We start from the raw sequence: 114449 nt of genomic DNA, 5'->3' as shown, positions 1-114449 counted from the left end.
AAATATCGACATTGCCGAGTTCGAACAGCATCGGTTCGACGCTGTTGAGCGCGGCGAACAGCCACGCGATCACCGTCGCGCGCACCTGCGGATCGCGCGGCAGCAGCCGCTCGTCCTGCTCGGCGAGGTGGAACAGGATCGCACCGCTTTCGAACAATTGCACATCGCCGTCGCGCAGCACGGGCACCTGCCCCCACGGCTGGTCGAGATAATGGTCGGCGGGGCGGTTCATCGCGCTGATCAGCTTCTCGCAATAATCGCGCCCGATTTCCTCGCACGCCCAGCGCGGGCGCAGGTCGCGGACATAGCCGCGCGCAAAGTCGGGAACCCAGTCGAATGCGGTGATTTCGATATTGGCGTCGGGGGTAACGGACATCTTGTCTCTCCTCGGGGGGCAGGGTTCAGAAAAAGCCTTCGGGCATCGGCGGGGTCTGTTCGTCGAGAAAAGGGAGCGCCTGCGCGGCTATCGTCGCGGCTTCGGCCATGATGCCGATGTGCGAGGTGCCGGGCAGGACCGACAGGCGCGCCTTGGGCGGCGCGGTCATGAAACCTTGCGTCGCGGCGGCAAGGTCGCTGCCGCCGCGCAGCCGGAACAGCTTGACCGCATGGTCGAGCGTCAGCCCGTCGGCGTCGCCCAGCACGATCATCGTCTTGCCGGGAATCGCGCGCAGTTGCGCGTCGCTATAGGCAAAGGGGACGGCGTCGATATGCTTGATCGCTTCGACCAGGCTCGCAAAGCGGTCGGGGGTTGGCGACAGGCGCTTATATTCGGTCTCCATCGGCGTCCCGGCGAAAAATTCGGGGGTCAGCTTGGCGATCCCTTCAAGGACTTCGGGAACCCAGCCGTCGAGGCTCGCGCCGCCCGAAACGACGACCTGCTTGTCGATCAATCGGGGGTGGCGAACCGCGAGCGCGATGGCCGTGCTGCCGCCCATCGAATAGCCGAGGACATCGGCGCGCTTCACCCCCAGCGCCGCGAGCACCCCCGCCGCATCGTCGGCAAGCTGGTCATAGCTCATCGTCCCGCCAATATCGCCGGTGCGGCCGTGCCCGCGCGCGTCGATGGTGATCACCGGGCGCGATGCGACAAAAGGGGTGACAAAGGGGCGCATCGCTTCGCCCGACATGAAGGCGCCGTGCAGGACGAGCAGCGGGGTCTTGTCCGACGCCGGATCGCCATGCACCTCGTAATAGAAGCGCGCGCCCGCGACCTCGGCATGGCCCGACCGGGTCGGCGCGGCCTCTGCCGTCGCCGCGGTGCGCGCGGCGGGGGTCTGGGCGAGCAGCGCCGGCGACGCGGCGCCGAGCGCGACGACCGTGGACAGCAGCGCGGCGGTGGCAAGGATCGTGCGGCGGCGCGGGAGGGAGAGCAAGATCATGCAATATTCCTTTGCAAAGGGGGTTCAGCTTCGTTTGCCTTTGATCCACGCGACGATCGCCATCGCGTGACCGTGGCCGAGCCCGAAATCGGTCTTCAGCCAGTCGATAACCGCACCTGCCTTGACCCCCGGCGCCAGCCCGGCGTCGTCGGCCAGGCCCTTGTCGATGGCCTGCGCCTGCAGGTCATCGGGGGATTGGCCCGTTTTGGACTGGATATTGTCGAGATAGGCCTGGAAGGACATGGCGCTTCTTCCGGCAAACAGCTCAGGCGGCAGCTTCGGCGGGGGCTTCGCCGCTGGCGGCCGCCGGGTCCATCCACATGATCTCCCAGATATGGCCGTCGGGGTCCTCGAAGCTGCGGCCGTACATGAAGCCGAAGTCCTGCGTCGGCGTCGGGTCGGGCTTGCCGCCCGCGGCGCTTGCCTTGGCAACCTGTGCATCGACCTCGTCGCGGCTGTCCATCGACAGGCACAGCAGTACCTGCGCGCTGTCGTGCGCGTCGGGGATCGTCTTGCTCGTGAATTGCGCCCATTTTTCATGCGTCAGCAGCATGACGTGGATCGCCCCCTCCTCGACGACCATGCACGCCGCGGTTTCGTCGGTGAAGGCGGGATTGTTCACCGCGCCGACCGCCTCGTAAAAGGCTTTCGACCTCTCGAGGTCGGTGACCGGCAGGTTCACGAAAATCATCCTGGGCATATCGTTTCTCCTCAATGGCTTCCGGGGGCAGGTGGGCGGGGAAGCGGGGCCGCGGCAATTATCTCGCGGGTCAAGCCGGTCCGGGCGGTGCGAACAGCATCCGCACATAACGCTTCAGATGGGTGACACTTTCCCGCGCAATCGCCGGGTCGTTCGTCGTTTTGGCCAGGATGAAGCTGCCTTGCAGCACCGCCTGGATATGCCGGGCAAGGCCGAGCGCGGTGACGCCTTCGGGCGCGCCGTAAACTTCCATCGCCGCGGCAATATCGGGGGCGAGCGCGTCGCAATAGGCGGCAATGCTCGCCTCGCACGCGGCGCGGATCGCCTCGCTCGTCGCAAAGGCCTCCTGCACCATCGTCCCGACGAAGCAGGTGAACTCCTCGACCGGGCCGTCGAGCATCGCAAAGCGGAAGTCGATATGGCCGATCAGCCGGTCGAGCGGGTCGCGAGCCCGCGTGTGCGGCGGCATCTCGAACATCGGGCGCGCGCGTTCGGTCCACGCCTCGGCCGCCGCGACCGCGAGCGCCTCTTTCGACGCGAAATGGTGAAAGAACGCCCCCTTGGTCACGCCCGCCGCGGCGCAGATCTGGTCGACCGTCGTCGCGGCATAGCCCTGCTTGCGCACCGTCGTATGCGCCGCCGCGATCAACTTGTCGCGCGCACTGCCGCGCGGGGCACGCTGTTGCGGCGGGGACGCGCCCTGCTGCGTGGGCGCGCCTTGCTGCGCGGGATGGGTCGAGGGGCGATTCGGGCTCATGCGAATCGACATACCGACCAGTTGGTATGTTGTCAATCGCGTCCTGGCCCCCACGCCCCGCGGCACCTTCGACAACTTCCGAAAAACACTAGACCTTCCCGCCGCCCGGCTTAGAAGGAGGCGCGAACAAAGCAGGCACATCGTGCCGCCGATACGGGGGGAATATGGTCGCGATCGTATCGACCGTCGCCTATCTGGGGCTCGAAGCGCGCGGGGTCGAGGTGCAGTGCCAGATCGCGCCGGGGATGCCCGCCTTCGCGGTCGTCGGCCTTCCCGACAAGGCGGTCGGCGAAAGCCGCGAGCGCGTCCGCGCCGCGCTGGCGGCGATCGGCCTCGCGCTCCCGCCCAAGCGGATCACGGTCAACCTGTCGCCCGCCGACCTTCCCAAGGAAGGCTCGCACTACGACCTCCCCATCGCGCTCGCGCTTCTGGGAGCAATGGGCGTCGTCGATGCCGAAACCCTCGCCGCCTATGTCGTCGTCGGCGAACTCGGTCTCGACGGCCGCGTCGCGCCGTCGCCGGGCGTACTGCTCGCCGCGCTCCATGCGGGCAGCGTCGAACGCGGGCTCGTCTGCCCGGTCGCGCAAGGCGCCGAAGCGGCATGGGCGGGCAATGTCGAGGTAATCGCCGCGCCCGACCTCCTGTCGCTGCTCGGCCATTTCAAGGGCAGCGCGCTGCTCGCACCGCCCGTCCCCGGCGAGGTCGAGCCGCCGGTGCGCACCGCCGACCTTTCGCAGGTGAAGGGTCAGGAGACCGCGAAACGCGCGCTCGAAATCGCCGCGGCGGGCGGACATAATCTATTGATGTCGGGGCCGCCGGGGTCGGGCAAGTCGCTGATGGCGGCGTGCCTTCCGGGCATCTTGCCCGAACTCACGCCCGGCGAAGCGCTCGAGGTATCGATGATCGCCTCGGTCGCGGGCGGGCTCGAGGGCGGGCGGCTCGTTCGCGCGCGCCCCTTTCGCAGCCCCCATCATTCGGCATCGATGCCCGCGCTCGTCGGCGGGGGCCTGCGCGTGCGCCCGGGCGAAGTGAGCCTTGCGCACCTCGGCGTGCTCTTTCTCGACGAACTGCCGGAATTTCAGCGCGGCGTGCTCGATTCGCTGCGCCAGCCGCTCGAGACGGGCGAGGTCAGCGTCGCGCGCGCCAATGCGCATGTGACCTTCCCCGCGCGCGTCCAGCTCGTCGCCGCGATGAACCCGTGCCGCTGCGGCCACCTTGGCGACCCCGCGCTTGCATGCAGCCGCGCGCCGCGTTGCGCCGCCGACTATCAGGCGAAACTGTCGGGACCGCTGCTCGATCGCATCGACCTCCACGTCGAGGTCGAGGCGGTGAGCGCCGCCGACCTCGTGCTGCCGCCGCCTGCCGAGGGAAGCGCCGAAGTCGCGGCGCGCGTCGCCGCCGCGCGCGACGTCCAGACCGCGCGCTATGCCGGACTCAAACCGCGTACCAATGCCGAGATCGACGGCGAGCTCATGGAAAAGGTCGCGACCCCCGACGAGCCGGGGCGCAAGCTGCTCGCGCAGGCGGCCGAAGCCATGCGGCTGTCGGCGCGTGGCTATACACGCATGCTCCGCGTCGCGCGCACGGTCGCCGATCTGGCCGGTGCCGAAACCGTGGGGCGCATCCATGTGGCGGAGGCGCTGAGCTATCGGCGGCAGCCGCCGCGCGCGTGAAGCGTGTGGCTTCACCATCCCGGATCAAGTTCGCGGTGACGCGGAAAGGCCTGCAACCGGATCCTTCACGCCGCCGCGCGGCGTCAGTCCCCCACCATCTGCTCGACCCATTCGGGGACGAGCTGCGTCGCGGGGCCGTGGCGCGCTTCGGTGAACCATTGGCTGCCCTGGCTCGGCTCCATGTTGAGCTCCAGCGTCATCGCGCCGGCCGCGCGCGCCTCGCGCACGAAGCCCGCAGCGGGATAGACCGCGCCCGACGTGCCGATGCTCACGAACAGGTCGGCGCGGTTGATGGCACGATAGATGTCCTCCATCCGGTACGGCATCTCGCCGAACCAGACGACGTCGGGGCGCAGCAACCCCGCGGCGCCGCATGCAGGGCAGGCAGGGCGGTCGATCAGCGGCCCGGTCCAGCGGCTGCGGACGTCGCATCCGGTGCACCAGGCGTTCAGATGCTCGCCGTGCATGTGAATGAGGCGCTTCGCCCCCGCGCGCTCGTGCAGGTCGTCGATATTCTGCGTGACGATCAGCAGTTCGCCCGGCCATTCGGCGTCGAGTCGTGCGAGTGCCGCGTGCGCGGCGTTGGGCGCCTTGGTCTGGATCGCCTCGCGCCGCATGTCGTAAAAGCGCAGCACCAGCTCGGGGTCGCGCGCAAAGGCTTCGGGGGTCGCGACATCCTCGACACGGTGCTGTTCCCACAGGCCGCCGGCGTCGCGAAACGTGTCGATGCCGCTTTCGGCCGACACGCCCGCGCCGGTCAGCACGACGATATTGCGGATATTGCTCATGGCGCCTCTCTACCTGCTCGCATCGCGCGAAGTCGAGATGCCTGTCCGGGTTCAAAGTGCGTCCGGGATGGCTCGACTTGGCGCGCCCCGAGGCGCTAAGGGGGACGGGAAAGCGAGGGGATCATGACCAACATCGGTATCGTCGGCAGCCAGGGCCGGATGGGCATCGCGCTCGTCGCCGCGATTTCGGAAGCGGGGCAGCATCACCATGGCGTCGACAAGGGCGGCGATGTCGCGAAGCTTGCGGCGCGCTCGGACGTGCTCGTCGACTTCTCCTCGCCCGCCGCGCTCGAAGCGACGCTCGACGCGTGCGTCGCGGCGAAGAAACCGATTGTGATCGGGACAACGGGACTCGAAGAGCGGCACCATTATCTGATCGACGATGCCGGGCGCGACATTGCGGTGCTCCAGACGGGCAACACCTCGCTCGGCGTCACACTGCTCGCGCATCTGGTGCGCGAGGCGGCGGCGCGGCTCGATGCCGACTGGGATATCGAGATCCTCGAAATGCACCACGGCAACAAGGTCGATGCGCCGAGCGGCACCGCGCTGCTGCTGGGCGAGGCCGCTGCCGAAGGGCGCGGTATCGACCTTGCGAAATGCTCGGAACGCGGGCGCGATGGCGTCACCGGCGCGCGCGGCCACGGCAAGATCGGCTTCGCGAGCTTGCGCGGCGGCACGGTCGCGGGCGACCATGACGTGATATTTGCCGGGCCGGAGGAAATGCTTACGCTCGCGCACCGCGCCGAAAACCGGATGATCTTTGCCCGCGGCGCGGTTCGCGCGGCGCTCTGGCTGATCCACCAAAAGGCGGGGCGCTACACGATGCCGCAGGTGCTCGGGCTCTGATTTTCCCGCGCGAAAGGGGACGGCGCAAACCGCCCCCTCGCGTCGGGCGTAGCCTATTTGAACTTCATCTCGCGCAGCAGAAAGCTGCCCATGACGGTCCGGTATTTGGCGCGGTCGCCCGATTCGGCCGACAATTGCGCGTCGGTCCGTTTCATATAATCGCGATATGCCTGATTGCGCCGTTCGTCTTCGGCGCCGTCGGGCATGTTCGGGAAAGTGACCGACAGATAAAGGTCGGGCTCGCCGGGCCGCGAATTATAATTGCTGAACACGGCATAGCTGACGATCCAGCCTTGCGATTTCGCGAACTCCTGCGACTTGCGCCATTGGTCGGCAAGGAAATTTGCATATTGCAGCCCGCCGCCGTCAGCGACGTCGATCATCGCGACCTCGACAAAATTGCCCGGCGTGAAGGGGTAGTTCTGCGCCGCCGCCGGCGCCGAAATGGCGCACGACATTGCTGCGGCCGACAGGGCCGCCTTAAAAACATAGCTCATGGTCTGGTCCTCCAAAGGCCGGAACGAGAGCCCCCCTGGCCCTCTTGTCCGGTCGCCCCGGTGCCGAATCTTGCGTGCGGGAGTCGCAGCGCGACTCGCCATCAAGGTGGGGAGAGGCTAGGCCTCCTGCCGCCCGAGTCAAATCCCGGCCCGGGCCAGCAAGGACCGGGCCAGGGCGCACCATGAAGAAAGACGCTATTTTCGAATTCTACCGCCGTCTTGCGGAACTCAACCCCAGCCCCGAAACCGAACTCGAATATGGCAATATCTACCAGCTGCTCGTCGCGGTGGTGCTTTCGGCGCAGGCGACCGACGTCGGGGTGAACAAGGCGACGCGGCGGCTGTTTCGAGAGGTCGAAACGCCGCAGGCGATGCTCGACCTCGGCGAAGCGGGGCTGAAGGAGTATATCAAGACGATCGGGCTGTTCAACGCGAAGGCAAAAAATGTCATCGCGCTGTCCGAAATCCTCGTCCGCGACCATGGCGGACAGGTTCCCGCCGACCGCGACACGCTCGTCGAACTCCCCGGCGTCGGGCGCAAGACCGCCAATGTCGTGATGAACTGCGCGTTCGGCGCCGAAACCTTCGCCGTCGATACGCACATCTTCCGCGTCGGCAACCGTACCGGCCTCGCCCCCGGCAAGACGCCGCTCGCGGTCGAAAAGCGGCTCGAAAAGGACACGCCCGCTCCGTTTAGGGTCGGCGCGCATCACTGGCTGATCCTCCACGGCCGCTACATCTGCAAGGCGCGCACCCCCGAATGCTGGCGCTGCCCGGTGGCGGACCTCTGCCGCTATAAACCGAAGACGCCGGCGCCGAAGGCGAAGCGGGGGGCGTGAAGGTTTTCAGGCGTGCACTGACGCCTGGAGACTTGGGGGAGCCGCTGTCCATCAGCGCCCTCGTCACCCCGGATCAAGTCCGGGTGACGGACTTGAACGTTCGTCCAATATCCCCTTGCCCTTCGCAAAGCGCGCGCCATAGTCCGCCGATGCGTACCATCTCCGCCCCCCTCGCCCTCGCCGCCGCGCTGTTCGCCGCGGCGCCTGCTCACGCCCGGCCCGCCGATCCCGACGCGGCCAAGGCGATCCTCAAGGACAGTATCGCTATCCCTACCGTCGCGGGTCGCGGCAAGGTGCCCGAGCTTGCGGCCTATTATGCCGGGGTGCTGAAGGCGGCCGGCTTTGCCGACGCCGATATCGAAATCACGCCGATGGGCGAGACCGCGACGCTGGCCGTCACGCTGCACGGGACGGGCAAGGACAAGCCAATCCTGCTGCTCGGTCATATGGACGTTGTCGAGGCGGACCCAAAGGACTGGACGCGCGACCCCTTCGTCGCGGTCGAGGAGGACGGCTATATTTTCGGGCGCGGGTCGGAGGACAACAAGTTCGACATCGCGATGATGGTCGCGACGCTCGCGCAGCTCAAAAAGGACGGCTTTCGGCCCAAACGCTCGATCGTCCTTTTGCTCACCGGCGACGAAGAGACCGAGATGGTGACGACGCGCGCGCTTTCGGCAAAGTATAAACATGCCGAAATGGCGCTCAACGGCGACGGCGGCGGCGGGCTGATCGGCGAGGACGGGCGGCCCAAATATTATGCGCTGCAGGCGGGCGAGAAAACCTATGCCGACTTCACGCTCGAAATCACCAACCCCGGCGGGCACAGTTCGCGCCCCACATATGACAATGCGATCGTCCGCCTGTCGAGCGCGCTCGCGAAGGTCGGCGCCTATCGTTTCGCGCCGCAGCAGAATGAACTGACGAAGGCAGGGCTGCCGATCGTCGCCGACCAGATCGGCGGCGCGATGGGCGACGCGCTCCGCAAATTTGCCGCCGACCCGGCCGACGCCGCCGCGATTGCCGCGATCCGCGCCGAGCCCGAATATGTCGGCCAGATCGGAACGACCTGCGTCCCGACCATGGTGAACGGCGGCCATGCCGAAAATGCGCTGCCGCAGCGCGCGACCGCGAACATCAACTGCCGCATCTTTCCGGGCGTTGCGGTCGAGGCGGTGCGCGCCGAGCTCGAACGCGTGATCGGCGATTCCGCGATCGCCGTAAAGACCGATCCCGACGCCAGCGCGAGCGACGCCTCACCGCTCCGCGCGGATGTCATGGCGGCGGTGCGCAAGGCGGTCCACGCACGCGCGCCGGGCTTGCCGATCATCCCGGCGATGAGCGCGGGGGCGACCGACAGCTATCATTTCCGGATGCATGGCGTCCCGAGCTACGGCGTTGCGGGGTTGTTTTCCAAGGCGAGCGACAGCTTTGCCCACGGCCTTAATGAACGCGTCCCCGTCGACGCCATCGCGCCCGCGCTTGCGCATTGGGACAGCCTGCTGCGCGATCTGTCGAAATAGCGCGGTCGCACCGGCTGCGTTCAGCCGAGGCTCGCAGCGGCAACCGCCGCGAGCGCGCTGGCCAGCCGGGCATCGCCTTCGCCGTCGATGCGGACCCATTGCAGCCCGCGCCGGTCGAGCTCGGCGATCGCGACGTCCATGAACCGGCGCCGCGCAAGCTCGCTGCCGAACAGCCGCGTCCCGTCGTCGCGCCACGGCAGGTCGAGGTCGGGGACGAGATAAAGGTCGGCGACATCGTCCCACGCATCGATTTCGGGAAGCCGCTCGCCGAGCAGCATGACCGCCCACGCCTGCGTCATCAGCGGATCGGTGTCGGACACCAGCCATCGGGGCTTCGCCGCCCGCGCCGCTTCGGTCGCGGCGATATGGCCGCGAAAAATGGTGAGGAGGTCGCCCGCGTTGAGGTTGGTTCCATGGGCTTCGCAATAGTCGCGGCCGAACTCGCCGACCACGACGCCGCCGAGCCGCGCGGCGAGGCGCGACGCGAGCGTCGACTTGCCGGTGCTTTCGGCACCGTGAAGACATATGTGGCGCGTCATGCCGCGACGGTGGCGGAACCCGCGGCGCGGCGCCACTGGATCAGCCCGTCGATCGACAGGCCGAGCAGGACGACATAGACCGCGCTCGTCGCATAAAGGCCGCGCGAGGCAAACAGCGGCACGGCGATCAGGTCGACGGCGATCCACAACCACCAGCTTTCGATCCGCCGCCGCGCGAGCAGCCATTGTGCGGTGATGCTGAACATCGCGATCGCGCCGTCGATCCACGGCGCCGCGGCATCGGTATAGCGGAACATCATATAGCTCCAGCCGAACCACGCGACGATCGTCGTCGACCCCCACGCCAGCCGCGCCTGCCGCGTCATCCAGCCGACGGGAATGCCGGCGTCGCTGCGCGCGCGCGTCCAGCTTGCCCAGCCATAGAGGTTGAGCGCGAAGAAAAAGCCCTGGAGCAGCATGTCGCTGTACAGCCGCGCCTCATAGAAGACGACGGCGTAAAGGCTTACGGCGACCAGCGCGATGGGGTAGTTCCAGATGCTGCGCAGCGCGACGAGTGCGACGTTGACGAGCACCAGCAGTGCGGCCAGCCACTCGATCGGGCTCATTCGGCCACGGCCTCCCGCGCGCGCGTCCACAATCCCTCGCGGCTGATCCGCCGCTGCGGCGGGCGGCGCAGCACCGACCAGCCGGCGCGCGCGACCCAGCCGAGCTTTTGCCACGCCGAGGTGCGCGCGCGATGGTCCCAGGCATGGTCGCCGCGCCGCCGCACCTCGCGCGCGATATCGCCATAGATGCCGGTCGCGGCGAGCACCGCCCAGCGGCTGCGCGGCGGCAGCTTTCGCGCGCCCCAGCGCGCCGACGCCTCATATTCCTCGGCCATTTCGGCGAGCCAGCGCGCCATTACCGAGAGGCGCGAACGAAAGGCGGGGTGCATATGCTGCCCCGGCGGGATGTCGAGCTCGACCAGCCAGTCGACGGGCAGGTAGCAGCGGTCGGCGGCGGCATCCTCGGCAACGTCGCGCGCGATGTTCGACAGCTGGAACGCGATGCCGAGGTCGCTCGCCCGGTCGAGCGTGCGCTCGTCGTCGGGGGCGACGCCCATCACCAGCGCCATCGCGACCCCGACCGCCCCCGCGACATGATAGCAATAGCGCAGCAGGTCGGCCTCGCTGCGCGGGCGCCAGTCGTCGGCGTCAAGTTCGAACCCCGCAATGATGTCGTCGATCACCGCGCGCGGAATTTCGACCTCGGTGAGCAACAGGCCGAGCGCGTCGAACGCCCGCTCGCCCGTCGGCTCGCCGCGCCAGGCGGCATCGGTGAGCGCGCGGATGCGCGCGAGCGCGGCCTTCGCATCGTGCCCGGACTGCATCGCCCCGCCATGATCCTGCCCGTCGGTCAGATCGTCGGCGGCGCGGCACCAGGCATAGAGCAGCCACACGCGCTCGCGCGTCGTGCGCTCGAAAAGCTGGCTCGCGAGCGCAAAGCTCTTCGACCCCTGCGCGATGCTGTCATAGGCGAAACCGTGAAGCGCGTCCGCATCGTAGGGGGCGCCGGCCTCCATCAGAGATTTTCGGCCTTCATCGCGAAAATCGTCTGATGCGGTTCGTAACTCTTCATCTTGTCGAGCAGCTCGTCGAGCCCCGCATCGACGATCAGGATTCCCGCGTGCGCGGAACGGATGAAGCCGACATCGATCATCCGCCGGTTGAAGGCGATGAGGTCGTTGAAGAATCCCGCGGCGTTGAGCAGCCCGACCGGATTGCTGTGATAGCCGAGCTGCGCCCAGCTGATCGCCTCCCACAGCTCGTCCATCGTCCCGACCCCGCCCGGGATCGTCAGGAAGCCGTCGGACAGGTCGGTGAACATCTTCTTGCGCTCGTGCATCCCGGACACGACGTGCAATTCGGTGCAGCCGCGGTGCGCGACCTCGGCGCCGACGAGCGCGTCGGGGATGATCCCGATCACCTCGCCCCCCGCCGCGAGCGCCGCATCGGCGACCGCGCCCATCAGCCCGAGCCGCCCGCCGCCATAGACGACGCCGATGCCCCGCTCGGCAAGCGTGCGGCCGACATGGCGCGCGGTTTCGATGTAAATGGGATCATCGGGGGTCGCGGACCCGCAATAGACGGCAAGACGATTCATAAACTTCCCTTACCCGTTCGATCGAACGGAACTATTTATCCAACATCAAACGCGCCGTCGCCTTCGCGCTGCCGACGACGCCGGGGATTCCCGCGCCCGGATGCGTCCCCGCGCCGACGAAGTAAAGATTGGAAATTGCATCGTCGCGATTGTGCGCGCGCAGCCAGGCGCTCTGCCACAGCACGGGCTCGAGGCTGAACGCGCTACCGAGGTGCGCCGACAGGTCGCGCCCGAAATCGGCGGGCGTATAGTGAAAGCGCGTCACCAGATTGGCGCCGAGGCCGGGGAGCACGCGCCGCTCGACCTCGGCGAGAATCGCGTCGGCAAAGCGCGCGCCGAACGCGCCGTCCCAGTCCTTCTGCGCCTTGCCGAGGTGCGCGACGGGCGCGAGCGCATAAAAGCTCGCATGTCCGGGCGGCGCCATGCCGGGGTCGGTCGCGCTCGGATGGTGGAGGTAGAGCGAGAAATCGTCGGGAACCACGCCGCCCCGATAGATATCGTCGAGCAGCCCCTTGTAGCGCGGTCCGAACAGGATGCTGTGGTGCGCGATATCGGGGTAATCGCCTTTCACCCCGAAATGGACGACGAACAGCGACGGCGACCAGCGCTTGCGCGCGAGGCGTTTCGCCGCCATCGGCCCGCGGGCGTGCCCCGCCAGCAGGTCGCGATAGCTGTGCATCAGGTCGCCGTTGCACGCGACCATGTCGGCGTCGCCGCGCCAGCCGCTCGCAGTAACGACGCCGGTTGCGCGGTCGCCTTGCGTCTCGATCGCCGTCACCGCATCGCCGAGGCGCAGCGTGCCCCCGAGCCGTTCGAACAATCGCACCATCGCCGCGACGAGCGCATTGGTGCCGCCACGCGCGAACCAGACGCCGCCTTCCTTCTCGATCGTGTGGATGAGCGCATAGATGCTGCTCGTCGTCATCGGATTTCCGCCGACGAGGAGCGTGTGGAACGACAGCGCCTGCCGCAGCCTTTCGTCCTTCACATAAGAGGAGACGATCGAATAGACGCTGCGCCACGCCTGATATTTGGCGAGCGCGGGCGCGGCGCGGAGCATCGAGGCAAAGTCGAGAAAGGCGACCGCGCCGAGCTTCACATAGCCCTCCTCATACACCCCCTTCGAATAGGCGAGGAAGCGGCGATAGCCCTCGACATCGGCGGGGTTCAGCCGCGCGATTTCAGCGGCGAGCGCAGCCTCGTCGTTTGAATAGTCGAAGGTCGAACCGTCGGGCCAGTCGAGCCGGTAGAAAGGGGTGACGGGGACAAGATCGACGTCGGCGGCCATATCCTGCCCGCTCAGCGCCCATAATTCCTCGAGGCACGGCGGATCGGTGATCACCGTCGGCCCCGCGTCGAAGGTGAAGCCGTCGCGCTCCCAGTGATAGGCGCGCCCGCCCGGCTTGTCGCGCGCCTCGACGATCGTCGTCGCGATCCCCGCCGACTGGAGCCGGATCGCGAGCGCGAGTCCGCCGAATCCCGCGCCGATCACGATTGCCCGTTTTGTCACAGCCATTTCAGATCCTTGATGGCGCCAATGGCGCGCCCCACCGCTACGGGCGGCCTGCCCGAAAGCACGCGCACCATGTCGCGCCGCGTCGACGCCCCGGCATAGAAGCGCGCAATCAACGCGGGCGACAGGCGATAGAAGCGCTCGAAAATGCGATAGCGTTCGGCCGGATCGGCGGCGCGGAACAGCATCGCGGCGAGCAGGCGATAGAAACGCTGGCGCCGCCACGCCGCGGCGGCATCGGCGCGCAGCTTCGCCGCAAAATCGGGCCGGTCGACGAGCGTCGGCAGCGCCGCCGCCGTGCGCACCGCGTCGGGAAGCGAATAGCCGGTGGTCGCGTGAAAGCGCCCCGCGCGCACCCCGATCCGCGCAACCGCGTCCTCCGCAGGCCACAGCGCGGCGAAGTCGCCGCCCATCACCACGGGAAGCCAGCCGACCTCCTCGCGCGCCACCGCGTCGACCGCCCAGCCCTGCGCCGCGCAATAATCGGCGATGCGTTCGCGCACTGCCGCGACGTCGAGGTCGGCATCGTCGCGGTAATAGGTATCCTCGACAAAGACCGTCTCGGCATCGAAGGGCAGGCAATAGACGAAGCGATAACCGTCGATCTGTTCGACGCGCGCATCCATGACTATCGGGCGGTCGAGCCCGTGCCCGCCCTCAATACGCACCGCCTGCCCGACGAACTTCTGCCAGCCGCAGTCGATCGCACTGAGGTCGCCGACGCCGCGCGCGTCGATGACGTGGCGCGCCGTCAACACGCCGCCATCGTCGAACCGCACGCGCCCCGGCGTCAGCTCGCACGCCAGCTTCGCGATCACCCGCTCGGCGGGCAGCGCCGCCGCAACCGCGCGCGCGAGTGCCTCGCTTTCGATGCTGTTGTACGGCATCGCAAGGCCGCGCCGATGGCCGGGAAAGGCGACGTCATAACCCTCCCACCGATGGCCGATCAGCGGCGCGACGAGCCAATGGTCGCCGGGCGCGACATCGCCGTCGAAAAAGGACCAGAGATGATTGCCGCCGACCGGCCCCGGCTCGACCAGCCGCACGTCGAGGTCGGGGCGCCGTCCGGCGAGCGCGAGCGCGGCGAGCCCGCCCGCAAGCCCGCCGCCGACGATGGCAATGTCACAGTCGGGCGTCGGGGCGGCGGTCATGCGTCAGCCCTAGCGGTGCGGCGGCGCGGGGGCTATTGCTTTTGCATGGACAGGCCCATTCCCGCGCGCCGCCCCGCATGAGCGCGGCGCTCGCCATCGCGCTCTCGGCGCTCGCGATGACGTTGATCGTCGGGGGACGCTACCTCTTGTCGAGTGGCGCCTTCGCGCTCGCGACGCGCCTCCGTCACCCCGGCCTCTACCGCGGCCTCGAGCGCCAGATGCGCCGCGAGATCGGCTGGAGCCTTGCGAGCGCCGCCATCTATGGCGTGCCCGCCGGGATCGTCGCGTGGGGCTGGCAGGCGCACGGCTGGACGCGCATCTACACCGACGCGGGCGCCTGGCCGCTCTGGTATCTGCCCGTCAGCCTGCTTCTCTACCTAGCGGCGCACGACACATGGTTCTACTGGACGCACCGGCTGATGCACCGCCCGCGCTGGTTCCGGCTTGCCCATGCGGTGCATCACGACAGCCGCCCGCCGACCGCGTGGGCGGCGATGAGCTTTCACCCGGTCGAGGCGGTGACGGGCGCGGTCGTCATTCCCGCGCTCGTCTTCCTCATCCCGATCCACGTCGCGGTGCTCGGCCTTGTCCTCGCGATCATGACCGTGATGGGCGTCGGCAATCATATGGGGTGGGAAATGTTCCCACGCGCGCTCGTTCATGGACGCGCGGGGCAATGGCTGATAACCGCAACGCATCACCAGCAGCATCATGCTGCCTATAAGGGCAATTATGGCCTCTATTTTCGTTTTTGGGACAGGCTTTGCGGTACCGATATCGGCCTTGGCGATTTTGCCGCTGCTCGCCGCGGCGGCGAGCCCGCCCCCGGTCGTTGAGGTCAGCGTCACCGGGCTGCGCAGCGTCAAGGGACAGCTGCTCGTCTGCCTGACGACCAACCCGAAAGCCTTTCCCGATTGCAGCAAGGATGCGGCGTCGGTCCGCATGGCGGTGAAGTCCGCCGACGCGGCCGATTTCGAGATCGCGACCCCCGCGAAGGGCGTCTATGCAATCGCCGTCGTCCACGACGAAAACAGCAACGACCGGATGGACAAGGCGCTTTTCCTCCCGAAGGAAGGTTTCGGCTTTTCGCGCAATCCGGCGATCGTCGCGGGACCGCCGAGCTTCAAGGCGGCAAGCTTCGCGGTCGACGGCGACACGCGCGTCGCGATCAAGATGAAATATATGCTGTAGGCGGCACGATGGTCTGAGGTTTGAAAGAACCCGGCCTCCTTTACCCCCTCCCGCAAGCGGGAGGGGCAGCGAGGCTTGCCAGCTTGCTGGCTAGCCGCAGCGGGGTGGGTATTTCGCACCGCTGCTGGCCCACCCCCGACCCCTCCCGCTTGCGGGAGGGGAGATGAGCCCCCCAAGCCCGATTGTCGCGGCATCGCCGCACCGCTAAGAGTGCGGGCGTGACCGCGCTCCTCCCCCGCTTCGCCCAATTTGTCGACCGCTGGCCCAGCGCCATCGCGCTGATATTGGGCGCCGTTTCGGCGACGGGATTCGCGCCGCTCGGCCTGTGGCCGCTGACCCTCGCGGCGCTTGCCGGCTGGATGGCGATCGTCGCGCGCGCAGCCAGCGGCTGGCGCGCGCTCGGCGCCGGCTGGGCGTTCGGGGTCGGCCATTTCCTGATCGGACTCAACTGGATCGCGACCGCCTTCACCTATCAGGCGGCGATGCCCGCATGGCTCGGGTGGATTGCTGTGCTGCTGCTCGCGCTCTATCTGGCGGTATATCCTGCGCTGGCGGCGTGGGGCGCGTGGGCGGTACAAAGATTCGTCGCTCCCGCGAAGGGTGGTGGGAGGCGCGCGACTCCCGACAGGGCCGCTGGCGGTTTACGCGGCGGCGATGGCGCAAGGCCGACAACGACCCCCACCTTCGCGGGGGCGACGCTCTCCTACATCCTCGCCTTTGCCGCGCTGTGGACGCTCACCGAATGGCTGCGGAGTTGGGTGTTCACCGGTTTCGCCTGGAATCCTTTGGCTGCCATTCAATTGCAGGCGAGTGCGTCCGCCATTTGGATAGGAACCTATGGTGCTTCCGGCTTGGTAATTTTGGTCGCGGGGGCGCTGCTGATTGCGATCCGTCGTCGTTTTTCTGCGGCAATTGCTTTGCTCGCGGCGGCAGGCGTCACGATTGGGGTGGCGACCATATGGGTCGGGCACCAGCAGTTCGAGGCTAGGGTCGCCCGCGACAGCGGGGGCGAGGGCAGCGCCACCCCCATCACCCTCGTCCAGCCCAACATCGGGCAGGCGGACAAGTGGGAGGGCGACAAGGCCGACGCCAATTTCGCCAAGCTCGCGCGGCTGACCGCTCCCGAAAGCGACACGCCCCGTCTGATCCTGTGGCCCGAGGCCGCGATTCCCGATTATCTCGAATGGGGCTATCCCGCCGTCTATTACGACCGCTCGCCGCTCGAGGCGCGCGCTCGGCTCGTTCAGCTCATGAACCCCGGCGACGTCATGCTGCTCGGCGCGTTGAAGCTCGAACTCGACAAGAGCGGCGATGTGGTCGGCGCGCGCAATGCGGTGATGACCGTTCACGCCGACGGCACGCTCGGCCCGCGCTACGACAAGACGCACCTCGTCCCCTATGGCGAATATCTGCCGATGCGGCCGCTGCTGTCGGCGATCGGCCTGTCGCGGCTCGTGCCGGGCGACATCGACTTCTGGCCGGGGCCGGGACCGCGCACGTTCGACCTCGCGCGCTTCGGCCGGGCGGGCCTGCAAATCTGCTACGAGATCATATTTTCGGGGCAGGTGGTCGACCGCGCCAACCGTCCCGATTTCATCTTCAACCCGTCGAACGACGCCTGGTTCGGCGCGTGGGGGCCGCCGCAGCATCTGGCGCAGGCGCGGCTGCGCGCGATCGAGGAGGGGCTGCCCGTCGTCCGCTCGACCCCGACGGGGATCAGCGCGATCATCGACGCCGACGGGCGCATCGTCGACTCGATTCCGATGCACCGCGCGGGGCGCATCGACGCGATGCTGCCGCCGCCGCACGCGCCGACGCTGTTCGCGCGATATGGCAATGCGCTGCCCGTCGGATTCGCGCTGCTGCTGCTCGCGCTCGCCATTGCCATTCGCCGCCGCGGGCGCTAACAGCGCCGTCACATAAAGCTTCCTTTATATACGATTCAAAGAAGGCCCCCCTCCATGCGCAACAGCTTCCTCTTCACGTCCGAAAGCGTGTCCGAAGGTCATCCCGACAAGGTATCCGATCAGATCAGCGATTCGATCGTCGACCTGTTCCTGTCGAAGGACCCCGAGGCGCGCGTCGCGTGCGAGACGCTGACCACGACGCAGCTCGTCGTGCTGGCGGGCGAAATCCGTTGCAAGGGCGTCTATGAAGACGGCGCCTGGGCCCCCGGCGCGCTCGACGAGATCGAGGCGACGGTGCGCAACACGGTGAAGGAAATCGGATACGAGCAAGAGGGCTTCCACTGGAAGGACCTGACCTTCGAGAATAATCTGCACGGCCAGTCGGCGCATATCGCGCAGGGCGTCGACGAAGGCGAAAGCAAGGACGAGGGCGCGGGCGACCAGGGCATCATGTTCGGCTATGCGTCGGACGAAACCCCCGACCTGATGCCCGCGACGCTCGATTACAGCCACAAGATCCTCGAACGCATGGCCGCCGACCGCAAGTCGGGCGTCGCGCCCTTCCTCGAACCCGATGCGAAGAGCCAGGTCACGCTGCGCTATGCCAACGAGCGCCCGGTCGAGGCGACCGCGATCGTCGTGTCGACGCAGCATGCGCCCGGCTATTACTGGCACAATGGCGAAGGCGACGAGGCGAAATATCAGGAGCTGCGCAAATATGTGCTCGGCGTGATCGCCGACGTGCTGCCCGCCGAGCTGCTCACCGCGAACACCGTCTATCACATCAACCCCACGGGCCGCTTCGAGATCGGCGGGCCCGACGGCGACGCGGGGCTCACCGGCCGCAAGATCATCGTCGACACCTATGGCGGCGCGAGTCCGCACGGCGGCGGCGCGTTCAGCGGCAAGGACCCGACAAAGGTCGACCGTTCGGCGGCCTATGTCACCCGCTATCTTGCGAAGAATATCGTCGCCGCGGGGCTTGCGCGCCGCTGCACGATCCAGCTTAGCTACGCCATCGGTGTCGCCGAGCCGCTGTCGGTCTATGTCGACCTCCACGGCACCGCGGCGAACGGCGCGAGCGAGGCCGCGCTCGAACAGCTTCTGCCGCAGCTCGTGCGCCTGACGCCAAAGGGCATTCGCACGCATCTGGGGCTCAACAAGCCGATCTATCGCCAGACCGCCGCCTATGGCCATTTCGGCCGCCAGGCCGACGGCGACGCCTTCCCGTGGGAACGCACCGATCTTGTGGGCCAGCTCAAGGCCGCCTTTCCGGGCTGATCGGCGGCGATCGCCGCTTGCCTTCACCGCCCCGTTCTGACAGCAAGTCGCGGGAACGGGGGGATATATGGCAAGCATCTGGAAATCGGCGATCGCTCTGGGCGCGGCGCTCGCCGCCGCCGCTTCGCAGCCGTTGGCGGCGCAGGAAGAGGTGGCGGTCGAGGCCGGCAAACCGTGGAACCATGCCCCCAGCGGCATTTCGGTGCCCGCGACGATCGATGGCATCGCGCGCGGGCGCGTCACCCGTTTTGACCAACAGGATCTCGACGTCGCCGCCAGCTTTTTCCGCGGGTCGCCCCAGGAAGCGCTGACCGTTTATGTTTTTCGGAACACCAACGGCAATGCGTCCGTCTGGCTGTCGCAGGCGCAGGGGTCGATCGAGAACGGAAAGAGTTTCGGAACCCCGTCGCTCGCGATTGCGCCGGCGACCTTTGCTCCGACGGCGCAGAGCGGGGCGATTGGCGTCCACGCCGTCTATGCGCTGACGGGCACCGACTATCGAAGCGCCGGGGTCGCGATCTTTCCGGTCGGCGACTGGTACGTGAAAGTCAGGGCGAGTTCGACATCGCGTTCCCCCGCGGAAAATGCTGCATGGATGAAGCGGGTTATTGGAGCGCTCATCCTTCCGACGCTCTCTGCCGGAGCCGCCGCCACGCCCGTTATTCCTTGTTCGACGCCGCTCGGTGCGGCCAACAGCGCCGACAGCACGGCGACGCAAGGCGCTGGCATTTCCCAGCCCTCGGACCGGATCGTTGCCGCCCAATGGTGCCGCGAGACGCGGATGGAGGGGAACCGGGCGGTCTATCGTCCCGTCGGAACGACCGATCGCTATCTGTTCGCGATCGGCGACAATGGCAATGCGGTGACCGTTCGCGGTGAGGGCGGCTATTATTCCGGCAATCTCATCACCGCAGCCAAGTCGTTCGCCCTGCCACCGCAAACGGCGCTGCCGACGCCGCAGCGCGTGCTCGAGCTGATGGCGGCGGACAAGGCAGTGGGTGTGTTCGACACCTGGCCCCCGCGACGCTGACGGCAACGCAACGCCCCTTGCCGCGCGCGCGTCCGCTCGGCTAGGGCGCGCGGCATGACCGCTTACAAATCCGGCGACCCGACGACGCTCAACCGCCTCTATGGCCGCGCCAAGGGCAAGCCCCTTCGCGCGGGCCAGCAGGATCTGGTCGACACGCTGCTGCCGCAGATCGCGGTGCCGGCCGACGGCGACGTCACGGCAGAGTGCCTGTTCGGCTATGATCGCCCGCTGCATTTCGAGATCGGCTTCGGCGGCGGCGAGCATATGGCGGCGCGCGCCGACATGCTCCCCGATCACGGCTTCATCGGCGCCGAACCCTTTATCAACGGCGTCGCGCAGGCGCTCGTCCATGTCGCGGGCGATCATGGCGCGCATCCCCCGCTCGGCAACGTCCGCATCCATCACGGCGACGCGCTCGAGGTGTTGCGGCGCATCCCCGACGGCGCGCTGAGCTTCGCCTATCTGCTCCACCCAGACCCCTGGCCCAAGGCGCGCCATGCGAAGCGGCGGATGATGAACGACGGCCCGCTCGACCTGATCGCGGCCAAGCTCAAACCCGGTGGCGAGTTCCGCTTCGGCACCGACCATCCGGTCTATCTGGCGCACGCGCTGATGGTGATGCGCCGCCGCCGCGCCCAGTTCGAATGGCTCGCGCAGGACGCGCGCGATTTCCTCGTCCGCCCCGGCGGCTGGCCCGAAACGCGCTACGAGGCCAAAGCGCGCGCGCAGGGGCACGAGGTCTGGTATTTCCGCTACCGCCGCCGCTAGGCGCGCGCAACGCAAGCTTTGCGCTGTCGCGGTCCGTCATCAATATGGCGATTTTATCTGGATGCCCCGCGAGGATTCGAACCTCGATAGACGGAATCAGAATCCGTAGTCTTACCATTAGACGACGGGGCAGGAGGGGCGCGCAATATGATTGCTGACGGGCGCTGTCAAGGCTGCGTGGCCGCCGCGCACAAGCGCGCTTGCGCGGTCGCGATTCGCCGCTAGCATCGCATCGATAAGATAAGCGCGCCGCGGGGTTGCGGCGGGCGCGCGCAGGAGTGGGCTATGCGTCACGTCGCAATCGTCGGGTCGGGCCCGGCGGGCTATTATACCGCCGAGGCATTACAGAAATCGGACGACATCGCCGTCGACGTGATCGACCGCCTGCCCGTTCCCTATGGGCTGATCCGCACGGGCGTCGCGCCCGACCATCAATCGATCAAGGCGGTTTCGCGCCGTTACGAGGGCGTCGCGCTGACCGACAATGTCCGCTTTGTCGGCAATGTCGCGGTCGGCAGCGATGTCGGTATCGACGAACTCACCACGCTCTACGACGCGGTCGTGCTCGCGACCGGTGCGCCCAACGACCGCCCGCTCGGCATTCCCGGCGCCGACCTCGACGGCGTGATCGGCAGCGCGGCCTTCGTCGGCTGGTACAACGGCCACCCCGATTTCGCCGCGCTCGACCCGCCGCTCGATTCGGCGGGGGTTGCGGTGATCGGCAACGGCAATGTCGCGCTCGACGTCGCGCGCATCCTGGCGAAGACCCCTGCCGAATTCGCGGGCAGCGACATCGTCGCGCACGCGCGCGACGCACTCGCGGCGAGCAATGTGCGGCAGATCCACATTCTCGGCCGTCGCGGACCGCACCAGATTGCGATGACGCCCAAGGAACTTGGCGAGCTCGGCCACCTCGAGCGCGCGGCGCCGCGCGTCGACCCCGCCGACCTGCCGCCCGAGGGCGACGATGCGCTGCTCGAACCCGGGATGCGCAAATCGGTGACGCACCTGCGCGATTTTGCCGCGAACCCGGTCGCGAAGCCGGTGACGGTCGACTTCGACTTTTTCGCGATGCCGGTGGCGTTGGAGGGAGAGGGGCGCGTCCAGCGCGTCATCGTCGAGCGCACCGAACTCGACGCCGACATGCGCAGCCACGGGACCGGGGAAACCTATGCGGTCGACGTCGGACTGGTGATCAGCTGCATCGGGTATCAGACGCCGCCGATCCCCGGCGTCCCCTATGAACATGGCCGCGGCCGTTTTGCGAGCGACGAGGGGCGCATCCTGCCCGGTCTTTACGCGGTCGGCTGGGCGCGGCGCGGTCCGACGGGGACGATCGGGACGAACAAGCCCGACGGCGCGCGGATCGCCGAAATGGTGGTCGCGGACATCGGCCGCGGCGCGGGCAAGCCGGGGCGCCCCGGGCTCGACACCTTGCTCGCGAGCCGCGGCGTCGTTCCCGTGACCTTTCGCGACTGGCGCCGGATCGAGGCGGCAGAGGTCGCGGCGGCGCTCGACGGCGCGCCGCGCGAGAAGTTCACCAGCGTCGAGGCGATGCTCGCCGCGATCGGGCGTTGAGGGCGCGCGTTCGCACCGCGCTGCGCTGGCTGCTCGCGCTTGGCTATGCCTATGCGGGCTATCGTCACCTCGCGACGCCTGCGCCCTTTCTGGCGATCATGCCGCCGTGGGTGCCAATGCCCGCATTCGTCGTCGCCGCGACCGGCATCGCCGAGCTTGCGGGCGCGCTGGGGCTGGCGATCCCGGCGACGCGCAAGGTCGCGGGCTGGGGCCTCGCGCTCTATGCGCTGTGCGTCTGGCCCGCGAATTTCCACCATGCGTTCGCCAACATGGCGATCGGCGGCGAGGTGCTCGGCTGGTGGTATCACGCCCCGCGCCTCGCGGCGCAGCCGCTCATCATCTGGTGGGCGCTATGGGCGAGCGGCGCGGTCGAATGGCCCTTCGGCGGCCCGCGCAGTCGCCTCGCCCCTCCTCCTTGACGGGGGAGGGCTTATGTCATTTCGCCGCAGGGGTTTCGATCGGCAGGGCGCCCTTGCGGCTCGCGGCATGGGCTTCGACCGCCTTGAGCACGCGCAGCATGTTGCCGCTCGCGATCTTTTCGAGTTCGGCCTGCGAATAGCCGCGCCGCGCGAGCTCGGTGAACAGCGCGGGATATTTCGACACATCCTCCAGTCCCTCGGGCAGCACGTCGACGCCGTCATAATCGCCCCCGATGCCGATATGGTCGACGCCGATGGTGCGGCGCAGATGGTCGATATGATCGGCGACGCGCTGGGCGTTGGTGCGTGGCGCCGGATGCGCCGCGTCCCACGCCAGGAGCGCGGCGTCGGCGGCGGCCGGATCGCCCGGATGGAGTGCCTTGAGGCGCGCCTGCTCGGCGGTGCGCGTCAGCCCGTGCGCGCGCACCTCGGCGTCGACGAAGGGGGGGTAAAAGACGACCATGACGATCCCGCCGTTCGCCTTGACGCGCGGCAGCACGCTGTCGGGGACGTTGCGCGGATGGTCGTTGACCGCGCGCACGCCCGAATGGCTGAACATCACCGGCGCCTTTGCCTCTTCGAGCGCGTCGAGCATCGTCGCCTCGCTGACGTGGCTGAGGTCGACGATCATCCCGATGCGGTTCATCTCGCGCACCAGCTGGCGCCCGAAATCGTTGAGCCCGTCGTGGACGGGCGCGTCGGTCGCGCTGTCGGCCCAGGGCGTGTTCTTCGAATGGGTGAGCGTCATGTAGCGCACGCCGAGCGCGTGCATCTGGCGCAGCACCGCGAGCGACGAGCCGATCGAATGGCCGCCCTCCATCCCCAGCATCCCCGCGACCTTTCCGGCCTTCATCGCGCGTTCGAGTTCGGCGGTGGTCGATGCGAGCGCGAGGTCGGCGGGATAGCGCGCCGCCATCCGCCGGATCACGTCGATCTGTTCGATCGTCTGCTGCACCGCCTTTGCCTCGTCGGTCGTCGCGGGCACCCACACCGACCAGAATTGCGCACCGACGCGCCCCGCGCGCAGCCGCGATATATCGGTGTGCATCGCGATCAGCGGCTTTTCGGCGTCGGGCTTGGCGGTGTCGGTCGTGTCGCGGAAATCGAAATCGTTGATCATATTGTGCGCATGGTCGCGCAGCGCCCACGGCGCGTCATTATGCCCGTCGAACACCGGCGCGCGGGCCAGCGCGGCGGCGGCCACGGCTTCGGGCGGTTGCTGCGCGGCGGCGGGGGTGGCGATCAGGGCGAGTGCGGCGAGGCCGGCGAGCAGGGGCGCTTTGGTCATGGCGCGCGACCTTAAGCGCTTGAGCGGACTGTGCAAGAGCGTGGCCAACCCTGCGACCGACAGGTCGCGCCATATTTTTCACACAAAGACACAAAGGCACAAAGAAGGAGCAAAATGCAGCTGTCTTTGTGCCTTTATGTCTTTGTGTGCGATATTGCGAAGCGCTTCCGGCGCGTCCGAACTTGACGCATACGTCAAGCACGCGCAGCATCGGCGCATGACAGCCTTCGACGACTGGCGCGCGCGTTCGCCTTATTATGACGAAACGCACGAAGCGCTCGCGCAGAGCGTCCGCCGCTTCGTCGCGCGCGAGGTCGCGCCGCACATCGACCGCTGGGAGGCGGAGGGCGAACTGCCGCGCGCGCTGCATAAAAAGGCGTCCGACGCGGGCATCCTCGGGCTGCGTTATCCCGAACAATATGGCGGCCACAGCACCGGCTTCGACATTTTCCACGGGCTCGTCGTCACCGAAGAGCTGGCGGCGGTCGGCGCGGGCGGGCTTGGCGCGTCGCTGATGACGCACGGCATCGGGCTGCCGCCGATACTCGCGCTCGGCTCCGACGAACTCAAGCGCCGCGTCGCGCCGCCGGTGCTCGCGGGCGACCGGATCATCGCGCTCGGCATTACAGAGGCGGGCGGGGGCAGCGACGTCGCCAATCTCAGGACGACGGCGGTGCGCGACGGCGACGACTATATCGTCAACGGCGGCAAGATGTTCATCACCTCGGGAATGCGCGCCGACTGGCTGACCTGCGCGGTGCGCACCGGTGGGCCCGGCGCGGGCGGCATATCGCTGCTGCTGGTCGAGATGGACGCGCCGGGGGTCGAACGCGCGCGGCTCGACAAGATGGGCTGGCGGTGCAGCGACACCGCCGCGATCCACTTCAGCGACGTCCGCGTCCCCGCCGCGAACCTCATCGGCGCCGAAAATGGCGGCTTCATCGGCATCATGCGCAATTTCAACAGCGAGCGGCTCGGCATGGCGATGGGCTGCTGCGCAATGGCGCGCGTCGCGATGGCCGAGGCGGCCGAATGGGCGCAACAGCGCGAAACCTTTGGAAAGCCGCTCGTCGGCCACCAGTCGATCCGCATCAAGCTCGCCGACATGGAACGCCAGATCGAAGCGACGCAGGCGTGGGTAGACCTGTGCGCGTGGCAGGTCAAAGAGGGCAAGGACCGCCCCGCCGATTTCGCGATGCTCAAGGTGCAGGCGACGCGGATGCTCGAACATGTCGCGCGCGAGGCCGCGCAGGTGCTGGGCGGCGCAAGCTATATCACCGGCAGCAAGGTCGAACGCATCTACCGCGAGGTCCGCGTTAATGCCATTGGAGGAGGCAGCGAGGAAATCATGCTCGACCTCGCGGGTCGGCAATTGTTTGGAGGAAAAAGATGAACGAGATCGCTCGAAGCTGGCCCGCCGAGGCCGAGACCCTGTTGGGCGACCTCGTGACCTTGCGCCGCGCGATTCACCGCGAGCCCGAACTCGGCCTCCAAAACCCGAAAACGCTCGCGAAGATCAAGGAGGCGCTCGCCGGCCTCCCGCTCGAATTTCGCGAGGGGCCGTCGACGACCGGCCTCGTCGCGATCCTGCGCGGCCCCGCGAACGGGCGCACCGTGCTGCTGCGCGGCGACATGGACGCGTTGCCGCTGGTCGAGGATACGGGACTCGACTTCACCTCCGAAACGCATGGCGCGATGCACGCCTGCGGGCACGACACGCATGTCGCGATGCTCGTCGGCGCGGCGAAGCTGCTGTGCGCGGCGCGCGACCGCCTGCCCGGCACGGTGATGTTCATGTTCCAGCCGGGCGAGGAAGGCCATCATGGCGCGCGCTTCATGCTCGAGGACGGGCTGATCGACCCGCTGCCCGACGCGGCGTTCGCGCTCCACATCATGCCCAACGCGCCGCACGGCATTTTCGCGGGGCGCGCGGGGCCGCTGCTCGCCTCGTCCGACGTGCTGTCGATCCGCGTCAAGGGCGCGGGCGGCCATGCCTCGATGCCGCACGATGCGGTCGATCCCATTCCGGTCGCGTGCGAAATCGTCTCGGCGATCCAGACGATGGTGACGCGCAAGGTTTCGGTGTTCGACCCCGCGGTCGTCACCATCGCCAGGATCGCGGCGGGGACGACGAACAATATCATCCCCGAAAGCGCCGAGATGCAGGGGACGATCCGCACCCTGTCGCCCGAGCGCCGCGCGATGGTCGCGCGCGAGCTCCGGCGCCTCGCCCCCGCGATTGCAGAGGCGCACGGCTGCACCGCCGAGGTCGAGATAGAGGAAGGCTTCCCCGTCACCGTCTGCGACGCGCGCGCGGTCGCCTTTGGCCAGTCGGTTGTGGAGGAGACCTTCGGCGAGGCCGCATGGCTGACGATGGACAACCCCGTGATGGGCGCCGAGGATTTCGCCTATGTCCTCGAAAAAGTCCCCGGCGCGATGTTCTGGCTCGGCGCGAGCCACGAGGGCAGCGACTGGCGCGCGTGCTGCGGCCTCCACTCGAACCGCATGGTCCTCGACGAAAAGGTGATGGCCCGCGGCGCCGCCCTCCACGCGGCGCTGGCCGAACGGTTTTTGAACGAGGGGTTTGCGTAGGGAAATCTCACGCAAAGGCGCAAAGGCGCAAAGAAGAAGATTCGTCAGCCGCGATGGTTATTGGCGACGCGGCGGACCCCTTCCTTGAAGGTTTCGCCGCCAAAGTTGATGAGCAGGCCAAGCGGAAGCTCAAGCAGGCGAAGATAAGTCAAAACCTGTTTGCCGTGAAGCGGCGACAGCCGCTCCACGGATTTGAGTTCGACGAGCAATTGGCCTTCGATCAGAAGGTCGGCCCGAAACCCCTCCGGCAACTCGACGCCGTCATAACGGATGGGGATCGGCGCCTGCCTCTGAACATTTAGGCCGCGGTGCACGAGTTGGTCGAACATTATCGCTTCGTAGACCGATTCGAGCAGCCCCGGCCCCAGATTCTTGTGCAGGTGGAATCCGCAATCGACGGCGACGCTGGCCAGTTCCTCGATGTCCAAGCTGCCCCCTTCTTCGCGCCTTTGCGCCTTTGCGTGAGATTTTCCTTAGCCGAAACTCACGGCACCAGCACCGTATCGACCGGCTCCGCCAGCGTCTCGGGATAGTCGAGCGTGTAGTGCAATCCGCGGCTTTCCTTGCGGTGGAGCGCGCTCCGCACGATCAGCTCGGCGCACTGGAGCAGGTTCCTGAGTTCGATCAGATCGGTGGTCACGCGGAAGTGGCCGTAATAATCCTCGACCTCGCCCGTCATCATCTTGATGCGGTGCTGCGCGCGCTCGAGCCGCTTGGTGGTGCGCACGATGCCGACATAGTTCCACATGAACCGGCGGATCTCGGTCCAGTTCTGCTTGATCACCACCTCTTCGTCCGAATCGGTGACGCGGCTTTCGTCCCACGGCCGGATCGGCGGCGGCGCCTCGAGCGTGTCCCAGCGCGCGATAATGTCCTTCGCCGCCGCCTCGCCGAACACGAAACATTCGAGCAGGCTGTTCGACGCCAGGCGGTTCGCGCCGTGCAGGCCGCTCTCGCTCACCTCGCCCGCGGCATAAAGGCCGGGAAGGTCGGTGCGCCCGTCGAGGTCGATGAGCACGCCGCCGCACGTATAATGCTGCGCGGGCACCACCGGGATCGGCTGCTTGGTCATGTCGATGCCAAGGCCGAGCAGCTTGTCATAGATGTTCGGGAAATGCCCCGCGACGAAATCGGCGTCCTTGTGACTGATGTCGAGGTGGACATAGTCGAGCCCGAAACGCTTGATCTGGTCGTCGTTGGCGCGTGCGACGATGTCGCGCGGCGCGAGTTCGGCGCGCGCGTCATAGTCGGACATATAGCGATGCCCGGTCTCGGGGTGCCGCAAAATCCCGCCCTCGCCGCGCACCGCCTCGGTGATCAGGAAATTCTTGACGTCGAGGTTATAGAGGCAGGTCGGGTGGAACTGCATCATCTCCATGTTGGAAACGCGCGCACCCGCGCGCCACGCCATCGCGATGCCGTCGCCGGTCGCTCCTCTTGGGGCGGTGGAGAATTGATAGACGCGCCCCGCGCCCCCGCTCGCGAGGATGGTCGCGCGGCCGACATGCGCGTGGACCTGCCCGCTCGCCTCGTCGAGCGCATAGACGCCCCACACGCGCCCCGACCCCGAATAGCGTTCCTCGTGCCGCCCCGTGATCAGGTCGATGCACGCCTGCCCGGGGAGCAGCGTGATGTTCGGATGCGCTTCGGCGGTCTTGAGCAGCGCCGCCTGCACCGCCCAGCCGGTCGCGTCGTCGACATGGACGATGCGGCGGTGCGAATGGCCGCCCTCGCGCGTCAGGTGCAGCGCGCCTTCGTCCATGTTGAAGGGCACGCCCATCTCGACGAGCCGCGCGATCGCCTGCGGCGCATTCTCGACGACGAACTCGACCGTCTCGCGCCGGTTGAGCCCCGCGCCCGCGACCATCGTGTCGTCGATATGATTCTCGAACGTGTCGCCCGCGTCGAGCACCGCGGCGATGCCGCCCTGCGCCCAGGCGGTCGACCCGCCGGTGAGGTTGCCTTTCGCGAGCACCAGCACCTTGCAATGGTCGGCAAGGCTGATCGCGGCGGTGAGGCCAGCGGCGCCCGATCCGACGATGATGACGTCGTGGGGAGAAGAGGTGCCGCCTTCACCCATTGGCCGCGCGCGTCAGGTTCAGAAACACATCCTCAAGGTCCGCTTCGCGCGTCGACACGTCGACGATGCCGTGCCCCATTGCATTGACCGCGGCGAGCACTTCGCCCGCGTTCATCCGGTCCTTGTTGTAATGAATGGCAAGCCCGCGTTCGCCCTCGCGCTCGATCTTGTCGAACGCAGGGTGCGTGGGCAGCGTGTCGATATCCTGGTCGAGCGTCACGACGACGATCTTCTCGCGCGCCATGTCGACCAGCTCGCGCGTCGGCTTGTTCGCGATCAGCCTGCCGTGGTTGATGATCGCGATCCGGTCGCACAGCTCCTCGGCCTCCTCCAGATAGTGCGTCGTCAGCACCACCGTGACGCCGCGATCGTTGAGGCTCTGCACAAATTCCCAAAGCTGCTGGCGCAATTCGATGTCGACCCCCGCGGTCGGCTCGTCGAGCACGATGATCGGCGGCGAATGCACCATCGCCTTGGCGACGAGCAGGCGGCGTTTCATCCCCCCCGACAAGGTGCGCGCATAGGCGTCGCGCTTGTCGCTCAGATGCACGGCGGCGAGCAGTTCGTCCGAAATCCGCTTCGCCTTTGGCACGCCATAAAGCCCCGCCTGATTCTCGAGCGTCTCGAACGGCGTGAAAAAGGGATCGAAGACGATCTCCTGCGGCACGATGCCGATCGAATATTTGGCGTTGCGCGGGTCGGCGTCGATGTCGAAGCCCCAGATGCTCGCGTTCCCGCCCGTCTTGTTGACCAGCCCCGCAAGGATGTTGATCAGCGTCGACTTGCCCGCGCCATTGGGTCCAAGCAGCCCGAAAATTTGCCCGCGCGGGACGTCGAAGCTGACGTTGTCGAGCGCCTGCTTGCCCCCCGCATAGATTTTGGAAACGGCGTCGATGCGGATGGCGGCTTCGGTCATGCCCGCTTCCATAGCCGCGCACCCGCCCGCGCGAAAGAGGGGGCGCGCGCAGCATTGTCTATGCGGCCGTAAACATATTTTGGGGCTGGGCTTGCCCGGTGGCCGCGCCGGGCTGAACATGCATGTGCAGACCCGATTGCGGCGATCACGCGGCCTTGCTATGGGCGCGGTCGATGACCCAGCCCGCACCCGAAACGATCCGCACGCCCAAGACCCGCATCGCCTGCGACGGCACCGGCGACGGGCTTGCCGACGCCGCGCTCGGCCATCCGCGCGTATGGCTGGAAATCGACCCCGACGACGGCTTCGTCGATTGCGGCTATTGCGACCGTCGCTTCATCCTGACCGGCGGCGTCGCCGACATATCGGCCTGAACGGCGCCGCGCGTCAGGCGGCGAACCGCTGGACCTGCGGCTATGCCGCAGCGTCGTCGCGCAGCAGCGCCGCGACCGCCTGTTCGACCATCGCTGCCGCCGCCTCGGCGCCGAAGCTTGCTTCGTCGAGCGAGAGTTCGAGCCACAGCCCGTCGACCAGCGCGGTGAGCATGATCGCCAGCCGCTCGGGCTCGCGTGCGCCGCACGCGGCGAGCAGCTCGGCCAGCCGCGCGCGATAGCCGGCGTAACTTGCGGCGTGGATTGCGGCCATGCGCGCGTCGCTGCGCGCGAGTGCCCAGAAGGCGGTCCACGCGCCGAGCAGTTCGGGGTCGGTCACCGGCGCGCGGAAGCTTGCGGTCAGATAGGCTGACAGGCGCGCGCGGGGGGCGTTGCCCGCGCCCGCGACCGCGGCGGCGAAAATCGCGTCCATCCGGTCGCTCGTCGCCTGATAGGTCGCCGCGATCAGCTCGTCGATCCCTGCGAAATAATGGCGCAGCAGACCCGGCGACACCCCCGCGCGCGCGCAGATCGCGCGCACATTGGTGCCCGCGAGCCCCACTTCGGCAAGGCACGCCGCCGCCGCCTCGATCAGCGCGGCGCGGCGCGCATCGGCGCTTTCGCGCGTAAAGGCTTGGCGGGCGGCTTCCATCTTGTTATACGTTTGTATAACAAGGAACCGGCCATGGCAACGCTACGCGACACTTTCGACAACATCGACCCCCTCGACGGCTGGTCGCTCCCCGCCTGGACCTACAGCGACCCCGAATTCCACGCGGTCGAGGTCGAGCGCATCTTCCGCCCGAGCTGGCAGGTCGTCTGCCACGACAGCGACATCCCCAACGCCGGCGACTGGCACAGCATCGACTATGTCGGCGAAAGCGTCATCGTCGTCCGCGGCACCGACGGTGCGGTGCGCGCCTTCACCAACGTTTGCCGCCACCGCGGCTCGCGTCTCGTCGACGGCACCGCGGGCTGCGCGAAAAAGCTGGTCTGCCCCTATCACGCCTGGACATACGAACTCGACGGCCGCCTGACAGGCGTCCCCGACAGCGCGAGCTACCCGGCGCTCGACAAGGGAAAGGCGGGGCTCGTTCCGGTCGAAGCGGAGAGTTGGCGCGGCTTCTGGTTCGTCCGCCTCGACGACGATGGCGGCCCGTCGGTCGCGCAGATGATGGCGCCCTATGAGGCGATGGTCGAACCCTATCGCTTCGAGGAGCTCGGCGCGCTCGGCCGCGTCACGCTGCGCCCGCGCGAGGTGAACTGGAAGAATGTCGGCGACAATTATTCGGACGGCCTCCACATCCCCGTCGCGCACCCCGGCCTCACGCGCCTGTTCGGCAAAAGCTATGGTGTCGAGGCCGAGGAACGCGTCGACCGCATGTGGGGCGACCTGATCGACCGGCCGTCGGCGAACTGGTCCGAACGCATGTACCAGCGCCTGCTGCCGTCCGTCCCGCATCTCCCCGCCGACAAGCAGCGCCACTGGCTCTATTTCAAGCTCTGGCCCAATGTCGCCTTCGACATTTATCCCGACCAGGTCGACTTCATGCAGTGGCTGCCGACCGGTCCGACGAGTTGCCTGATCCGCGAGATTTCATACGTCCTTCCCGATGAACGCCGCGAGATGAGGGCGGCACGCTATCTGAACTGGCGCATCAACCGCCAGGTCAATGCCGAGGACACCGCGCTGATCACCCGCGTTCAGCAGGGCATGGCGTCGAAAAGCTTTTCGATGGGTCCGCTCAGCGACAAGGAAGTCTGTCTCAAGCATTTCTGCGCGCGGATGCGCGACATCATTCCCGAAGCGCGACACGAACACGCGCCCGCGGTCGGTTGGAGCAAATAATGACCAAAGCCTATGACGCGCTGATCATCGGCGCCGGCCACAACGGCCTCGTCTGCGCCTTTTACCTCGCGCGCGCGGGGCTGAAGGTGCGCATCGTCGAGGCGCGCGATGTCGTCGGCGGTGCCGCGGTGACCGAGGAGTTCGCGCCGGGGTTCCGCAACTCGGTCGCGAGTTACACGGTCAGCCTGCTCCAGCCCAAGGTCATCGCTGACATGCGCCTCGCCGATCACGGCTATCGCGTGATCGAGCGGCCGATCAGCAATTTCCTTCCGCAGGAGGATGGCGGCTATCTGAAGCTCGGCGGTGGGCTCGAACGCACGCAGGCCGAGTTCCGCAAGTTCAGCGCGCGCGATGCCGAGGCGCTGCCCGCTTATTATGACGCGCTCGAAAATGTCGCCGAACTGCTTCGCGACCTCGCGCTCCGCGTCCCACCCAATGTCGGCGAGGGGCTGCGTACGCTGGTCGACGGCGTGCGGCAGGGGCGCCGCTTCGCGGGGCTCAGCGTCGAGCAACAACGCGATGTGCTCGACCTCTTCACCAAGTCGGCGCGCGCCATGCTCGACAGTTGGTTCGAGAGCGAGGCGGTCAAGGCGGCTTTCGGCTTCGACGCGGTCGTCGGCAATTATGCGAGCCCCGACACGCCGGGCAGCGCCTATGTCCTCCTCCACCATGTCTTCGGTGAGGTGAACGGCAAGAAGGGCGCGTGGGGGCACAGCGTCGGCGGGATGGGCGCCATCACGCAGATCATGGCGAAGGTGTGCCGCGATGCCGGAGTCGAGATCAGCCTCGAAAGCCCGGTCGCGAAGGTGCTGGTCGACGGCGGCAAGGCCGTTGGCGTCAAGCTTGCCAGCGGCGAGGAGATCGCCGCCGCGCGCGTTGTCGCCAATGTCGGTCCGAAGCTGCTCTATGAGCGGATGATGGACGCCGCCGACCTCCCACGAGACTTTGCGCGGCGCATGAAGGGATTCAAGGCGGGCAGCGGGACCTTCCGCATGAATGTCGCGCTCAGCGAATTGCCGCGCTTCACCTGCCTGCCCGAACCCGGCGAGCATCACCAGTCGGGGATCATCATCGCGCCGACGCTCGACTATATGGACCGCGCCTTCCTCGACGCGAAGCGCGACGGCTGGTCGAAAGCGCCGATCGTCGAAATGCTGATCCCCTCGACGATCGACGACAGCCTGGCGCCCGAGGGGTGCCATGTCGCGAGCCTCTTTTGCCAGCAGTTCGCACCCGAATTGCCCGACGGGCGCGACTGGGACGATGAGGAGGAAGCCGCGGCCGACACGATCATCGGCACCGTCGAACGCTATGCCCCCGGCTTCCGCGCGAGCATCGTCGCGCAGACCCGCCTCAGCCCCAAGGGGCTGGAGCGCAAGTTCGGCCTCGTCGGCGGCGACATCATGCACGGCAATATGACGCTCGACCAGCTCTGGTCGGCGCGCCCCGTGCTCGGCCACGGCGGCTATCGCGGGCCGGTCAAGGGCCTCTATATGTGCGGTGCGGGCACGCACCCCGGCGGCGGCGTCACCGGTGGACCGGGGCATAATGCCGCCCAAGTCATCATCCGCGACCGGGGGCTATTCGCGCCCAAGTGGCGGTGAACCGAAGCCGATTGCTTGCGGCATCGATGGGCGTGCTGCACGCTCTTGCCGCAAGCGTGCGATCAGCTCTGCGTCATCGATGTCACCCAGAAAGCGGCGCTGGCGGGCCACGACCGCAAAGTCGCCAAGCGTAAGCCCGCCCAACCGGTCAAGCGTATCGGGCGCGGCGCGGCCAAAGAAATGACCGAACGCCAGCCGCGCGCGCGCCGCGTCGAGCGGACGCATTTCGACCTTGAATACGAAACGCCGCGCCGAAGCCGGGTCAAGCTTTGCCGAATGGTTGGTCGCCGCTGCGAAAGGGAGCGGATGGCACTCCATCCACGTCAACAGCTCGTTGACTTGCGACACTTCCCAGCTCTGCGTTGCACCGCCGCGGTCCGCCAGCAGCGAATCGACCTCGTCAAAGAACAGCATCGCGCCTTGCTGCTTGGCTTTGGCAAAGGCGGCTGCGATCCGCTGCTCGGTCTCGCCGATCCATTTCGACATGAGATCGGACGCGCGCTTGACGTGCAGAGGGCGCCCGAGACGCCGAGCAAGGGCATGGACGGCCTCGCTCTTCCCTGTGCCTGGCGGGCCGGTCAACAAGAGCGAGAAGTCGCTTTCCTTGCTGCCGGCCAGCCGGTCGAACAGCAGCGGCAAGTCGGTATCGGCTGCCAGCAAGCGTTCGTCGAAAGCGCGCGGCGCATCGATGTCGACCTCCTGTCCGCGCATTGCGCTCAGCACCGATCCCGCGAAGCGATGGGCGCTCGTCGCTTCTCCAGCGAGCGCCGCTGCGCGAACCGCAACGCGAAAGAGTGACGCGGTTTCCGGAGCGTTGGCCGCGAGAACGCCAAGCGCGGGGTCGACCGCGACATTCTCTTCGGTGCTGACGCGCTCAAGCATTGCCGGACTATGCGCCCGGCCCGGGAAATCCATCCGGATCGTCAAGCTGATGCGGCGCAGGATCGCCGGGTCGGCTTCGCCGATGGCGTTCGATGTCCAGATCACCGGGACGATATTGTCCTCCAGCAACCTGTTCACGAACAGCTTCGATCCCGCGCGGTCGCGAATTTGCCCGCCGGCGTCGATGCGCGCATTGCCGAGCAGATCCTCCATCTCGTCGAACAACAGCAGGGCGCCTCCCCGCTGCTCCAGCGTTCGCAGGGCGAGCCGCAGCGCCGCCACGCGATCACCGCGTGTCGGTTCTTCGCCGTCGTCGTCGGCCTCGCCAACAGCGTGAAGCGGTGCGCCCGCGCTAGCTGCGATCGTCCGCGCGAGTTCGGTCTTGCCGGTGCCGGGCGGTCCGTGGATCAGGACATTGATTCCGCGCGCGCCGGATTCGAGCGCGCCGCGGAGCAGGGCGATTGCCAGTTCGGCGTCGCGCTTCTGCACCGGAAAATCGGCGATCTGGTGCCGCGCCGGTTGGCGCGGGCCGAGCAGCTCCTCCAGCAGGTCGGCATGTTGTCCCGGCCGGGCGTCGAGCAACCGCTCGAACGCCCAGCGAAGGCCGAGCTGCGGCGTTCCGTCCTTTGCGCCCCATCGCGCCACCAGGTCGAGGCGCACGACCTCTGCGCGGTGGATCGCGTGCGGCGCGATGCCGGTTACGGCGCTCGCGAGTGTCTCGATGTCGAGCTTCTCGTTCTCCACAAGCTGCCCCAGGCTTCGCGAGAGCGGAGCCCGGTCGAGCGCCGTTACAAACAACAGCAAGGCGCGCTCCTCCGGCGGCAGCGCGAGCGCATCGGCAAGGCGGTTGGCCTGGATGAGGTTCAGATCCTCGCGTGCCGCCGGTAGCATTTCGGACGCGATCGGCGGGTCAGCGAGCAAGGTCGCGCGGTTCACCATCTTCGGGCTATCAAATCCAAGCGGCGTGGCGCGCGCGCGGACCCAGCCGAGCAAGGCTCGACCAGTTTTGCTTTGACCCGGATGTTCCGTGGCGATGGCGCGTGCCAGCGCGCGCGCGCAATGGCTGTCGTGCAACATGAATATCTGCCTGCGACCGGCGGACGCGCGGCGACCGTCGGAAAAGGGGGATGATGGTGGTTTGATAAATGCGGCAGCGCCCGTGGCGTGCCGCGTCAGGAATAACGCGCTACGACAGCGGGCGGATGCCGCAGGGTTTCAAGCCCTGATGAATTCGGCGATCCAACACTTTGCGTCTCCAAAAAAGCCCGAGTCCGGGTGGTGGGCGCGGCGGATAGGCGATTTCACCTGAAGGCGCAAGTGCTCAGTGGGCAGGGGCCGGGCGCGCAGCGGTGTGGCGCGTCCACCAGTAAAGCGGCAGACCTGCCGCCATCAGCACGATGCTCAGCGCGCTCACTCCGATGCCAGCGCCCCACAGCGTCCATAGCGCATAGGTCAGGCCGATCAGCGCGACAGGGATGGCGACGCGCAGGCGTAGCGCCGCGCCAGCGCACGCGAGGTAGAGCCAGAGCGTCACCGATGTCGAGAGGATCGCCATGAAGGTGAACATCTCGCTCGTCGATTTATTCGCGTTGAGGATGACGCAGGCGGTGGCGATCATGCTCGAGAGGAGCAGCGCCGTGGCGGGCGTGCCGTGGCGGTTCGTTCGCGCGAACCACGCCGGAAGCAAACCCTGCCGCGCGAGCGTTGCGGGAAGCTCGGCCTGAATCAGCGTCCAGCCGTTGAGCGTCCCGAGGGCGCTCACTGCGGCGAAGGCGGCGACGAGCAGTGCGGGTTCGCGCGCCCAATAGGTTTCGACGAAGAGCGAGAAGGGCGCGTCGGACTGGGCGACCGCGGCCGCAGGAAGCATCAGCGCGATCGCCGAACAGACGATCAGATAGAGGATGCCCGTCGCGAGCGTGCCGATCATCGTCGCGCGCGGGATGGTGACGCGTGGAGTGTCGACCTTGTCGGCGGCGACGCTCGCCGATTCGAACCCCAACAGCGCCCACAGCGTCAGGATTGCCGAGCCGCTGACCGCGGCGAAGGATAAGCCCTCGGCGGGAAATGGGGTGACTGCCACGGGCTCGGCGCGCCCAAACGCCACGGGGATCAGAATGATGACCGCGACCAGCGGGACGAGCTTGATCAGCAACGTCGCGAGTTGGAAGCGCCCCGCCGCGCGCGCGCCGCGCCAGTTGATCGCGGTGACCAGCCAGATCAGCGCAATCGTCGACAGCACGAGATGCTGGCTCAATGCGGGAACAAAGATGCTGAGGAAGCTGACCGACGCGACCGCAAGCGTGACGTTCGCGGTCCATACCGAAACCCAATAGGCCCAGCCGATCATGAAACTGGGAATGCGCCCAAAGGCACGCTCGACGAATCCCGTCGGCCCGCCTGCATCGGGGAAAGCGACGGTGAGCCGTGCGAGGACGAATGCCAACGCAAGTGCGCCGCCGATCGTGATTGCCCAGCCGGCAACGCCGTTCCAGCCAAAAGGGGCCAGACTGGCCGGGAGCAGGAACACGCCCGACCCGATCATATTGCCCATTACCAGCGCAATCGCCATCGCGAGGCCGAGCTTGCGCCCGGACCCCGCGACCGGCGAATTTGCGGTCAGCGGATCAGAAATCCTTCGATACCTTGATCCCGATCAGGCGTGGACGGATGATATTGTCGTAAAAGACGCCGCCGGTGTTGCTGCCGCCGAACGGATCGCCGCAGATCGACTCGCCGCACTGGACCGAGCTGTTGATCACGCCGTTGCTGTTGAACAAATTGGTCGCGAACAGCTCGCTGCTCCACCCTTCGCCCTTCAGCCCGACGCTGACATCGGCGGTCGTGTAAGCGTCGAAGTTGCCGACGATGCCATTTTCGAAGGTGCGAAGGTCCGAACGGCGCTGGCCGACATGGTTCACGGCGAATTGGACATGGGCGTCCATCGACCCGACGGGCCATTCATAGCGTGCGACGGCGTTGCCCTTGAACTTGGGCGTGACGGGGAGGCGCGTTCCGGCAGGCGCGAGTATGTCGTTCGTCTGCCCCGGCGGGTCGATCGAGCAGTCAAATTGCGGGTTCGCGATCACGCAAAAGTCACGCCGGATCGTCGCGTCATTATAGCTGCCGCCGAGGTTGAGCGAGAAGCCACCCTGGCGATAGCCGATGTCGATCTCGACCCCGCGAATCCGTGCAATGCCTGCGCTGCGGATTTCAGTGAGGCCGTTTTCGCCGAGGAAGGACAGCTGGATGTCGTTCCAATCCTCCTGATAGATCGCGCCGTTGAAGCGAACCGGGCCGAAGTTGGTTTTCCACCCGATCTCGTAATTGTCGAGCGTGTCGGGGCCATAGGGCGGCAGGGTGCCGCGCCGATTGATCCCGCCCGGACGGAAGCCGCGCGACCATGTCGCATAGACGAGCGCGTCGTCGTTGATCTTGTAGTTGAGGTTGAGTTTGTGGATGAAGTCGGTGTCTTTGGTCCGTTTGTCGAGGTTGGTGCACGGCGATCCGGGAACCTGCGCGGGACCGAAGCAGGCCGCTTCGCCCGTGCGGCTCGAGAAACCGGCCGAATAGCCGAAGAAGCCGACGAGGCTGTTGTCGAACCGATAGAGGCGGCCGCCGCCGGTCAGCGTCAGCTGGTCGGTGATGTCGAAGCTGATTTCGCCGAACGCCGCATAGTCGCGGTCGATACGCAGCTGTTTTGTCAGCCAGATGTTGCTCGGCGTGCCGGTGACGGTGATCGAATCGGCAATATCGTCGATGATGTAATTTTGCTCGATATTGTGGGCCTGCCGCTGCCAGAAAAGCCCGCCGATGAAGCGGATGCGTGCGTCGGCGGGTGAGGCGATGCGGATCTCGCCGAAGCTGCGCTTATAGCGATCGACGCCCTGGATATATTGGTTCGGGCTGACGAGGTCACCGTTATTGTCGTAGAAATAGGCGCCATAGCCGTAGAGCGCGTCATAGAAATAGGCATAGTCCGAATAATCGCTCTCGGTCGTCGTCTTGCGCCGCAAATGGCCGCCGGTCGCGGTCAGGTCCCAGTTGCCGATCTTGCCCTCGATCGTCAGCGCCGCCTGAATCCATTTATCCTTGCTGTCCTCGGGATTATACTGGACCGTCTGGAGCTTGCGCGTGACCGCGGTCGAGCGTTCCTGTGCGAAACTGCCGTGCGCTTCCTGGACCTGTCCCATGATCGTCGGACGGATCGTCCAGTCGTCGTCGAGGTCGATGCCGAGCGCGAGACGCGCGCCATAGGTGTCGACGTCGTTGTAATTTTTCTCGACGAAGGCGGCATTGTCCTGCGTTGCCGCCGCCGTGCCCTGATCGGCCTCGAGCGAGGGATAGACGCGCGATCCGGCGATATTGTCGATATAGCCGCCATCGTGCCGGTACCAGCCGACGAGGCGCAGCGCCGCACGCTCGCCGAGTGGAGCGTTGATAAAGCCTTCGGCGACGCCGCCGATGTCGCCGCGCGCGACGCTGTTGAGTTCGAGGCCGATCGAGCCATAGGTGCCGCTGGTGTCGGGCTTGTTGGTGACGAGCTTGATCGTCCCCGCCATCGAGCTTGCGCCGTAGAGCGTGCCCTGCGGCCCGGCGAGCGCCTCAACGCGCTGCAAGTCATAGGTGTGAATGTCGAGCGCGCCCTGAATCGTCGTGATCGGCATTTCGTCGAGATAGGTGCCGACCGTTGGCAGCGACGCCGAGTGGTTGGCATTCTCGCCCGATGCGACGCCGCGGAAATAGACCTGGCTGAACCCCGGGGCGAGCGTCTGAACCGTCACCGACGGCAGGAATTTGACGACGTCCTGGAATTCCTTGACCTGCAGTTCGCTGAGCCGCTCGTTGCCGATCGCTGTGATGGCGAGCGGCACGTCCTGCAGATTTTCTTCGCGCTTCGATGCCGTAACGACGATGTCGTCGTCGCCGCGGCTGCTCGACTGCTGCGCCAGCGCGGTTCCCGACGTGCACAGGATCGTGCTGCCGAGCAATATCGTGCTGCTCTTGGCCAGCAATTTGGTGACGTTTCGCATGAGACCCCCTCAGATGACATCTATGTGACGAAGAATGACGCAGCGCAGCGCAAGCGCAAGCTTTGTTCGTCGCTACGCCTGACCATTGGTCGAAAAATTCGCCGCCTGTTGCCCAAAGGCAACGAAGTGCCGCGCGAACCGACCAGATTCAGCCGAAATTCGCAGGCGCGGAGGGGTAGGCGGCAAGAACCGGACCCAGGGCATCCTTGAGCGGGCCGAGCCACGCGTCATAGGGGCGCCATTGATCGACGCCGTCGCGATTGATCGGGCGGCGCACCTGCTCGCTCGAGGCGGTGCGGACCGCGCGCGCGTTGGCGTGAAAGGAAAGGCACGCCTCCTCGAACGGCTGGTCGAGGAACGACAGGAGCGCGCGCACTTCGCCTTCCGGGTCGGCGAGCAATTCCTCGTGGATCACGCGATGGACGCGGCCGGGTTGGACCGCGTCGATATGGGCCATCAGCCGCACATAGTCGCGGTAATAGGCGCCCATGTCGGACAGACGATAGCTGAACGCCTGCCCCTTGGCGAAATGCTGACGAAAGTTCGACCAGCAGCAATCGAGCGGGTGTCGCCGCGCGTCGATGATGCGCGCATTGGGCAGGATCAGGCGGATGAGCGGGACGTAGAGCCAATTGTTCGGAAGCTTGTCGATATAGAATGGCTTGCCGGTCTTGCGCTGGACCGCGGTGGCCCGAAGGAAATTCGCCCCGAGTTCGGCGATTTTTTCGCGCGGCGCGGCGGCGAGTGCTTCGACCCAGCGGCGGCCCTCGTCGTGCGTCGCGCGGCCGAGACCGAGCGCGAGCGCAGGGATGTCGGGAAGCTCCATCGTTCCCTCGATTGCCGAATGGCTCGCCAAAATTTGCTCGACGAGCGTCGATCCGGCGCGCGGCATGCCGAGGATGAAGACAGGGTCGGGCGCCGGATCGCCCCAGTCGGTACGCTCGGCAAAGAAACCGGACGTGAAGGTGGCGATAGCGGCGTCGACGATCGCGCGCGTTTCGTCGGCGCGATAGTCGAGTTGTGCCGCGCGGATCGCATTGCCGGCCGCATAGTGGCGAAAGGCGGCGTCATGTTCTTCGGCATCGTCATAGGCTTTACCGAGCGCGAAATGGAGGTGCAGCCGGTCGTCGTCGCGCGCTCCGCCGCCGTCTTCGGCGTCGCGTTCGGCTGCGCTAAGCGCGGCTTCCATCGCGGCGCGGTCGGCGGGATCGAAGCGGATCGTCTTCAGATTGGCGAGGCTCCACCAGATTTCGCCGAGCCCTGGATCATTCGCAATGGCGCGACGATAGGCGGCGATGCTGTCGTCCTGCCGCCCGACGGTCTTGAGCATATGGCCATAGCTCATCCACAGCTTTGCATGTTCGGGGAAGCGCTCGGTCAATTGCCCGTACAGCGCAATGGCTTCGTCATAACCGCCGATGCGGCCAAGCGCCGCGGCCTTCAGATTGGCGTGCGCGGGATTGTCGGGATCGTCGCCGATCACCGCATCGAGCGCCGCGACAGCGTCGGCGTAGCGGTTCTGCTTGTAATAGACGGTCGCCAGATTCGCGCGCGCCGCGCCGAAACCGGGCGCGAGTTCAAGCGCGCGGCCGAGCAGCTTTTCGGCATCGCCATAGCGGCCGATGCGCCCCGCCACTTCGGCGAGCATGCGGATCGCGGCGACGTCGGTCGCGTCCTCCTTCAGGCGCGCGCGCAGCGCTGCCTCGGCATCGGGAAGCCGGTTTTCGGAAAGCGCGAGCGCCGCATCGACCATGGCCCCGTCATGGATCGTCGCACCGACCGCGGCGAGCGAGGCATCCTGCGCCTCCGTCTCGCGCCCCAGCGCGCGTAGCGCATGCGCGGCGATCCGGTGCGCCGCCGCCGAGGTCGGCACAATGTCGAGAATGGCACGCGCTTGCGCCAACGCCGCGACCGGATCGCCGTTCAGCAACTGTCGGGCGTGGGCGAGCGCCTCGTCATGGGTGACGGTGGCCACGCTGCGCTCAGCCCTTGGCCCGCGCCTTTGCGACCGCCTGTCGCAGCGCATCATATCCGACTTGCCCCTGGAACATTTCGTCGCCGATGACCCAGCTTGGCGTCGCGTTGAGCCGGAGCTGCGTGGCGATGGCGAGATTGCTGTCGAGTTCGCGTTGGAACAGCGCTTCGTTCGCGGTGGCATCGGCGCTGCCGTCGGTCACGACGCCGGCTTTTTCCGCCGCCGCCGCAATTGCAGCGGGCTCGAGCGAGCTTGCTGCGAACATCGCATGGTGGAAGGCGTCATATTTGCCCTGCCGCGCCGCCGCCAGCGCCATCAGTGCGGCGTCGCGGCTCTGCGGCGCGATGATCGGCAACTCGCGGAACACGACCTTGAGCCGCTTGTCCTCGCGCAGCAGCCGGTCGATGTCGGGAACGCTTGCGCGGCAGAAGCCGCAGGCATAGTCGGTGAACACGACCATCGTGACGTCGCCGTCGGCATTGCCCGCCCAGGCACCGGCATAGGGTTTTTCGAGCGCGGGACGGATCGAATCGATCGCCTGCGCTATCTCGCGGTCGCGCTGCGCCTCGAGCGCTTCGGGGATGATCTGCGGATTGGCGCGGATATAGTCGGCGACAACCGCCTCGACCTCCGCCTTGTTCATTCCGCCGCCGAAACGGCCGCCGAGCCAGAATGTCGCGGCAAGTAGCGCGACAGTCCCGGCGGCCAATGCCCAGAGCGGCATGGGAAAAGCGGTGTGCCCCTCGCGACCGCGCGGTGGGGGGCGGTCCGGCGGGCTGCGATCGTCCGGCGCCGATGCCGATATGGACGGCGCCGCGGACGCCTCGGCCGCTTTGGCACGGGGCGGCGGCGTCGGTGCCAGCGGCAGATCGGGCTCGCCCGCGAACAGCGGCAGGTCGGGGGCGCTTGCCTTCGTCGCGGCCGTCTTTGCGGCCTTTTCTTCGCGCGCGAGCAATTGTTCGAGCCCGGATGGTGGCGGACCGTCGGGCTCGCTCCGCGGGGCAGGGCGCATCCGCGCCGCCGCCTCGCCCAGACCTTCCTTGCCCGAACGCGCGACCTCGCCGATACCCGTGCGTGCCTTTTCCGCCGCCTGCCCCACACCGCGGCCCATCGCCGCCGACGCCTGCGTGATCCTGCTGCCAAGGTCGAGCTTGCGCCAGCCCTTGGCCGTCGTGGCCGCCGCCGTGCTTGCCGCGGTCGCGGCCGTGCGCGCCGCGGCGCGCGCTGCTGCTGCGGTGGCCGCGCCGCTGCGCGCCGCGAGCAGGTGCGTGCGCCGGGGAATTTCCAATGCCTCGACCCGCGCCGGAATGTCGGCGCGCGCGCCGAGGTCGATTGTCCAGTCGGCAAAGCCCTGCGCGCCGCGACGAACGCGATTCCAGATCGCGCCGGCGTCGACGCGCGGACGCGCGGCGCGCGGCGGTGCAGGGTCGGGGGCATCGCGTTCGAGCGGATAGCGCGCAAGGTCGATGCCGAGCGGCGGGCTTGCCTGGGGCTTGGCAAGTCCTTCGTCACCGCGTCCGGCTGCCGGCGGCGCTTCGCCCGGCATCGGGTCGCGCAGCCACGGCTGGTAATAATCGTCTTTCCTGTCGGTCACTTGTCGCCCTTATGCACCATCGCCGCGACGGCCCCCGCTTCGCATGTGCCCGAACCTAGCGCCGTTTGCGCGTCCGTTCCACCTCGGCGCGTGCCACGAGCGAAATATCCTGAGCGCGAATCCAGTCGGGTGTCCCTTGCGGCAGGCCCTGCATCGCCATTTCGGCATTACGCAGCGCGAGCGGCGCCTGTCCACCCATCAGCTGGAAGCGCTCCGCCGAAGCGAGCGCCGCGCGCGGTTGATCGCCCTTGTTCGCATAGACGATGCCGAGCTGATACCAGGCAAAGGGATTTTGATTGTCGAGCGCGACCGCGGTCTTGAGCACCTTTTCGGCCTCGGCGAAATTGGCGGGGTCTTCGGTCGCGATCAGTGCATGGCCGAGCGTCGCGGCGATGAGCGGCTGCGCGCGCGAATTGGCGACGGCCTTGCGCAGCGGCGCAATCGCGTCCTTGGGTCGCCCCGATTCGAGCAGCACTTGCCCTTCGAGCTCGAGGAAATAGGGATCTTCGGCGTCGATGGCGAGCAGCCCCTCGACCTCTGCCAGTGCCTTTTGCGGATAGGCGCTCTTGTGCCAGGCATAAGCGCGGGCGTAGCGCGCCGGAATGCTCGTATTGCTTTCGGGGAATTTGCGGAGCGTCCGCTCGGGCTCGGCGGTGAAGCCTGAAAGCTTTGCCTTGATACGCTGGAAGCGGCGCTCGATGTCGGGATCGGCGGGTTTTTCCCACGCGGGATCGACGACATAGACTTCGCGCAGCGTCTGGATGCGGTCGCCCGACATCGGGTGCGTGCGACCATAGACCTGGTCGTCGTCCTGCCTGATCCCGTAGCGAAATTCGAGATTCTGGAGCTTCTTGAAAAAGGCGAGGCTGCCGCGCCCGCTGATTCCGGCGGTCGAGAGATATTGCGCCCCGGCGGCATCGGCGGTCGATTCCTGCACGCGCGAAAAGGCGAGGAACTTTCCGAGCGCGGCCTGTTGCCCCGCCATCATGATCCCCATGCCCGCCTCGGCACCGCCCGCAGCGATTGCTGCCGCTCCCAGCAACATGCTGAGCAGTGAAATGCCCGTTGCGGTCTTGGCGCCGTCGTTCACGCGGATCGCATGGCCGCCCATGATGTGCCCGAGTTCGTGCGCAAGCACGCCCTGCACCTCTTCGGCGCTGTCGGCCGCCTCGATCAGGCCGCTGAAGACATAGATGTCCTGACTTCCGGCGACGAAGGCATTGATGCTCGAATCGCCGAGGAGGTGGACGCGAACCTGCCCCCGCTGGAGCCCTGCTGCAACGACGAGCGGGTCCATCATGTCCTGGAACAGCGCCTCGGTTTCGGCGTCGCGCAGGATCGATTGGGCAAGCGCCGGACGCGCCGCAAGGGCGACCACCGCGGCGACGGTCAGCAGGACCCGGATGACGGCGCGCCAGGTGCCATATTGCGGCGCGCGAAGCGATGGGACGGACTTCATCGCCCCCCGTCTTGCGCCGCGCGCCTGAACCTCAACTGAAGCCATAGGGGCTTTGTGGGGTTCGGGGCGCGTGGACGCAAGGGGTTCGCGTCGGGGCGATCAGTTGCCGAACGTGCGTTGCCACCATCCGCGGCGCGGTTCGCCGGTGCCGGCGTCGTCCGCGCCTTCGCCGTCGGCCATTTCGGGTGCGCTTTCGGTCGCAGCATCGGGCGCCGCTTCGGCAGCCGCGGCCTTGCGGCTACGGCTGGCACGTTTTTTGGGCGCGGGCTTGGCGGCTTCCTCTTCGGCCTTGGGTTCAGCCGTTTCGGCAGCAGGCGCGTCGGCTTCGGAGGCCGCATCGGGCTCGGCGGCCGCTTCGGTTTTTGCCTTCGTCTTGCGCGGCGCTCGCTTGCGCTTGGGCTTTTCTTCGGTCGGCGCTTCTTCGGTTACCGCGTCCGTCGACTCGCTGGAGGCCTCTGTCGTCGCTTCGGCGTCAGCTTCGGCTGCAGGCTCAGCGGCGTCGGCTTTCTTGCGGCCTCGGCCGCCGCGCGTGCGGCGCGGCTTGGCCTTGGCGGGCTCGGCCTCTTCCGCTGAGCTCTCGGCGGCCGCGTCTTCGGCAGGCGATTCGTCGGTCGACGCCGGTTCGGCGGCTTCGGCTTCGTCGTCGCTACCGGAGTCGTGCTCGGCCTGCTCGCCATTTTCCTCGTCGCGGCGTCCGCGGCGCCCGCGGCGACGGCGGCGGCGACGCTTGCGGCCATCGCCGTCGCCGTCGCCTTCGCTGCGTTCGCGGCGGGGTTCGTCGCTGTCCTCGTCTTCGGATTCCTCCTCGTCGACGATCTCGTCCTCTTCTTCCTCCTCGATGTCGACGATCGGAGCGAAGCTGCGCTGGCGCGTCGGGGGCGGACCGCCCACCTCGACTGCCATGCGCGCGCCCTCGGTTTCGCCATCGGGCAGGATTTCGACGCTGACCCCGTACAGCTCTTCGATCTCGTGCAACTCGCGCCGCTTTTCGTTGAGCAGATAGAAGGTTGCTTCCTGGCTGGCGCGGAGCGTGATCTTGCTGCCGCGACCGCGCGCAGCCTCTTCCTCGATCAGGCGCAGCGCGCTGAGTCCTGCCGAGCTCGCCGTGCGGACAAGGCCCGTGCCCTCGCAGTGCGGGCAGGGGCGCGTCGATGCTTCGAGCACGCCGGTGCGCAGCCGCTGGCGGCTCATTTCCATCAGGCCGAAGCCCGAGATGCGGCCGATCTGGATGCGCGCGCGGTCGTTCTTGAGCGCTTCCTTCATCGCGCGCTCGACCTTGCGGACGTTCGAGCCGTGATCCATGTCGATGAAGTCGATCACGATCAGGCCCGCCATGTCGCGCAGGCGCAACTGACGCGCGATTTCGTGTGCAGCCTCGAGGTTGGTGCTGAGCGCGGTCTGCTCGATATTATGCTCGCGCGTCGAGCGACCCGAGTTGATGTCGATCGACACCAGCGCCTCGGTCGGGTTTATCACCAGATAGCCGCCCGATTTCAGCTGGACGACGGGATTGAGCATCCCGGCGAGCTGATCCTCGACGCCGTAGCGCTGGTAGAGCGAGACGGGATCGGAATATTGCTTCACACGGCGCGCGTGGCTCGGCATCAGCAATTTCATGAACTGCTTCGCGGCCTTGTAGCCCTCGTCGCCCTCGACAAGAACTTCCTCGATATCCTTGTGATAAATGTCGCGGATCGCCCGCTTCACAAGGTCGCTGTCCGAATGGATGAGCGCCGGCGCGCTGGACGCGAGCGTCTTTTCGCGAATCTCGTCCCACACGCGGGCAAGGTAATCGAAGTCGCGCTTGATCTCGGTCTTGGTGCGGCTCATGCCGGCGGTGCGAACGATGCAGCCCATCGTCGGCGGCAGGCCCATCTCGTCGATCATCGCTTTCAGCTTGCGGCGATCGGCGCCGTTCGAAATCTTGCGGCTGATCCCGCCGCCGTGCATCGTGTTCGGCATCAGCACGCAATAGCGGCCTGCGAGCGACAAATAGGTCGTCAGCGCAGCGCCCTTGTTGCCGCGCTCTTCCTTGACGACCTGCACCAGCATCACCTGACGGCGGCGGATGACGTCCTGGATCTTGTAGCGGCGGCGCAGCGACATCCGGTTCTCGCCGTCTTCCTCGTCACGGCGTCCGCGTCCGCGGCCCTTGCGACCGCCCTTGCCGCGACGGCGCCCGCGTCCGCCGCGATCGTCGCGGCCTTCTTCGGCGCCGTCCTCAGCGCCTTCGTCGTCGCCGTTTGCATCGGCGTCGCCATTGTCCTCGTCGCCGTCCTCGCCGACGGTTTCGGGAGCGGGGGCGTCGCCATTCTCGTCCTCGTCGGGGCGCTCGACCTCGGCGACATCGCCCTCAAGCTCGTCGAGATCCTCTTCGGCGCGCATCGCTGCTTCGGCGGCATGCTCGGCCTCTTCGCGGAGCAGAGCCTCGCGATCTTCCTTCGGAATCTGGTAATAATCGGGATGGATTTCGCTGAAGGCGAGGAAGCCGTGGCGATTGCCGCCATATTCGACGAACGCCGCCTGCAAGGACGGTTCGACGCGGGTAACCTTGGCCAGATAGATATTGCCCTTGAGCTGCTTGTGCTCTGCGGACTCGAAATCAAACTCCTCGATGCGGTTTCCCTTGGTGACGGCGACCCGGGTTTCTTCCCGGTGCCGCGCGTCGATCAACATGCGCGTGGTCATTTATATCACTCCAGGCGCGCAGCAGCGCGCCAACAAGAAAGGCCGCGCCGGCCCCTGACGGGCAGGCGCGGTCGATAGGGTTCAAACGGAAAAAGACGTTATTGTCGCGCGGGGCCAGCGTCCGATCGTGGACGCGCATGCGGTCTTCGGTCCAACGACCGGCGGGGGCAAAGGCGCCCGCGTCGCGGAATGAAGAGGGCATGGCAAGCCTCATGCGGCATCAACCTGTTACGAGGTGACCGGAAAGGCCGGGAAGCGTCCGATATGACGCCGCGCGACCGCCCGGTCGACCGGGTGGACTGATCATGGACGCGATTCCCGCAGGTCCGGCACCGGAGCCTCCAGAATCCGCCATGTGCAGGATCGGGCGTGCCCCTCGAAAGGCCGAACATTGCCGAGACCGGCATGATCAGTGGCTGAGGTGCTAGCATCGGGGGACGCCGACGGCAACCTCCGCCACCGAACAAAGATAGGAAGTGCTTGCTGTGTTGCAATTTTACCCATGACGACGCGACCTGTGCGGCGACGGTTAACCGCGCAATAAGCACTGGACCATGCCGTGTCCGGGACGGCATAGAGCGGCGATGGGCTTGCCTTTTGTCCTGCTTTTGATGATCGCCGACCCGCCGCTTGGTGCGGACCGCGGCGCGCAATCTCTTGACCGCGCCGTCGGCCGGAGCGCGGCGACGGTTCGCCAATCGGCGGCTTGGCGCGCCAAACCGCCCGGTCGCCGCTACAGCGTCACCGTTCCGATCGGCAAGCCCGAGCCCGCCGTTCCGCTGCCCGCGATCGCCGGACCCGCCGATGCGCGGCTGCCGCTGGTGGTGCTCGACCCCGGTCATGGCGGGCACGATCCGGGGGCGACGTCGCCCCATTCGGGAAAGCGCGAAAAGGATGTCACCCTGGCGCTCGCGCGCGCCATTCGCGACGAGCTGGTAGCGACCGGGCGCGTCCGCGTCGCGCTGACGCGGTCCGACGACCGCTTTCTCGTGCTCGAAGAGCGCTATGGCATCGCGCGGCGAATGAAGGCCGACCTGTTCATTTCGCTCCACGCCGATGCCGCCGAAAGCCAGGAAGCGCACGGGGCCTCGGTCTATACGCTTGCCGAGGTCGCGTCCGATCGAGAGGCGGCGCGGCTGGCGTCGCGCGAGAATAGATCGAATATCATCAACGGCGTCGATCTCAGCGCGCACGGCAGCGCGGTGTCGTCGATCCTGCTCGATCTGACCCAGCGTGAAACGATGACTGTCGCGTCGGAATTTGCGCGGTTGCTCCACCGCGAGGCGTCGGACGATATGCGTTTTCGCACGACCGCGCACCGTTTTGCGTCATTCGTCGTGCTGAAGGCACCCGACACCCCCTCGGTATTGTTCGAAACGGGGTTTTTGTCGAACGAAGACGATGCCAAATTTCTCTCCTCGGCGGAGGGGCGGAGACAAATCGCGCGCGGGGTTCGTGAGGCGGTGCAGATTCATTTCGCAAAACGGATTGCCGCCACTGGCCGCTAACGCGCAACTTGCAGTTAGCGCGCACCCATCAGGGCGGCAACGCGCGCGCGGAGTTCCGGCAGCAGGTCGCGCTCGAACCACTGATTGCGCGCCAGCCAGCCATTGTTGCGCGGGCTCGGGTGCGGCAGCAGGATACGGCGCGGCCATTCGACCCGCCAATCGCGCACATGATCGGTCAACGAGCCGCGGCGCGCGCCGAAATGCCAGTCGGCGGCGTAGCGTCCGATGACGATCGTCAGTTCGAGCGAGGTGAGCGGCGCGAGCAGCAAATCACGCCACAGCGGTGCGCATTCGGGGCGCGGCGGCGCGTCGCCCGACTTCCCCGATCCGGGAAAGCAGAAGCCCATCGGGATGATGGCGACACGCGCATCGTCGTAAAATTGCGCGGGCGTGACGCCCAGCCACTCGCGCAATCGCTCGCCCGACGCGTCGTCGAACGGCCGTCCGCGCTCGTGAGTCACGCGCCCGGGTGCTTGCCCGGCGATGAGCAGACGTGCGCTGGGACTCCACTGAAGAATCGGACGCGGCCCGAGTGGGAGATCGGTGCATGCGCGGCAAGCGCGCACGCGCGAAAGGAGGTCCGCCGCCGGGCCGGGAGTAGGGGGGGAGCCGGTCATGCGAACCTCCATCGGGACGCGAGCATCATGCCATTGGCCTGTCAGGCCAATTGCGTCCCGATCATCAGGATTGCGGCCCAGGACACAAGATAGGCCGGGGTCCGCAAATAGGGGATGCCAAGTGAATAGACGATGTAGTGCGCGACCCGCGCATAGTAGAATATCATCGCCCAGCGTCCGACTTCGGCGGCTGCTCCATCGTCGGCCAGATAGGATGCGGCGACGACCACGGCGATGAACGCGGGCAGCGTTTCGACCATGTTGAGATGCGCGCGCTTTGCGCGCTGCGCCCAAAGCGGCGGCGCTGGCTCGGTGGCCGGAAAGCCGTCCGGATAATTGTTCAGAAAGTCGCGAATTCCCCAGCTATGCATGCGAGCGAGGATATAGGGAACCCACATCAGCGCGGTGAGCACGCCTGCCTGCGCCAGATAGTGAAACGCCTGTTGCATGGCTTGATCCTTTTACTTGTCGAAGTCGAAGGCCGGCGGCGGCGGCAATGCGCAGAGGGACAGAGAGATACCGCCGCCGCCGGCTCGACGCGGCGTCAGAGATCGGCCGCGGCGGTGCTGCGAATGCGTTTCCAATTGGCGTCGGCCTTGGCGATCGTGCCTGCCGGGTCCTTCTGAAAGGCCTTCAGAATATCCTCGTTCAGAAAGACGTAGAGCTTGCCGTTCTGGACTGCGGCATATTTGGGATCGCCGTCGAATTTCTTGCCGACCGACACGCCAAAGGTGCAATAGCCGCCGTTCTGCGGTGTGAAGCGCCCCGGTGCCGCCTTGAACGCATCGAGATTTTCCTGCGACGCGAAATAATAGGCGACATTGTCGTGGACCGCCGTGAATTTTGCGCTTCCTTCGATGCGGTTGCCGAGCGTCACGAAGGCAACGGGATCGACGCCGTGGAGGCCAAGCGGCGCGCCCGCAGCGGTGAGGCCGTTCGAGACGTTATTTTCTTCGACCGCGAGCGCGGGCGAGGCAGCGACGAGCGCCTGTGCGGCGATCAGCGCCGCGAGGATGGTTTTGGTCATGTCATAATCCTTTCGAATGGAGGGGGATCAGGCGACGGCGGCGAGGCTGTCGGTCGTCACCACCGGGAAATCGATTTCGGTTTCCGCGATATGATTGAAATAGTTGGTGAAAATATTTGCGACGATCGAACCGAGGATTTCGACGATCGCGCCATCGTCAAAGCCTGCGGCGCGGATGTCGGCGATAGCCTCCGCATCGATGCGGCCGCGCTGAGCGACGACCTGGCGTGTGAAGGCGACGAGTGCGCCGCCGCGACCGTCGCTCAGAGTGCCGGCCAGCGCTTCGCCAATGTCGCTTTCGTCGAGGCCAGCCATCTTGCCGAGCGCGCTGTGGGCGGAGGCGCAATAGTCGCAGCTGTTGGCGCCTGCCGCAGCGAGCGCAACGAGTTCGCGGTCTGCGGCCGAGAGGCGGCCTTTGCCGAGCGCGGCGCCAAAGCCGAGATAGGCTTCGAGCGTCGCGGGCGACTGTGCCATCGTGCGGAAAATATTGGGGACGCTGCCGAGTTGTCCTTTGATCGCCGCGAACAGCGCGGCCGCGTCGGCGTTGCTCGTGTCGAGCGGTACGGCGGGTATCCGTTGCATGAAAGTCTCCTTTGATTTGCGTTCTGGACGCCGGAGACTTGGGTCAGGCAGGACGATAGAGCAATATACGCGCGATTAATCGGGATATAATGGAAAGATCATAGGACGATCTGCAAATTACGCGGCGATCCGATCACGAAAACGCGTCGGGGATTCGCCGAACATATTGTTGAACGCGCGCGTGAAGGCGGCCGGAGACTGATATCCGATTCGCCCAGCGACCTCCTGAACGGAGATGCGCTGGTCGCGCAGCAGCGACCGCGCCATCTGCAACCGCCATTCGGCAAGATAGGTTAAGGGTCCCGTGCCGACGAGTTCCTGAAAGCGCTCGGCAAAGCGGCTGCGCGACATCGCCGCCTGGCTTGCCAGCCGTTCGACCGTCCATGGCGACGCGGCGTCGCGGTGCATAGCGAGGATGGCCCGCGCGATCTTGGGATCGGTAAGCGCGTCCATCAGCCGCGCCAACTCGGCCGACTGCTGCGCGCAGCAGCGCACCGTTTCGATGAAGATGATTTCGGACATGCGCCGGATGACGGCATCGGTTCCGGGCGTATCGGCCGCCATCTGGCGCGCCATCAGCCGGAGCGCCTCGTCGAGCCAGAAGGCGTTCGTGCGCATGCGTGCCGACAGATGCAGGATGGGCGGCAAATAGCGCAGGAGCGGATGGTTTCCGCCCTCGGCAAAGCTGAAATGCCCGCACATCAATTGTGTCGCCTTGTCCTCGCACCCCTCGCCGACGATGAAGACGCCGCCGCCGTCATAACCCGTGTCCTGCATGACATTTTCGAGCGCGGCGGGTTTGCGGTCGGGTGTGTCCGAAATGATATGCGCGGCGCCCGCAGGGACGAGCATCAGGTCGCCCTGCCGCAAATGGAGCGCAGCGCCATCGCCGGCCCGCACAAAGCATTCGCCCTGGACGGCATAGTGAAAGCGGATCGCATCCGGATATTCGGGGACTGCAATCGACCAGGGACTGTTGAAGCAGGTGCGGAAGTAAAACTGGCCCCGCAGCGCCAGTGTATCGAGAATGTCGCTGAGCAAGTCCACGGCCGATTATCCTATGCTCCACGCGCGGCTCCGGACGCCACGCATCGCGGGATAATCCGGCTAGCAAGCGCGCCCTTGTGTTTCAACGGCGCATATTTGCGCTTTACTGCTCGTTCTAGCAGCCGCACAGGTGCGTGCTACCGCAACGACCAGGACTGGCACGCGCTGCATCGATTGTCGGACGTTCTGCAAAACGGGTGATACGGAGGCGGGCGACATGGCCCCGCCTCCGTATCGCGAAGCGTCCTATTCGCCGCTGCGCGCGAGCTCGTCGAGCAGGCGGACGCCGAAGCCGGTCATTCCCTTGGGGACGAGCGGCGTGCTTTTGCTGCTGCGGTTCATGCCGGCGATGTCGAGATGCGCCCACGGCATCGACTCGTCGACGAAAAAGCCGACGAAATGCGCGCCGAGGCTTGCGCCGGGGCCGTCTCCGCTGCTGTTCCGGATGTCGGCGATGTCGGACTTCATCCGCTCGGCATAGTTTTTGTGAAGCGGCATCCGCCAAACTTCCTCGCCGCTTGTCTTTCCGGCGGCGATCACGCGGTCTGCGAGCGCATCGTCGCGCGAAAACAGCCCGGCATATTGATCCGAAAGCGCGCCGACGATTGATCCCGTCAGCGTCGCAATGTTGACGATCGCGCGCGGGGCATAGGCTTTCGCGACATATTCATTGGCATCGGCGAGGACGAGACGGCCTTCGGCATCGGTGTTGATCATTTCGACCGTTTTGCCCGACATCGACCGCACGACATCCCCCGGACGCTGCGAATTGCCATCGGGCATATTTTCGGCGAGCGCGGCGACTGCGACGATATGAACCGGCGCGCGCGACTTGGCGAGCGAGAGTGCGGCGCCCATCACCGAGGCGGCGCCCGACATATCACCCTTCATATTTTCCATGTTCGCTCCGGGCTTGATCGAAATGCCGCCCGAATCAAACGTTATGCCTTTGCCCACGAACGCCAGCGGCGCCGCGGGCGCGCCGGCGCCGCGATAGCGCACCAGCATCATCCGCGACCCGCGCGGGCTTCCCTGGCCGACGCCGACGATATTGCCCATGCCGAGCTTGCGCATCGCGGCTTCGTCGAGCACCTCGATGCTGACACCCGGAACGCCAGCAAAGGCTTCGCGCACGCGCGCGACAAAGCTGTCGGGATAGATGACGTTGGCTGGTTCGTTGGCGAGGTCGCGTGACAGACGGACGCCGTCGGCGAGCGGCTTGCTGCGTCCGTCGAACGCGGCCTGCGCTGCAGCGGGGTCGGCGCTGACAAGCGTGACTGCGCCGGTCGCGGGGGTTTTGTGGCCGACGGTCTTGTAGCGGTCGAAGCGATACTGGCCGATTGCAAAGCCAAAGCCGACGTCGGCCGCCTGTGCGCCGTCGAAGCTGCCGACGATGGCGATGGGGTGAGCCTCGCTCTTCATCTCCTGTGCCACCTTGCCGCCCGCTTCGGCGAGGGCGTTGACTGTCGGCGAGGCGCCCGTGCCGACGAGCAGGATGCGCGGGCGCGTTCCGATGCCGCGGAGCGACAGCGTCGTTCCGGCACTACCGTCGAACCCGGCGGCTTTAACGGCTGCGGCGACCGCTTCGCGCCCCGAAGCATCCAGCAGCGCGTTCGCCTGTGCCGGCAGGGAAGAGTCCGCTGTCAGGATGGCGAGCGCGGCACCTTCGGGCGCGTTTGCCGCAAAGCCGATCGCGCGCTCGGCGCTGTTCGATGCCGTCGCGGGCGCGATCCCCGACCCGGCGACGGTCTGGGCGACGGTCGCGGGCGCGAACGCGAAGCTGAAGCAGGCGGCAAGGAGCAGGCTTTTGGTACGCATGGCGGATTTCCCCTGAACAATAAAATGTCGGCGCTCGATAACGACGTTACCGCGGAGGGCAAATAGCTGTCGACGAACGGTCGACACTTGCCTTCGGATGACATGATCGCCAGACAAGCGGCGCGGCTCCAAGCGAAGCCGAAGGAGAATGTCCGGCCATGGTGCGACGCGCGTTTCTGGGTTTGATCCTGCTTCTGGTGCTCGGTGCCGCATCGCTTGCATTGTGGGAGCCGCTGACCGCCGCGCCGCCGCAGGCGCCCGCGTTCAAGCCGTCCGAAGTCCGGATCGCGCGCGACAAGTTCGGCGTGCCGCATATCTTTGGCAAGACCGATGCCGATGTCGCTTACGGCGTCGCCTACGCCCATGCCGAGGATGATTTTTCGACTCTGCAGGAAGTGCTCGCCATGACGCGCGGCCGCGCGGGCGCGATGCTCGGCGAAGATGGCGCGCGAATCGACTATGTCGGGGCGCTGCTCGGCGTGCGCGCAACCACGGCGCGCGACTGGCCGAAGCTGCCCGACGATGTGCGCAAGCTTTTCACCGCCTACGCCGCAGGGCTCAACCATTACGCCGAAAAGCATCCGGACGAGGTGCGGCTGTCGGGGCTGTTCCCCGTCACCGGAGAGGATGTCGTCGCTGGTTTTGTGCTGCGTTCGCCCTTTTTCTTCGGACTCGATTCGGTGCTTGGTGCGCTGACCGAGGGGCGGCCGGTGGGACGCGAAGGCGGCCCCGTGCTCGACGCGTCGGGCGCGCCCGAAACCCGCCCGCTGACCCCCGTCGGCCGCGACCCATCGGAAAATGGTTCGAACGCGATGGCCGTCGCGCCCGCGCGCTCGACCGATGGCGCGACGCGGCTCGTGTCCAATTCGCACCAGCCGTGGACGGGCGGCGTCGCCTGGTACGAGCTTGTCGTTCATTCGGAAGAGGGCTGGGATTTTGCGGGCGCCAATTTTCCGGGCTCGCCCTTTCCCTTCCTTGGCCACAATAAATATCTGGGCTGGACCAATACGGTGAACCGGCCCGACCTGATCGACGTCTATAAGCTGGTGCTCGACGAAAGCGGGACGAAATACCGCTTCGACGGGGCGTGGCGCGATCTGGAACAGGAACGCATCTGGCTGCGCGTCAAATATGGGCCGCTGACGATTCCGGTGCCGCGCACCGTCTATCGTTCGGTGCACGGACCGGTGGTCAAGAACGACAATGGCGCCTTTGCCGTCCGCTATGCCGGGATCGACCAGTCGCAAATGGTCACCCAGTATTACCGGCTCAACAAGGCGAGGAACTTTGCCGAATGGCGCGCGGCGATGGCGATGCAGGGCGTGCCCGCGACCAATTTCATCTATGCCGACGCCGCAGGCAATATCGGCCTTTTCTATAATGCGATGTTTCCCGACCGTCCAGCTGGCTTCGATTGGCGCGGGACGCTTCCTGGCGATACGTCGAAGGCGCTGTGGCAAGCGACCTTGCCGTTCGACCGGGTGCCCGCGCTCGTCAATCCGCGGTCGGGCTATGTCATCAATGCCAACAACACGCCGTGGGTCGCAGCGGGGCCGGGCGACGAACTCGACGCCGCCGCCTTTTCGCCGCTGCTCGGCGTCGAGGACGATATGACCAACCGCGCCGCGCGGCTGATCGAATTGTTCGAAGAATCTGGCCAGATCGACGAAGCGCGGCTGAAAGCCATCAAATATGACACCGCCTATGCGAAGAACGGCTATGCCAAGGCATGGATCGACCGCATTCTTGCGCTCGACATCAAGCGCGACCCGGCGCTCGTGCAGGCGCAGGACTTACTGCGGCAATGGGACTGGACGCTCGACGGCAAGGGGCGCGGCGATGCGCTGGCGCTGATGCTGCTTCGTCCAGCGAACGGCCGCCACTATCAGCGCCGCGCCGCGCCTGATGCGCTGACCGTCCTCCGCGACACGGTCGCGCATCTGCAGGAGCATTTTTCGGGTCTCGATCCCAAGCTCGGCACGGTGCTGCGCCTCCGGCACGGCGAGGGAGCGAACCGTGTCGACCTGCCGCTCGACGGTGGCAACGATACCGTGCGCGCTTCGACCTTGTGGGACGTCGAGCCCGACGGACGGTTGAAAGTGCGCCACGGCGACAGCTTCATCATGTTCATTACGTGGAGCAAGGACGGTTCGGTGCGTTCGGAATCGATCCAGCCATTCGGCGCCGCGACGACGCGCCCCGACAGTCCGCATTATAATGATCAGGCGCCGCTGTTCGTGCAGCACAAGCTCAAGCCGGTGCTGTTCGATCCCGCAGCGCTCAAGGCGTCGGGAGCGCGTTTCTATCGGCCTTGAAAGCCGCGCGCCACTGTCCTAAACCGGTGATACAGTGCCGTTCGGCACCGGTCCTGCCCGTGTTCGCACGCGCAGTTCAGCACCGAGAGGATGTTCATGACCCGGATCAACCGTTTCGCCGCCGCATTGGCCCTTTCCACCGCGCTCGTCGCGACGCCGGTTCTGGCGCAAAAAAAGGCCGCGGCGCCCGCGCCGGTCGCCGATCTCGTGAAGGCGGTCGATATTCCTTACGAGGCGTTCACGCTCGATAATGGACTGCGCGTCATCGTCCATGAAGATCGCAAGGCGCCCGTCGTCGCCGTCTCGGTCTGGTACCGCGTCGGCTCCAAGCACGAACCCGCAGGCAAGACGGGCTTTGCCCACCTCTTCGAGCATCTGATGTTCAACGGATCGGAAAATGCTCCCGGCGACTTTTTCGAGCCGCTGCAACAGGTCGGTGCGACCGACAGCAACGGCACGACCAATGTCGACCGCACCAATTATTTCGAGACCGTCCCGACCGGCGCGCTCGACCTTGCGTTGTTCCTTGAAAGCGACCGCATGGGACATCTGCTCGGTGCGGTGACGCAGGAAAAGCTCGATAACCAGCGCGGCGTCGTCCAGAACGAAAAGCGTCAGGGTGACAATAATCCGTTCGGCCTGCTGCGCTACGAAATCTTCGAAAATCTGTTCCCCAAGGGACACCCCTATCACCACAGCACGATCGGTTCGATGGCCGACCTCAATTCGGCGAGCCTCGACGATGTGAAGTCGTGGTTCCACGATAATTATGGTCCCAACAACGCTGTGCTCGTGCTGGCGGGCGACATCGACGTAGCGACGGCCAGGACGATGGTCGGCAAATGGTTCGGCGACATTCCGCGCGGTCCAGCAGTGAAAATGCCGGAGGTTTCGGTGCCGACGCTGCCCGCGCCGCTCGCGAAGGAGGTCAAGGACCTTGTTCCGACGACGCGCCTCTATCGCATGTGGGCAATCCCGGGGCTCAACGATCCCGAGGCGGTACCGCTCCAGATGGCGACCGCTGTGCTTGGCGGCCTGTCGTCGTCGCGGCTCGACAATGCGATGGTCCGCAAGGACCCGGTTGCGGTCAGTGTGGCGGCATTTGCACAACCATTTGAAGATGCAGGCATTTTGCTTGTGCAAGCGGATGTGAAGCCGGGCGTCGATCCCGAAGTCGTGGGCAAGAAGCTAGACGCGGAGATCGCGAGTTTCCTGGAAACCGGGCCGACCTCAGACGAATTGCAGCGCGCAGCCGCAAGCTATCTCGGCGGCACGATATCTGGACTGGAGTCTGTAGGCGGCTTCGGCGGCAAGGCGGTTACGCTTGCCGAGGGCGCGCTCTACTCGAATGACCCCGCTTATTATAAAACCGAGCTCGAACGGCTCGCAAAGGTGACGCCCGATCAGGCGAAGGCGGTTGCGAACAAATGGATGTCGCGTCCGGTCTTTTCGCTGACTTATACGCCGGGTGAACGTACCGAGGGCGGCGAAAATCGTGGCGGCGCCTTTACCGCGGAGAAACCGGTCGTAGCGGTGGAACCCGACCGGTACTGGAATTCGGTGCTCGGCGATATCGGTCCCGACACGGGGATCGGCGCCGCGGCGTCGATTGCTGACCGGTCGAAGTTCCCGGCCGTGGCAGAGCTGACGGCGCTGGATTTTCCCGACATCGAGCGCGCGAAGCTCAAGAACGGGATTGAGCTTGTATTTGCTCGGCGCGCTGCTGTTCCGACCGTCAATGTCGCGGTCAGCTTTGACGCTGGCTATGCCGCCGACCCACGCGACGCGCTGGGCACGCAATCGCTGATGCTCAGCTTGATGGACGAGGGGACAACGACCCTCGACTCGATCGCCTTCGCCGAAGCCAAGGAAAGGCTCGGCGCCCGGATCGACGGGTCGGCGAACGCCGATGAAACGGTGTTCAGTCTGTTTGCGCTCAAGCCCAATCTGCGCGCATCGCTGGGCTTGCTTGCCGACTATATCCGCAACCCGGCCTTCGATGCGCAGGAGCTTGAACGCGTCCGGGCGCAGCAGCTGACACGGCTGAAGGCGGAACTCAACAACCCCAATGCAATTGCTTCGCGCGTGTTGATGCCGGTGCTTTATGGCGCAGGTCATCCCTATGGCATTCCGCCATCGGGGCTCGGCAATGCCGACGCCGTCACTGCGGCGACGCGCGAGCAGCTTGCGGCCTTCCATGCGGCGTGGATCCGCCCGGACAATGCGCGCATATTTGTCGTTGGCGACACGACGCTTGCCGAGGTGAAGAAGGAACTCGACGCGACCCTCGGGGCGTGGAAGGCGCCCGCTACGCCCAAGCCGACGAAGCATTTCGAGGTAGCGGTTCCGGCACCGCAACCGCGCATCCTGCTCGTCGACCGGCCCAAGTCGCCGCAGTCGGTGATCCTCGCGGGCAAGGTTCTCGACGCCAAGGGCAGCGACGACCTCGAGGTTCTGCGCGCCGGCAACGACATCTTCGGCGGCAATTTCCTGTCGCGTTTCAACACCAATCTTCGCGAGACGAAGGGCTGGTCCTATGGCGTGCGCTCGCGCATCTCGGCCGACAAGGACCGGCTGACCTGGGTGGCGATTGCGCCGGTGCAGAGCGACCGGACCGGCGATTCGATCAAGGAACTGCAAGCCGACCTCAAAGCGTTTCTTGCCGACAAGGGCGTGACGGCCGAGGAACTGGAGCGCACCGTCAACGGCAGCGTTCGGGAGCTTCCGGGCAGCTTTGAAACCTCGGGCGACGTGCTCGCGGGACTTCGCTCAATCGTCAAGTTCGACCGGCCTGACGATTATTACGAAAAGCTGCCGACGACCTATGAAGCGATGACCGCACAGGGCATCGATGCCACGGCGCGCAAGGCGCTCAGCACCGACGATCTCGTCTATGTCGTCGTGGGCGACGCTGCGGTGGTCAAGCCGCAGCTTGACGCGCTGGGAATGAAGGTGGAAACAGCGACTCCCGCTAATTGACACAAGTTTCAGTAAGGAGAGTTTTTATGGCGCAGGTCGATGGCAGCTATGATTGCGTGACGAAGTCGCCGATGGGCGATCAGAAGTCGGTGTTCACCGTGAACAGCGATGGCGACAGCTTCACCGGCCAGAACGCCGGAGCCATGGGTTCGCTCGACGTCCAGAATGGCAAGGTCGACGGCAACAAGCTTACCTGGACGATGGACATGAAGGTGCCCATGCCGATGACGCTCGAATGCGAAGCGACGATCGACGGCGACACGCTGACCGGCACGATCAAGGCTGGTGCGTTCGGGTCGATGGCGATGACCGGCACACGTCAGGGCTGACCCTTCCGACTTTTTACTGGGGTTTGATGGGGCCGTCCTCGCCACGCCGGCGAGGCGGCCCTTTTCGTTGAATAGCATTGTTGTCCGACAAATTGCGTTGCCGGGGCTATCCAAAGTGTCGCGGCAGGCCCATATCCGCCGCAATGCACAAAATGACCGAGTCCCCCCAGCGGTCCCGCATGCCCGGCGACCGCGAAATGGTTTTCATGATGGCGATGGTGATGGCGCTCAACGCGCTCGCCATCGACTCGATGCTGCCTGCACTCCCCGCGATGGGCGATGGACTCGGCGTGTCGGTCGCCAATGACCGGCAATATATTATCTCGACCTATCTGCTCGGCATCGGCATTGGCTCGCTCTTCTATGGTCCGCTCGCCGACCGGTTCGGGCGCAAGGGCGTTCTGGTGCCGGCGCTCTTTGCCTATATCGCCTTTTCGGTCGGTTGCGGGCTGGCGACCAATTTTCCGCTAATGCTCGCGTTGCGTTTCGGCCACGGCGTGGTTTCGGCGGCGCTCGGTGTCGTCGTTGTCGCTGTCATCCGCGACCTGTTCGCGGGCGATGCGATGGCTAAGCGGCTGTCGCTCATCTTTCTCGTGTTCATGATTGTGCCGATTATCGCGCCGGCGATCGGCGCGGGAATCGTCGCGGTCGCGGACTGGCGCGCGATTTTCATCGTGCTTGCGGCCATGGGCGGGGTGATGCTGCTTTGGTTGCGCCGGCTCCCCGAAACGCTCGAGCCCGCGAATGTGCGGCCGCTCGACTGGCGGACGATGGTTGCCGGGTGGGGCATGGTGACACGCCACCGCCGTGCCGCGGGTTACATGCTCGCGTCGGGGCTGATGCAGGGCGCGCTCTATGGCTATCTCAACAGCAGCGAACAGATCATCGGCGAGGTGTTCGACGCGCGTGCGCTCTTCCCGCTCGTCTTTGCCGTCGTTGCGGTGGGCATTGCGATCGCCAATTTCTCCAACGCCGCGATCGTCGAGCGCTTCGGCGCGCGGCGCGTCTCGCAAACGGCGGTGTTCGTCTATATGGCGGTGGCGCTCGCGCAGATTGCGGCGGCGCTGAGCGGCGGCGAGACGCTGTGGATGTTCACGCTGCTGATGATGGTCAATGTCGGGCTGATCGGCTTCATCGGCAGCAATTTCGGGTCGATCGCGATGGAGGACTTCGGCCAGATGGCGGGCATCGCGTCCTCTTATCAGAGCTTTGCGAAAACCTTGCTCGCTGCGGTCGCAGGGGCGGTGATCGGCCAGCATTATGACGGGACCACATTGCCGCTCGCCATGGCTTTCCTGATCGCCGGCGTGGTCGGCCTGCTGCTTGTCATCTGGGCCGAACGCGGAAGGCTGTTCACGCGTCCGGGAACCGCGCCGCGCGCGCCTTTCTGACAAAAAGAAAGGGGGCCGAGGCCCCCTTTCCGATCAGTCCTTGAAGGACGGCGCCGGCGGTACCGGCTGCGGCGGTGCGTCGGGGTCGTCCTCGTGCACCTCGATGATGCCGCGGCCGACGTGGCTCTTGCGGTAGCCATAGAGGAAATAGACGAACAGGCCGAGCGCGCCCCAGACCGGGAGCACCATCTTCGCATCGAACGGCAGGTTCACATAGAGCCCAACCGTGCCGACAATCGCGAGCGGCGCGACCAGCCACACCATCGGCGTGCGGAACGGCCGGTGGCGGTTCGGCTGGGTCCGGCGCAGGATGAGCACCGCGATCGCCACCATGAAGAAGGCGAACAGCGTCCCCGAGTTCGAAATGTCGGCGAGCTGACCGACCGGCAGGAAGGCCGCGAAGAAGGACACCGCGACGCCGGTGATCATCGTCACGATATGCGGCGTTTTCCACTTGGGGTGGATCGTCGCGAGCTTTTCGGGAAGCAGGCCGTCGCGCGCCATCACGAAGAAGATCCGGGTCTGGCCGAACAGCATGATCAGAATGACCGACGGCAGCGCAAGGAAGGCCGCGATGCCAATCATGTCGCCGATGCGTTCCCAGCCGATTTCGCGCAGCACATGCGCGAGCGCTTCGCGCGAGCAAACGAGCGGCTCGCGGCCAAGGTCGGCAAAGGCCTGGCACTGTGCGGCGAGCGCAGTGGTGCCGGGCTGCAGGATTTCGCCGTTCGGACCGGCTACCGGTTGCGCGCCGAGCGTCCCGATCGCGCCCGCAGCGACGAGCAGGTAAAAGATGGTGCAGATGCCGAGCGATGCGATGAGGCCGATGGGCACGTTGCGCTGCGGATTCTTGGTTTCTTCGGCGGCAGTCGAAACGGCGTCGAATCCGACATAGGCAAAGAAGATCGACGCCGCCGCGCCGATCACGCCGAGGCCGGCGCCATGCCCGTCACCGAACCAGCCGTTCGGGGTGAAGGGTTCGAAGTTCGCCCCATTGAGCACAGGCAGCGTCAGGCCGATGAAAACGGTGAGCGCCGTCACCTTGATCGCGACGAGCACCGCGTTGACGCGTGCGCTTTCGGTCGTGCCGATCATCAGGAGTGCGGTAACGAGCAGCGCGATGACGAGCGCCGGCAGGTTGACGACGCCGCCCGCATAGGGGCCGACCACGAGCGCGTGGGGCAACTCTATGCCCCAACTCTGTAACAGTCCGACGAAATAGCCCGACCAGCCGACCGAAACGGCGCTGGCAGCAACGGCATATTCGAGGATCAGCGCCCAGCCGACCATCCAGGCGAGCAATTCGCCCATCACCGCATAGGTGTAGGTATAGGCGGACCCCGAAACCGGGACCATCGAAGCGAGTTCCGAATAGCAGAGCGCTGCGACCGCGCAGACGAGCCCCGCGACGACGAAGCTCCACATCATGCCCGGCCCCGCCTTTTGCGCGGCTTCGGCGGTCAGAACGAAAATGCCTGTGCCGATGATGGCGCCGATACCAAGCATGGTGAGCTGAAAGGCGCCGAGCGTTCGTTGCAGCGACTTTTTCTCGGCCGTGGCCAAGATGGCGTCGAGCGATTTAACGCGACCAAATATCATCCGTGTTTCCCCTTTGCGGGCCTCGGTAGGGGGCCCGTCTCCTGGCGGCGCAGACTAGCCGCTCCGCGCGGCAGCGCAACTTAATTTCAGGGGTGTGACAGTCGGTTTATCGCACGGTGAAACGGACGCGATCGATCGTCCGCCCGCCGGGGTCGACGAGCGCGAGTATATGGCTGCCGGGGCGCGGGACGATTTGTTGTCCGGCGTCGGCATCGCCGAGCGTTTTCCTGTCGAGGATCAGCCGATATCCCGCGACCGCGCCGCTCACCGCGACGGCGAGCCGCTGACGGTCGGCGGGGATGTCGGGGTCTATCGCATAGACGCTGCCGCTGACCGGGCTGGTGATGCGCGGGCGCCGCGCGGCCTGCGGCGCAGCGGCGAGTTCGCTCTGCGCGGTGCCGCGGACGAAATATTCGCGTCGCGGCGGCTCGCGCGTGCCGGGGAGGGCGATGCGGTGCGCCTCGACGCCGTCGGGGATGGCGGGTGGCCTGCCGGGGCGGTCGGCGTGGAGCGCGAGCATCACGTCGCGCCACACCGGCGCCGCGCCCGAGGTGCCCGACACGCCGCGCATCGCATCGCCCTCCAGATTGCCGACCCAGACCGCGACGGTGTAGCGGTCGGACCAGCCGACGCACCAATTGTCGCGCATGCCTTTCGAGGTGCCCGTCTTGGCGGCGGCCCAGAAGGGGAGGCGCAGTGCGCTGTCGGCGCCGAAGGCGTCGGCGCGGGCGGCGGCGTCGGCGAGTATGTCGCCGACGATGAAGGCGGCGGCGGGGGTGACGAGCTGGCGTGGATGTTGGCGAAGTTGTTGCGCAGGGTGGTATGTCACGGGCGACCACTTTCCGTGGTTTGCCAATGTTCTGAATGCGTTAGCCTGTTCGACCAACGAGACTTCGGCCGAGCCAAGTGCCAGGCTGAAGCCATAATGGTCGCCGTCCTCGACGAGACCGTGATAGCCGAGCGCCCATAAGCGGTCGCGGAAGCGCCCGACGTCGTCGATGATGAGCGCGCGCACCGCGGGAACATTGAGCGACGCGGCGAGCGCCTGGCGCACGCTGACCGGCCCCTTGAAACTGCGGTCGTAATTCTTGGGAACGTATAGCCCCGACGCGGTGTCGAGCTGGACCGGGCTGTCGTCGAGGATCGACGCGGCGGTGAGCCAGCCCTTTTCGATCACCTGCGCGTAGAGATGCGGCTTGAGCGTCGATCCCGCCTGCCGCCGCGCGTTCGCGCCGTCGACCGCGGCGGCGGTCGATTTGAGCCCGACCCCGCCGACATAGGCGAGCACCTCGCCGCTTTGATTGTCGAGCACGACGACCGCGCCGTCGCGCACGCGATTCGCGCCGAGCCCCGACAATTGGCGGCGCAGCGCGACGATGGCGGCGGCCTGGATGCGGCGGTCGATCGTCGTCGTCACGCGCTTGCCCGGCGCGTCGAGCAGCCGCACCGCGAGATGCGGCGCGAGCGCGGGGTCGTGGCGCGCGGCATGCTCGCCCGACACGAGCGTCGCGGCGGCGGCGGCGATGGCGCTGCAATCGGCGGCGCGCGCGGCGCGGCACGCGCGGCGGCCGAGGGCAACGGCGTCGGCGGCCGGATTGGGGAGCAGCCCCGCGAAGAGCGCGGCGTCGGTGCGGTTCATCGCCGCGGGGCGCTTGCCGAACAGCGCCTGCGCCCCCGCGCCGATCCCCTGCACCTCGCCGCGCAGGGGGACGAGGTTGAAATAAGCCTCGAGCATCTGGTCGCGCGTCCAGCGCGACGCGAGCGCCTGCCCCGCGCGCATCTGGCGAATCTTGGTCAGCCAGCCGCGCGATCCGGGCTGCGCGAGATCGGGCGAGAGGAAAGCGGCAAGCTGCATCGGCAGGGTCGAGGCGCCGCGCGATCGGTCGCCATTCCCCCCGCGCGCCAGCCGCGCGCGCGCCGCGCTCGCGACCGCGAGCCAGTCGACGCCGCCATGCGCGGCGAATCTTTTGTCCTCGCTCGCGATCACCGTGTCGCGCACGACGGGGGCGATGGCATTCAGCGGCACCCACGCCTGCCGCCGCCGCTCGAAATTGACGCGCTCGGTGTCGAGCAGATGTCCGTCGCGGTCGTAAAGCCACGCCTCGCTCGGCTGCCACGCCGCGCGCACCGTGGCAAATTCGGGCATCGCGGGCGGGCGCGTGAGGAGATGCGCGATGGTGGCGAGGACGAGCGCGGCGAGGGCCGCCCAGGCGAAGGCGTCGAAGAGGCGGCGCGCGCGGCGCGGCTTTCGCTTGTCCGACACTATTGTTCCGTTGGCGGACATAAGCCCCTCCCCTTCAGGGGAGGGGTTGGGGGTGGGGGCTTGCGGCGTCGCGCAAGGCCCGCAGCGCCCACCCCGCTGCGACTAGCGGGCGAAGCCCGCAAGTCTCGCTGCCCCTCCCCTGAAGGGGAGGGGCCTGGATGTTGTCCGTCTCGATCATCGTCATTCCGCCGACGCCGCCACCGTCATCGGCGCGTTCGGGAGCTGGCCGCGGATGGCGGGGGAGTACATGGCCTCGACGCGCGTCGGGGGCAGGGTGAAGCGGCCCGAGCCGTTCAAGCGCACGACATATTCGACCGCGTGCGTCCCGGCGGGCATCCAGCCGAAATAGCCGCGCCAGCTGTCGCGCCCGCGCTCGACATAGCTGGGTTGCCACCCCGAACCCCCCGCGTCACCGGCGAGCATTTCGGACTGGCCGCCCAGATTGCCGAGGATCGTCGCGCCCGGAGGGACGGGGTCGCTGATGACGACCCAGGTGCGCCCGGCCTCGGCGGTGACCTCGATCCGTATCTTGATCACGTCTCCGCGCGTCAATTGCGCACGGTTCGCCGCCTTGACGATGCTCACCGCGCGTTTGATGCGATAGCCGGCGTTGAGCGGTTCCCGGAGCGGCACCGCCGCCTTGACGCTGACCGTCGCCCAGGGCGAGCCGCCGCCCTGATGCGCGAGCGCCATCGTCGCGGCGGCGAGCGGCAGGCGAAGCGGCGCGGCGTCGGCGGGAAGCGGCCAGCGCTGTTCGGCGCCGGCGCCCGCGAGGCTCGCCGTCGTCACGCCGCCGATCGCGCTCGCGGGATAGAGGCTCGCAAAGCGGCGCACGGTGACCGCGCCCCACGCATTCGCCGGGGTCGTGTCCCAGCGGCCGCGCCGCTGGCGCTGCGCGACGCCGACCATCAGCTTGCCCGCGTCATCCTCCCACCCCTTGCGGCCGAGCACGGCCTCGAGCGCCTTGATCGCCATTTCGTCGCCGCTGGTCATCATCCACCAGGGCGCGCGCGCATTGTCGGCAAGGTCGAGCCGCGTTCCTTCAAAGACGAGGCGCTTCCGGAGCTCGGCCTCGGCGGCGGTGCGCAGCGCGGCGGCATTTCGCACGCCGGGCGTGCGTTCGATCGCGACGAGCCAGTCGGCGAGCGTCCCCGTCGTCATTTCGGCGGGGGTCAGGTCGATCGCCGCGACGAGCGCGGGGCTCGATGCCTTGTTGCGCGCGAGCGCGGCGAGCGCGGCGACGCGCACCGGGCGGACGTCATAGGGGCCGTAGCCGCGCCGGCTGAGCCGTCCCTCGACGATTGCCTGCAGCGCCTTGACCATCTTGTCCTTCGACGCTTCGGGGACCGCAAAGCCGTTCGCGGCGGTCACCGCCATCACATAGGCGGTGAGTTCGGCCGACCCATCGAGCCGTTCGTTCGGCCAGTAACGGAGCAGGCCGTCGCGATCGAGATAGGTCGGCATCGCCTCGGCGAGCGTCTGCCAGCGCCCGACATCGCCGAGCGCGATGGCGCGCGAGGTTGTCTGTTCGAAGCAGGTGTAGGGATAGGCCGCCATATAGTCGCGCACCCCGGCGAGCGGCGGCGCGAGCGTTCCGGCGAGCGCGATGTCGACATGGCCGCCGGGAAGCGCGCCCGCGGGAATCGCGATGGGGAGCGTCGTCGACGGGCCGACGCGCAGCAGGCTCGCCGCCCAGGTCTCGACCGGCACGGCGGGTTCGACCTGCTGCGCGAACACCAGCCGGTCGCGCTGCCTGCCATCGGCCGACGCCGCCTCTACGGTCCAGGTCAGCGGGCCGGCGGTGGCGGGCGCCTGCATCGACCAGCTGATCGGCACCGCGCCGCCCGCGGGGATCGTCACGGTGAGCGGCGGCGCGGTCGCGACCGCGGGCGACAATGCGGCATTGGCGGTGACGGTCATCGCCCGGTCGGTGCCGTTGCGCAGCGTGAAGCGCGCATCATAGGTGTCGCCGCTCCGCACAAGTTCGGGGAGCCCGGCAAAGACCGCCAGATCCTGCACGGTACGGATGCTCGTTTCGCCGGTGCCGAAATATTGCGCGCCGTCGGTCGCGACCGCGACGAGGCGGAAACCCGAAAGATTGTCGCTGAGCGGCACGTCGACGCTCGCGCGCCCCTTTGCGTCGAGCGGCACGGTTCCGCGCCACAGCAGCACGGGGCGGAAATCCTCGCGCGTCAGGCCCGACAGATCGCCGCCGCCGCCGCCGCCGGGTTCGAGCGCCTTGCGGCCATAGTGGCGCTTGCCGACGACCTGCATCTGCGCGGTCGAGGTGAGGACGTCGAGCGTGCGTTCGCCCATCATCGCGTCGAGCAGCGCCCAGCTTTCGTTCGGCGCGAGCTGGAGCAGCGCCTCGTCGACCGCGACGAAGGCGACATCGGCCTGCCGCGGCGGCTTGCCGTCGGGGGTCTTGACCGCGATGCTGGCTTTCGCGGTGTCGCGCACCGCATATACCTGTTTGTCGGTCCTGACCTCGACGCCGAGTCTGTGGCCTTCCCAGCCGACCTTGATCCGCGCGACGCCCATGCGATAGGCAGGCTTGGCAAGATCGACGAGCGCGGTGGGCGGCGCGCCCTCGCTGGTTTCGATCCGGAAACCGACCGCGCGTTTCATCTTGCGGAACCAGCTTTCCTGTCCGGTCACGCGCCCGCGCACCGCCATCACCGAGACATAGACGTCGGGCGCATAGGTGGCGGGGAGCTTGACCCTGACGACGGGATTGGTGCCCTTGAGCGTCGTGACGAAGCTCGACAGCACGCCCTCGCGCTCGACGGTGACGAGCGCGGTCGCCTCGCGGAACGGCATGCGGACCTGGAAGGTCGCGGTGTCGCCCGCGGCATAGCGCGGCTTTTCGGCGATGACGTCCATGCGGTCGCCATTGTCGCCGCCGAACCACCAGTCGTCGTCGCCCGCGAGCCACACCGAGCGCACCGCGCGCGCTTCGTTGCCGTCGGCATCCTGCGTCGTCGCGACGACCGTGACCTCGCCCGACACGCCCGGCGCCATCGCGCAGCTTGCGCGGCCGAGGCGGTCGGTCGTCGCCGAACAGTCCGCCGACAGCTTCGTCGTCCGCATCTGGTTGTCATAGGCATAGAAGCCGCCGATCAGGCGGCGGCGCGCGGTGATGATCGCGCGGCTGTAGAGCGCGACCGCGACGCGCTGGCCGCGAATCGGCTTTCCGTCGAGGTCGAGCGCGACGAAATCGAGGCGGAGATCGGTGTCGCGCATCATCCAGCCGTCGGTCTTCATCCCCAGCCGCACCGCCGCGGGGTAAAGCGTGATGCGGCGGCTGGCGGTCAGCGTTTCGCCATTGGCGTCTTCATAATCCATCTCGACCGCCATCGCGGTCGGTTCGGCAATCGGGCGGTCGACGGCGATGCTCGCCGACGCGGTGCCGTCGGCGCCGAGCACGAGCGGCAGCGCGCGCGCGAGCGGTGCGTCGGCGCCGGGTTCCTCGCCATCGTCGTCGAGCTTGACCACGCCCTCCTTCACCGGGCGGCCGTCGAAGCTCCATTCGCGATAATCCTCGGGCGGCGACCAGCCTGGCCGGAAGGTCGCGCGAAGCTCGACCGGCAGGTTCGGCGCGGGGCCGCCCGACAGATAGCCGACGAACAACGACAGCGGCACGCTCGCGGGGCGGACGAGCGCCGCCTTCGGCCCCGTCACCGTCGCCTTCATCGTCGGCAGGCGATATTCGTCGACGCGGATCGACTGGTTCGACCAGATCGTCTTTTCGCGTTCCTCGTCGTCGCCGCGATCGCGCTTGTCCTGGCGGTCCTTGGTGACGAAGACGAGGTCGTAATCGCCCATCGGCGCCGATTTGGGGACGTTCCACACCGTCTCGCCGCTGCCCGCCGCCGTTATGGCAAAGGGCAGTTCGAATTCGGTGTCGGAGCCGCGGTGGACGAGGCGGAGCTTGCCCGCCATCGGCTCGGGCGCCTTGAACCCCAGCCCGACGGGGCGGCGCAGCACATGCTTCATGTTGACCGTCTCGCCCGCCTTGACGAGCGCGCGGTCGAAGATGGTGTGGAGGATGTCGCCGCGTTCGGACCAGCCGAAGGGCATGTCGAAATCATAGGGGCGGATGCCGCTGCCCCAGTCGGTGAGGGTGAAGCTGAAATCGTCGCCCGAACGCGCGGTGACCATCAGCGCATGGCCCTCGCTGTTCGTCGGGTCGGGCTCGTCCTCGCAATTCGCATAGGTCTCGGGCTCGGGGAGGCCGGCGGGGAAGGCGAGGCGCCCCGCCTTGTCGGCGGTGCCGCGCGCGAGCAGGCGGCCGGTGCAGCTGTCGACGATGCGGATATCGGCGCCCGCGACGGGCTTGCCCGTGTCGAGCGCGGTCACCCAGGCGAGCGAATTTTCGCGGCCCCATTTGAAATGCACCGCCATGTTGGTGACGAGCGCGGCGCTCGCGACATAGCGCGTCGCCTTGCGCCCGAGCAGCGCGGCGCCGAGTTCGGGGCTGGCGATCTCGACGACGTGAAAGCCCTTGTGGCCGAGCGGGATGCCGACGACCTCGAACGCCTTGCCGCCGCCGGGGGGCATCAGGCGCAGGTCGCGGCGCTCGCCGCCCGCGGGGGCGCCGTCGAACACCGATCGGGTGCCGGTATAGTTGACGCGCACCTCCTTGCCGGTCGCGTCGCGTTCCTCGCGATAGTCGCTGCCGCCCGCATCGTCGACGCGGCGGAGCCAGCGCGCGATCGCGGCATCGTCGTCGCCGACGCGCAAGGCCGTCGCGGGCATGGCGAGGCGCGCCTCGGCCATGCTGCCCTCGACCCCGCGCACGGTGACGGGCAGCATGCCGCCCTCGCTCGCCTCCAATATGCCGAAGGGCGCGGCGAATTTGACGAGCGGCGGCGCGCGGTCGATGCGGAATGCGAGCGGGAAATTGCTGCGGTTCGACAGCGGCCGCCCGCTCTGGTCGGTGACGTCGGCGGGAAGGACGAGCGTCGCGTCGACGTCGCGCGGCAAGGGCCCGGCAAAGCGCACCTGCGTCAGCCAGGGATCGTGCCGGTCGTCGTCGTTCGCGCGCGCGGCGATGCGCTGGCCGTCGGCGGTGCTGAGCGTAGCCGCGAGCGCGGTGTCGCGCGCAACGGGCGCGGCGAAGTTGAGCACGACATCGTTGATCGGATTGCACCCCGCCTGCGGGTTGACGCGGCTGCACGACATCCTGGCGGTGAAGGCGGGGCGCACGTCATAGTCGAAGCGCTGGTCGCGCCCGGCGGTGCGGCCGGGCACCCCCTGCTGCGCGATGCGCGCGTCCCAGACGAGCGCCATCTCGCGCCCCGGCGGCAGCGGGCGGCGGCATTTGAGCGGCACGACGCGGTCGAGCGCCGCGTCGCGGTCGGCGCCCGCGGCGGGGAGGCGGAGCGGCAGGCTGGCGTTGCGCGCGAAGGACTGCGCGCGCCAGCTATTGTCGCCGAGGCCGGTCAATATCTGTGCCGCGGTGTCGCGCGGCAGCACGTCGACGGGGATCTTCTCGCCGATGCCGTCGACCGCGCAATAGGCGAAGCGCCCGACCGAGGCGCGGTCGGCGGCGACATTTGTCGCGACGAGGAAGATCTGGTCCTCCTCGATCCCGTCATAATGGCCGCCGACGAGCACCGCGCGCGCCGAGGGGCCGCCGGTGTCGATCTCGAAGCTGTCGTGGCCGACGACGCGCAGCCCGCGCAGCGTCGCAAGGTCGCCGCGCAGCTCGACATGGCAGCGCAGCCCGCCGGGGAGCGGCTTGTCGAAGGCGAGCACCCAGGTGCGCGTGTCGACCCAGCGCGCGCTGCTGCCGACCTTGCAGTCGTGCGTCGCGGGGGCGCGGGCGCGCGGGTCGCCGAGCGCGACCATCTCCTCCGAAAAGCGCAGGGTGAAGCGGGTGATCGCGCCGTCGCCGCTGCCCGCGCTGCCGGGGGTCGCAAGCGTCACCTGCGGCACGGTGTCGGCGGCGGTCGCGGCCATCGCGAGCCCCAGCGGGACAAGCAGCGCCAGCCTTGCCCGGGCCGTCAGCCGACCTGCCAATGTACGCCATGCACGCGTCATCGCCCCGTCTCCCCGCACTCGACCCGAATCCTATCCTGCTGGAAACAGGGGCGGGAGTCCACCCGCCGCGAGACCGGTTCGGTCCAATTCGGCCCTGCCACACGAGTGAAGGGTGGTCGGCCTTTTCTAACGCGCGAGCATCGGGCCGAGCGGACGGCCGGCGAAGAGGTGGACGTGGAGGTGCGGGACTTCCTGGTGGCTGTCGCGCCCGACATTGGCGAGCAGGCGGTAGCCGGGCGCGACGAGGCCGAGGTCGCGCGCGACCTTGCCCACCGCGCGGACGAAACCCGCAATCTCGGCCTCGCTCGCGCGCGCCGAAAAATCGTCCCAGCTGACATAGGCGCCCTTGGGGATCACCAATATGTGCGTCGGCGCCTGCGGGTTGATGTCGTGAAAGGCGAGCGCATGCTCGTCATCATAGACGGTCTTCGACGGAATCTCGCCGCGCAGGATGCGCGCGAAGATATTGCTGTCGTCATAGGGCTGGGTCGCGTCGATCGCCATGGTCGTTCCTATTGCTTGCGCGCCGCTTTTTCGGCGTGGCCCGAGGTGCCGTGCCGCCGGTTGATCTCGGCGGCGACATGACCCCAGGCGAGGCCGCGTTCGGACAGCAGGATGGTGAGGTGGAAAACGAGATCGGCCGCCTCGCCGATCAGGTCGGGGTCGTCCTCGCCAAGCGCGGCGATGACCGCCTCGACGGCTTCCTCGCCCAGTTTCTGCGCAATTTTCCCGCGCCCCTTGGCGGCAAGGCTCGCGACATAGGATGCCTCGGCCTCGCCCGCGGCGAGCCGGTCCTTCACCACCGATTCAAGCCGTTCCAATGCTGCGCCGATTGTCATGGCCGACACCCCTTTCCTTTCCCCGCTGCCTAGCGGGGCAATCGCGGCTGGACAAGGGCGCGCCGCTTGGGTCAAAGGCGCGCATGGCCGAGGTCAAGCTCCATCCCGACTGGCTCGCGCGTATCGGCGGCGAGTTCGACCTGCCCTATATGGCGGCGCTCAAGGATTTCCTCGCGGGCGAGCGCGCGAAGGGCAAGACCATCTATCCGCGGCCCGCAGACTGGTTCGCCGCGCTCGACGCGACGCCGCCGCAGGAGGTGCGCGTCGTCATCCTGGGACAAGACCCCTATCACGGGTCGGGGCAGGCGCACGGCCTGTGCTTTTCGGTGCAGCCAGGGGTGCGAACGCCGCCGAGCCTCGTCAACATATACAAGGAACTTCACAGCGACCTCGGCATTCCGCCCGCGCGCCACGGCTTTCTCAAAAGCTGGGCCGAACAGGGCGTGCTGCTGCTCAACAATTGCCTGACGGTCGAGGCGGGACAGGCGGCGTCGCACCAGAAAAAGGGGTGGGAGCGCTTCACCGACGCCGCGGTCGCCGCGGTCGCCGCCGACGCCGCGCCCAAGGTGTTCATCCTGTGGGGCAGCCACGCGCAGAAGAAGGCGGCGAATGTCGCGGGGCTCGGCACGGCGAGCCCGCACCTCGTGCTGCGCGCGCCGCACCCGTCGCCGCTGTCGGCGCACAACGGCTTTTTCGGATCGCGCCCGTTCAGCCAGGCGAACGCCTTTCTGGAGGCGAGGGGGCGCGGCGCGATCGACTGGCGGCTTCCCGAAATGCCCGCTGCCGAATGACGATCCTCGCCGATCCCGTGACGCTTGCCGTATTGCTGGTCGCCGTGGTGCTGCTCGGCATGGCGAAGGGCGGGCTTGCGGGGGTCGGCGCGCTCGCGACGCCGGTCGCGGCGCTCGTGCTGCCGCCCGCGACCGCCGCGGCGCTGCTGCTGCCGATCCTGATTGTGCAGGACGTCATCAGCGTCTGGGCGTTTCGCAAGACGTGGGACGGCTGGATCATCGGCTGGATGCTGCCCGGCGCGGCGGTCGGCGTGTTCGCGGGCTATGTCTATGCCGACCGGGTGAACGAGGCGCAGCTGATGGCGGCGCTCGGCGCGATCACCCTTGCCTTTGGCGTCTATCGCCTGTGGGTCGAGCGCGGCGGGCGGATCGTCGCGGCGTCGCAGTCGCCGGGCTGGGTGGGCAGCCTGTTCGGCGGCGCGATGGGCTTTGCGAGCCAGATCGCGCACGCAGGCGGCCCGCCCTTCCAGATGTGGGTCGCGCCGCGCAAGCTGCCGCACCTGACCTTCGTCGGCACCAACGCGCTGCTGTTCGCGATCGTCAACTGGATCAAGGTGCCCGCCTATGTCGGGCTCGGCGCCTTCCCGCGCGAGGTCGTCGTCGCGACGCTGCTGCTGATGCCGCTCGCCATCGTGTCGACGCTGCTCACCGTGCGCTGGATCCGGCGGATCAATCCGGAACGCTTTTATATCCTTATCTATGTGCTGATGGTGCTGCTCGGCGCGAAGCTGTTCTGGGACGGGATGACCGCATGACGACGCCCGCCATCCTCGTCGACGCCGACGCCTGCCCGGTGAAGGACGAAATCTATCGCGTCGCATGGCGGCACGAGGTGCCGGTCAAGGTCGTCAGCAACATGCGGCTGCGCGTCCCCGACCATCCGCTGATCGAGCGGGTCGTCGTGTCCGACGCGTTCGACGCCGCCGACGACTGGATCGCCGAGGCCGCCGATGCCGCGAGCATCGTCGTCACCGCCGACATATTGCTCGCCGACCGCGCATTGAAAGCGGGGGCGACGGTGCTCGCGCCCAATGGCAAGCCCTTCACCGCCGCGTCGATCGGCCCCGCGATCGCGACGCGCGCGATCATGGCGGATTTGCGCGCGGGCGGCGACCAGATCGGCGGGCCGCCGCCCTTTACCAAGGCCGACCGCTCGCAATTTCTGCAGGCGCTCGACGCGGCGCTGGTGCGGCTGAAGCGGGGATAAGCGAGCGGCACCCCTGTTCGCGTCATTCCGGCCGCCGCGGGAATGACGTAATTCTGTGGATGCCGGGCTGCGACCATCCCATACGATTGCAAGCCCGTTGCCCCGCGCCGCGCGCGCGGGCAGAAACGGCAAGGAACCGGTGCCTTCCCCCCCCCCCAACACGCGCGCCGGCCCAAAGGACGAGACGATGCTGAAATATCTGGCTCCCCTCGCGCTGATCTGCGCGGCTGTTCCCGTGTCGGCGCAAGAGGCGGCGCCGTCGCCGACCGCGACCTCGCCCGACGGCAGCCTCGTCCTGTCCTTTTCGACCGATTATGAGCGGCGCCCGCACTGGTCGCTGACGCGCAAGGGCAAGTTGCTGATCGCGCCGTCGAAACTCGGCTTCATGCTCGCCGATGCGATGGCGTTGCAGCGCGGCTTCACCATCGAGGGCGTCGAGCGCGCGCGCGGCGACGAACGGTGGGAGCAGCCGTGGGGCGAGCGGCGCTTTGTCCGCAACCATTATGAAGAGCTTCTGGTCCGCTATCGGCAGGACGACAATTGGGGCGGGCGACGGATGAATGTGCGCTTTCGCCTGTTCGACGACGGCATCGGCTTTCGGTACGAATTGCCCGCGCAGGAGGGGCTGACGACCGCGCGGATCGCCGACGAGGTGACCGAGTTCGACATCGCGCCCGAAGGCACGGCGTGGTGGATCACCGCGGGCGAGTGGAACCGCTACGAACAACATTATCAGAAGTCGCCGATCGACGGCGTGGCGACCGCGCACACGCCGATCACGATGCGGCTCGACGACGGGACGCATCTGTCGTTCCACGAGGCGGCGCTCGTCGATTATTCGGCGATGTGGCTGAAGCGCGTCGAGGGGCGCAAGTTCCGCACCACGCTCGCGCCGTCGTCGCGCGGCGCGCGCGTCGTGCGCGACCTGCCCTTTGCGACGCCGTGGCGGACGATCCGCATCGCCGACAGCGCGGCGGGGCTGGTCGAAAGCGACCTCGAGCTCAACCTCAACGAGCCGAACAGGCTGGGCGATGTGAGCTGGGTCAAGCCGATGAAATATATCGGCATCTGGTGGGGAATGATCCGCGGGCCGTGGAGCTGGGCCGAGGGGCCGCGCCACGGCGCGACGACCGCGCGGACCAAGCAATATATCGACTTTGCCGCCAAACATGGTTTCGGCGGCGTGCTCGTCGAGGGGTGGAACAAGGGATGGAACGTCAACTGGTTCGGCCACGGCGACCAGTTCCGCTATACCGAGCCGGTCGCGGATTTCGACCTGAAGGAGGTCGCCGACTATGCGCGCAAAAAGGGCGTGACGCTGGTCGGGCATCATGAAACCGGCGGCAATATCGCGGTTTATGAGGAGCAGCTCGAGGCGGCGATGAAGCTCTATGGCGAGCTGGGCGTCCGCGCGGTCAAGACCGGCTATGTCGCCGACGCGGGCGGGATCGTCGCGCCGGGCGAGGCGCCGGGGACGACGGTGATGGAATGGCACGACGGCCAGCGGCAGGTGCAACACCACCAGAAGGTCGTCGAGACGGCGGCGAAATATCGCATCGCGGTCAACCCGCACGAGCCGGTCAAGGATACCGGGCTGCGGCGCACCTACCCCAATCTGGTCGCGCGCGAGGGCGCGCGGGGGATGGAATATAACAGCTGGGGCGCGTTTGCGAACAGCCCCGACCATGAACCGACGCTCGTCTATACGCGGATGCTGTCGGGGCCGATGGACTATACGCCGGGGGTGCTCGGGCTCAAAGGGTCGGACGATGTGCCGATGACGTCGACGCTCGCGAAGCAGCTCGGCCTATACGTCACCATCTATTCGCCGATCCAGATGGCGGCCGATTTCATCGAAAGCCTCGAGGCGCATCCGCGCGAGCTCGACTTCATCAAGCGCGTGCCGGTCGACTGGGCCGACAGCCGGCTGATCGCGGGCGAGGTCGGCGATTATGCGGTGTTCGCGCGCAAGGACCGCGGCAGCGCCGACTGGTATGTCGGCGCGGTCAACGACGCGACGCCGCGGACCCTCGACCTGGGCTTCGACTTCCTCGATGCGGGGAAGAGCTATACCGCGACGATCTACAGGGATGGCGAGGGCGCGACCTATCTGACCGACGCGCGGCACCGCATCGCATACGAGACGATCAGGGTGAAGAAGGGCGACCGCTACCGGCTATGGCTGGCGCCGGGCGGCGGCGCGGCGATCCGGCTGCATCGCGGGCGGTAGCGCGGATCAGGCGGGGTCGAGCGCGTCGGTACGGCGGAGCCGCCGCGCCATGCGTTCGTGCTTGATCGCAGCTTCGCGCAGGCGCAGCGCAAGGTGGGGATCGTCGCTGGTATCGGCCTTCAGCCGCGCGACGCGCGCCAGCTGTTCATAATAGATCGAGTCGCGAATCGGTTCCATGCGTGTCCCGATAGCATGAAAGCGCGCGCGGCGGGGCGGCGCTTTACAAGGCGCGGCGGCCGGCACAATCTGGCGCCCGATTCCGTTCGCCGTTGAGGAGAAATTCGGTGCGACGCATCCTGTCTATCGCCATCGCCGCCGCGCTTGCGGTCCCGCCCGCGCAGGCGGAATCGCCCGCGCAGGCGGAATCGCCCGCAAGCCGCGCGCGGCAGAATTACGACCTGTTGATGAAGGGGCAAAAGCGCGTGAGCGACCTGACGGCGGCCGAGCGCGCCGAACTCGCGACGCTCGAGCAGCTGGCGCGGCAGGTGCCGCACGACGGGCGGTCGGCGACCGAGCGCTGCCGTGCCGACGAGATCAAGCGCGCGGGCGGCTCGCCGAGCGCGCTCGAAATGCGGATCATCGGGCTGAAGTGCAGCCAGCGCTGACGCGCGTTCGGGTCAGTCGGGCGCCCAGGCGCGGCAGAAGGTGTCGACCGCGGTGTCGATGTCGGTCGGCAGCCGGTCGAGGTCGCGCCCCTCGGGGAGGCCGAGCACCGCCTGCTGGTAGAGCCCCGACTGGCACAGCCCCGCGAAATGATAGACGGCGCGAATCGGGTCGCCGGGGCGCAGCTCGCCGCGTTCCATCTTTTCGCGCATCCACTCGGCGAGGCGTGCCTTGCCGCGCCGGGGCCCGCGATCGTAAAAGGTTTCGGCAAGGTGCGGGAAGCGCTCGGCCTCGCCGACGACGAGGCGATAGAGCGACAGGAGCGGTGTCGAGACGAGCGTCGTCAGCATGATCGTCCCGAAGCGGCGCAGCACATCGGCGACGGGCGCGTCGAGGGGCAGGTCGATCGACAGCGCCTCGCCATAGCGCGCGACGAGATCGTCGACGACCGCGGCGAAGAGATCCTCCTTCGACGGGAAATAGGTCCACAGCGTCGTCTTTGACCCGCCGACCTTGCTCGCGATCGACGACATCGTGGTCCCGGCATAGCCGTTGGTGAAAAAGGCCTCGCGCGCGGCGTCGACAAACGCCTTGCGCCGCTGCGCCGCGGCGTCGTCAGGCGCGGACGCCGTACTGCCTGGTATCATTTCGATTGACAACGCATCCTCCGAGGTTCATTGGCGCATGATACCAGCTAGTATCGTTGAAAGCCATGCTGCGCAAAAAATTTGTCATGATCGCGGTTTCGAGCCTGCTTGCGGGGTGCGCGAGCGTTCCCGACCTGGGGCCGAAGCCGCTTCCCCTCCCCGCCGGGTCGCTCGAGTCGGCGGCGAGTTTCGCGGACGCCGCGGGCGAATGGCCCGCCGACGCCTGGTGGACCGGCTTTGGCGATGCCCAGCTCACCGCGCTGATCGAGGCGGGGCTTGCGGGCTCGCCCGACATCGCCGCGGCCGCGGCGCGCGTGCGGCAGGCCGAGGGGATGGCCCAGCAGGCGGGCGCGGCGCTGCTGCCGCGCCTCGGCGCCGAGGCGAGCGCGGGCGGCGTCCAGCAAAGCGAGAATATGGGCATTCCGCCGCAATTCGTTCCCGACGGGGTCGAGGATACAGGGCGTATCGCGGCGACGCTTCAGTTCGACCTCGACCTGTGGGGCCGCAATCGCGCCGCGCTCGCTGCCGCGACGTCGGAGGCCGAGGCCGCGCGCGTCGATGCGGCGCAGGCGCGGCTGATGCTCGCGAGCGGAATCGCCGCCGCCTATGCCGACCTCGGCGCGCAATATCGCGCGCGCGATGTCGCCGCAGCGGCGCTGCGCGTCCGCGAGGCAAGCGCCGACATCGCGGGGAAGCGCACCGGCGCGGGGCTCGACAATCGCGCGACGCAGCGGCAGGCCGACAGCCGCGCGGTGGCGGCGCGCGCCGATGTCGCCGCGCTCGACGAGGCGATCTTGCTGACCCGCCACCGGATCGCCGCGCTGCTCGGCAAGGGCCCCGACCGGGGGCTGTCGATCGCGCGCCCGGCGCTCGTCGCGCCCGCGGCGGGCCTGCCCCCCGAGGCAGGCATCGGCCTGATCGGGCGGCGCCCCGACATTGTCGCGGCGCGGTTGCGCGCCGAGGCGGCGGCGAAGCGGATCGACGTCGCGCGCGCCGATTTCTATCCGAACATCAGCCTGTCGGCGCTCGTCGGGCTCCAGTCGCTCGGCCTGTCGCGGCTGTTCGACGCGGGATCGCAATATGGCAATGCCGCCGCGGCGATCAGCCTGCCGATCTTTGACGGCGGGCGGCTGCAGGGGCGCTATCGCGGCGCGCGCGGCGATTATGACGCGGCGGTCGCCCATTATGACCGGACGCTGGTCATGGCGCTGCGCGAGGTTGCCGACATCGCCGCGAGCCGCGACGCCGCGGCGCGCCAGCTTGTCGACCGCAAGGCCGCGCGCGAGGCGGCGGCCGAGGCGGCGGAGCTTGCCGGGCTGCGCTATCGCGCGGGCCTCGCAAACCAGCTCGCGCAGCTCACCGCCGAAGACAGCATGATCGCGCTCGACCGGCAGGTCGCCGACCTCGAGGCGCGGCAAATGGCGCTCGACATCGCGCTCATCCGCGCGCTCGGCGGCGGATACCGCGCCGAACCCACGACAGGAGACGAATGATGGCCGAAGATACGGCTGCAATCCGCACCGACGCTCCCCTCCCCGAAGACGCCGACCCCGCCGCCGCCGAGCGCAGCGCGAAGCGGCGCAAGGCGCTGCGCATCCTTGCGATTGTCGTCGCGAGTGCGGCGATCCTGTGGGCGGGCTGGTATTATCTGACGCAGGCGGGGCGCGTGCACACCGACAATGCCTATGTCGGCGCCGATTCGGCGCAGGTCACAGCGCTCGTTTCGGGGCCGGTGAAGGAGGTGCGCGTGGCGGGCACGCAGGCGGTGAAGAAGGGCGATATCCTGGTCATCCTCGACGACGCCGACCAGCGGATCGCGCTCGCCGATGCCGAGGCGGCGCTGCGGCAGGCGCGGCAGCGCTATGGCCAGGCGAGCGCCACCGCGCAGGCGGCGCGGGCGCGCGTCGCGGCGCGCGGCGCCGACATTGCACAGGCGCAGGCACGGCTGCGCGACGCCAATGCCGCGGTCGAAAAGGCGCGCGCCGAATTTGCGCGGCGCGAAAGCATCGCGGGAACCGGCGCGGTGTCGGGCGAGGAATTGGCGGCGGCGCGCGCGGCGCTGCAATCGGCGCAGGCGGCGCGCGATCTGGCTGCGGCGGGAATCGCCGCGGCGGAAGCGACGCGCGGGTCGGCGAGCGGCGACCTCGGCGCGGCCGAGGCGGTGGTGCGCGGGACGACGATCGACACCGCGCCCGACGTCGCCGCGGCGCAGGCGCGCGTCGACAAGGCGCGGCTCGACCTCGAACGCACGGTGATCCGCGCGCCGGTCGACGGGATCGTCACGAACAAGCAGGTCCAGGTCGGCCAGCGGGTCGCGGCGGGCGCGCCGATCATGATCATCGTCCCGGTCGATGCCGCCTATGTCGACGCCAATTTCAAGGAAAGCCAGTTCGGGCGCATCCGTATCGGCCAGCCGGTCGAGCTGGTGTCGGACTATTATGGCGGCGACGTCGTCTATACCGGGCGCGTCACCGGCTTTGCGGGCGGCACCGGCGCGGCCTTTTCGCTGATTCCCGCGCAGAATGCGACGGGCAATTGGGTGAAGGTCGTCCAGCGCCTGCCGGTGCGGATTACGCTCGACCGCGAGCAGCTGAAAGCGCACCCGCTGCGCGTCGGGCTGTCGATGGAGGCGACGATCGACACGCGCGGGGACGACTGATGTCCGCCGCCCCGTTGCCGTCATTGCGAGCGAAGCGAAGCAATCTCCAGCCTTCGGCCTCGCATCGGGCCGCGAGCTGGGGATTGCCGCGTCGCCTGCGGCTCCTCGCAATGACGATGACAGTGGAAGGCGTCGCATAAGATGGCGAGTGCCGCCGCCCCTGTCGCGCCGCCTGCGGTCGAGCCGCTGTCGGGCGTCCGGCTGATCGCCGCCGCCTTCGCGCTCGCGCTCGCCAATTTCGTCGTCGTGCTCGACATGACGATCGCCAATGTGTCGGTGCCGCACATCGCGGGCGGGCTCGCCGTGTCGCCGACGCAGGGGACGTGGGTCATCACCAGCTATGCCGTCGCCGACGCGATCATCGTCCCGCTGACCGGCTGGCTCGCGGCGCGATTCGGCACGGTGCGCTGGTTCATCATCTCGATTATCGGGTTCGGCGTCTTCTCCTTCCTGTGCGGCGTGTCGCGCACGCTCGACGCGCTCGTCCTGTTCCGCGTGCTGCAGGGGCTGTCGGGCGGACCGCTGATGCCGCTCACGCAAATCCTTTTGCTGCGCATCTTCCCGAAGGAAAAGGCGGGGATCGGGCTTGCCATCTGGGCGATGACGACGACCACGGCGCCGATCCTCGGGCCGATTCTCGGCGGACAGATCAGCGACAATTGGGGCTGGCCGTGGATTTTCTTCATCAACCTGCCCGTCGTCGCGATCTGCGCCTTTGGCGTCGGCAGCCTGCTCCCGCGCTTTGAAACGCCGCGCATCAAGGCGCCGATCGACATGGTCGGCATGGCGCTGCTCGTGCTGTCGGTCGGCGCGTTCCAGATCATGCTCGACACCGGGCGCGAACACGACTGGTTCGGTTCGGCGTGGATCGTCGGGCTCGCGATCCTCTCGGCAATCAGCTTTGCCGCCTTCGTCATCTGGGAACTGACCGACGCCAATCCGGTCGTCGATCTGCGCATCTTTCGTTTCCGGGGTTTCAGTTTCTCGACGCTCGCCATCTCGCTCGGCTTCGGGGCCTTTTTCGCGCAGGTCGTGCTGACCCCGCTGTGGCTCCAGCAGGTCGCGGGCTATACCGCGACCGACACCGGGCTGATCGTCGCGTGGATCGGGGTGTTCGCGGTGCTTTTCTCGCCGATTGCCGCGGCGCTGATCGGGCGGATCGACATTCGCATCTCGATCTTCGCGGGCATCTTGTGGATGGCGCTGATGTCGCTGCTGCGCGCGGGCTGGACCGCCGACACCGATTATTGGACGCTCGTCACGCCGCACCTGCTTCAGGGGATGGGCATGCCCTTCTTCTTCGTCGGCCTCACCGCGCTGGCGCTGAGTTCGGTCCCCGAAAAGGACCAGACGATGGCGGCGGGGCTGATGAATTTCCTCCGCACGCTGAGCGGTGCGATCGCGACCGCCATCGCGACGACCGCCTGGGATTCGCAGTCGCGCGTCGCGCGGTCGGAGCTCGTCCCCGCGCTCAACGACCCGGCGGGCGCGATGTCGATGCTCGAACGCGCGGGGCTGACGCTCGAACAGGCGCGCGCGGCGATCGACCGGCTGGTCGAGGTGCAGGCGGCGACGATCGGCGTGCTGCATATCTTCCTCGCCTCCGGCGTCGTATTCCTGATCGCGGCGGCGGCCGTCTGGTTCGTTCCGCTGCCGAAGAAGGTCGCGATGGCGACCGGGCATTAGGTCGGACGCACAGCGGCTTGGGCTTTGCCGCGCGCCATGCTAGGGGCGCGCGCCATGCTGACGATCAACGGCCTTACCGTGCGCCTTGGCGGGCGCACCATCCTCGACCGCGCGAGTGCGAGCCTGCCGGCACGAAGCCGGACCGGGCTGATCGGGCGCAACGGCGCGGGCAAGTCGACGCTGATGAAGGCGATGATCGGCAGCCTCGAGGCCGACGAGGGCGGCATCGAAATGCCGCGCAAGACGCGCATCGGCTATATCGCGCAGGAAGCGCCGAGCGGCAGCGCGACGCCGTTCGAGACGGTGCTCGCCGCCGACACCGAGCGCGCCGAACTGCTCGCGGCGTCGGAGGTCGAGCAGGATGCGCACAAGCTTGGCGACATTCACGAGCGGCTGATCGCGATCGACGCCTATACCGCGCCCGCGCGCGCCGCACGCATCCTGACCGGACTCGGTTTCGACGAGGATATGCAAGGCCAGCCCCTCGACAGCTTTTCGGGCGGGTGGAAGATGCGCGTCGCGCTCGCCGCGCTGCTCTTTTCGAACCCCGACCTGTTGCTGCTCGACGAGCCGTCGAACCACCTCGACCTCGAGGCGACGATGTGGCTCGAAAGTTTTTTGCGCGCCTATCCGGGCCAGCTCGTCGTCATCAGTCACGAGCGCGACCTGCTGAACAATGTCGTCGACCATATCCTCCACCTCGAGGGCGGGAAGGTGACGCTCTATCCCGGCGGCTATGACGCGTTCGAGCGCCAGCGCGCCGAACGCGCCGCGCAGCTTGCCGCGGCGAAGGCGGCGCAGGACGCGCAGCGCGCGAAGCTGCAGGATTATATCGCGCGCAACAGCGCGCGCGCCTCGACCGCGAAACAGGCGCAATCGCGCGCGAAGCAGCTGGCACGCATGCAGCCGATCGCGGCGCTCGCCGAAGACCCCAGCCTTGTGTTCGACTTCCCGAGCCCCGCCGACGAGCTTCGCCCGCCGCTGATAACGCTCGACCTTGCCAGCGTCGGCTATGCGCCGGGCAGGCCGGTGCTGAGCCGGCTCAACCTGCGGATCGACCCCGACGACCGCATCGCGCTGCTCGGGCGCAACGGCAATGGCAAGACGACGCTCGCGCGGCTGCTCGCGGCGCAGCTCAAGCCCGAGGACGGCGCGATGGCGGCGTCGGGCAAGATGCGCGTCGGATATTTCACCCAATATCAGGTCGAGGAACTCGACGGCAGCGATACGCCGCTGGGCCATATGACGCGCGTGATGGCGAGCAAGACGCCCGGCGCGGTGCGCGCGCAATTGGGGCGTTTCGGCTTTTCGGGCAACAAGGCGACGACCGAGGTCGGCAAGCTGTCGGGCGGCGAGCGCGCGCGGCTGGCGCTGGCGCTGATCACGCGCGAGGCGCCGCACCTCCTGATCCTCGACGAGCCGACGAACCACCTCGATGTCGACGCGCGCGAGGCGCTGGTGCAGGCGCTGAGCGGCTTCGACGGCGCGGTGATCATCGTCAGCCACGACCGCCACATGCTCGAATTGACCGCCGACCGGCTCGTGCTCGTCGACGACGGCACGGCGCGCGATTTCGACGGCAGCATCGACGATTATGTCGCCTATATCCTCGGCAAGAGCGACAATGGCGAGGCCAAGACGGCCCCCGCCAAGCCGAAGGACGCCAAGCTTGCGCGGCAGGAAGCGGCGAAGGCGCGCGAGGCGCAGGCGGCGCTCCGCAAGAGCGCGAAGGAGCTGGAGGCCAAGGCCGGAAAACTCGCGCAGCAGGTCAGCGCGATCGACCGCGCGATGTTCGATCCCGCGAGCGCCGAGCCCGCGCTTGCGAAGCTGACGATGGGCGACCTCGCGCAGCGGCGCGGCAAGCTGGCGTCGGAGCTGGAGAGCGTCGAGGCGGCGTGGATGGACGCGCTCGAGGCGATCGAGACGGCGGCGGCTTGATAGCCCCTCCCCTTCAGGGGAGGGGTTGGGGTGGGGTCCATCGGCCTTGCGCAAGGCCGATGGACCCCACCCGCTGCGACTAGCGAACAAGTTCGCAAGTCTCGCTGCCCTCCCCTGAAGGGGAGGGCGTCACCGCCAGCATTGACTCGCACGCCCCGTTCCAGCATAATAGTTTCAATTGAAACCATATGAGGGATATGACCATGGCCGACCTGTTCGACAACCCGCTGGGCCTCGACGGATTCGAATTCGTCGAATTCTCCGCGCCCGAAAAGGGCATGCTCGAGCCGGTCTTCGAGCGCATGGGCTTCACGCGCATCGCGCGCCACCGGTCGAAGGACGTCGAATTGTGGCGGCAGGGCGGGATCAACCTGATCGCCAATTACGAACCCAAGTCGCCCGCCGCCTATTTCGCGGCCGAGCATGGCCCGTCGGCGTGCGGCATGGGCTGGCGCTGCCGCGATGCCGCCAAGGCCTATGCGCAAGCGATCGAACGCGGCGCCGAGCCTGTCGAGGTCAAGACGGGGCCGATGGAACTGCGCCTCCCCGCGATCCGCGGCATCGGCGGATCGATCATCTATCTGATCGACCGCTATGGCGACGACCTGTCGATCTATGACATCGACTTTGTGTATGAAGAGGGCGTCGACCGCCATCCGGTCGGCGCGGGGCTGAAGGTCATCGATCACCTGACGCACAATGTCTATGGCGGGCGCATGGCGCATTGGGCGGCGTTCTATGAGCGCATCGCGGGCTTCCGCGAGATCCGCTATTTCGACATCAAGGGCGAATATACGGGCCTCACGTCCAAGGCGATGACCGCACCCGACGGCAAGATCCGCATTCCGCTCAACGAGGAAGGCGCCGGCGGCGGCGGGCAGATCGAGGAATATCTGCGCGCCTATAATGGCGAGGGCATCCAGCATATCGCGTTCAGCTGCGACGATCTTTACGCCGCGTGGGACAAGCTGAAAGCGCTGGGCAATCCCTTCGCCCCCGCACCGCCCGCGACCTATTACGAGATGCTCGCCGAGCGCCTGCCCGGCCATGGCGAGCCGGTCGAGGAATTGCAGTCGCGCGGCATATTGCTCGACGGTTCGACCGAAGATGGCGACCCGCGCCTGCTCCTCCAGATTTTCGGACAGACAGTGATCGGTCCGGTCTTCTTCGAATTCATCCAGCGCAAGAAGGACGAAGGGTTCGGCGAGGGCAATTTCACCGCGCTGTTCAAGTCGATGGAACTCGACCAGATCCGCCGCGGCGCGCTCAATGTCGAGGAGCCGGCAGAATGACGAGCCCGATCAAACTCGGCGGCGTCCACCACGCCGCCTATCGCTGCAAGGACGCGAAGGCGACGGTCGAATGGTACAGCCAAATGCTCGGCATGGCCTATACGACCGCCTTTGCCGAGGATCATGTGCCGTCGACCGGCGAATATGACCCCTATATGCATGTCTTTCTCGACGCGGGGAACGGCAATATCCTGGCGTTCTTCGAGCTGCCCAACCAGCCCGAAATGGGGCGCGATGCGAACACGCCGATATGGGTGCAGCATCTGGCGTTCAAGGTCGGAAGCTATGACGAGCTGGTCGCGGCGAAGGAGCATCTCGAAGCGAATGGCGTCGAGGTGCTCGGCCCGACGCACCACGGCATTTTCAAGTCGATCTATTTCTTCGACCCCAATGGGCATCGCATCGAGCTCGCGTGCGACATCGGCACCGACGAGCAATATGCCGAACTGAAGCGCGTCGCGCCGCTGATGCTCGAGGAGTGGAGCCAGACCAAGAAGGCGCCGCGCCACGCCGACTGGCTGCACGCGGCGGCGAACGAGTAGTTTGGCGTTACAGGAAGGAAGGCTTTCCCGCTTGTCGTCACCCCGGACTTGATCCGGCATTATTCCTTTCGGCCAGATATGTGATCCCCGGCGAAAGCCGGGGTCCAGTTCGGGCAGCGCTGGACCGCGTGGGCCCCGGCTTTCGCCGGGGATCACCCGTTCCTTGTCCAATCGGGATAATCGCCGACTTGATCCGGGGGCCATTCACACAGCGCCGCGCTGTGGATCCCGGATCAAGTCCGGGATGGCGAAAAATGGGACGTATGCGTTCTATTTCCGCGTCATCCCGACGCTTTCCCACGTCGCATTGCTGCACGCATCGGCCGTTTTCTCGCCGTCGCCCGACAACAGGCCGATGACGAGGAAGCCGCCGATCACCAGCGCGACGAAGGCGGTCGTCACCATCCCCAGATATTTCTCGATGAACGCCTTGATCGGTGCGCCGAACAGGCGGAAGAGCACGCCGACCGCCATAAAGATCACCCCGCGCCCGACGATGCTCGCGCCGACGAAGGTCGCGAGGTTCATGCCGGTGAAACCCGCGGTCAAGGTCATCAGCTTGAACGGAATCGGCGTCGCACCCGCGATGATGATCGCCTCTGCGTCATATTCATTGAGATAGCAGACGGCGGTCGGGAATTTGTCGACGAGACCGAGCGCGCCGAGCAGCCACAGGCCGATGCTCTCGTACAGGAAATGGCCGATGGCATAGCCGAACAGCCCGCCGAGCACCGATCCGGCGGTGCAGATCGCCGCGAAGCGCACCGCGCGTTTCGGGTCGGCGAGGCACATGAGGCCAAGCACCGGGTGCGGCGGAATCGGGAAGAAGCTCGATTCGATGAAGGCGATCGCGAACAGCCACCCCTCGGCGTGGCGATGCGATGCCTTGGCGATCGTCCAGTTGTAAAGATGCGCGAGCAGGCTTTTCGCGGTGGGCCGTGCGGTCGGGTCGATCTGGATCGCCATGCTGCGCGATCAGTGCCGGAAGTGGCGCATGCCGGTGAAAACCATCGCGAGCCCCGCCTCGTTCGCCGCCGCGATCACCTCGTCGTCGCGGATCGAGCCGCCCGGCTGGATGACGCAGGTCGCGCCCGCCTCGACCGCCGCCAATAATCCGTCGGCAAAGGGGAAGAAGGCGTCGCTGGCGACCGCGCTGCCGACGGTGCGGGCTTCGCTCCAGCCGTGGCTCTCGGCCGCCTCGCGCGCCTTTGCGGCGGCGATGCGCGCGCTGTCGCGGCGGTTCATCTGGCCCGCGCCGATGCCCGCGGTCGACCCGCCCTTGGCATAGACGATCGCGTTCGATTTGACGTGCTTGGCGACGGTCCAGGCGAAGAGCGCGTCGGCGAGCTCCTCGTCGGTCGGGGCGCGGTCGGTCACGACCTGAAGGTCGGCGCGGGTGATGCGGCCGTTGTCGCGGCTCTGCGCGAGCCAGCCGCCGGCGATCGTCTTCATCATCAGCCCGCCGCGCGCCGGATCGGGAAGTTCGCCGGTGAGGAGGAGGCGCAGATTCTTCTTCTTCGCGAATACCGCGCGCGCGTCGGCGTCGGCGTCGGGGGCGCAGACGACCTCGGTAAAGATCGCGCTGATCGCCTCGGCGGTCGGTCCGTCGAGCGGGCGGTTGACCGCGATGATGCCGCCGAACGCCGAGACATCGTCGCATTTGAGCGCGGCGTCATAGGCTTCGGTGAGGCTCGCGGCGCTCGCGACGCCGCACGGGTTGGCGTGCTTGACGATGACGCAGGTCGGATCGGCGTCGCGAAATTCGGCGACGAGTTCGAGCGCGGCGTCGGCGTCGTTGATATTGTTGTAGCTGAGTTCCTTGCCCTGCACCTGCTCGGCCTGCGCGATGCCGCGTGATGCGGGACCGGCGGGGAGGTAGAGCGCTGCTTTCTGGTGCGGATTCTCGCCATAGCGCAGCTCGTTTGCAAGCTTGGCGGTGAGCGGCAGCGTGTCGGGGAAAAGCTTGCCCTGGTCGGCAAAAGCGAACCAGCTTGCGATCATCCCGTCATAGGTCGCGGTATGGGCAAAGGCCGTCGCGGCGAGGCGCTTGCGCAGCGTGAGGCTGGTCGCGCCGCCGTTCGCGTCCATTTCGGCGATCACCGCGGCATAATCCTCGGGCTCGGTGACGATGCCGACGAAAGCGTGGTTCTTCGCCGCCGAGCGCACCATCGCGGGGCCGCCGATGTCGATATTTTCGATGATGTCGTCGCGCGGCGCGCCCTTTGCGACGGTCGCGGCGAAGGGGTAGAGGTTGACGACGACGAGGTCGATGGCGCCGATGCCGTGCGCGTCCATCGCCGCGACATGCGCGGCGTCGTCGCGCACCGCGAGGATGCCGCCGTGGACGGTCGGGTGCAGCGTCTTGACGCGGCCGTCCATCATCTCGGGAAAGCCGGTGAGGTCGGCGACGTCGCGCACCTCATGCCCAGCCTCGCGCAGCGCCTTCGCGGTGCCGCCGGTCGATACAAGCTCGACGCCGTGGCGGACGAGCGCGGCGGCAAGCTCGGCGAGCCCCGCCTTGTCGCTGACAGACAGGAGCGCGCGGCGGACGGGAACGAGATCGGTCATGGGAAGGGACGGCCTTTTGCGTGACGGGAAAGACGCGGCCCCCCTAGGCGTGTCCGCCCGCTATCGCAAGCGGCGTCGGAGCATAAAGCCGTAGGCGGCGACCCAGCGCGGAGCAGCGCAAGGCCGCTCTGGGTTTCCGCCTTCGCGGGGACGCATGATTCCTTATCCGCGCGGGCGTTAAAGCCCCAGCGCCGCCGCAATCCGGTCCCAGCGCACGAGCTTGAAATTCTGCGCGCGGGGTTCGTTGTGCCCGTCCTGCGCGAGGAAAATCCCCTCGGGGAAGGCGGCGCCGAAATTGCCTGCGACCGCCTCGATCCCGTCGGTTTCGCTCACCGCGCCAAAGTCGCCCGCGGCGACCGCGAAGCGGCCGACATAGTCCATCGACGGCAGGCGGAAGACGGCGAAGGCGTTGTCGCCCTGGCTCGATGCGATCAGATAACGCTGGCCCTTGCGATCGATCGTCGCGAGCCCCTCGACGTCGGCGACGAGCCGCTGGTTGTCGACCGGTGCGACGAGCGTCGCGGCGACGCCCGCGCTGCCCGGAACGAGCCGCCAGATGCCCGCATCCTCCTCACCCACATAGAGCGTGTCGCCGTCGAAGACGCAGCCCTCGGACTGGGTCGGGATCTTGTGCTCCCACTCGACCGCGAAGGTGGGTGTGCCCTCGACCGCCAGCGTGCCGACGCGCACCGTCCCGTCCTTGACGATCAGCGCGGCGGTGATCGGTGCGCCCGGCGCGGTGCGCTTGAGGCACAGGCCATAGGCCTCGCCCGTGCCCGCAGCCGCGCGACCGAGCGGTGTGATCGCGGGCGCATCGGGGTCGAGGCGGAAGACGGCAAGATGCGCGTTCAGCCCGTCGTTGCGGTCGCTCGCGACGATGATGTCGCCCGCGACGTCGACATTGTTGACGAGCCCGCCCCTGGCAAAGGCGAGGTCCTTGCCGTCAAGGTCATAGACGTGCAGCCCCGCCTTCTTGTCGGTCGCGACGATCAGCGCGCGGCCGGGGTTCGCCGGATCGACCCAGATCGCCGGGTCGTCGGCGGCGTCGGCGCGGCTGGTGCCCACCGGCGCCGTCTCGGCGCTGGCCGTCACCGGAACGGGCGGGATGCCGGTGATGACCGGTTCCTGCGCGGCGCAGCCCGCGAGCGCGACGGCCAGCGCCGCGCCCGCGATGGTGTTGGACGTCCTCATCCTTTCGTCCCCTGACTTTAGAAGTTCGCCGACACGCCGAATTTGGCAGTCCAGCTATAATCTTCATATTGCAGCAGGCGACGGCGGCCTTCGAACTGTTGATAGGCGAAATAAGGCGCGTCGGTCACATTGACCCATTCGGCAAAGATGCGCACGCCCGGCGTGATGCGGAATTTCGCCGACAGGTCGAGCTTGAACTGGTCGGCGACGATGCGGTCTTCGTTGGCGGCGCCGCCGGCTTCGTCGAGATATTTGTCGCGATAGGTGCCGGCAACGCGCAGCGAGACGGGGCCTTTTTCATAACCGAGCACCGCGTTGAACGTGTGTTTCGACGATGCGGGAAGCCCGATGGTGCGCAGATAGGGCTGATCGTCGTCGTCGTAGCTGACGAGCGTGCCCTTGGCGTCGGTGTAGGTATAGTTGAACTGCGCGAGCAGGCCGTCGAACGGGGCGGGCAGGAAGCTCATTTGCTGGCTGTAGCTGAACTCGAAGCCCTTGATCTCGGCGCTTTCGCCGTTGATCGCGGTCGTCAGCTCGTCGAGGTCGATGCCGTTGTAGCTCGTGTCGAATTCGGTGACGTCGACGATATAATCCTTGATGTCCTTCCAGAAGAAACCCGCCGAGACCGCGGCATTGCGTCCGAAATAATATTCGGCCGACAGGTCGGCGTTCCACGCGCGATAGGGCTTGAGGAAGGGGTTGCCGGCCTCGCCCTCGTCGTCGTCGATGATCACGTTGGGGGCGAGTTTCGACAGTTTGGGCCGCACGAGGCTGCGGTATCCCGCGGCGCGCAGGACGAGGTTCTGCTGCGGCTCGAAGCGGAAGGTCAGGCTGGGCAGCCAATCGGTATATTTGCGCGTGAAGCGCAGCGGCGTCACGGTTTCGTCGTCGAGGATGACCTCCTTGCCGCGAATGTCGTTCTTCGTCTGCTCGACGCGGACGCCGCCGATGATGCGCAGCATGTCGCTGTCCCAGCGGCCGAGCGCATAGCCCGCGAGCACATCTTCCTTGACCATGAAGTCGGCAACTTCGGATTCCTCGAACGTGTCGCCGTCGTCGAGTTCGAAGCTGCCGATGTTCTGGAAGAAGAAGGGACGGAATTTCTTCTTCGCGAGCATCGGTTCGATAGCGGCGAGGTCATAATCCTGCGGCCCGAGCAGGTCGTGCATGTCGAGCGTCAGGTCGTCGGCGCCGTCCCATTCGTATATCTCGAGGTCGGCGTTGTAGCTTTTCTTGCGCCAGCGCGCCTTGGTTCCGAATTGCAGCGTGAACGCGCCGTCCTGCATCGCAAAGCTGCGCGCGATATCGGCCTTCAGCGCATATTCGCGGTCGCGCGCATCGGACAGCGTCGTCAGTTCGACCTTGTCGAGTTCATATTCGGACGGATCGAGGAAGGCCGCGGCGCCCGAGGTGATCGCGTAGGGGACGATCTTGTCGCGGCGATAATCGAAATCGACGCCGAAGCCGTCGCCATCCTCGAACACGCGTTCATAGACGACGGGGTCGATCGAGCCGGCTTCCTTCTCGCTCGATTTCGCCCAGCTCGCCGAATATTTGAGGTTCCACGGACCGCTGTCGGTTTCGCCGCCGAAGACGAGGCTGCGGATGCGCTGGCGCTCGAAACGGTCCTTGAGGTCGCGCTGGACCGAAATCTCGCCGTCGTCGGCGTCGAAGCTGACGCCGTTCGCGTCGCCCGCGCTCGGCGCTTCGTCCATCTCGAAGGTCAGGCGGCGGCGATATTCCTGGTCGTCGAACTGGCTGTAGAGGCCGCGCGCATAGAGGGTGGTGGTGTCGCCAACGCGGAAGTCGAGCGAAAGCGATGCGCTGATCCGCTCGCGCTCGACGTCATAGTCGCGATATTCGACGGTGTCGGCATAGACGAGGCCGTCGTCTTCGTCCCAGCCGTCCACTTCCTGATTGTTGGTCGCGAACTTGCGCTTGTAATAGCTGATGCCGCCCGCGACGCCGACATTGTCGCCGAGCTTTTTCGAGAAATCGAAGCTGCCCTTGGGCGACACGCTTTCGGTCAGGTCGTTGTAGCTGCCTTCGGCCTTGACCACGAGGAGGTCCTTCTTGCGGTCGAAGGCGCTCGTCGTGCGGATCTCGATCGACGCGCCGATCGTGTCGGCGTCCATGTCGGGGGTCAGCGATTTCTTGACCTCGATCGATTCGATGATGTCGCTGGAAATCACGTCGAGCGCGACCGAGCGGACATCGCTTTCGGGAGCGGGGAGCCGCACGCCGTTGACCGACGCCGCGTTGAGTTCGGGGTCGAGGCCGCGGATCGATACGAAACGGCCCTCGCCCTGGTCGTCGAGGATGTTGACGCCGGGAAGGCGGCGGAGCGATTCGGCGACATTCTGGTCGGGAAACTGGCCGATGCCGTCGCGCGTGAGCACGCTTTCGACGCCGTCGGCGGCGCGCTGGCGCGACAGGCTGCTCGACAGGTTGGCCGCCTGGCCGATGACGAGGATCGACCCGTCGGTGCCGAGGACGAGGTTGGCGGTGACCGTCCCGCTCGCCGGAACCTCGACCGTGCGCGTCACCGGCGCGGCGCCGACATAGCGCGCCTCGAGCGTGTAGGTGCCTGCGGGAACGTCGCTGAAGCGGAAGCTGCCGTCGCGGTCGGCCTCTGCCGTGCGGCCAAGCTCGACGAGGCGGACCTGCGCGCTCTGTAGCGCGCGCGTGTCGGTGGCGTCGGAAACGGTGCCGACAAGGTCGGACGCGATGGCGGCGCCGGGAAGCGCGGCGGCGAGCGAAAGGCAGGTGCCGAGCAGGATGCGCGAACGGATTGAGCGAAGCTGGTGCATGAGGTCCCCCGAAGAGCGTGAAGCTCGCCGGGACAGATTTGCTCCCGGCGATTCGGGGCGGCATTGGCAGCGGGGAATGACCGCTGTGTTACACCGGTGTCACACCTGTGTAACATAGGTGGTTGGGGCAACAGTGCCGACGCGTCAGCCGACGTGCTTGAAGATCCAGCCGATGCTCGCGCCGCCCGGCGGGGTGGTGCCGGTGACGACGAGTTGCTCGGTCGGGTGCGGGCGGCCGTCGCCGTCGACCCACAGGCTTTCCTCGATCGCCAGTGCGCCGTCGGAGGTACGGAACTGCCAGAGAGCGCCGTCGGTGATCCGAAGGAGCGCGCCGAGATTGTCGGCGGTGAGGCTCGCCTCGATGTTGCGGCCGAGGTGGAAGCGCAGCGTGAAACTCTTGTCGCCTTTGCGGCGGCTGCGCGGGGCGGGGAGGAGCATGTCCTCGCCGCGCAGCTCGCGCCCGTTGGGCGACAGGATGAGCAGGCGGCGGTGAATGAGGCCGTGGCGGCGCGCATAGCCGTCGTGGCTCATTTCGAGGCGGCTGCCCTGCGGCGTTTCCTGCCGGTCGAGCTCGACCTCGGTCACGCCCTTGCCGAGCGAGCCATTGGGCAGGATCGCGGTCGAATTGTTGTCGGAAATCGTCAGGGTCGAATGCGCGGCGGTGGTGCGCAGCCCGCGCGCGAGATCGGCGGGGATCGTCGCGCCGGTCAGCGCCGCGCCGCCGCAATTGACGACGATCCGCTCGTCGCCGTCCGAAAGTTCGAAGGCGAGGGTCGAGGCGCAACCCGCCTCGGTCACGCGCGCGATGGGGGGCGGCGCCGCGTCGGCGAGCAGCACGACCTTGTTCGCGACGAGGCGCTGATAGCCCCAGTCGCGCGCCTGTTTGAGCGGCCGCGTGCGCACGCCGCTCGCGGCGACGATCGCCTCGACATGCGCCGCGTTCGTCGCGCCGCTGCCCTGCCAGCTTCCCATCCCGCCGTCGGCGTGGAGGAGGCCGAGCAGTGCCGGGACGGCGCGTGCGAGCACTTCCTGCACGAAGGGCGGCACCTCCATCCGGCGCATCTCATAGACCTGCGCGAGCATCGACAGCGCCATCACCGCATCGAGCTGCGCCTGCGGCGAGCGCGCGATATTGCCGCCGTCGGCGTAGAAGCTGGTTTCGAGAACCTTGCGCAGCCCCGCCTCGCCGAACACCTGCCGCGGCTCGCCGCCGGGCATCAGCAGCGACGCGGCGACGATGCCGACCCATGCGACCATCTGGCCGGTGCCGGGCTGCGTCTTGTCGGCGACGCGGTCGAGATGGCGCGCCGCGCGCGCGAGATGGTTGAGCACCGCCGAGCGATAGACGAGGTCGCTCGACGACAGGATCAGCGGGGCGTGGCTCGCCCAGAAGAGGATGCGCCAGCCGGTGTTGTCGGCGCGCCACGCGGGCTCGCCCACCGTTTCGCCGTGGACGCCGAGCCAGTGGCGCACCACGGCCTCGGCGATCGGGGCGCCGTCGGCGCGCGTCGCGCTCGCCGACAGGTCGCGCAGCCAGGCGAAGCTGTGGAGATAATCGGCGAAGGCGGGGGCGACGTTGAGCGCGGAAAAGTCGAGGTCGCCGAGCCCGAGACGCAGCCCGCGATGGAGGAAATGGCCCGCGCGGATCGCGGTGCCCGCGCGCATGTCGCCGGGAATCGGGTCGAGCGGAACGCCGAGCAGCTTGAGCGGGAAGCGCCCCTTCAGGCGCAAGGCGTGGAGCGGCGTGCGCCACGTCAGCCGCGTGATATGGTTGGCGATGCGCTCACCGAGCGACAGCCCCTTGTCGGCGGGGAGACGGATGAGCCGCTTGCCGGGCTCGATCGTGTCGTCGAGCGGCGGCGTGTCGGCGCCCGTTTCGGGGACCGGGTCGAGAGGGGCGGCAGTCAGCGGTCTCCCCTCCATCGCTCAGGCTCCGCGCAGGCGCCGGATATTGTCGGCATAGGCGTCGGGACCGCCGCGGAAGGTCGCGGTCCCGGCGACGAGCACGTCGGCGCCCGCGGCGATAGCCTGCGGCGCGGTTCCGGCGTCGATGCCGCCGTCGACCTCGAGCCGGATGTCGCGGCCCGACTTGTCGATCATCTTGCGCACCGCCTCGATCTTGCGGAGCTGGCTCGAGATGAAGCTCTGGCCGCCGAAGCCCGGGTTGACGCTCATCACGAGGACGAGGTCGATATCGTCGATCAGATAATCGAGCATCTTGGCAGGAGTCGCGGGATTGAGCGAGATTCCCGCCTGCTTGCCGAGCGACTTGATGTGCTGGACGGTGCGATGGACGTGCGGCCCCGCCTCGGGGTGGACGGTGATGATGTCGGCGCCCGCTTCGGCAAAGGCGTCGAGGAAATGATCGACCGGCGAGATCATCAGATGGACGTCGAAGGGCAGCTTGCTGTGCGGACGCAGCGCCTTCACGACGCCGGGGCCGATCGTCAGATTCGGCACGAAATGGCCGTCCATCACGTCGATATGCACCCAGTCGGCACCCGCGGCCTCGATCGCGCGCACTTCCTGCCCCAATGCGGCGAAATCGGCGCTGAGGATCGAGGGGGCAATGCGGACGGACGGTGCGGAGGAGGTCATGTTCCGGCCTTAGCCATCAAGGCATTGCGGGGCAAGCGGGCGGACGGCGTCGAGCGGCGATGCGCGAAAAAAGCGGTGGACAGCCGGGGCCGCGGGTGCGGCGATGCTGCTCACCCCTGTTTCGGCGGGCGCCCGCGCCGCGGCGGTTTGGGCGGTTCGACCTTCACCCCGCGCCGCGCGAGCGCCTCGCGCAGCAGCACCTCGATCTCGGCATTGGCGCTGCGCAGGTCGACCGCGGCCATCCGCTCGATCGCCGCATAGAGCGCGGGATCGACGCGAAGGGCAAAGGCTTTCTTGGGCGGAGCGGGCATTGGGACCAACCTTAATCCCCGCTCGCATCGGGCGACGTCGAGATGCCGGGGCGCGGTGCGCCGCTATGGCGTGTCTCGACTTCGCTCGACACGAACGGGATTGTTCACGTCAATAGAGCGAACCGGCGTTGACCACCGGATGCGTGTCGCGTTCGCTGCACAGCACGACCATCAGGTTCGACACCATCGCCGCGCGGCGTTCGTCGTCGAGATGGACGACGTCCTTGGCGCTCAATTGTTCGAGCGCCATTTCGACCATCCCGACCGCACCCTCGACGAGCTTGCGGCGCGCGCTGATGACGGCCTCGGCCTGCTGGCGGCGGAGCATCGCGCCGGCGATTTCCTGCGCATAGGCGAGGTGGGTGAGCCCGCATTCGTCGACGGTGATCCCCGCGACGGCCAGCCGCTCGATCAGCGCCTTGCGCAGTTCGCCGCCGACCTCTTCATGATTGCCGCGCAGCGTGATTTCCTCATGCTCGATATCGTCATAGGGGTAGCGCGAACCGATCGAGCGCACCGCGGCCTCGATCTGTGCGATCACGAACTCCTTGTAATCGTCGACGTCGAACAGCGCCTGCGCGGTGTCGGTGACGCGCCAGACGACCTGCGCCGCCATCTCAATGGGGTTGCCGCGCAGGTCGTTGACCTTGATCTTTTCGGAAATGATATTGTTCGCACGCACCGCGATCTTCTTGCGCGTGAGCCAGGGCAGCACCCAGCGTAGCCCCGGCGTGCGGTCGGTGCCCTTGTAGCTGCCGAAGAGCTGGATCGCCGCGGCCTCATTGGGATTGATCAGGTAGAAGCCGGCGAGGATCAGCGTGCCGATGACCGCCGCCACGACGACCAGAACCCACTTCCACGCGACCATCACCTCGGAATTGGCGTTGCTGATGCCCGCCCATAGCGCGACGACCAGCAGCACAAGCCACAGGAACAGCATCGCATAGCCGCTTGCGGTTGCGGCACGCACTTCGCGGGTGGGGTTCAGGCCCGCCGCTCCAGTCGAATCACTCATCACGCCCTCCGATATAAAGATGATATCATATTTATATCGGATGTAGCGGCGGTCAAGCGGAATCGAAGAGGGCGGTTTTGGGGTGGGGAGCTGCCGCTCAATCCTCCCTGTGGCGCAGCAATGGGGAGGGGGACCGCTCGCGAAGCGAGGGGTGGAGGGGCCGCGACGCCAGCGCCATCAGCCCCTCCGTCAGCCCTTCGGGCTGCCACCTCCCCATGCCTGCGGTACAGGGAGGATCGAACGTCCTCAACCTGTCGCGTCCAGCCGGCATCATCCCGGACGAAGGCGCGGGCTCGCTCCGCACGCGTCCAGAACAAAGGGGGCCGAAGCCCCCTTTGCCTTGATCGTCGGTCGCTTGTTACTCGGTCGGGAAGCCGCGCTTTTCGAGCAGCGCCTTCACGTCGGGATCGCGGCCGCGGAAGGCGCGATAGGCGTCGGCGCGGTCGGTCTCGTTGCCCGTCATCAACAGGATCGTGCGGAACTTGTCGGCGACGCCGCGGTCCCACGGGCCGCCCGCTTCGGTGAACGCCGCCCAGGTGTCGGCGTCCATCGTTTCGGACCAGAGGTAGCTGTAATAGCCCGCCGAATAGGCGTCCGAGCTGAACAGATGGCCGAACTGCGGCAGACGGTGCCGCATCACGATTTCCTTCGGCATGCCGATTTCGGCGAGCGTCGCGCGCTCGAACCTGTCGACGTCGGTCGGCGGGGTCGTGCGGTTGTGCAGCTTCATGTCGACGATCGCGCTGCCCAGATATTCGACCGTGGCAAAGCCCTGGTTGAACTTGTTCGACGCGAGGATCTTGTCGACCAGCGCCTGCGGGATCGGCTCGCCCGTCTTGTAGTGCGTCGCGAATTTCGACAGCACTTCGGGCGTCATCAGCCAATTCTCGTTCACCTGGCTCGGATATTCGACGAAGTCGCGCGGCACCCGCCCGAGCGCGGGATAATGGACCTGCTGCAACAGGTAATGGATGCCGTGGCCGAATTCGTGGAACAGCGTCGACGCGTCGTCGATGCTGATCAGCGTCGGTTCGCCCTTCGCCGCCTCGGTGAAATTATTGTTGTTCGACGCGAGCACATTGCGTTCGCCGCCCAGCGTCTGCTGGCTGCGATAGGTCGTCATCCACGCGCCCGAGCGCTTGCCGTCGCGCGCGAAATTGTCGAGGTAGAAGACGCCGACATTCTCGTTCGTCTTGAGGTTATAGACCTCGAAGGTCCGCACCTCGGGATCGAAGACGGGGATGGTGCCGGTGTTTTCCTTGAAGCCGAGGTCGTAAAGCTGCCCCGCGGCCCAGAACATGCCGTCGACGAGCTTGTCGAGCTGGAAATAGGGCTTCACCTCGCTTTCATCGAGGTCGTATTTCGCCTTGCGGACCTTTTCGGCATAATAGCGATAGTCCCACGGTTCGATGGTGATTTTCGGACCCTTGCCGGCCTTTGCCTCGGCATCGGCAATCGCCTGCATGTCGGCGACCTCTTCCTTGACGCGCGCGACGGCGCCCGGCCAGACCTTCATCATCAGCGCCATCGCATTTTCGGGCGTCTTCGCCATCGTGTCGGCCATGCGATAATGGGCGTGCGTCGGGAAACCGAGCAGTTCGGCGCGCTGCTGGCGCAGCTTCAATATTTCGGCGATCGTCGCATTGGTGTCGTTGGCGTCGCCATTGTCGCCGCGGTTCACGAAGGCGCGCCACACTTTTTCGCGCAGGGCGCGGTTGGTCGCATTCTGCATCACCGGCTGCGCCGACGAACGCGTGTTCTTGATCGCCCACTGGCCCGGCTTGCCCTGCGCTTCGGCGGCCGCGGCGAGCGACGCGATAAAGCCGGGCTCGAGCCCGTCGAGTTCCGCCTTGTCGGTGACGAAGGTATAGAGCCGTTCGTCGGCGAGGAGCTTCGACGAGAAGCTCGAAAACAGCCCTTCGAGCTTCGAGTTCATATCGACGAGCTTCGCCTTGTCGGCTTCGGAGAGATTCGCGCCGTTGCGGACCATGCGGTCATAGGCGCGTTCGACGATACGGATCTGCTGCGCGTCGAGCCCGCTGTGGTGGCGGTGGTCATAGACAGCCTTGTACCGCGCGAACAGCTTGGGATCGAGGAAGAGCTCGGTGTCGAACTTGGTGAGCTTCGGGCTCCATTCGGCGTCGAGCTCCTCGACGCGACTGTTCGACTTGTTCGAGGTCTGAACGCCCCAGAGCGCATTGACCCGGTCGAGCCGGTCGCCGGCGAGCATCACGGGGACATGCGTGTTTTCAAAGGTCGGCGCGGCGGGATTGTCGATCACCGCCTGAACTTCGGCCTTATATTCGGCCATCGCCTTTTCGAATGCCTCGGGAAACAGTTCGGGGTCGAGCTTGTCCCACGGCGGCACCCCTTCATAGGGGCCCGTCCACTCGGCGAGCATCGGGTTGGTTTCGGCCCTGGCAGCGGCGGGGGCGGCGGTTTCGGCAGCGAGCGTCATCGAACTATAACCCATGAACAGCGCGGATGATGCCAGCAGCATCGCCAGGCGGCGGGTGGAATTTGTACGTGGGGCAGGGGGCGCAAAGCGCGACATTCATCATTCTCCCGGAATTTAACAGGTTTCGGACGAAACCATATCGGGAGGCGTCTTAACCTCATATGACAGCGGCGTGCAAGATGGGTGTGTCAACGGTGTTGAACACCGCATCCTCCGCTCTGCCTGAGGAGCCATTGAGCCTGTCGAAAGGGCAACTCGAAGGCCAGGCGCGGCGCCCAGTCCTTTGAGGCGGGACTTCGTCTGGCCCAGTCCCTCCTTACGTCGAACGGCCAAATGGTGCGCGCGTCGCTCAGCCGCCAAACATCGGCTGCGGCATTCCCGGCACATCGACGCGGAAGGAAAAGACGCCGCCGGCATGCGGCTGCGCAGCGCGTTCGGCGTCGGTCAGGTTCTTGCCCGCGCTGGTGACGAAGGCCGTGCTCAGGTCGTCGCCGCCAAAGGCGATCATCGTCGGGCGCTGGACGGGCAGATCGACGGTCTGCAGCAGCTCGCCCGCGGGCGACAGGCGGACGACGCGCCAGCCGTCCCACAGCGCCGACCAGTAGCAGCCCTCGGCATCGACGGCGGCGCCGTCGGGGCGGCCATTGCCCTGTTCGAACTGGTGAAAGGTTCGCTTGCCGCCGACTGCGCCCGTTTCGGGGTCATGATCCCAGGCGTCGATGCGGTGCGTCGGCGTGTCGGCGTGGTAAAAGATGCGGCCGTCGGGACTGAAGGCCGCGCCGTTGCTCGTCGTCAACCCGCCGAAAATCGTCGTCAGCGTCCCGTCGGGGTCGAGGCGGTAGAGCGTCGCCTGCGGGTTCGCCTTGTCGCTCGTCAGGCTGCCGACCCAAAGCCGCCCCGCGGCGTCGACGCAGCCGTCGTTGAAGCGCTGTTCGGACTTGTCGGCGAGGATGTCGGGACCGAAGGCGCGCGGCATCGCGCCCCATGCGTCGATCAGCGCGCAATGATCCTGCATCGCCGTGACAAGACCCCCGCCCGCGCGCAGCGCGACGCAGCCGACGGGCTGGTCGAGCTGCATCACCTCGTCGGTGCCGGTGGCGGGATCGGTGCGGTGGATGCGAAAAGAGTCGATGTCGACCCAATAAAGACGCGCCTCGGCGGCGCTCCAGCGGGGCGATTCGCCGAGCAGCGCGCCGGCATCGAGGACAAGTTCGACCATGTGCGGGTCTTAGCGCGCCACCGCGCCGATGCCCAGCAGCGACGACGCGCCGCAAACCTATTCGACGCTTGCCGCCATCGGCGAAGGAGTTTCGCGCCGTAACGGCATTTATACTTGACGTGGACGTAAACGTAAGGTCCACTGACGCCGAGGCCCGACTCTCGCGAGGCGGGCGATGGGCGCGCGCCGGTCGCGTCGATGAACCGGGCGCCGACAGGGAAAGGATAGCGATGTCGCTCGATGATGTGCCGCGTTCGGTCTATACCGACGATCATGAAGCCTTTCGCGCCACGGTGCGCCAGTTCCTGCTGAAGGAGGTCGCGCCGAACGCCGCCAAATGGCAGGAAGAGGGCATCGTTCCCAAGTCGATCTGGCCCAAGGCGGGCGAACTCGGCATGCTCTGTCCGACGGTGCCCGAGGAATATGGCGGGCTCGGCCTCGATTTCGGCTATAATGCCATCGTCGACGAGGAAAGCAGCTATTATGGCGGCGCGGCGACGGGCTTTTCGCTCCAGTCGGACATCGTCGCCAATTATATCATCCGTTATGGCAGCGAGGAGCAGAAGAAGCACTGGCTGCCGCGGATGATCTCGGGCGAGACCATCACCGCCATCGCGATGACCGAGCCGGGCACCGGCAGCGACCTTCAGGGGATGCGCACGACCGCGAAGAAGGATGGCAACCATTATGTCATTTCGGGCTCGAAAACCTATATCACCAACGGCCAGAACGCCGACCTGATCCTCGTTTGCGTCAAGACCGACACCGAGATCGAGCCGGCGTGGAAGGGCATGTCGATCGTGCTCGTCGAGGCCGACCGCGAAGGTTTCAAACGCGGGCGCAACCTCGACAAGATCGGGATGGACGAGGCCGACACGTCCGAGCTGTTCTTCGAGGATGTGCGCGTCCCGATCACCAACTGCCTTGGCGAAGAGGGCAAGGGCTTCATCTATCTGATGAGCGAGTTGCCGCAGGAGCGGCTGTCGATCGCGGTTTCGGCGATGGCCTCGACGCAAAAGGCGTTCGACGAGACGGTCGGTTTCGCGCGCGACCGCATGGTGTTCGGCAAGCCCTTGCTCGATTTCCAGAACACGCGCTTCGTGCTCGCCGACCTCAAGGCCAAGTTGCAGGTCGGCTGGGCGCACCTTGACTGGGCGCTCGCGCGGCACCTGAAGAAGGAACTGACCCCCGAAGAAGGCGCGGCGGCGAAGCTGTGGCACACCGACCTCCAGTGGGAGGTGATGGACAAATGCCTCCAGCTCCACGGCGGCGCGGGCTATATGAACGAATATCCGATCGCGCGCATGTGGCGCGGCGCCCGCGTGACGCGCATCTTCGGCGGCACGAACGAGATCATGAAGGAATTGATCGGGCGTAAATTATAGCCCCTCCCGCAAGCGGAAGGGGCAGCGAGACTTGGGAGCTTGCTCCCTAGTCGCAGCGGGGTGGGTTTCTTCACCCCCCGAAGCTCGCTCCGCCCGCGCCCACCCCTAACCCCTCCCGCCTGCGGGAGGCGGATGCAGAAAGGAACTCCCCCATGGCCACAGCCTATATTGTCGACGCCGTCCGCACCGCCGGCGGCAAGCGCGGCGGCAAGCTCGCCGGCGTCCACCCCGTCGACCTCGGCGCCGCCGTCTATGACGCGATCGCCGACCGCAACGACTTCGATGCGAGCGCCATCGACGACGTCATCACCGGCTGCGTGATGCAGGGCGGCGAGCAGACGATGGACGTCGGCCGCAACGCCGTGCTCGCGTCGAAGCTGCCCGATTCGATTCCCGCGGTCACCATCGACCGCCAGTGCGGGTCGTCGCAGCAGGCGATGATGTTTGCGGCGCAGGCGGTGATGTCGGGAACGCAGGACATCGTGCTCGCGAGCGGCATCGAAAGCATGACGCGCGTGCCGATGGGCTCGACCGCGATGCTCTATATGAAGGAAGGCATGGGCAATTATAAATCGCCCCGGCTCGAGGAAAAATATCCCGGCATCATGTTCAGCCAGTTCATGGGCGCCGAGATGATCGTCCAGAAGCACGGCTTCACCAAGGACGACCTCGACGCCTTTGCGCTCGAAAGCCATCGCCGCGCCAAGGCGGCGACCGAGGCCGGGCGCTTCAAGAAGGAAATCGTCGGGATCGAGGTCGAAACGCCCGAAGGCAAGTTCGTCCATGATGTCGACGAGGGCATCCGCTTCGACGCGACGCTCGAGGGCATTGCCGGGGTCAAGCTGCTGCAGGAGGGCGGGTCGATCACCGCCGCGTCGTCGAGCCAGATCTGCGACGGCGCCTCGGCCGCGCTGATCGTGTCCGAACAGGCGCTCAAGGATCACGGCCTGACGCCGCGCGCGCGCATCCACCATATTTCGGTGACCGCGGGCGACCCCGTCATCATGCTCGAAGAACCGCTGTTCGCGACCGAAAAGGCGCTCAAGAAGGCGGGAATGAAGATTGAGGACATCGACGCCTATGAGGTCAACGAGGCGTTCGCGCCGGTGCCGCTTGCGTGGATGAAATATCTTGGCGGCGACCATGCTCGTTTGAACCAGCATGGCGGCGCGATCGCGCTCGGCCACCCGCTCGGCGCGAGCGGCACGAAGCTGATGGCAACCTTGCTTGGCGTGCTTGAAGCGACCGGTGGCAAATATGGCTTGCAAACGATGTGCGAAGGCGGCGGTCAGGCCAATGTGACCATCGTCGAGCGGCTGTAACGATCTTGTGCTCCGGCGGAAGCCGGAGCCCAGGGCGGCCTGACGCAAGCGTCGGCTGTTCCAGCCCTGGGTTCCGGCTTTCGCCGGAACACGCAGTTAATTCAGGGAAGGAACAATAGAATGAAACTCGATTCCAGCGTATCGGCCGTCGTCACCGGCGGCGCTTCGGGCCTCGGCGCCGCGACGGCGCGCGCGCTTGCGGCGAAGGGCGTGAAGGTCGCGATTTTCGACCTGCAGGAAGAAAAGGGCAAGGCCATCGCCGAGGAACTCGGCGGCGTGTTCTGCGAGTGCAACGTCACCGACGACGCATCGGTCGATGCCGCCTTTGAAAAGGCGCGCGCGGCGATCGGGCAGGAGCGCATCCTCGTCAATTGCGCGGGCACCGGCAATGCGATCAAGACTGCGAGCCGCAGCAAGGAAGACGGCAGCATCAAGCATTTCCCGCTCGATGCCTTCAACTGGATCATCCAGATCAACCTTGTCGGCACCTTCCGCTGCATCGCCAAGTCGGCGGCGGGGATGATGACGCTCGACCCGATGGCGGACGGCGAGCGCGGCGCGATCGTCAACACCGCGAGCGTCGCGGCCGAGGACGGCCAGATCGGCCAGGCGGCCTATTCGGCGTCGAAGGGCGGCGTCGTCGGCATGACGCTCCCGATCGCGCGCGACCTCAATAATGAGAATATCCGCGTCAACACGATCCTGCCCGGCATTTTCGACACGCCGCTGCTCGCGGGTGCGCCGCAGAATGTCCGCGACGGCCTCGCCGCGTCTGTGCTCAACCCGAAGCGGCTCGGCAACCCCGACGAATATGCCAATCTCGCGCTCTGCATGATCGAGAACGGCTATTTCAACGGCGAGGATGTCCGCCTCGACGGCGGCATCCGCATGGCGCCGCGCTAAGGAGTTACCGCCGCCCCGGCTTCCCTTTCGCCGGGGCGGCGGTATCAGCAACGATATGCCCCAATTCGACCCCGCGCGGCTCGACCCTGCGAGCTATCCCTATTCGACGAGCGTCGAGACACGCTTCCAGGATCTCGACCCGCTCGGCCATATCAACAATGTCGCGATGGCGGCCCTGTTCGAGAATGGCCGCGTGCGCTTCAACCGCGATAATCTGGTCGAGCGCCAGCGCCGCATGCCGGGCGACCGCTGGCTGATCGCCCGCGTCGAGATCAACTATCTGGCCGAAGGGCATTTCCCCGACCCGATCGAGGTCGCGAGCGGGATCGGCACGATCGGCAATCGTTCGTGGACGATATTGTCGGCGGCGTGGCAGTCGGGGCGCTGCGTCGGCCTCTGCGATTCGACGATCGTCTATCAGTCGAAGGACGGCAAGCAGCCGATCAGCGATGATTTCCGCGCCGAACTCGAACGGTGGAAATTCGGTGGCTGACCCTAGATCGTCGTATCGGCGTCGGGCACCGAGCGGATCAGGTCGCGCGCGAAGCCGATCAGGCCGATCTGGCGGCGGCGCTTGAGCCGCTCGGCGCGCAGGATCGCGGCAACCTCGCCATAGCAGGCGTCGACATCGTCGTTGATCAGCACATAGTCATAGCCGTCCCAGTGGCTGATTTCGTTCGCCGCGCGCGCCATGCGCGCCGCGATCACCTCGTCGCTGTCGGTCTTGCGCGCGCGAAGACGCCGTTCGAGCTCCTCCATCGTCGGCGGCAGGACGAAGACGCGCACGACGTCGGGGCCGGCTTCCTGGTAAAGCTGCTGCGCGCCCTGCCAGTCGATGTCGAAGAGCACATCCTTGCCCGCATCGAGCAATTCCTCGACGCGCGCGCGCGGCGTGCCATAGCGGTGTCCGAAAACATGCGCCCATTCGAGAAACTCGCCGTCGGCGGCCATTTTCTTGAAGCTGGCGACATCGACGAAATGATAATCCTTGCCGTCGACCTCTCCCGGGCGCGGCGGGCGCGTCGTCGCGGAAATCGACAATGCGATGTCGGGATCGGCGGCGAGCATCTTCCTGGAAATGGTGGTCTTCCCCGCGCCCGAGGGCGAGGAAAGGACGAAGAGCACGCCGCGGCGGTCGAGGTGGACGCTTTCAGCCATGCGCGCTATTCGCGCGGGTGACGGCGCGGGTCAAGCGCGAAGGGGGCGGGCATGGCGGGTGTGGCGGACAGGACGACGCGAGGATGGCTGGTCGCGGGGGCGCTGGTCGTGCTTCTCGGCGCGATATTGTTCGCGATGGGACGTCCGCCGATCTGCCCGTGCGGCACCGTCAGCCTGTGGCACGGCACCGTCCAGTCGAACCAGAACAGCCAGCAGATTTCGGACTGGTACAGCTTCAGCCACGTCATCCACGGCTTCATCTTTTTCGGCCTGTCGCGCCTGCTGATGCCGCGCGCGCCGCTGTGGGCGGCGCTCGCGGTCGCGATCGCCGTCGAGGGCGCGTGGGAAATCCTGGAAAATTCGCCGGTCATCATCGACCGCTATCGCGAGGTGACGATGGCCTATGGCTATTCGGGCGATTCGATCCTCAATTCGCTGAGCGATACGCTGTTCATGACGCTCGGTTTCCTTGCCGCCAGCCGGATGCGCTGGTGGGCGACGGTGGCGATTGGACTCGCGTTCGAGCTTTTCACATTGTGGGCAATCCGCGACAATCTGACGCTCAACGTGCTGATGCTCGTCGCGCCGGTCGAGGCGGTGAAGCAATGGCAGGCGGGCGGCTGACGCCCGATCAGTGAATCGCGGGACGCTTGCCGTTTGTGCCAATCGGGATGGCGGGCGGCAGCGCGTCGCCGATCTGCTCGCCGTCCGAAAGAATGTGATCGGTGCCGGCATAGGTATCGACGACATCGGACTGGCGGATCGACGGGTCGGCGGCGTGCGCGGCCTCGGCCTCGCGGCGCTGTTCGGCGCGCTCGGCCCATTTCTTCGTCAGATAACCCGCCGCGACGGTTGCTGCGAGCAGGGCGTAGCGCTGCGGGAACAGCCGCCGCGCCGCCATCAGCGTACCCGCGCCGATGATCGAGCCCGCGATGGGGTGATTTCCGTGCTGCCGCCCGATAGACCGTCCGAGCAGTCCGCCTATGATCCGACCGATCATGTCGTTCCTCCTTCTGTCCTATCAATCCGCGGGGGGCGCATCGGGTTCCGGCCCCAGCATCGCGCGCGGGTCGACGATTCGGTCGAAGGTCGCCGCATCGACATAGCCGAGCGCGAGCGCCGCTTCCCTGAGCGTCGTTCCCTCCTCGTGCGCGTGCTTGGCGATCTTCGCGGCCTTGTCATAGCCGATTTCGGGCGCGAGCGCGGTGACGAGCATCAGCGAGCGGTCGACCAGTTCGGCGATGCGCGCGCGATTGGGCTCAATGCCCTCGACACAGCGTTCGGCGAAGCTTTCCATGCCCGTCGCGAGCAGGTCGATCGAGCGCAGCACATTGGCGCCGATCAGCGGCTTGAAGACATTGAGTTCGAGATGCCCCTGCATCCCGCCGACGGTGACGGCCTGGTGATTGCCGATGACCTGCGCCGCGACCATCGTCAGCATCTCGCATTGCGTCGGGTTTACCTTGCCCGGCATGATCGAGCTGCCCGGCTCGTTCGCAGGAAGGTCGAGCTCGCCGAGCCCCGCGCGCGGGCCGGAGCCCAAAAGGCGGATGTCGTTGGCGATCTTGGTCAGCGCGACCGCAAGCGTGTTGAGCGTCCCCGACAGGTTGACGAGCGGGTCGTTCGACGCGAGCGCCTCGAAACTATTCTCGGCCGGAATGAAGCGGTGGCCGGTGATCTCGCGCAGCGCCGCGCAAAATTCTTCGGCAAAGCCGACGGGTGCGTTGAGTCCGGTGCCGACAGCGGTGCCGCCCTGTGCGAGCCGGTCGGTGCCGTTGGCGATCGCGGGCTCGATCCGCCGCCCGGCGCGATAGAGCTGGTTCGCATAGCCCGAAAATTCCTGCCCCAGCGTCAGCGGGGTCGCGTCCTGCAAATGGGTGCGGCCGATCTTGACGATGTCGGCCCATGCCTCGGCCTTGGCCTCGACCGCCGCGCGCAGCCGTGCGAGCGCGGGGAGCAGCCGCCGCGTCGCAGCGAGCGAGCAGGCGATGTGGAGCGCGGTCGGAAAACTGTCGTTCGACGACTGGCTGCGGTTGACGTCGTCATTGGGGTGGACCGGCGACTTGCCGCCGCGCGTGCCCGTGAGCAGCTCGTTCGCGCGGCCCGCGATCACCTCGTTGGCGTTCATGTTCGACTGGGTGCCGCTTCCCGTCTGCCAGATGACGAGCGGGAACTGGCCGTCGTGGCGGCCTTCGGCGATTTCGGCCGCGGCGGTTTCGATCGCGTCGGCCTTTTCGGCGGCAAGGCCGTGGCGGCGGTTGACGCGCGCCGCCGCCTGTTTGACCAGCGCTAGCGCATGGACGATCTCGACCGGCATCGCCTCGCGCGCGCCGAAGGGGAAATTCTCGATCGACCGCTGCGTCTGCGCGCCCCAATAGGCGGCGGCGGGGACGGCAATCTCGCCAATGCTGTCGCTTTCGATGCGCGTGCCGGTCACGACAGCAGCATTCGCGTGACGAACACCGCGCCCGCCCAGATCAGCGTGACGAGGCCGAGAAATTGCCAATAGCCGCCCTCGCCGATGCGCCGGCGCAGCCACGCGGCGGCGAGCCAGGTCAGCAGCAGCGCAGGCGTGAGGATCAGCAGGCTGAAGCGGAGCAGCCCGTCGGCAATCTGTCCGCGCGGCACGCCGCTTTCGATTATGGCATAGCCCCTGACGCTCCACCAGAAGGCCGCGGTGAGCACCGCCATGCCGGCGAGCGCCCAATATTGCCAGAAACGGCTCGGGGGCCAGAGGGGGCCCGACACGCTATTTCCGCTTGCCGAAATCCACCGTCACGACGTTCGACCCGTCCTCGCTCGTGACGTCGGGACGGTCGTTGTCGGCTTCGTCGTGCGGTTCGGGCTCGTCGGCGTCATCGTCGCTGACCTGGAACTGCAGCCCGAAATCGACCGACGGATCGACGAAGGCGGTGATCGCGGCATAGGGAATGACGAGCGTCGAGGGCGTCTGGTTGAACGAAAGGCCGACGCTGAACTGGTCGTCGCCGACATTGAGGTCCCAGAAACGGTTCTGGAGGACGATCGTCATCTCGTCGGGAAATTTGGCGACCAGATGCGCGGGAATATCGACTCCGGGTGCCTGCGTCTTGAACGTGATATAGAAATGATGCTCGCCGGGAAGGCTGTCGTGCCCCTCGAGCTGGCGCAGCACGCGGCCGACCACGGCGCGCAGCGCGTCCTGCACGATCTCGTCATAGGGAATCAGGCTGTCGCGGACTTCATCACTCATGGGGGCGGGATGAACGCCGCGCGGGCGAGGGTCAAGGGGGAGAGTCACCTTGCAACGTGAAACGTCGCTGCTATGGGGTGCGCCATGCGAACCGCCACCGTCCAGCGCACGACCAAGGAAACGGATATCGCGATCACCGTCAATCTCGACGGCACGGGCGATTATTCGGTGTCCACCGGAATCGGTTTTCTCGACCATATGGTCGAGCAATTGTCGCGCCACTCGCTCATCGACATCAGGATGGACGTAAAGGGCGACCTGCACATCGACCAGCACCATACGGTCGAGGATTCGGCGCTCGCGCTGGGCGAAGCAGTGGCGAAGGCGCTCGGCGACAAGCGCGGCATCGCCCGCTACGGCGAGGCGCATGCGCCGATGGACGAAACGCTCACGCGCTGCGTCCTCGATATTTCGGGGCGGCCGCACTGCGTCTATAAGTCCAGCTTCTCGCAGCTGCGGCTCGGCGAGATGGATACCGAGATGTTCCCGCACTGGTTCCACAGTTTCGCCCAGGCGGCGGGCATCACGCTGCACATCGAAATGCTCTATGGCGAGAATAACCACCATATCGCCGAAAGCATGTACAAGGCGCTGGCGCGCGCGCTGCGGCAAGCGGTCGAGATCGACCCGCGCAAGGGCGATGCGATTCCGAGCACCAAGGGTGTCCTTTAGGACCAGCCGATGAGCGCCCTGGCCCTGATCGACTACGGCGCGGGCAATCTTCGCTCGGTGCATAATGCGCTCGTCGCGGCGGGCGCGGTCGATATCGCGGTGACCGCCGACCCCGATATCGTCGCGAGCGCCGACCGGATCGTCCTGCCCGGCGTAGGCGCTTTCGCTGCCTGCATGAACGGGCTGACGGCCATTCCCGGCATGGTCGAAGCGATGGAGGCGCGCGTGCGCGGCGCGGGCGCCCCCTTCCTCGGCATCTGCGTCGGGATGCAGCTGCTCGCCGATGCCGGCGAGGAGCATGGCCGCCACCCCGGGCTCGGCTGGATCGGCGGCACAGTGCGCGCTTTCGCGCCGCAGCCGGGGGTGCGCGTCCCCCACATGGGCTGGAACGATGTCGTCCCCGTCGGCAACCATCCGGTGATCGCGGCGGGCGAGGCCTATTATCTTCACGGCTATCATTTCGCCGACGCGGCCGATGTCGCCGCGACGAGCAGCCATGGGGGACCCTTCATCGCGGCGGTGGCGAAAGACACGATCGTCGGTGTCCAGTTCCACCCCGAAAAGAGCCAGGCCTATGGGCTGGCGACATTAGAGAGATTTCTCGCATGGCATCCGTAACGATCAGATCCTCCCTGTCGCGAAGCGATGGGGAGGTGGCAGCGCGCAGCGCTGACGGAGGGGCTTTTGCGCTGACGTCGCGGCCCCTCCACCACCGCTTCGCGGCGGTCCCCCTCCCCATGGCCTTCGGCCACAGGGAGGATATTCGATGACCCTGACGATTTTCCCCGCGATCGACCTCAAGGGCGGGCAGGTGGTGCGGCTTGCCGAAGGTGATATGGACCGCGCGACGGTCTATGGCGACGATCCGGCGGCGCAGGCGCGGTTGTTCGCCGCGGCGGGCGCGACGCACCTGCATGTCGTCGATCTCGACGGCGCCTTTGCGGGCGCGAGCGTCAACGGCGCGGCGGTCGAGAGCATCATCGCGGCCTTTCCGGGCAAGGTGCAGGTCGGCGGCGGCATCCGCGACCGCGCGGGGGTCGACCGCTGGCTGGGGCTGGGCGTCGAGCGCGTGATTATCGGCACCGCGGCGCTGAAGGACCCCGATTTCGTCAGATCGGCGGCGCGCGATCTGCCCGGCCGTATCGTCGTCGGCGTCGATGCGCGCGATGGCATGGTGGCGACCGAGGGCTGGGCCGATGTGTCCGACGTACGCGTCGAGGATCTGGCGCGGCGGTTCGAAGATGCGGGCGTCGCGTCGCTGCTGTTCACCGACGTCGGGCGCGACGGGTTGCTCAAAGGGTGCAATGTCGAGGCGACGGTGGCGCTCGCGCAGGCGGTCGACATTCCGGTGATCGCGAGCGGCGGGGTTGCGGGGATCGACGATATCCACGCGCTGCGCCCGCATGTGGTGGATGGCATCGAGGGGGTGATTACCGGGCGCGCGCTTTATGACGGGCGGCTCGATCTGGCCGAAGCGATCAGGGTGGGGCAGCAATGAGAATTACCCCCTCGTCCGTTCGTGTCGCGCGCAGTCGAGACACGTCTTGGCTGGGTGCTTTGCTTCGGGGTGTCTCGACTTCGCTCGACACGAACGGGCTCGAGAGGCCGGTGCCATGACCGTCCGCGTTCGCGTGATTCCCTGCCTCGACGTCGCCGACGGCCGCGTCGTGAAAGGCGTCAATTTCGTCGACCTGCGCGATGCCGGCGATCCGGTCGAGGCGGCACGCGCCTATGATGCGGCGGGGGCCGACGAGCTCTGTTTCCTCGACATCAGCGCGAGCCACCAGGGGCGCGGCACCTTGCTCAACATGGTTGCGCGGACCGCCGAGGCCTGTTTCATGCCGCTCACCGTCGGTGGCGGGGTGCGGAGCGCCGAGGATGCGCGCGCGCTGCTGCTCGCGGGCGCCGACAAGGTTGCGGTGAACAGCGCGGCGGTCGCGCGGCCCGAACTCGTCGCCGACATCGCGGACCGTTTCGGCAGCCAGTGCGCGGTCGGGAGTATTGACGCGCGGCGGGTCGCAGACGGGCGCTGGGAGATTTTCACCCACGGCGGGCGCAAGCCGACCGGGATCGACGCGCTCGAGCACGCCGTGCGGCTTGCCGACCTTGGCGCGGGCGAACTGCTGGTCACGAGCATGGACCGCGACGGCACCAGGGACGGCTATGACCTCGCGCTCACGCGCGCGATTGCGGATGCGGTGACGGTGCCGGTGATCGCGTCGGGCGGCGTCGGCACCCTCGACCATCTGGTCGCGGGCGTGCTCGAAGGCGGCGCGAGCGCGGTGCTGGCGGCGAGCATCTTTCACTTCGGCGAGGCGACGATATCGGAGGCGCACGCGCGGCTCGCGGCGGCGGGGCTTCCGGTCAGGTCTTCCTGACGAACACCGTCCCTGCGCTATACCCTGCGCCGAACGAGCAGATGAGGCCGGTGTCGCCCGCCTGCATATCCTCGTGGTGGAGGTGAAAGGCGATGATCGATCCCGCGCTCGACGTATTGCCATAGGTGTCGAGCACCGTCGGGCTTTCGTCCTCGCTCGCCTCGTGCCCCAGCACCTTGTGCGCGATCAGCCGGTTCATGTTGGTATTGGCCTGATGGAGCCAGAGCCGGCGCATGTCGCTGCCCTCGAGTCCCAGCTTTTTCATTTCGCCGACGATCATGTTCGCGACCATGGGCACGACTTCCTTGAAGACCTTGCGGCCTTCCTGGACGAACAGCTTGTCGGTCTTGGGCCCGTCCTGGTCGATGCCGCCGTGGGTGCGGTTGAGGAAGCCGAAATTGTTTCGGATATTGTTCGAGAAGACGGTCTTGAGCCTGGTGCCGAGAATGTCCCAATGGCCCGCGGGCGCGATGGCCTTGTCCTCGACGAGGATCGCGGTCGCGACGTCGCCAAAGATGAAATGGCTGTCGCGGTCGCGCCAGTTCAGATGCCCCGAGCAGATTTCGGGGTTCACGACGAGCACGCTTTTCGCATGGCCCGCGCGGATATAGTCGGCGGCGGTCTGGATGCCGAAGGTCGCCGACGAGCAGGCGACGTTCATGTCGAAGCCGAACCCGTCGATGCCGAGCGCATCCTGGATTTCGACCGCCATTGCCGGATAGGCGCGCTGCATGTTCGATGCCGCGCACAGCACCGCATCGACCTCGGACGCGTCGCGCCCTGCGCGCGCCAGCGCATCCTGCGCCGCGGCGACGCCGATTTCTGCAAGGATCGAGATTTCGTCGTTCGATCGTTCGGGCAGCCGCGGCGCCATATGTTCGGGGTCGAGGATGCCTGCCTTGTCGACGACGAAGCGCGAGCCGATGCCGCTTGCCTTCTCGATGAATTCAACGCTCGACTCGGTCAGTTCGGCGACTTCGCCTGCCGCAATCGCGCCCGCATTTTTGCTGTTGTGCAGTGCAACATACTTGTTAAAACTGGCGACAAGTTCTTCGTTGGAGATGGCTTCGGCGGGGGTGAACAGGCCGGTTGACGAGATAACCGGCTGCGGTGCGTGCGACATGATGGGCCTGCGATCTGCTTTATCGTGGACAGCGAGCCTAGGCCCGGTCGCGGCGCGGCGCAACGCTCCTTCCCTTTGCTGAACGCCGAGCGACGTCATGGTTAACTTGCCGCTAACCTATTTGGTGGCACACTGTTGAATGCAGGCCTCCGGGGGGATGGCTCCCCGGGCGCCGAGCGGGAGCAGACCAATGGCTACGCGTTCAGGACCGGCTGCCGGCGACCTGTCGATTGCAGAGATCAAGGAATTTGCCGGATTCCCGGCGGCAACCCAGCGTTACATACGGCGCTCGCTCGATATCGGGCTCGAGCGCGAGGACGCGATCCGGCGCTGGTCGCGCGATATGGTCGAAGAGACGGCGATTCGCGTCCAGGCCAAAGTCTATCAGCGCATCGGCGAAATCCGCGCGCATATCCCCGACGACAGCGGCCTCGATGCGCTCGAAGGGTTCATGGCGCCGCTCGTCGCGGTGTCGGCGTTCGACCTCGGACAGGATCGCTTGCCGGGCTTTGCCCCCTATCGCTTCCTGTACGAGCGGCTGCTCGGCGCGCATGCGCGGCCGTGGCTGCCCGGTGCCTTCTGTGCCGCCGCATCGCTACCGCATCTGCACCCCGACAAGCGCCGGGTGTTGCTCCAGTCGATCAGCGAGGCCGCGGCGACGGCGCCCGGCTGGTCGGCGCGCGAGCCGACCTTTTATCCCGAGTGGGTCGACAAGATCGACGAGACCAAGCCGGCGAACTGACTCGGCACCGCTGCGCGGACGAAAGGGTCAGGCGAACAGCGCCCGGTACAATCCGAACGCGCTCGTCGCGATCAGGACGACGCCGACCACCACCAGCATCAGCTTGGGCGAAAAGCGCTTGGCCATCATCGCGCCGGCGGGGGCCGCGATGACGCCGCCGATGATCAGGCCAAGCGTCGGGCCGACGATATCTTCGAACCCCAGATGCCAGATGAAGGCGGCCGACACCGACAGCGCGAGGAAAAATTCGACGCTGTTGACGGTGCCCACCACCTTGCGCGGCTCGCCGCCCTGGACGAGCAGGTTGGACGTCACGATCGGTCCCCAGCCGCCGCCGCCCGCCGCGTCGAGAAAGCCGCCGACGAGTCCGAGCGGCGCGATCACCGTCGGGCGCTTGAATTTAGGGGGGTAGAGGATGCCGCGGACGAGCAGCCAGACGCCGATCAGGACGAGGTAGCCGAGCACAAAGGGTTTCACGATGTCGGCGTCCAGCGACGTGAGCAGGTAGGCGCCGAGTACCCCGCCGATCACGCCGGGGACGAGCAGGCGCAGGAACAGCGGCCAGTCGATGTTGCGGTGGAACAAATGGCTCAGCCCCGATGCGCCGGTCGTGAAAATTTCGACGATGTGGATGCGTGCCGAGGCGGTGGCGGGTGGCACGCCGAGCACGGCGACGAGCAGCGTGTTGCAGATGACCCCGAATGCCATGCCGAGCGCGCCGTCGACGAGCTGCGCCGCAAAGCCGATCAGAATGAACGGGAGGATCGCCGCAATATCGAAGGTCGCGAGCTCTGGCATGGTTCAATCCAACTATTTTGGTTGAGAACCAGCTGCCGCTTTTCGTTGCGCGGCGCCAGAGCAATTTTTCTGCGTGGGTCGAAGGGATTTGTTTCTGCGCCGACCGGCGTCAGACCACGATATTTTCGGGGATATGGTCGCGCGCATAATCGATGAATGCGCGCAGCTTGGGCATGACCTGTTTGCGATTTGGATAATAGAGGAAGAGTCCCGCGGTCGAGGACGCGCGGTCGGCCAGCACGACCTCGACGTCGCCGCGCTCGACATGTTCTTTTAGCACCGGTTCGGCGGCCATCCCGATCGCGATGCCGCTGCGTACGGCCATGATGATCGACGCCTGGTCGTTGACGATTACCGGTCCCGTGACCCCGACCTCGATTTCGCGATTGCCGTCGATAAAGGTCCAGGGCATCAACCCGCCGCTCGACATGCGCAGCCGGACGCAGCGATGATTGCGAAGATCGGCGGGGTTCTCGGGACGGCCGAAACGGTCAAAATAGGCGGGTGCCCCGAAGGCGACGAAACGGAAAGGTCCGGTCAGCCGGATCGCAATCATGTCGGCGTCGAGCGATTCGCCCATTCGCACCCCGGCATCGAAGCCGCCCTTTGACAGGTCCGAAAAGCCGTCGTCGCCGAATATTTCGAGCTCGATTTCGGGATAGGCCTCGCAGAAGCCCGCCAGGATCGGTTCGAACATCGGCTGGATTGCGCCGCGCATCAGGTTGATGCGCAACCGTCCCGCCGGCCGGTTGCCGAGGTTGCGGGCCGCCTCATAAGCGTCGGCGAGGCCGCCATAGGCCGGCGCGGCGCGTTCGAGGAACATCTCGCCGGCCTGCGTCAGCCCGACGCTGCGCGTCGTGCGCGTGAACAGGGGCGAGCCGACACGTGCCTCCAGTCCCTTGATCGTCTGGCTGATGGCGGAAGGCGACACCCCCAGATCGGCGGCGGCGGCGGAAAAGCTCCGCCGCTCCGCGACGCGCAGGAAAGCTTCGATCCCGTCGAGCACCCCATGGGGGATTGTTAAATCCTGCTTCAAGGCACTTGCAGATTATAGTGGATTATCTATGTGCGCAAGCGCGCCTAAAAAGGTTGCACATAAAAACGAAAGGAACCTCTCCCATGACCAATCAGCTCTCCTCTTTCCAACGATTCCCCTCCGCCTTTGCCATCGTCGCGGCATCGGCTCTCGCATTCACCGGCCTGATCGCTTCGACGACTCCGGCCTATGCGCAGAGCGGCGACTATCGCTGCGCGGGCCTTGCCGAGCAGGCCGCATCGGCCGCCGAAACGGCGAGTGCAGGCCAGCGTTCGAGCGCCAAGCGCTTCGTTTCGACCGGCAAGAAGCTGTGCGAAGCGGGCAACGAACGCGCCGCTGCCAAGCAGTTCCGCGCCGCGCTCAAGATCGCCGGCGTCGACGAAGCCAAGGGCGACAGCCAGATGGCGGCGCGTTGATCGCACCGCCATCGCAAGACTGATCTCCGGTCCGTCCTCTCCCCCTCTCCGGACGGACATCCACTCGGGGCGGCACCCATAAAGGGGCCGCCCTTTTATTTTGCGTGCGAAGCGGCATCGGAACCTGTCCGGCCGTCACGAGGCCGCAGGCCGATTTTGGCAACGGAATCGGGCGACGGTCAAACGATCCCCGGCAGGTCGAGCCCCTTGTCGCGGGCGCATTCGATCGCGATGTCATAGCCCGCGTCGGCGTGACGCATCACGCCGCTGGCGGGGTCGTTCCACAGCACGCGCTCGAGCCGTTTCGCCGCTGCGTCGGTGCCGTCGGCGACGATCACCATGCCCGC

General features: G+C 66.8%; 101 protein-coding genes and 1 tRNA gene (2 of these 102 running past the window's edge). 44 read left to right on the top strand and 58 right to left on the bottom strand.

Annotated features, from left to right (window positions below; translation table 11 throughout):
* The 5 genes from JI743_RS10720 to JI743_RS10700 form a co-directional block, all read right to left on the bottom strand.
* On the bottom strand, nt 1-376 hold the 5' portion of the coding sequence (locus JI743_RS10720) for a glutathione S-transferase family protein (protein ID WP_201928297.1). It extends 293 nt beyond the left edge of the window; the window shows 376 of its 669 coding nt (coding positions 1-376); its start codon is at nt 374-376; the stop codon falls past the left edge of the window.
* Nucleotides 377-401: 25 nt separating this feature from the next.
* Nucleotides 402-1379 carry an alpha/beta fold hydrolase gene (locus JI743_RS10715; protein WP_201928296.1) on the bottom strand — a complete coding sequence of 326 codons (978 nt, stop codon included), beginning with the start codon at nt 1377-1379 and terminating at the stop codon, nt 402-404.
* A 24-nt stretch (nt 1380-1403) separates the two neighbouring features.
* Complete coding sequence (locus tag JI743_RS10710) at nt 1404-1622, bottom strand: DUF4287 domain-containing protein (RefSeq protein ID WP_201928295.1); 219 nt, start codon at nt 1620-1622, stop codon at nt 1404-1406.
* Nucleotides 1623-1644: 22 nt separating this feature from the next.
* Nucleotides 1645-2079 (bottom strand): VOC family protein, encoded by a 435-nt coding sequence (locus JI743_RS10705; protein ID WP_201928294.1) that lies wholly within the window; start codon nt 2077-2079, stop codon nt 1645-1647.
* A gap of 70 nt (nt 2080-2149) precedes the next feature.
* Nucleotides 2150-2836: a TetR/AcrR family transcriptional regulator gene (locus tag JI743_RS10700; RefSeq protein WP_201928293.1), complete on the bottom strand. Its 687-nt coding sequence runs from the start codon at nt 2834-2836 to the stop codon at nt 2150-2152.
* Nucleotides 2837-3000: 164 nt separating this feature from the next.
* On the opposite strand from JI743_RS10700, the gene JI743_RS10695 reads away from it, so the two are divergent.
* The gene (locus JI743_RS10695; protein ID WP_201928292.1) at nt 3001-4509 is read left to right on the top strand and encodes a YifB family Mg chelatase-like AAA ATPase; all 1509 of its coding nucleotides are present in this window, start codon (nt 3001-3003) and stop codon (nt 4507-4509) included.
* Nucleotides 4510-4592: 83 nt separating this feature from the next.
* On the opposite strand, the gene JI743_RS10690 is transcribed toward JI743_RS10695, so the two are convergent.
* Nucleotides 4593-5297, bottom strand: coding sequence for an NAD-dependent deacylase (locus JI743_RS10690; RefSeq protein WP_201928291.1), 705 nt, complete (start codon nt 5295-5297; stop codon nt 4593-4595).
* A 123-nt stretch (nt 5298-5420) separates the two neighbouring features.
* Between JI743_RS10690 and dapB the strand changes: the two genes are divergently transcribed.
* Nucleotides 5421-6146, top strand: a complete 726-nt coding sequence (gene dapB, locus JI743_RS10685; RefSeq protein WP_201928290.1) for a 4-hydroxy-tetrahydrodipicolinate reductase — start codon at nt 5421-5423, stop codon at nt 6144-6146.
* A gap of 53 nt (nt 6147-6199) precedes the next feature.
* On the opposite strand, the gene JI743_RS10680 is transcribed toward dapB, so the two are convergent.
* Nucleotides 6200-6643 (bottom strand): hypothetical protein, encoded by a 444-nt coding sequence (locus JI743_RS10680; protein ID WP_201928289.1) that lies wholly within the window; start codon nt 6641-6643, stop codon nt 6200-6202.
* A gap of 182 nt (nt 6644-6825) precedes the next feature.
* Here JI743_RS10680 and nth point away from each other — a divergent pair, with 182 nt between their 5' ends.
* Together nth and JI743_RS10670 are read left to right on the top strand one after the other, a co-directional pair.
* Nucleotides 6826-7482, top strand: a complete 657-nt coding sequence (nth, locus tag JI743_RS10675) for an endonuclease III (RefSeq protein ID WP_201928288.1) — start codon at nt 6826-6828, stop codon at nt 7480-7482.
* A 149-nt stretch (nt 7483-7631) separates the two neighbouring features.
* Complete coding sequence (locus JI743_RS10670; RefSeq protein ID WP_201928287.1) at nt 7632-9005, top strand: M20/M25/M40 family metallo-hydrolase; 1374 nt, start codon at nt 7632-7634, stop codon at nt 9003-9005.
* A gap of 20 nt (nt 9006-9025) precedes the next feature.
* Here JI743_RS10670 and JI743_RS10665 read toward each other — a convergent pair whose 3' ends face one another.
* Genes JI743_RS10665 through crtY form a run of 6 tightly spaced genes read right to left on the bottom strand, consistent with a single transcriptional unit; the run spans nt 9026 to nt 14311 of the window.
* The gene (locus JI743_RS10665; protein WP_201928286.1) at nt 9026-9544 is read right to left on the bottom strand and encodes an AAA family ATPase; all 519 of its coding nucleotides are present in this window, start codon (nt 9542-9544) and stop codon (nt 9026-9028) included.
* The gene (pnuC, locus tag JI743_RS10660) at nt 9541-10110 is read right to left on the bottom strand and encodes a nicotinamide riboside transporter PnuC (protein WP_201928285.1); all 570 of its coding nucleotides are present in this window, start codon (nt 10108-10110) and stop codon (nt 9541-9543) included. Before pnuC ends, JI743_RS10665 begins: the two co-directional genes overlap by 4 nt.
* Complete coding sequence (locus JI743_RS10655; protein WP_201928284.1) at nt 10107-11066, bottom strand: phytoene/squalene synthase family protein; 960 nt, start codon at nt 11064-11066, stop codon at nt 10107-10109. The genes pnuC and JI743_RS10655 overlap by 4 nt, the downstream gene beginning before the upstream one ends.
* Nucleotides 11066-11647 (bottom strand): LOG family protein, encoded by a 582-nt coding sequence (locus JI743_RS10650; RefSeq protein ID WP_201928283.1) that lies wholly within the window; start codon nt 11645-11647, stop codon nt 11066-11068. The genes JI743_RS10655 and JI743_RS10650 overlap by 1 nt, the downstream gene beginning before the upstream one ends.
* Before the next feature lie 31 nt (nt 11648-11678).
* Entirely contained in the window at nt 11679-13157 is a 1479-nt protein-coding gene (locus tag JI743_RS10645; protein WP_201928749.1) for a phytoene desaturase, read from the bottom strand.
* Entirely contained in the window at nt 13154-14311 is a 1158-nt protein-coding gene (gene crtY, locus JI743_RS10640) for a lycopene beta-cyclase CrtY (RefSeq protein WP_201928282.1), read from the bottom strand. Before crtY ends, JI743_RS10645 begins: the two co-directional genes overlap by 4 nt.
* Before the next feature lie 77 nt (nt 14312-14388).
* Between crtY and JI743_RS10635 the strand changes: the two genes are divergently transcribed.
* From JI743_RS10635 to trmB, 6 genes are all read left to right on the top strand, one after another.
* Nucleotides 14389-15147: a sterol desaturase family protein gene (locus JI743_RS10635; protein WP_201928281.1), complete on the top strand. Its 759-nt coding sequence runs from the start codon at nt 14389-14391 to the stop codon at nt 15145-15147.
* The gene (locus tag JI743_RS10630; RefSeq protein WP_236659863.1) at nt 15095-15502 is read left to right on the top strand and encodes a DUF2141 domain-containing protein; all 408 of its coding nucleotides are present in this window, start codon (nt 15095-15097) and stop codon (nt 15500-15502) included. The genes JI743_RS10635 and JI743_RS10630 overlap by 53 nt, the downstream gene beginning before the upstream one ends.
* A 218-nt stretch (nt 15503-15720) precedes the next feature.
* On the top strand, nt 15721-17409 hold the full coding sequence (lnt, locus tag JI743_RS10625) for an apolipoprotein N-acyltransferase (RefSeq protein WP_201928279.1): 1689 nt from the start codon (nt 15721-15723) through the stop codon (nt 17407-17409).
* 54 nt (nt 17410-17463) lie between these two features.
* Nucleotides 17464-18690, top strand: coding sequence for a methionine adenosyltransferase (gene metK / locus JI743_RS10620; RefSeq protein ID WP_201928278.1), 1227 nt, complete (start codon nt 17464-17466; stop codon nt 18688-18690).
* Nucleotides 18691-18757: 67 nt separating this feature from the next.
* Nucleotides 18758-19720, top strand: a complete 963-nt coding sequence (locus tag JI743_RS10615) for a hypothetical protein (protein WP_201928277.1) — start codon at nt 18758-18760, stop codon at nt 19718-19720.
* A 54-nt stretch (nt 19721-19774) separates the two neighbouring features.
* Nucleotides 19775-20488 carry a tRNA (guanine(46)-N(7))-methyltransferase TrmB gene (gene trmB, locus JI743_RS10610; protein WP_201928276.1) on the top strand — a complete coding sequence of 238 codons (714 nt, stop codon included), beginning with the start codon at nt 19775-19777 and terminating at the stop codon, nt 20486-20488.
* 58 nt (nt 20489-20546) lie between these two features.
* Here trmB and JI743_RS10605 read toward each other — a convergent pair.
* Nucleotides 20547-20620: transfer RNA gene (locus tag JI743_RS10605), tRNA-Gln, on the bottom strand.
* 153 nt (nt 20621-20773) lie between these two features.
* Here JI743_RS10605 and JI743_RS10600 point away from each other — a divergent pair.
* Both JI743_RS10600 and JI743_RS10595 read left to right on the top strand, forming a co-directional pair.
* Nucleotides 20774-22066, top strand: coding sequence for an FAD-dependent oxidoreductase (locus JI743_RS10600; protein ID WP_201928275.1), 1293 nt, complete (start codon nt 20774-20776; stop codon nt 22064-22066).
* On the top strand, nt 22063-22485 hold the full coding sequence (locus JI743_RS10595; RefSeq protein WP_201928274.1) for a DoxX family protein: 423 nt from the start codon (nt 22063-22065) through the stop codon (nt 22483-22485). Before JI743_RS10600 ends, JI743_RS10595 begins: the two co-directional genes overlap by 4 nt.
* A 16-nt stretch (nt 22486-22501) precedes the next feature.
* Here JI743_RS10595 and JI743_RS10590 read toward each other — a convergent pair whose 3' ends face one another.
* Complete coding sequence (locus tag JI743_RS10590) at nt 22502-23773, bottom strand: dipeptidase (protein WP_201928273.1); 1272 nt, start codon at nt 23771-23773, stop codon at nt 22502-22504.
* Nucleotides 23774-23990: 217 nt separating this feature from the next.
* Between JI743_RS10590 and JI743_RS10585 the strand changes: the two genes are divergently transcribed.
* Nucleotides 23991-25166 carry an acyl-CoA dehydrogenase family protein gene (locus tag JI743_RS10585; protein WP_201928272.1) on the top strand — a complete coding sequence of 392 codons (1176 nt, stop codon included), beginning with the start codon at nt 23991-23993 and terminating at the stop codon, nt 25164-25166.
* Nucleotides 25163-26365: a M20 metallopeptidase family protein gene (locus JI743_RS10580; RefSeq protein WP_201928271.1), complete on the top strand. Its 1203-nt coding sequence runs from the start codon at nt 25163-25165 to the stop codon at nt 26363-26365. The genes JI743_RS10585 and JI743_RS10580 overlap by 4 nt, the downstream gene beginning before the upstream one ends.
* 44 nt (nt 26366-26409) lie before the next feature.
* Here JI743_RS10580 and JI743_RS10575 read toward each other — a convergent pair whose 3' ends face one another.
* From JI743_RS10575 to JI743_RS10565, 3 genes are read right to left on the bottom strand one after another with little or no spacing between them, the layout of a single operon-like run.
* Nucleotides 26410-26793, bottom strand: coding sequence for a GxxExxY protein (locus tag JI743_RS10575; RefSeq protein WP_201928270.1), 384 nt, complete (start codon nt 26791-26793; stop codon nt 26410-26412).
* A gap of 56 nt (nt 26794-26849) precedes the next feature.
* Complete coding sequence (nadB, locus tag JI743_RS10570) at nt 26850-28445, bottom strand: L-aspartate oxidase (protein WP_201928269.1); 1596 nt, start codon at nt 28443-28445, stop codon at nt 26850-26852.
* Complete coding sequence (locus tag JI743_RS10565; RefSeq protein ID WP_201928268.1) at nt 28438-29361, bottom strand: ABC transporter ATP-binding protein; 924 nt, start codon at nt 29359-29361, stop codon at nt 28438-28440. Before JI743_RS10565 ends, nadB begins: the two co-directional genes overlap by 8 nt.
* Before the next feature lie 173 nt (nt 29362-29534).
* Here JI743_RS10565 and JI743_RS10560 point away from each other — a divergent pair, with 173 nt between their 5' ends.
* Nucleotides 29535-29735, top strand: coding sequence for a zinc-finger domain-containing protein (locus JI743_RS10560; protein ID WP_201928267.1), 201 nt, complete (start codon nt 29535-29537; stop codon nt 29733-29735).
* Nucleotides 29736-29775: 40 nt separating this feature from the next.
* Here the strand turns inward: JI743_RS10560 and JI743_RS10555 are convergent, their stop codons facing one another.
* Entirely contained in the window at nt 29776-30384 is a 609-nt protein-coding gene (locus JI743_RS10555; RefSeq protein ID WP_201928266.1) for a TetR/AcrR family transcriptional regulator, read from the bottom strand.
* 33 nt (nt 30385-30417) lie between these two features.
* On the opposite strand from JI743_RS10555, the gene JI743_RS10550 reads away from it, so the two are divergent.
* Nucleotides 30418-31581 carry an aromatic ring-hydroxylating oxygenase subunit alpha gene (locus JI743_RS10550; protein WP_201928265.1) on the top strand — a complete coding sequence of 388 codons (1164 nt, stop codon included), beginning with the start codon at nt 30418-30420 and terminating at the stop codon, nt 31579-31581.
* Nucleotides 31581-33185, top strand: a complete 1605-nt coding sequence (locus JI743_RS10545; RefSeq protein ID WP_201928264.1) for a phytoene desaturase family protein — start codon at nt 31581-31583, stop codon at nt 33183-33185. The genes JI743_RS10550 and JI743_RS10545 overlap by 1 nt, the downstream gene beginning before the upstream one ends.
* Here JI743_RS10545 and JI743_RS10540 read toward each other — a convergent pair.
* The 7 genes from JI743_RS10540 to JI743_RS10510 form a co-directional block, all read right to left on the bottom strand.
* Nucleotides 33162-35003, bottom strand: a complete 1842-nt coding sequence (locus tag JI743_RS10540; protein ID WP_201928263.1) for an AAA family ATPase — start codon at nt 35001-35003, stop codon at nt 33162-33164. The two genes, JI743_RS10545 and JI743_RS10540, sit on opposite strands and share 24 nt — an antisense overlap.
* Nucleotides 35004-35388: 385 nt before the next feature.
* The gene (locus JI743_RS10535; protein ID WP_201928262.1) at nt 35389-36636 is read right to left on the bottom strand and encodes an amino acid permease; all 1248 of its coding nucleotides are present in this window, start codon (nt 36634-36636) and stop codon (nt 35389-35391) included.
* Between the two features lie 55 nt (nt 36637-36691).
* Nucleotides 36692-39097, bottom strand: coding sequence for a TonB-dependent receptor (locus JI743_RS10530; RefSeq protein ID WP_201928261.1), 2406 nt, complete (start codon nt 39095-39097; stop codon nt 36692-36694).
* 148 nt (nt 39098-39245) lie between these two features.
* Nucleotides 39246-41072 carry a sulfotransferase gene (locus JI743_RS10525; protein WP_201928260.1) on the bottom strand — a complete coding sequence of 609 codons (1827 nt, stop codon included), beginning with the start codon at nt 41070-41072 and terminating at the stop codon, nt 39246-39248.
* A 7-nt stretch (nt 41073-41079) separates the two neighbouring features.
* On the bottom strand, nt 41080-42666 hold the full coding sequence (locus JI743_RS10520) for a DsbA family protein (protein WP_201928259.1): 1587 nt from the start codon (nt 42664-42666) through the stop codon (nt 41080-41082).
* 55 nt (nt 42667-42721) lie between these two features.
* Complete coding sequence (locus tag JI743_RS10515) at nt 42722-44125, bottom strand: M48 family metalloprotease (RefSeq protein ID WP_201928258.1); 1404 nt, start codon at nt 44123-44125, stop codon at nt 42722-42724.
* A gap of 99 nt (nt 44126-44224) precedes the next feature.
* Nucleotides 44225-46813: an Rne/Rng family ribonuclease gene (locus JI743_RS10510; protein ID WP_201928257.1), complete on the bottom strand. Its 2589-nt coding sequence runs from the start codon at nt 46811-46813 to the stop codon at nt 44225-44227.
* Nucleotides 46814-47397: 584 nt separating this feature from the next.
* Between JI743_RS10510 and JI743_RS10505 the strand changes: the two genes are divergently transcribed.
* Entirely contained in the window at nt 47398-48321 is a 924-nt protein-coding gene (locus tag JI743_RS10505) for an N-acetylmuramoyl-L-alanine amidase family protein (protein ID WP_438870686.1), read from the top strand.
* A gap of 14 nt (nt 48322-48335) precedes the next feature.
* Here JI743_RS10505 and JI743_RS10500 read toward each other — a convergent pair whose 3' ends face one another.
* From JI743_RS10500 to JI743_RS10475, 6 genes are all read right to left on the bottom strand, one after another.
* Nucleotides 48336-48887 (bottom strand): uracil-DNA glycosylase family protein, encoded by a 552-nt coding sequence (locus JI743_RS10500; RefSeq protein ID WP_438870690.1) that lies wholly within the window; start codon nt 48885-48887, stop codon nt 48336-48338.
* 92 nt (nt 48888-48979) lie between these two features.
* A complete protein-coding gene (locus JI743_RS10495) occupies nt 48980-49387 on the bottom strand; it encodes an MAPEG family protein (protein ID WP_201928254.1) in 408 nt (135 codons plus the stop codon).
* A gap of 95 nt (nt 49388-49482) precedes the next feature.
* On the bottom strand, nt 49483-49965 hold the full coding sequence (locus JI743_RS10490; protein ID WP_201928253.1) for a YHS domain-containing (seleno)protein: 483 nt from the start codon (nt 49963-49965) through the stop codon (nt 49483-49485).
* 27 nt (nt 49966-49992) lie between these two features.
* Nucleotides 49993-50547: a carboxymuconolactone decarboxylase family protein gene (locus JI743_RS10485; protein ID WP_201928252.1), complete on the bottom strand. Its 555-nt coding sequence runs from the start codon at nt 50545-50547 to the stop codon at nt 49993-49995.
* Nucleotides 50548-50664: 117 nt separating this feature from the next.
* Nucleotides 50665-51594, bottom strand: coding sequence for an AraC family transcriptional regulator (locus JI743_RS10480; RefSeq protein WP_201928251.1), 930 nt, complete (start codon nt 51592-51594; stop codon nt 50665-50667).
* 246 nt (nt 51595-51840) lie between these two features.
* Nucleotides 51841-53412: a leucyl aminopeptidase gene (locus JI743_RS10475; RefSeq protein WP_201928250.1), complete on the bottom strand. Its 1572-nt coding sequence runs from the start codon at nt 53410-53412 to the stop codon at nt 51841-51843.
* Nucleotides 53413-53570: 158 nt separating this feature from the next.
* On the opposite strand from JI743_RS10475, the gene JI743_RS10470 reads away from it, so the two are divergent.
* From JI743_RS10470 to JI743_RS10455, 4 genes are all read left to right on the top strand, one after another.
* On the top strand, nt 53571-55727 hold the full coding sequence (locus tag JI743_RS10470; RefSeq protein WP_201928249.1) for an acylase: 2157 nt from the start codon (nt 53571-53573) through the stop codon (nt 55725-55727).
* 96 nt (nt 55728-55823) lie between these two features.
* On the top strand, nt 55824-58706 hold the full coding sequence (locus tag JI743_RS10465; RefSeq protein WP_201928248.1) for a M16 family metallopeptidase: 2883 nt from the start codon (nt 55824-55826) through the stop codon (nt 58704-58706).
* A gap of 26 nt (nt 58707-58732) precedes the next feature.
* Nucleotides 58733-59035, top strand: coding sequence for a hypothetical protein (locus JI743_RS10460; RefSeq protein ID WP_201928247.1), 303 nt, complete (start codon nt 58733-58735; stop codon nt 59033-59035).
* Nucleotides 59036-59214: 179 nt separating this feature from the next.
* Nucleotides 59215-60426 carry a multidrug effflux MFS transporter gene (locus JI743_RS10455; protein WP_236659862.1) on the top strand — a complete coding sequence of 404 codons (1212 nt, stop codon included), beginning with the start codon at nt 59215-59217 and terminating at the stop codon, nt 60424-60426.
* Nucleotides 60427-60459: 33 nt separating this feature from the next.
* Here JI743_RS10455 and JI743_RS10450 read toward each other — a convergent pair whose 3' ends face one another.
* The 5 genes from JI743_RS10450 to JI743_RS10430 form a co-directional block, all read right to left on the bottom strand.
* On the bottom strand, nt 60460-62025 hold the full coding sequence (locus JI743_RS10450; RefSeq protein WP_201928245.1) for an amino acid permease: 1566 nt from the start codon (nt 62023-62025) through the stop codon (nt 60460-60462).
* A gap of 106 nt (nt 62026-62131) precedes the next feature.
* The gene (gene pbpC / locus JI743_RS10445) at nt 62132-64309 is read right to left on the bottom strand and encodes a penicillin-binding protein 1C (protein WP_201928244.1); all 2178 of its coding nucleotides are present in this window, start codon (nt 64307-64309) and stop codon (nt 62132-62134) included.
* A 159-nt stretch (nt 64310-64468) separates the two neighbouring features.
* Complete coding sequence (locus JI743_RS10440) at nt 64469-70333, bottom strand: alpha-2-macroglobulin family protein (protein WP_201928243.1); 5865 nt, start codon at nt 70331-70333, stop codon at nt 64469-64471.
* Nucleotides 70334-70459: 126 nt separating this feature from the next.
* A complete protein-coding gene (locus JI743_RS10435; protein ID WP_201928242.1) occupies nt 70460-70837 on the bottom strand; it encodes a histidine triad nucleotide-binding protein in 378 nt (125 codons plus the stop codon).
* Nucleotides 70838-70845: 8 nt separating this feature from the next.
* Nucleotides 70846-71166 carry a phosphoribosyl-ATP diphosphatase gene (locus tag JI743_RS10430; RefSeq protein ID WP_201928748.1) on the bottom strand — a complete coding sequence of 107 codons (321 nt, stop codon included), beginning with the start codon at nt 71164-71166 and terminating at the stop codon, nt 70846-70848.
* Between the two features lie 89 nt (nt 71167-71255).
* On the opposite strand from JI743_RS10430, the gene ung reads away from it, so the two are divergent.
* The 4 genes from ung to JI743_RS10410 all read left to right on the top strand — a co-directional run bounded on the left by ung (nt 71256) and on the right by JI743_RS10410 (nt 75400).
* Complete coding sequence (gene ung / locus JI743_RS10425; RefSeq protein WP_201928241.1) at nt 71256-71963, top strand: uracil-DNA glycosylase; 708 nt, start codon at nt 71256-71258, stop codon at nt 71961-71963.
* Nucleotides 71960-72718 (top strand): sulfite exporter TauE/SafE family protein, encoded by a 759-nt coding sequence (locus JI743_RS10420; RefSeq protein ID WP_201928240.1) that lies wholly within the window; start codon nt 71960-71962, stop codon nt 72716-72718. The genes ung and JI743_RS10420 overlap by 4 nt, the downstream gene beginning before the upstream one ends.
* The gene (locus JI743_RS10415) at nt 72715-73170 is read left to right on the top strand and encodes a YaiI/YqxD family protein (protein ID WP_201928239.1); all 456 of its coding nucleotides are present in this window, start codon (nt 72715-72717) and stop codon (nt 73168-73170) included. Before JI743_RS10420 ends, JI743_RS10415 begins: the two co-directional genes overlap by 4 nt.
* 187 nt (nt 73171-73357) lie before the next feature.
* Nucleotides 73358-75400 (top strand): glycoside hydrolase family 97 protein, encoded by a 2043-nt coding sequence (locus JI743_RS10410; RefSeq protein WP_201928238.1) that lies wholly within the window; start codon nt 73358-73360, stop codon nt 75398-75400.
* A gap of 6 nt (nt 75401-75406) precedes the next feature.
* Here the strand turns inward: JI743_RS10410 and JI743_RS10405 are convergent, their stop codons facing one another.
* A complete protein-coding gene (locus tag JI743_RS10405; protein ID WP_201928237.1) occupies nt 75407-75577 on the bottom strand; it encodes a hypothetical protein in 171 nt (56 codons plus the stop codon).
* Between the two features lie 107 nt (nt 75578-75684).
* On the opposite strand from JI743_RS10405, the gene JI743_RS10400 reads away from it, so the two are divergent.
* Entirely contained in the window at nt 75685-76005 is a 321-nt protein-coding gene (locus tag JI743_RS10400) for a hypothetical protein (protein ID WP_201928236.1), read from the top strand.
* 12 nt (nt 76006-76017) lie between these two features.
* Here the strand turns inward: JI743_RS10400 and JI743_RS10395 are convergent, their stop codons facing one another.
* Nucleotides 76018-76650, bottom strand: coding sequence for a TetR/AcrR family transcriptional regulator (locus tag JI743_RS10395; RefSeq protein WP_236659859.1), 633 nt, complete (start codon nt 76648-76650; stop codon nt 76018-76020).
* A 65-nt stretch (nt 76651-76715) separates the two neighbouring features.
* Here JI743_RS10395 and JI743_RS10390 point away from each other — a divergent pair, with 65 nt between their 5' ends.
* The 6 genes from JI743_RS10390 (at nt 76716) to JI743_RS10365 (ending at nt 84767) form a co-directional block, all read left to right on the top strand.
* Nucleotides 76716-78143 (top strand): efflux transporter outer membrane subunit, encoded by a 1428-nt coding sequence (locus JI743_RS10390; protein WP_201928234.1) that lies wholly within the window; start codon nt 76716-76718, stop codon nt 78141-78143.
* On the top strand, nt 78143-79309 hold the full coding sequence (locus tag JI743_RS10385) for an HlyD family secretion protein (RefSeq protein ID WP_201928233.1): 1167 nt from the start codon (nt 78143-78145) through the stop codon (nt 79307-79309). Before JI743_RS10390 ends, JI743_RS10385 begins: the two co-directional genes overlap by 1 nt.
* 141 nt (nt 79310-79450) lie before the next feature.
* A complete protein-coding gene (locus tag JI743_RS10380) occupies nt 79451-80995 on the top strand; it encodes a DHA2 family efflux MFS transporter permease subunit (RefSeq protein ID WP_201928232.1) in 1545 nt (514 codons plus the stop codon).
* Nucleotides 80996-81049: 54 nt separating this feature from the next.
* Nucleotides 81050-82933 (top strand): ATP-binding cassette domain-containing protein, encoded by a 1884-nt coding sequence (locus tag JI743_RS10375; RefSeq protein ID WP_201928747.1) that lies wholly within the window; start codon nt 81050-81052, stop codon nt 82931-82933.
* 203 nt (nt 82934-83136) lie between these two features.
* Complete coding sequence (gene hppD, locus JI743_RS10370; RefSeq protein ID WP_201928231.1) at nt 83137-84225, top strand: 4-hydroxyphenylpyruvate dioxygenase; 1089 nt, start codon at nt 83137-83139, stop codon at nt 84223-84225.
* Nucleotides 84222-84767: a VOC family protein gene (locus tag JI743_RS10365; protein ID WP_201928230.1), complete on the top strand. Its 546-nt coding sequence runs from the start codon at nt 84222-84224 to the stop codon at nt 84765-84767. Before hppD ends, JI743_RS10365 begins: the two co-directional genes overlap by 4 nt.
* A 270-nt stretch (nt 84768-85037) precedes the next feature.
* Here JI743_RS10365 and JI743_RS10360 read toward each other — a convergent pair whose 3' ends face one another.
* From JI743_RS10360 to JI743_RS10315, 10 genes are all read right to left on the bottom strand, one after another.
* On the bottom strand, nt 85038-85688 hold the full coding sequence (locus JI743_RS10360) for a YqaA family protein (protein ID WP_201928746.1): 651 nt from the start codon (nt 85686-85688) through the stop codon (nt 85038-85040).
* Between the two features lie 54 nt (nt 85689-85742).
* Nucleotides 85743-87335: a bifunctional phosphoribosylaminoimidazolecarboxamide formyltransferase/IMP cyclohydrolase gene (purH, locus tag JI743_RS10355; protein WP_201928229.1), complete on the bottom strand. Its 1593-nt coding sequence runs from the start codon at nt 87333-87335 to the stop codon at nt 85743-85745.
* Between the two features lie 177 nt (nt 87336-87512).
* The gene (locus tag JI743_RS10350) at nt 87513-88526 is read right to left on the bottom strand and encodes a phytase (RefSeq protein ID WP_201928228.1); all 1014 of its coding nucleotides are present in this window, start codon (nt 88524-88526) and stop codon (nt 87513-87515) included.
* 17 nt (nt 88527-88543) lie between these two features.
* A complete protein-coding gene (locus tag JI743_RS10345) occupies nt 88544-91336 on the bottom strand; it encodes a TonB-dependent receptor (RefSeq protein ID WP_201928227.1) in 2793 nt (930 codons plus the stop codon).
* 144 nt (nt 91337-91480) lie between these two features.
* On the bottom strand, nt 91481-93259 hold the full coding sequence (locus JI743_RS10340) for a heparinase II/III family protein (RefSeq protein WP_201928226.1): 1779 nt from the start codon (nt 93257-93259) through the stop codon (nt 91481-91483).
* Between the two features lie 3 nt (nt 93260-93262).
* Nucleotides 93263-93934 carry a ribulose-phosphate 3-epimerase gene (rpe, locus tag JI743_RS10335; RefSeq protein ID WP_201928225.1) on the bottom strand — a complete coding sequence of 224 codons (672 nt, stop codon included), beginning with the start codon at nt 93932-93934 and terminating at the stop codon, nt 93263-93265.
* A 110-nt stretch (nt 93935-94044) separates the two neighbouring features.
* Nucleotides 94045-94245, bottom strand: a complete 201-nt coding sequence (locus tag JI743_RS10330) for a type II toxin-antitoxin system antitoxin (protein WP_201928224.1) — start codon at nt 94243-94245, stop codon at nt 94045-94047.
* Nucleotides 94246-94354: 109 nt separating this feature from the next.
* Entirely contained in the window at nt 94355-95260 is a 906-nt protein-coding gene (locus tag JI743_RS10325; RefSeq protein ID WP_201928223.1) for an SPFH domain-containing protein, read from the bottom strand.
* 358 nt (nt 95261-95618) lie between these two features.
* Complete coding sequence (locus JI743_RS10320) at nt 95619-97733, bottom strand: M3 family metallopeptidase (RefSeq protein ID WP_236659858.1); 2115 nt, start codon at nt 97731-97733, stop codon at nt 95619-95621.
* A 334-nt stretch (nt 97734-98067) separates the two neighbouring features.
* The gene (locus JI743_RS10315; RefSeq protein WP_201928221.1) at nt 98068-98937 is read right to left on the bottom strand and encodes an SMP-30/gluconolactonase/LRE family protein; all 870 of its coding nucleotides are present in this window, start codon (nt 98935-98937) and stop codon (nt 98068-98070) included.
* Between the two features lie 230 nt (nt 98938-99167).
* Here JI743_RS10315 and JI743_RS10310 point away from each other — a divergent pair, with 230 nt between their 5' ends.
* From JI743_RS10310 to JI743_RS10295, 4 genes are all read left to right on the top strand, one after another.
* The gene (locus JI743_RS10310; RefSeq protein WP_201928220.1) at nt 99168-100322 is read left to right on the top strand and encodes an acyl-CoA dehydrogenase family protein; all 1155 of its coding nucleotides are present in this window, start codon (nt 99168-99170) and stop codon (nt 100320-100322) included.
* A 152-nt stretch (nt 100323-100474) separates the two neighbouring features.
* A complete protein-coding gene (locus JI743_RS10305; protein WP_201928219.1) occupies nt 100475-101644 on the top strand; it encodes an acetyl-CoA C-acetyltransferase in 1170 nt (389 codons plus the stop codon).
* A gap of 120 nt (nt 101645-101764) precedes the next feature.
* Nucleotides 101765-102547, top strand: coding sequence for an SDR family NAD(P)-dependent oxidoreductase (locus tag JI743_RS10300; protein WP_201928218.1), 783 nt, complete (start codon nt 101765-101767; stop codon nt 102545-102547).
* 55 nt (nt 102548-102602) lie between these two features.
* Nucleotides 102603-103040 (top strand): acyl-CoA thioesterase, encoded by a 438-nt coding sequence (locus JI743_RS10295; protein ID WP_201928217.1) that lies wholly within the window; start codon nt 102603-102605, stop codon nt 103038-103040.
* A gap of 2 nt (nt 103041-103042) precedes the next feature.
* Here the strand turns inward: JI743_RS10295 and gmk are convergent, their stop codons facing one another.
* Nucleotides 103043-103705 carry a guanylate kinase gene (gene gmk / locus JI743_RS10290; protein ID WP_201928216.1) on the bottom strand — a complete coding sequence of 221 codons (663 nt, stop codon included), beginning with the start codon at nt 103703-103705 and terminating at the stop codon, nt 103043-103045.
* Between the two features lie 51 nt (nt 103706-103756).
* Here gmk and JI743_RS10285 point away from each other — a divergent pair, with 51 nt between their 5' ends.
* Entirely contained in the window at nt 103757-104329 is a 573-nt protein-coding gene (locus JI743_RS10285) for a DUF2585 domain-containing protein (protein ID WP_201928215.1), read from the top strand.
* A gap of 7 nt (nt 104330-104336) precedes the next feature.
* Here the strand turns inward: JI743_RS10285 and JI743_RS10280 are convergent, their stop codons facing one another.
* The 4 genes from JI743_RS10280 to JI743_RS10265 are packed head-to-tail and all read right to left on the bottom strand — an operon-like array spanning nt 104337 to nt 106937.
* A complete protein-coding gene (locus JI743_RS10280) occupies nt 104337-104705 on the bottom strand; it encodes a hypothetical protein (RefSeq protein WP_201928214.1) in 369 nt (122 codons plus the stop codon).
* A gap of 21 nt (nt 104706-104726) precedes the next feature.
* The gene (gene fumC / locus JI743_RS10275) at nt 104727-106142 is read right to left on the bottom strand and encodes a class II fumarate hydratase (protein WP_201928213.1); all 1416 of its coding nucleotides are present in this window, start codon (nt 106140-106142) and stop codon (nt 104727-104729) included.
* Nucleotides 106139-106453, bottom strand: a complete 315-nt coding sequence (locus tag JI743_RS10270) for a hypothetical protein (protein ID WP_201928212.1) — start codon at nt 106451-106453, stop codon at nt 106139-106141. Before JI743_RS10270 ends, fumC begins: the two co-directional genes overlap by 4 nt.
* A gap of 1 nt (nt 106454) precedes the next feature.
* Entirely contained in the window at nt 106455-106937 is a 483-nt protein-coding gene (locus tag JI743_RS10265; RefSeq protein ID WP_201928211.1) for an SspB family protein, read from the bottom strand.
* Between the two features lie 84 nt (nt 106938-107021).
* Between JI743_RS10265 and hisB the strand changes: the two genes are divergently transcribed.
* The 4 genes from hisB to hisF all read left to right on the top strand — a co-directional run bounded on the left by hisB (nt 107022) and on the right by hisF (nt 109987).
* Nucleotides 107022-107609, top strand: a complete 588-nt coding sequence (gene hisB / locus JI743_RS10260; protein ID WP_201928210.1) for an imidazoleglycerol-phosphate dehydratase HisB — start codon at nt 107022-107024, stop codon at nt 107607-107609.
* 9 nt (nt 107610-107618) lie between these two features.
* On the top strand, nt 107619-108227 hold the full coding sequence (hisH, locus tag JI743_RS10255; RefSeq protein ID WP_201928209.1) for an imidazole glycerol phosphate synthase subunit HisH: 609 nt from the start codon (nt 107619-107621) through the stop codon (nt 108225-108227).
* 148 nt (nt 108228-108375) lie between these two features.
* A complete protein-coding gene (gene hisA, locus JI743_RS10250; RefSeq protein ID WP_201928208.1) occupies nt 108376-109107 on the top strand; it encodes a 1-(5-phosphoribosyl)-5-[(5-phosphoribosylamino)methylideneamino]imidazole-4-carboxamide isomerase in 732 nt (243 codons plus the stop codon).
* Nucleotides 109108-109222: 115 nt separating this feature from the next.
* Complete coding sequence (gene hisF / locus JI743_RS10245; RefSeq protein ID WP_201928207.1) at nt 109223-109987, top strand: imidazole glycerol phosphate synthase subunit HisF; 765 nt, start codon at nt 109223-109225, stop codon at nt 109985-109987.
* Here hisF and JI743_RS10240 read toward each other — a convergent pair.
* Nucleotides 109974-111110: a beta-ketoacyl-ACP synthase III gene (locus JI743_RS10240; protein ID WP_201928206.1), complete on the bottom strand. Its 1137-nt coding sequence runs from the start codon at nt 111108-111110 to the stop codon at nt 109974-109976. The two genes, hisF and JI743_RS10240, sit on opposite strands and share 14 nt — an antisense overlap.
* Nucleotides 111111-111300: 190 nt before the next feature.
* On the opposite strand from JI743_RS10240, the gene JI743_RS10235 reads away from it, so the two are divergent.
* Nucleotides 111301-111852 carry a hypothetical protein gene (locus JI743_RS10235; protein WP_201928205.1) on the top strand — a complete coding sequence of 184 codons (552 nt, stop codon included), beginning with the start codon at nt 111301-111303 and terminating at the stop codon, nt 111850-111852.
* A gap of 27 nt (nt 111853-111879) precedes the next feature.
* Here JI743_RS10235 and JI743_RS10230 read toward each other — a convergent pair whose 3' ends face one another.
* A complete protein-coding gene (locus JI743_RS10230) occupies nt 111880-112650 on the bottom strand; it encodes a sulfite exporter TauE/SafE family protein (protein WP_201928204.1) in 771 nt (256 codons plus the stop codon).
* Between the two features lie 109 nt (nt 112651-112759).
* On the bottom strand, nt 112760-113686 hold the full coding sequence (locus tag JI743_RS10225; RefSeq protein WP_201928203.1) for a LysR family transcriptional regulator: 927 nt from the start codon (nt 113684-113686) through the stop codon (nt 112760-112762).
* Nucleotides 113687-113769: 83 nt separating this feature from the next.
* Between JI743_RS10225 and JI743_RS10220 the strand changes: the two genes are divergently transcribed.
* A complete protein-coding gene (locus JI743_RS10220; protein WP_201928202.1) occupies nt 113770-114102 on the top strand; it encodes a hypothetical protein in 333 nt (110 codons plus the stop codon).
* Between the two features lie 179 nt (nt 114103-114281).
* Here JI743_RS10220 and hutU read toward each other — a convergent pair whose 3' ends face one another.
* Nucleotides 114282-114449 carry the 3' portion of a urocanate hydratase gene (gene hutU, locus JI743_RS10215; RefSeq protein ID WP_201928201.1) on the bottom strand. The gene runs 1527 nt beyond the window's last position, so only the last 168 of its 1695 coding nucleotides appear in the window; its start codon lies off the right edge, out of view — the gene reads right to left on this strand; it ends in the stop codon at nt 114282-114284.

It is taken from the genome of Sphingopyxis jiangsuensis, from assembly GCF_016734905.1.
Lineage (GTDB): Bacteria > Pseudomonadota > Alphaproteobacteria > Sphingomonadales > Sphingomonadaceae > Sphingopyxis > Sphingopyxis jiangsuensis.
This window is presented reverse-complemented; position numbering and strand designations above follow the sequence as displayed.

Excerpts from the sequence above, each read along its gene's own strand:
- JI743_RS10715 (WP_201928296.1), bottom strand. The coding sequence starts at position 1,379 with ATGATCTTGCTCTCCCTCCCGCGCCGCCGCACGATCCTTGCCACCGCC.
- JI743_RS10300 (WP_201928218.1), top strand. The coding sequence starts at position 101,765 with ATGAAACTCGATTCCAGCGTATCGGCCGTCGTCACCGGCGGCGCTTCG.
- JI743_RS10440 (WP_201928243.1), bottom strand. The coding sequence starts at position 70,333 with ATGACGCGTGCATGGCGTACATTGGCAGGTCGGCTGACGGCCCGGGCA.
- hisF (WP_201928207.1), top strand. The coding sequence starts at position 109,223 with ATGACCGTCCGCGTTCGCGTGATTCCCTGCCTCGACGTCGCCGACGGC.
- JI743_RS10490 (WP_201928253.1), bottom strand. The coding sequence starts at position 49,965 with ATGACCAAAACCATCCTCGCGGCGCTGATCGCCGCACAGGCGCTCGTC.
- nth (WP_201928288.1), top strand. The coding sequence starts at position 6,826 with ATGAAGAAAGACGCTATTTTCGAATTCTACCGCCGTCTTGCGGAACTC.
- JI743_RS10550 (WP_201928265.1), top strand. The coding sequence starts at position 30,418 with ATGGCAACGCTACGCGACACTTTCGACAACATCGACCCCCTCGACGGC.
- JI743_RS10365 (WP_201928230.1), top strand. The coding sequence starts at position 84,222 with ATGACGAGCCCGATCAAACTCGGCGGCGTCCACCACGCCGCCTATCGC.
- purH (WP_201928229.1), bottom strand. The coding sequence starts at position 87,335 with ATGACCGATCTCGTTCCCGTCCGCCGCGCGCTCCTGTCTGTCAGCGAC.
- JI743_RS10635 (WP_201928281.1), top strand. The coding sequence starts at position 14,389 with ATGAGCGCGGCGCTCGCCATCGCGCTCTCGGCGCTCGCGATGACGTTG.
- JI743_RS10680 (WP_201928289.1), bottom strand. The coding sequence starts at position 6,643 with ATGAGCTATGTTTTTAAGGCGGCCCTGTCGGCCGCAGCAATGTCGTGC.
- JI743_RS10565 (WP_201928268.1), bottom strand. The coding sequence starts at position 29,361 with ATGACCGAAGCCGCCATCCGCATCGACGCCGTTTCCAAAATCTATGCG.
- metK (WP_201928278.1), top strand. The coding sequence starts at position 17,464 with ATGCGCAACAGCTTCCTCTTCACGTCCGAAAGCGTGTCCGAAGGTCAT.
- JI743_RS10475 (WP_201928250.1), bottom strand. The coding sequence starts at position 53,412 with ATGCGTACCAAAAGCCTGCTCCTTGCCGCCTGCTTCAGCTTCGCGTTC.
- JI743_RS10560 (WP_201928267.1), top strand. The coding sequence starts at position 29,535 with ATGACCCAGCCCGCACCCGAAACGATCCGCACGCCCAAGACCCGCATC.
- JI743_RS10375 (WP_201928747.1), top strand. The coding sequence starts at position 81,050 with ATGCTGACGATCAACGGCCTTACCGTGCGCCTTGGCGGGCGCACCATC.
- pnuC (WP_201928285.1), bottom strand. The coding sequence starts at position 10,110 with ATGAGCCCGATCGAGTGGCTGGCCGCACTGCTGGTGCTCGTCAACGTC.
- gmk (WP_201928216.1), bottom strand. The coding sequence starts at position 103,705 with ATGGCTGAAAGCGTCCACCTCGACCGCCGCGGCGTGCTCTTCGTCCTT.
- JI743_RS10230 (WP_201928204.1), bottom strand. The coding sequence starts at position 112,650 with ATGCCAGAGCTCGCGACCTTCGATATTGCGGCGATCCTCCCGTTCATT.
- JI743_RS10235 (WP_201928205.1), top strand. The coding sequence starts at position 111,301 with ATGGCTACGCGTTCAGGACCGGCTGCCGGCGACCTGTCGATTGCAGAG.
- JI743_RS10345 (WP_201928227.1), bottom strand. The coding sequence starts at position 91,336 with ATGCACCAGCTTCGCTCAATCCGTTCGCGCATCCTGCTCGGCACCTGC.
- JI743_RS10530 (WP_201928261.1), bottom strand. The coding sequence starts at position 39,097 with ATGCGAAACGTCACCAAATTGCTGGCCAAGAGCAGCACGATATTGCTC.
- JI743_RS10315 (WP_201928221.1), bottom strand. The coding sequence starts at position 98,937 with ATGGTCGAACTTGTCCTCGATGCCGGCGCGCTGCTCGGCGAATCGCCC.
- JI743_RS10585 (WP_201928272.1), top strand. The coding sequence starts at position 23,991 with ATGACAGCCTTCGACGACTGGCGCGCGCGTTCGCCTTATTATGACGAA.
- JI743_RS10415 (WP_201928239.1), top strand. The coding sequence starts at position 72,715 with ATGACGACGCCCGCCATCCTCGTCGACGCCGACGCCTGCCCGGTGAAG.
- JI743_RS10465 (WP_201928248.1), top strand. The coding sequence starts at position 55,824 with ATGACCCGGATCAACCGTTTCGCCGCCGCATTGGCCCTTTCCACCGCG.
- JI743_RS10435 (WP_201928242.1), bottom strand. The coding sequence starts at position 70,837 with ATGGCGATCGACGCGACCCAGCCCTATGACGACAGCAATATCTTCGCG.
- JI743_RS10555 (WP_201928266.1), bottom strand. The coding sequence starts at position 30,384 with ATGGAAGCCGCCCGCCAAGCCTTTACGCGCGAAAGCGCCGATGCGCGC.
- JI743_RS10240 (WP_201928206.1), bottom strand. The coding sequence starts at position 111,110 with ATGTCGCACGCACCGCAGCCGGTTATCTCGTCAACCGGCCTGTTCACC.
- JI743_RS10350 (WP_201928228.1), bottom strand. The coding sequence starts at position 88,526 with ATGAGGACGTCCAACACCATCGCGGGCGCGGCGCTGGCCGTCGCGCTC.
- JI743_RS10285 (WP_201928215.1), top strand. The coding sequence starts at position 103,757 with ATGGCGGGTGTGGCGGACAGGACGACGCGAGGATGGCTGGTCGCGGGG.
- JI743_RS10590 (WP_201928273.1), bottom strand. The coding sequence starts at position 23,773 with ATGACCAAAGCGCCCCTGCTCGCCGGCCTCGCCGCACTCGCCCTGATC.
- hisB (WP_201928210.1), top strand. The coding sequence starts at position 107,022 with ATGCGAACCGCCACCGTCCAGCGCACGACCAAGGAAACGGATATCGCG.
- JI743_RS10495 (WP_201928254.1), bottom strand. The coding sequence starts at position 49,387 with ATGCAACAGGCGTTTCACTATCTGGCGCAGGCAGGCGTGCTCACCGCG.
- JI743_RS10305 (WP_201928219.1), top strand. The coding sequence starts at position 100,475 with ATGGCCACAGCCTATATTGTCGACGCCGTCCGCACCGCCGGCGGCAAG.
- nadB (WP_201928269.1), bottom strand. The coding sequence starts at position 28,445 with ATGGGTGAAGGCGGCACCTCTTCTCCCCACGACGTCATCATCGTCGGA.
- JI743_RS10510 (WP_201928257.1), bottom strand. The coding sequence starts at position 46,813 with ATGACCACGCGCATGTTGATCGACGCGCGGCACCGGGAAGAAACCCGG.
- JI743_RS10650 (WP_201928283.1), bottom strand. The coding sequence starts at position 11,647 with ATGAATCGTCTTGCCGTCTATTGCGGGTCCGCGACCCCCGATGATCCC.
- JI743_RS10325 (WP_201928223.1), bottom strand. The coding sequence starts at position 95,260 with ATGAGTGATTCGACTGGAGCGGCGGGCCTGAACCCCACCCGCGAAGTG.
- JI743_RS10705 (WP_201928294.1), bottom strand. The coding sequence starts at position 2,079 with ATGCCCAGGATGATTTTCGTGAACCTGCCGGTCACCGACCTCGAGAGG.
- JI743_RS10330 (WP_201928224.1), bottom strand. The coding sequence starts at position 94,245 with ATGCCCGCTCCGCCCAAGAAAGCCTTTGCCCTTCGCGTCGATCCCGCG.
- JI743_RS10420 (WP_201928240.1), top strand. The coding sequence starts at position 71,960 with ATGACGATCCTCGCCGATCCCGTGACGCTTGCCGTATTGCTGGTCGCC.
- JI743_RS10690 (WP_201928291.1), bottom strand. The coding sequence starts at position 5,297 with ATGAGCAATATCCGCAATATCGTCGTGCTGACCGGCGCGGGCGTGTCG.
- JI743_RS10450 (WP_201928245.1), bottom strand. The coding sequence starts at position 62,025 with ATGATATTTGGTCGCGTTAAATCGCTCGACGCCATCTTGGCCACGGCC.
- hisA (WP_201928208.1), top strand. The coding sequence starts at position 108,376 with ATGACCCTGACGATTTTCCCCGCGATCGACCTCAAGGGCGGGCAGGTG.
- JI743_RS10600 (WP_201928275.1), top strand. The coding sequence starts at position 20,774 with ATGCGTCACGTCGCAATCGTCGGGTCGGGCCCGGCGGGCTATTATACC.
- JI743_RS10320 (WP_236659858.1), bottom strand. The coding sequence starts at position 97,733 with ATGGGTTATAGTTCGATGACGCTCGCTGCCGAAACCGCCGCCCCCGCC.
- ung (WP_201928241.1), top strand. The coding sequence starts at position 71,256 with ATGGCCGAGGTCAAGCTCCATCCCGACTGGCTCGCGCGTATCGGCGGC.
- JI743_RS10280 (WP_201928214.1), bottom strand. The coding sequence starts at position 104,705 with ATGATCGGTCGGATCATAGGCGGACTGCTCGGACGGTCTATCGGGCGG.
- pbpC (WP_201928244.1), bottom strand. The coding sequence starts at position 64,309 with ATGTCCGCCAACGGAACAATAGTGTCGGACAAGCGAAAGCCGCGCCGC.
- JI743_RS10470 (WP_201928249.1), top strand. The coding sequence starts at position 53,571 with ATGGTGCGACGCGCGTTTCTGGGTTTGATCCTGCTTCTGGTGCTCGGT.
- JI743_RS10385 (WP_201928233.1), top strand. The coding sequence starts at position 78,143 with ATGGCCGAAGATACGGCTGCAATCCGCACCGACGCTCCCCTCCCCGAA.
- JI743_RS10665 (WP_201928286.1), bottom strand. The coding sequence starts at position 9,544 with ATGACGCGCCACATATGTCTTCACGGTGCCGAAAGCACCGGCAAGTCG.
- JI743_RS10695 (WP_201928292.1), top strand. The coding sequence starts at position 3,001 with ATGGTCGCGATCGTATCGACCGTCGCCTATCTGGGGCTCGAAGCGCGC.
- JI743_RS10515 (WP_201928258.1), bottom strand. The coding sequence starts at position 44,125 with ATGAAGTCCGTCCCATCGCTTCGCGCGCCGCAATATGGCACCTGGCGC.
- hppD (WP_201928231.1), top strand. The coding sequence starts at position 83,137 with ATGGCCGACCTGTTCGACAACCCGCTGGGCCTCGACGGATTCGAATTC.
- JI743_RS10535 (WP_201928262.1), bottom strand. The coding sequence starts at position 36,636 with ATGGCGATTGCGCTGGTAATGGGCAATATGATCGGGTCGGGCGTGTTC.
- JI743_RS10405 (WP_201928237.1), bottom strand. The coding sequence starts at position 75,577 with ATGGAACCGATTCGCGACTCGATCTATTATGAACAGCTGGCGCGCGTC.
- JI743_RS10545 (WP_201928264.1), top strand. The coding sequence starts at position 31,581 with ATGACCAAAGCCTATGACGCGCTGATCATCGGCGCCGGCCACAACGGC.
- JI743_RS10670 (WP_201928287.1), top strand. The coding sequence starts at position 7,632 with ATGCGTACCATCTCCGCCCCCCTCGCCCTCGCCGCCGCGCTGTTCGCC.
- JI743_RS10310 (WP_201928220.1), top strand. The coding sequence starts at position 99,168 with ATGTCGCTCGATGATGTGCCGCGTTCGGTCTATACCGACGATCATGAA.
- JI743_RS10580 (WP_201928271.1), top strand. The coding sequence starts at position 25,163 with ATGAACGAGATCGCTCGAAGCTGGCCCGCCGAGGCCGAGACCCTGTTG.
- hisH (WP_201928209.1), top strand. The coding sequence starts at position 107,619 with ATGAGCGCCCTGGCCCTGATCGACTACGGCGCGGGCAATCTTCGCTCG.
- JI743_RS10220 (WP_201928202.1), top strand. The coding sequence starts at position 113,770 with ATGACCAATCAGCTCTCCTCTTTCCAACGATTCCCCTCCGCCTTTGCC.
- JI743_RS10340 (WP_201928226.1), bottom strand. The coding sequence starts at position 93,259 with ATGGAGGGGAGACCGCTGACTGCCGCCCCTCTCGACCCGGTCCCCGAA.
- JI743_RS10390 (WP_201928234.1), top strand. The coding sequence starts at position 76,716 with ATGCTGCGCAAAAAATTTGTCATGATCGCGGTTTCGAGCCTGCTTGCG.
- JI743_RS10295 (WP_201928217.1), top strand. The coding sequence starts at position 102,603 with ATGCCCCAATTCGACCCCGCGCGGCTCGACCCTGCGAGCTATCCCTAT.
- crtY (WP_201928282.1), bottom strand. The coding sequence starts at position 14,311 with ATGACCGCCGCCCCGACGCCCGACTGTGACATTGCCATCGTCGGCGGC.
- JI743_RS10615 (WP_201928277.1), top strand. The coding sequence starts at position 18,758 with ATGGCAAGCATCTGGAAATCGGCGATCGCTCTGGGCGCGGCGCTCGCC.
- dapB (WP_201928290.1), top strand. The coding sequence starts at position 5,421 with ATGACCAACATCGGTATCGTCGGCAGCCAGGGCCGGATGGGCATCGCG.
- JI743_RS10455 (WP_236659862.1), top strand. The coding sequence starts at position 59,215 with ATGCCCGGCGACCGCGAAATGGTTTTCATGATGGCGATGGTGATGGCG.
- JI743_RS10410 (WP_201928238.1), top strand. The coding sequence starts at position 73,358 with ATGCTGAAATATCTGGCTCCCCTCGCGCTGATCTGCGCGGCTGTTCCC.
- rpe (WP_201928225.1), bottom strand. The coding sequence starts at position 93,934 with ATGACCTCCTCCGCACCGTCCGTCCGCATTGCCCCCTCGATCCTCAGC.
- JI743_RS10395 (WP_236659859.1), bottom strand. The coding sequence starts at position 76,650 with ATGATACCAGGCAGTACGGCGTCCGCGCCTGACGACGCCGCGGCGCAG.
- JI743_RS10460 (WP_201928247.1), top strand. The coding sequence starts at position 58,733 with ATGGCGCAGGTCGATGGCAGCTATGATTGCGTGACGAAGTCGCCGATG.
- JI743_RS10265 (WP_201928211.1), bottom strand. The coding sequence starts at position 106,937 with ATGAGTGATGAAGTCCGCGACAGCCTGATTCCCTATGACGAGATCGTG.
- trmB (WP_201928276.1), top strand. The coding sequence starts at position 19,775 with ATGACCGCTTACAAATCCGGCGACCCGACGACGCTCAACCGCCTCTAT.
- JI743_RS10700 (WP_201928293.1), bottom strand. The coding sequence starts at position 2,836 with ATGAGCCCGAATCGCCCCTCGACCCATCCCGCGCAGCAAGGCGCGCCC.
- JI743_RS10655 (WP_201928284.1), bottom strand. The coding sequence starts at position 11,066 with ATGGAGGCCGGCGCCCCCTACGATGCGGACGCGCTTCACGGTTTCGCC.
- JI743_RS10505 (WP_438870686.1), top strand. The coding sequence starts at position 47,398 with ATGGGCTTGCCTTTTGTCCTGCTTTTGATGATCGCCGACCCGCCGCTT.
- JI743_RS10710 (WP_201928295.1), bottom strand. The coding sequence starts at position 1,622 with ATGTCCTTCCAGGCCTATCTCGACAATATCCAGTCCAAAACGGGCCAA.
- JI743_RS10485 (WP_201928252.1), bottom strand. The coding sequence starts at position 50,547 with ATGCAACGGATACCCGCCGTACCGCTCGACACGAGCAACGCCGACGCG.
- JI743_RS10380 (WP_201928232.1), top strand. The coding sequence starts at position 79,451 with ATGGCGAGTGCCGCCGCCCCTGTCGCGCCGCCTGCGGTCGAGCCGCTG.